This window comes from Halobellus clavatus (genome assembly GCF_900107195.1).
Taxonomy (GTDB): Archaea; Halobacteriota; Halobacteria; order Halobacteriales; family Haloferacaceae; genus Haloquadratum; species Haloquadratum clavatum.
Window position 1 is genome coordinate 620,199 of record NZ_FNPB01000001.1, and the last position, 89,085, is coordinate 709,283.

Consider the following 89,085-nt stretch of genomic DNA (forward strand, 5'->3'; position numbering starts at 1 on the left):
GTGCGCTCCGGCTCGGACTCCGAGGCGCTCGCGTCGTCCGCTTCTCGGTCCGCTCCCGTCTCGCGGCTCACGGGTGGACCCCCAGCGCGGCGACGATCTGGGCAGTCGCGATGGCGACGACGATGAACGTCACCACGCCCACCAGCGACGTTTTCGAGGCCGATCCGACGCCGCAGACGCCGTGGCCCGACGTGCAGCCTTTCCCGACCCGGGTGCCGATGCCGACCAGGATGCCGCCCAGGAACAGCCGCCAGGGCTGTACCGACGTCGTCCAGAGCGTCACCCCCGCGACCTCGTAGAGACTCCCGGTCGATCCGGGCTGATACAGCGACGTCGTGACGAGCCCCGATTGGACCGTTGCGGCGAAGGCGAACGCCCCGAGAATGATTCCGAGCGTGAACACGAGTCGCCAGTCCCGCGAGCCGACGTACTGCTGGAACCGCGACTGCTCGGAAACGTACGACAGCGTCGATTCGAGGAACGTGCTCGCGCCGGCAGGGATGCCCGTTCCGACGTAGATGACGACCGCGCCCAGGCCGACGAGGAGCCCCCCGACGGCGTAGCGGCTGATCCCGTTCGGGAACAGCTCGGCGGCGATCTGCAGCGCCACTGGATCAGCGACCATACGCCGACTCAGTCACCCGCGAGCGATTCCTGGCTCGCCGCACAGTTGTTCGGGCCCAGTTCGAGCGAGAACGCTTCGTCGTCGTCGACGGCGTGCTGTCCGAGATTCGTGGCGATGATATCCTCGTAGTTTGCCGGGCGGGGCGGCATATCGGCGAGGATCAGGTCGACGAAGTCCTCTTCGTCCATCGAGAGCGCGTCCATCCGCGTCTTCAGTTCGCCGATCGTCGCCGTGTAGGTCCCGTCCTCGGCAGCCACCGCGGCGCCGCTGAAGTGCGCGCCACCGACGAGCGTGTCGTCGGGGAGTGTCAGCACGCGCTCCTGCAGCGACTCATAGAGCATCCGTGCGGCGTCGGGGGCACCCTCGTCGCCCTCCTCGAGGTCCGGCCGGGCGACGCTCTCGATGAAGAGGCCGTCGCCGGTCGCCAGCAGACTGTCGTCGAGCAGGTACGAGGTCATCCCGGTCGTGTGCCCGGGGGTGTAGACCGTTTCGACCTCGGCGTCGCCGACGGTGAAGACGTCGCCGTCCTCGGCGTTCGTCAACTCGTCGGCGTACGTGACGCCGCGATCGACGGACGCCGCGGGGATCACGCCCTCGACGCCCTCGTCGTCGAGGTCGCGGACGCCCGAGATGTGATCCGCGTGGACGTGGGTGTCGAGCGCGTAGACGAGGTCGGCTCCGAGATCGGCCGCATCGGCGAGGTAGCGATCCGTGAAGGCGCGAAGCGGATCGACGATCGCGGCCTCGCCGTCGCTGACGAGGAGGTAGCCCAGACAGCCCGACGAGGGGCGCTGGTACTGATAGAGCGTGCCCGCGCCGTCGTAGCGGGAGACCGTCTCACGTTCGTAGATGCTCGCCCAGCCGTTCATCCCGTCCTCGAGGTGGTCGACGTCGTACCCGCGTTCGACGAGGGTCCCTGCGACGTATTCGCTGGCGCCGCCCTTGGCACACAGGACCGTGACGTGTTCGTCGGCGGGGATCGAGTCAAGGACGTCGGCGTCGATGTCCTCGTCGAGGAATTCGAAGTACGGCACGTTGATCGAGGTGACGTTCTCGCCCTCGATGTGCCACTCCTCGTAGTCGGATTGCATTCTGGTGTCGAGGATCGTGACATCCTCGCCCGAGTCGATGCGGTCTTTCAGCGCTTCCGGGGTGACGGATTCGACGTCAGCGTCCGGCGTGGGAAAGTCCTCTGCGTTCATTATCGTGCACTCTCCAGTACCGGCTATACGCACAAAAACGTTTGGATAGTAGTTCTATTTCTCTACAATACTACCGACGGGGCGATGATCGGCGCCTCCTGCAGGCACCGACATCGAGGCACAATCACGATATCTTGCTAGTTTGTTCGTGCTCACGCGACCGGCACGCGAACAGTGGAGCTTACAGTAATTCACATCTAGTACAAGAACCGATACCCTTTTCACGCCGCCGGTAATATTGTGCGTTGGATCCAATACGTAACACGGATCAGAGAAACTATGAGTGTGAATTTCGACATCGCGGAGACGCTCGACGTGAAAGGTGCCTCGTGCCCAATGCCGGTGGTCAAGACGAAGTCAGCCATCGACGAGCTCGAAGAAGACGCCGTGCTGGAAGTCCTGGCGACCGATCCCGGGAGTATGAGCGACCTCGACGGGTGGGCGTCCGGGACCGACGGCGTGGAGATGCTCGACCAAGTCGAGGGCGACGACGTGTACAAGCACTACGTGCGCAAGACGGAGTGAACGATGGAGAAGATCGGAATCATCGTCGACAGCGACAGCCCGAAGAGCCTCGCGATGGCGATGAACCTGGGGCACACGGCGCTGGCGTCGGAGATGGAGGTGCTCGTCTACTTCACGTTCGACGGGCTCACACACCTCCTGGAGGGCGAGAAGGACGTCTCGGAGATTCAGGCGCTCCTCGACGAGGGGATGCCGAATCCCTACGACCTGCTCGACGCGTTCGTCGCCGAGGGCGGCGAGGCCGTCACCACGGTCGCCTGTACGACCACGCTGGATATGCTGGCGTGGGAGCAGGATGCCATCGACGACGACGTGACGACGAAGTTCGCCGGCGCGGCGACCTTCCTCGAAGCCGTCGACGACGCCGATCAGGTGTTCAGCTTCTAATATGAGCACAGACACACCCGACGCCGACGCGGAGTCAGCACCGGAGAGCGCCGAGGAGGCCCCGTCGCGTGCGGAGTTAGCCGCGCGCGTCGAGGAACTGGAATCGCAACTCGCGGCGGTCGACACAGACGATGGGGAGAAGAAGATGTCCATCGTCGCGACGAAGGGGACGCTCGACATGGCGTATCCGCCGCTCATCCTCGCCAGCACGGCCGCTGCGTTCGGCTACGACGTGACGGTCTTCCACACGTTCTGGGGGCTCGACATCCTCCACGAGGAGCGCTCGAAGGACCTCAAGCTCAGTTCGGTCGGCAACCCCAATATGCCGGTCCCGAACGTCGTCGGCGCGCTCCCGGGGATGGACCGCGTGACGACCTCGATGATGGAGAAGCGGATCGACGACAACGACACCGCGACCATCGAGGAACTCATCGAGACCTCGCTGGATATGGGCGTCGAGTTCCAGGCGTGTCAGATGACGATCGAACTGATGGACTACGACGAGGACAACTTCTACGACGGCGTCACCACCGGCGTCGGCGCGGCGACGGCCATCCAGGATATGGCCGACGCCGACATCCAGTTGCTCGTCTGAGTGCGGCTCACGCGTCGTGCCGCGGACGCCTGCCGATTTCGGTGATCGAACCACCACCCTTCTTGTGACCGGCAACGGAGCCACGCGTATGGAATCCTGGCGTGCGCTCTTCGACCGCGCGGCCGGAGCCGACACCGACGAGGCCGCGATCAGTGCGGCGCTCCGGGCGGTGCGCGCAGACGAGGGCGGCGGGAGTCCCGCTGGCGACGACACTGGCGAGACAGACGCGTCCGAGGCTGACGTCGACGGGACCGACGCGGCGTCCGGACCGTCGGTGCCGCCGCCGGGGGAGTCCTCGCCCGCTCGCGTCGTCGCCGACGCTGACGTCCTCGCCGCGGACCTCCTCGTCGGCGGCGACGCCCGCGCGGCCCTCGACGAACTCCGGTCGCACACCTGGACGACGCTCCTCGCGAGCGATCCGCTCTTGGACGATGCCGAGGCCGTCGTCGAGACCGTCGCGGACGACCGCCTGGCGGCTGACTGGCGGGAGCGCGTCGCGGCGTGGCGCGAGCCCGTGACGCAGCCGCCGGGCGATCACCCGGCGCTCGCGAGCGCCTACCGCGGCGGCGCGATGCACCTGCTGTCGTTCGACGATGGCCTCCTCTCGGCGACGGCGGGCGCGACGCTCGGCAGTCGGCTCTCGGTGAGCGCCCGCCACCCGCAGGCCTTCGCGAGCCTCTTCGACCCCGAGAGCCTCTATCAGGCGGTCGTCGGAGGGGCGTACCCCGGTCCCGACCGCGACCCGCGTGAGTGAGTGCGGCGGCCCGGGAATGCACCGCCGGCGCACCCCCTGCGATCGAAGCGGCAGGCGACCCGTGGGATCGAAGGGCGTTTCCGCACTGCAGACCCACAGGTGGACGATGGTGGACGAGATCACGCCCGCAGAGTTGCGCGCCCAGATGACGGACGGACCCGGCGCACCGGAGACCGACCCGTCGCTCTCGGTCGTCGACATCAGGGACCCCTCCTCGTACGCCGCCGGCCACATCGAGGGCGCGGTGAACGTCCCACCGGCCCGGCTGTCGACGGACGCACTCGACGCGTCGTGGGCCGACGCCGAGGAAGTCGTCGTGTCCTGCTACATCGGCAAGAGTTCAAAACAGGTCGCCGACGCGCTCGACCGCCACCTCGACGCCGACGTCGCGAGCCTCCGCGGCGGCTTCGAGGCCTGGGACGGCCCGACCGACGACGGCCGAAGCGCGGCTGACGGGCGAGACGCGAGTGAGGGGCCCGAAGCGCCGTTTTGACTGGCGGCGGGCGCGCACCACGATGAGACGGCAGCGGCGGTTCACCCGGTCTCAGGCCTGCCAGCGGAGCCCGCAGTTCTCACACACGCGGAGGCCACCGTCTTCGGCCTGGATGTCTTCGGAGCGGCATTTCGGACACTGATTGTCGCTGTCGGTTTCGAGTGCCATATCGCACCGGAGGCAAATTGTGACTAAAAAATGTGCGGGTCGTTCTCACGAGCGGGGAGCGAGCCGAACGTCGATTGTGGTCGCCCCTGAAGCGCACGGGGTCGCTGCCGGTCGGGAAAAAAGCGAGAACGAGCGTCTCGGGTTACTTGCCGCGTCGACGGTCCGCGCCGATGCTCGGGCGGGTGTGTTCTGCGCCCTTGCCGCGGTTCTGGAGGCCGCGGTTCGATCGGCCGGCGTTCGTCAGGCCGCGGAAAGCGCGACCCTTGTGGTCGTCGCTGCAGATCCAGTTGAGATCGTCGTCGCTCTGGATCGCGGGGTGTTCGGGATCGACGAGGATCACTTCGTGCCACTTCTGGGAGCCGTCTTCGCCGACCCAGTAGGACGCGAGCGTCCGGAGGTTCGGGTACTTGCGCGCGGCGCGCTCCTCGGCGATGCGCTGGATGCTCTTGCGGCGACCGATGCGGTTGACGCCCTGCCGCTTGCTGCGGCGGCCCGCCTTGAATCGCTGCTTGCGGGCGTTGCCCTTGCGGACGGAAACGCGCGCCACGACGATGCCCTGCTTGGCTTTGTAGCCGAGTTCGCGTGCCTTGTCGAGGCGCGTCGGTCGCTCGACGCGAACGATCGCGCCCTGATCGCGCCACTCTTGCTTTCGCTGCCACTGCAGCTCGGCGAGTTTGCCGTCGCCGGGCTGCTTCCACGCGTCCTTGATGTGTGAGTAGAAGCTTCGTGCCATAGGTTCACCACGGGCGCTTGCGATTCGGGCGACGTTCGACGCCGGCCCACATGTCGTCCCGATCCCTCGGGTGCCCACTGGCGTCCCGTTCGACCAGCGAGTTAGTGTCGCTACCGCCGTGGCGCTCTTAACGACTTCGAATGCGAATCAGGACGGCTCGCTGCTGGGAGTGCGGGAACGAACGGCTTTTGATGCCGGGTGTCGGAGGCGTACGTATGGCTACGGAAACGCAGAGCGGGCTCTCGGATCACATCCGGGGTATCACAGTCACCACGCTCGCCTGTCTCGCGGGCGTCGCCGCCGCCGTGGCGTCGGGAAGCATCGTCGGGACCGATGCTGCCGCGGCGACGAGTCGGCAGACGCTGATGATCGTCGCAGGGCTCGTCGTCCTCCAGTTTCCCGTCCTGCGCGTCGTCGGGATCGACGTCTCCGACTTCGGCGCGAAAGACTACCTCTACGTGGCGTTCATGACGTTCGCGCTGTGGTTCATCACCTTCGGGATCATCCTGACGGAAGGCGTCGCCCTGTAACCGATGGCGGACGACAGCATCGCGGTCGTCGATCTCGACCGGTGTCAACCCGATCGCTGCAACTACGAGTGCGCGAACTACTGCCCGCCGAACCGCACGGGTCAAGAGTGTATCACCACTCGCGAGGAGTACTACGAATCGGACGAACCGTTCGACGGTGAGCCCGAGCAGATCCGGATCTCCGAGGAGATCTGCCTCGGCGAGAGCTGCGGGATCTGCGTCGAGAAGTGCCCCTTCGACGCGATCGAGATCATCAATCTCCCGACCGAACTCGAAGAGGAGCCGGTACACCGCTACGGCGAGAACACCTTCGCGCTCTACGGCCTCCCGGTGCCGGAGTCGGGGAAGGTCACCGGCATCCTCGGCCCGAACGGGATCGGGAAGACGACCGCCGTCCGCGCACTCGCCGGCGAGATGATCCCCAATCTGGGTGCACACGAGGCGGAACCCTCCTGGGAGGCCGCGCTCGACCGCTTCCGCGGCACCGAACTGCAGACGTACATCGAGCGCGTCCAGGCGGACGACGTCACGATCGCACGGAAGCCGCAGTACGTCGACCAGATTCCGAGTCAGTTCGACGGCACCACCATCGAGCTGCTCGAATCGACCGATGAGCGCGGCGCGCTCGACGACTACATCGACCGACTCGGTATCCGTCCGGTCGTCGATCAGCCGCTCGATACGCTCTCGGGCGGGGAACTCCAGCGGGTCGCGCTCGCGGCCACGCTCGCTCGCGACCGCGACTTCTACTTCCTCGACGAGATCTCGCCGTACCTGGATATCGGCCAGCGCGTCACCGCCGCGCGGCTGATCCGCGAACTCGCCGAGGAGGAAGACCGCGCGGTGCTGGCGGTCGAACACGACCTCGCGATCTTGGATCTCCTGGCCGACACGCTGCACGTCGCCTACGGTGAACCCGGCGCGTTCGGTGTCATCACCGACCCCAAGTCGGTCAGAAACGGCATCAACGAGTACCTCACGGGGTATCTCTCGAACGAGAATATGCGGATCCGACCGGGGGAGATCGAGTTCCACGAGCACGCGCCGCGGGAGACCTCGAAGTCGACGCCGCTGATCGAGTACCCCGACATCCGGAAGTCCTACGGGGAGGGCGAGTTCTCCTTAGAGGTCGACGCCGGAACGATCTACGAGTCAGAGGTGCTGGGCGTCGTCGGTCCCAACGGGATCGGGAAGTCGACGCTCGCGAAGCTGTTCACGGGTGCGCTCGAACCCGACGCGGGCGACCTGGACTTCCGGCTCGACATCGCGTACAAGCCGCAGTACATCGAGATCGACCAGCCGATGCGCGTCGACGCGTTCCTCTCGTCGATCACGGACGACTTCGGGACCTCCTACTGGAAGACCGAGATCGCGAATCCCCTGCAACTCGACCGGATCATGGAGCGGAACCTCAATGACCTCTCCGGCGGGGAGCGCCAGCGCGTCGCCATCGCGGCGTGTCTCTCCGAGGACGCCGACCTCTACGTGATGGACGAGCCGTCGGCGCACCTCGACGTCGAGCAGCGCGTGCAGGCGACGACGGCAATCCGTCGATATGCAGAGAACAACGACGAGACGGTGCTGGTGATCGACCACGACATCTACATGATCGACCTGCTCGCCGATCGGCTGATGGTGTTCGACGGCGAGCCCTCCGAGTTCGGTCACGCCACGAAGCCACAGGAGATGCGCGACGGAATGAACGACTTCCTCGCGGATCTGGACATCACGTTCCGTCGCGACGAGCGGACCCAGCGCCCGCGGATCAACAAACCGGGGTCACAGCTGGACCGGAAGCAGAAGAAGCAGGGCGAGTACTACTACGCGCCCTGAGCGTCGCGACGTGTCGATCCGAAACGAAAAAAGCGGCCGGCTTACGCCGCGCGGCGTTCTTTCGACTTGGGTCGAAGGTTCTTGTACCCGCACTTGCGACACTGCTCAGCGCGCTGGGGGTTGCGGGCGTTACAGCGCATACAGATCTGCTTCTCGAGCATCCGTTTGACGGCGGCCTCGTTCTTGGGCATACGCCTCGCTACCGGACGGGGCAGTATAACGCTTGCGAGACACGAGACCGCCTGCGGCGCGGCGGCGTGGTCGGTTCAGACGACGCGGATCGAAGAACGGGTCCGTCAGTCGCGGTCGGCGCGTCAGACGCCGGCCGGCTGCGCGGCCTGCTGCAGCGCGGACTCGATGTCGTCGCGTCCGGTGAAGCCGACGAAGCGGTCGACGATCTCGCCCTCGCGCTCGACGACAACGGTCGGGAGCGAGCGGACCTGATACTGGTTTGCGAGGTCCTGCTCCTCGTCGACGTCGATCTTTTCGAAGTCGACGTCGCCGTACTCCGATTCGAGCGCTTCGAGAATCGGATCCTGTTTTTTACACGGGCCGCACCAGTCGGCGTAGAAGTCGAGTACTCGGACGGTCATCGTTGCGTAGCGACGTAGCGCGGGGGGTCGCATAAGCGTTTCCACAGGCTCAAATCCGCCCGGAACCGCAGCGGACCATCGGGGGAGCCGCACCGCACGGCGCGGGCGGGAATCCGACGCGCTGTCCGATCCGAAACGTTTAGGCGGGTGAGCGGTCAGGTTGAGGTATGAGCAGCGGCCAGAACAGTGGCGGCCTGATGTCGAGTGCAGGGCTCGTCCGCTACTTCGACGCCGAGGACCGCAACGCGATCCGGATCGACCCGAAGACCGTCTTCGCCTTCGGGTTCTTCTTCGGCGTCGGGGTGCTCGTCCTGAACGCCCTCGCAATCTGAGGGACGAGCCGCGTAGCGGCGGGATCGAACGGACGCTTTTTGTCGATCCGACGCCGAGTCACGGGTATGTTACGAGCGGGTGTCGTCGCCGTTCAGGGCGACGTCTCAGAACACGCGGACGCGATCCAGCGGGCCGGCGCGGCCCACGACGAGGCGGTCGAGGTGACAGAGATCAGACAGTCGGGATCCGTCGGCGAGTGCGACGTGCTGTTGTTGCCCGGTGGCGAGTCGACGGCGATCTCGCGGCTGCTCGCACGCGAGGGGATCGACGCGGAGATCGAGGCCCACGTCGAGGCCGGTAAGCCGGTGCTCGCGACCTGTGCGGGCCTCATCGTCGCCTCGCGTGACGCGAACGACGAGCGGGTCGACACGCTCGATCTCCTGGACGTGACGGTCGACCGCAACGCGTTCGGCCGTCAGGTCGACAGCTTCGAGGCCCCGCTGGACGTGACGGGCTTCGAGGAGCCGTTCCCCGCGGTGTTCATCCGCGCGCCCGTGATCGACGAGGTCGGCGACGGCGTCGAGGTGCTCGCCGCGTGGGAGGGCCGGCCGGTGGCCGTCCGCGACGGGCCGGTCGTCGGCACCGCGTTCCACCCCGAACTGACCGCTGACAGCCGGATCCACGACCTCGCATTCTTCGAAGAGCAGGCCGTCGAGGTCTGAGGCGGTCGCGAGACCGGAGAGAGATCACGGCGACCCGCGACGGCGGCCGCTCGGTCAGTCGACGCTGACGACGACTTTGCCCTGGTGCTTTCCGGCCGCGACGTACCGGTAGGCCGCCTGTGCCTCCTCGAAGTCGAAGACGCTGTCGACGATCGGCTCTAGCTCGGTCGCCGCGATAGCGTCGGTCATCCGCTCGAACATCGCCTGACTGCCGACGCCGATGACGCCCTCGACGTCGAGCGCCTTGCCGAGGATGGGCGAGGGGTCGACCGACCCGGCCCCGCCCGCGAGCACGCCGATGAGGTGGACATGACCGCCGTGGGCCGCCGCCGATAGCGACTGTTCGAGCGTGTTCGGCCCGCCGACTTCGACGACGTGATCGACGCCGCCGAGGCGTTCCTGCACGGTCGATCCCCACTCGGGCGTCTCCTCGTAGTTGATCGTCTCGTCGGCGCCGAGCTCACGCGCCCGATCGAGTTTGTCGTCGCTCGAGGAGGTGACCACCGCAGTCGCACCGTGGATCTTCGCAAACTGGAGCGCGAACGTCGAGACGCCGCCCGTCCCAAGCGCCAGCACCGACTCGCCGGCACCGAGGTCGCCGTCCTCCGCGAGCGCGCGCCAGGCCGTCAGCCCCGCACAGGAGAGCGTCGCGCCCTGTTCGTACGAGAGGTGATCGGGGAGCGTCGTGAGGCTCTCCGCGGGGAACGTCGCGTACTCCGCCAGCGCGCCGTCGACGTTGCCGCCGGTCGAGTGCCGCACCTTCTCGGGCGTGCTCGGCCCGTCGATCCAGTTCGGGGCGAACGGGGTCGCGACGCGGTCGCCCTCGGTCACTCCGGAGACGTCGTCACCGACGGCGACGACCTCGCCCGCCCCGTCCGACAGCGGCACGACGGGGAGATCGACGCCGGGATAGACCAACTCGGAGCTCGCGATCGCGAGGTCGCGATAGTTCAGCGAACAGGCCCGGATCCGCACGCAGGCCTCGTCGGGTGCGGGGTCGGGACGGTCGCGCTCGACCTGGACGACGCCCTCGTAGTCGGGAGTTGTCTCGTGGACTTCGTAGGCTCGCATCGACCGTGGTTCGATCGCTCGACACTTTCGTGCTCGGGTCGGCCCCAGATTCACCGCTTCGACGCGATACCGGTCGATTACGCCGGATGTGGGGGACGCCACGCGCTCGCGGCGCGTCCGAGGCTTTTCAACCGAAGCCGGCCACACTCCAGTGTGAGCGCGAACGCGACCGAGGTCGAGACGCTGACGCGGCGACTCGTCTCGATCCCCAGCCACGAGGACGAATCGGCGGCGGGCGAGGCAATCGAGTCGTGGCTGCGGGAGACGACCGACGCAGCCGTGCGACGGGACGAGCACGGCAACGTCTTCGCACGGCGCGGCGAGGGGCCGACGTCGCTCGCGCTCGTCGGCCACCACGACGTGGTCGACCCCGACGAGTCACAACGTCGGACAGTGAGCGATCGGCCAACGGCTGACCGCGAGCGGGGGACCGACGGCGGCGGGGATCCGGCCACCGAGTACCGCGTCGGGAAGCGCGACGGACGGTTGTACGGGCGCGGGACCGCGGATATGAAGGGGTCGCTGGCGGCCGCGATGCTCGCCTTTCGGGACGCCGAGCCGGCCGGCGAGTTGGTGTTCGCGTCCTTCGTCGGGGAGGAACAGGGCGGCGTCGGCGCGCGGGCCGCCATCAGCGACGGCTTCGCGCCGGACTACGCGGTCGTCGGCGAGGGATCGACCAACTACGCGGGCGACGACCAGACGGACGTCGTGATCGCCCACCGCGGGCGTCGCGGCTCGACGATCGCCGCACGCGGGACGGCCGCCCACGCGAGCGAGCCCGACGCGGGCGCGAACGCGGTGTATCGGGCCTGCGATGCAGTGGACGTCGTCCGCGACCTCGACGCACCGAGTGCGACCGTGTTGGGGCAAGCGGTCGAGGGGAGCCTCGTCGTCACCGAGATCGAGGGGGGCGACGCCTGGAACGTCGTGCCCGAGTCCTGCACGGTGACGGTCGACGAACGGACCGTCCCCGGGCAGCGCGCGGCGCTGGAGCGCGTCGAGTCGATCGACGGCGTCGAGTGGCACGTCGAGCAGGACCTCCCGCCGATGGCGTGCGAGGATCCCGCCTTCGCGGAGGCGGCACTCGCCGCGGCCGACGCGGCCCAGGCGGCGACGCCCGAGCACGTCAGCAAGCCGCACGCGACCGACGCCGGGTGGCTGGCCGACGCCGGCACGACCTGCGTCGTCGTCGGGGCGTCCGAACCCGGCGAAGCGCACACGGCCGACGAGAGCGTCTCGATCGAGGTCCTCGAGCGGTGTCGCCGGTGCTATTTGACCCTCGCCGAGCGGTGGCCCGCCGAGTGAACTCGATCGGGTGCTGCTGACCGCCGGAGCCGCGCGCGGCACGACCGCCACCCGGTTCGCCGCCTCGGTCAGTGTGCCGCCGGAGGCGTCGGCTTGATACGGGCCCGCGCCCAACGATTCGGTAATGTCGACAGACGCATCCGACACGGACCGCCCCGCCGCGGCCGACGACGACGGTGAGGACGCACCCGAGGCCTACGAGTCGCTCCTCGGGGAGTATCGCCGCATCGCGAACGTCCGCAGCGCGGGCGAGATGCTCTCGTGGGACCAGCAGGTGATGATGCCCGAGGGCGGGACGCCGGCCCGCTCACAGCAGCTCTCGACGCTCTCGTCGCTGTCTCACGAGTTGCTGACCGACGACGCCGTGGGCGACGCGCTGGCCGAACTCGACGCGATCGAGTTGCCGGCCGAGCAGGCGGCCGTCGTGCGGGAGATCCAGCGGCAGTACGACCGCGCCGAGGCGGTCCCCGGGGAACTGATCGAGGAGATCTCGACGACGTCCTCGGAGGCGCTTCCGGCCTGGGAGGAGGCGAAGGCCGAAGACGACTTCGAGTCGTTCGCGCCCTACCTGCAGAAGCACGTCGACCTCAAGCGCGAGTACGCCGAGCACATCGATCCGGACCGCGACGCCTACGAGGTGCTGTTCGAGGAGTTCGAGCCGTGCCTCTCGCTCGAACGGGCGGAGCAGATCCTCGAAACGCTCAGGGAGACGCTGGTCCCGATGATCGAGGAGATTCGGAACGCCGACGCCGACCTCGCCACGGACGCGTTCACGTCGCTCGGTTCGTACCCCGCCGACGACCAGGAGGCGCTCTGTCGCGACGTCCTCTCGACGCTCGGCTACGACTGGGACCGTGGCCGCCTCGACACCTCCTCGCATCCGTTCACCGCGGGGACGACGTTCGACTCGCGCGTGACGACTCGGTTCGACGAGTCTGACCCCCTCGGGTCGCTGCTCTCGACGGTCCACGAGTTCGGGCACGCGACGTACACCGTCGGACTTCCGGACGAGCACTACGGGACGCCGCTCGGCGAAGACCGCGACCTCTCGGTCCACGAGTCCCAATCGCGGCTGTGGGAGAACCACGTCGGTCGCTCGGCGGCGTTCTGGGAGCACCTGCTGCCGACGTTCACCGACCACTTCCCCCACGCGGCGGACGTGACACCGCGGGAGGCCTACGAGGCCGCGAACCAGGTGTACGAGAACAACCTCATTCGCGTCGAGGCCGACGAGCTCACCTACCACCTCCACATCATCATCCGGTTCGAGATCGAGCGCGCACTGATCGCGGGCGAGATGGACGTCGAGGAGGTGCCCGCCGTCTGGAACGACAAGTACGAAGAGTACCTCGGCATCCGGCCGGAGACCGACGCTGAGGGCTGTCTGCAGGATATCCACTGGAGCCACGGCAACTTCGGGTACTTCCCGACGTACTCGCTCGGTTCCGCGATGGCCGCGCAACTGTACGCCGCCGCCGAGGCCGACATCGGTGCCGACGCGCTCGAAGCGGGGGTCCGAGAGGGCGACTTCGACCCGCTGCACGACTGGCTGACCGAGAACGTGCACCGACACGGCGCGCGGTACGAGACGAACGAACTCGTCGAACAGGCGACCGGGGAGTCGTTCACTGCCGACGCGTTCACCGACTACGTCACCGAGAAGTACGGGTCGCTCTACGACCTCGATTCGGTCTAACGGCCGCCTCCCAGCGGTTTTCTTCCGGTTCTCACCGAGCGAAACGCGGCAGTACAACTAAGTATTGGTAAGTCATACCATAGCGTGTATGGCCTCAGCACCGAGCTCCGACGACGCGCTGTTCGACCAGTTCCTCGACGACCGCGGACACGACGTGGAGACAGTAGACTGGGAGACATCATATAACAAGAAGCAGTGTCCGGAGTGCGGTGCACTCCACGATTCGGCGGCGACCGACTGCGGCGTCTGCGGGTGGGATCCGCGGGCGTAAGCGGCAGTCGCCCCGGCGGCGAACTGTCCTCCGTGATGATATTTTCGAAACAGGTAGTTTATCAGGCACAAGGACGTGTAACGGTCCAATGAGCAACTCTGACGCGACGGTCACCCGACTGTTCGGTGGCCCCGGGAGCGGGAAGACGACGGCGCTGCTCGATCGAGTCGACGAACTCCTCGAGCGCGATGACGTCACGATCCGCGACATTCTCGTCGTGTCGTACACACGAGCGGCCGCTGCAGAGGTTCGCGAGCGACTGGCAGAGCGCCTCGACATCTCTCCGCGGGCGCTGAAGGGGAACGTCGCGACGATGCACGCGAAGGCGTACGAACTCTTGGATCTCTCCCGTAACGACGTCGTCGGCGAGAGCGACAAGCAGGAGTTCTGCGAGGAGTACGGCATCGAGTTCGAAGACGAGTACGGCGGTGCGGGCCGGCGAACCGCCCGCTCGACGACCATCGGGAACAAGATTATCGCGACGAGCCAGTGGCTCCAGCGCACCCGCCGCGACGTGGCCGACTGGTACGACGTCCCCTTCCAGTGGAACGTCGAAGAAGTGCGCCTCCCGCCGGAGGTCGACCCCAACGCCCAGGAGGGGAACAAGTACACCCCCACGTGGCCGTCCGACGACGACCGGATCGACGTGCCCGAGGTCATCCGCGCCTGGCGGACCTACAAGGGCGAACACGGGCTCGTCGGGTTCGCGGATATGCTTGAGCGCGTCAGCCAGCGGTCGCTCGTGCCCCACGTCGACTACCTCGTCATCGACGAGTTCCAGGACATCACGACGCTGCAGTACGGCGTCTACGAGGAGTGGAAACCGCACATGGAGCGGGTGCTCATCGCCGGCGACGACGACCAGGTCGTCTACGCCTGGCAGGGAGCGGATCCGAACCTCCTGCTCGACGCCGACCGCGACGAGGACGTGGTGCTGCCGAACTCCTACCGGCTGCCCTCGCGGGTGCTGAACGTCGTCAACCAGGAGATCCGCCACCTCGACAAGCGACAGGAGAAGGACCTGCGGCCCAGAAAAGAGGGCGGCACCGTCGAAGGGATCGACTCGCCGTCGATGCTGGACCTCGCGCGGAACGTCCGCTACACCATCGAACAGGGCGAGGACGACGAGACGATTATGGTGCTGTTCCGCGCCCGCTATCAGCTCTTCCAGTTCGTCGACGAGTTCCTGCCGCTGGGGATGCCGTTCTCGGCGCTGACCGACCAGCGGATGTGGACCGATCGGCTGACGCAGTACGTCCGCGGGATCGAAGCGCTCGACAGCGAGGATCCGTTGACCGGCCTGCAGGCTCGACGGCTCGCGGATATGCTGCAGGACTCGGCGTTCGGGACGAACGACCGCGACGGGCTGTTCGACCGCATCGACGAACTGAAAGAGGCGGCCGGCGTCGACGACCTGACCGAGATGACGGTCGATCCCGACGTGATCACGGAGTTCGCGCCGTTCGCCCCCGACGTCGACTCCGCGGGCGATATGCTCCGGAAGGTCACCTCCTTCCAGCGGAACTCCGTCGAGGCGTACTTCGACGGCGAGTACCAGGGGATGGACCCTAACCGGGTCCGGATCGGCACGATTCACTCCGCGAAGGGCCGTGAGGCCGACCACGTTTTCGTGGCGACCGATCTCACCGAGAAGGTCGTCGAGCAGATGGCCGCCTCCGTCGAGGACGAGGAAGTCGACGGCGTCGAGGAGTTCACCTCCAGCACCGATCCCGTCCCGATCCTCACTGACAACGAGCGCCGGGTCTTCTACGTCGGGATGTCGCGGGCGCGAGAGCGACTCGTGCTCCTCGAGAACCTCGTCAGCGGCGCGCCGACGCTCCCCGTGAGCGTCCTCCTGCACAACGAGATCCGCGACGAGTCCGTCGAGTCCCTGCTGGACACCGCACAGGAGGGCGAGGTCCCAGCGCCCGAACCGGACGCCTGAGCGGTGCCGAGCGACCCGTCATCCGGGGGGCCGACAGCCGGAGCGGCAGCCCCTGAGCGACCTGCGGTCGACGACGCGTTTCTGTCGGCACTGCTCGATACTCCCCAGGACCACGAGGAGCGGCCGCGTGGCTTCGTCGCGGTCGGCGACGGGAGCGACGCGGATTTCAGATATCTGACGGGGATCGCGGGCGTGGACCGGCCGTCCGCGTTCGTTCGTCTCGTCAACGAGCGAGTGGTCTGTCCGCCGGTCGGAGCGGCCGACATCGCCGCCCGGCAGTTCGACGGACGGGTGGCGACTGCTCGTTCCGGGGAGCCACCGGGGCAGCGAGCCGCCGCCGTCCTCAAAGAGGCGAGCGACCGGCGGCCGGACGGGGCCGATGTCGTCCTGACGCCCGCGACGATCCCGCACGACGCCGCGCTCTATCTCGAACGCGCGGGCTACGAGTTGCGGTCGACGGCCGCCGTCAGGGAGGCGAGAGCGACCAAGACGGGCGGCGAGATCAGCGCGATCGGTGCGGTGCAGGACGCGGCGGTCGCAGCCGTCCGGCGCGGGGCGTCGGTGCTCGCGGCCGCCTCGGCGGCGGACGACGAACTCCGCTGGGAGGGCGGGGCGCTCACCGCCGAACGGCTGCGGCGTGCAGTCGACGCGGAACTCGTCCGACAGGGCGTCCAGCCCGGCGGACGCACGGTCGTCACTGCGGGACCGTCAGCACAGCCAGAGGTGCCTGGAGGCGGAAGGAGCGACGCGGACGCCGCCGTTCGGGTGGCCGAGCCGGTCCGCATCGACGTGGCTCCGCACGGGCCGCACGGCTATCACGGTGCGCTCTCGCGGACGTTCGTCGTCGACAGCGACGGCGGCTGGGAGCGCCGCGCCTACGTCGCGGTCGAGTCGGCACTCGACGCCGCGCTCGGCGAGATCGCCCCCGGCGTGACCATCAGCGAGGTGCGACGCGAAGCCGACGCCGAGGTCACCGCGTTCGGCTTCGATCCGGGCGGAGAGGGCACCGGCCCCGGAGACGCCGTTCACGGCGTGGGACTCACGCCGCGGGAACGACCGCGGTCGGGTGGCGAGACGGTCGAGCCGGGGTCGGTCGTCGCGGTCACGCCGCGCGTGTCTGACCCCGACTACGGGAGCGTCGCCCTCGGCGGACTGGTCGCCGTCAGGGAAGACGGGATCGACCGCCTGGGCGAGGCGACGTGGTCGTTCTCGCCGCGGCCGGCCGAGTGAGTCCGCGCAGCCGATCGGATCAGTACGTGCGGCTTGCGGTGTCAGTCCTCGTCGTCGTCCGGTTGTTTGACGACCGCGCCGGCGACGCGTTCCCCCACTTTCGCCGGGATGTCGCCCGGCGTGGTGAGATACTGCGGGAGCAACACCATCCCGGCAGCGATCGCCACCGCGCCCACCCCCAGAAGCGTCTCCCCGTCGAGCAACCGGGAGATCCCGAAGATTCCGACCGGCGCGGCGAAGATCAGCGTGCCCGCCAACTGGAGGGTGCCGAGGATTCCGAGTCGCATCTGGAGAAGATCGACGACCGTCGGAGAAAAGCCTCGCGGTGAGGTGTCGGTGACCGGTAAAGAAGCGTCTCGCAGTGCGGTACCGACGACAGGCGGAGCGCAGACTTAGCGGTAGAGCGGTTCCGGGGCCGGCGGCATCGACCGCTTGTGTACGCTCTCCTCGTACAGTTCGACGACGCGCTCGACCTGCGCCTCGGTGACGTCGAGTTGCCGGACGGTCGCGGCCGTCGACAGCGGGCCGTCGATGTGGAGTGCGAGCACCGCGTCGAGGGTGTCGTAATCGAGCCCCATCTCCTCCTCGTCGGTCTGGCCGCTCCACATCTCCGCGGAGGGCGTCTTCGTCACCAGTTCCTCGGGGACGCCGAGGTGGGCCGCGAGCTGGCGGACCTGCTGTTTGTAGAGGTTGCCGATGGGGTTACAGTCGACCGCCTGGTCGCCGTACTTCGTGAAGTAGCCCGTCATCGCCTCCGAGCGGTTGCCCGTGCCGAGGACGACCTTGTTCTCGTAGTTGGCGACGAAGTAGTTCAGTACCGCACGAGTGCGGACGTAGACGTTGCCCGCGGCCGTTCGATCGTCCGCGGCCTCGGGGATCGCGTCGAAGAACGACTCGGCGATGGGCTGGATCTCGACGACATCGTACTCGATGCCCAGTTCCTGAGCGACCCACTCGGCGTCGCTCATATTGTCCTCGGTGTTCACGACGCTGGGCATCACGAGGCCGTGGACGTGTTCGGCCCCGAGCGCTTCCACTGCGAGGTACGCGACGGTCGTACTGTCGATCCCGCCGGAGAGGCCGAGTACCGCACCGTCGGCACCGGCGTCGTCGACGACGCCTTCGAGAAACGCAGTGAGGTGCTCCGTGGTGGATTCGAGTTCCGCGTCCGAGAGCCGGAGGTCGAGCGGTGCGTCCTCTCGCAGAACCGCCTGATTCGTGGTCATCAGTAACGTATACCCGCTGTGGACACTAATACTCACCCGTTGCGGGACATCTGTGGACGTACGTACACTTCCGAGCGGCCGGGAGCACGCAGCCCTTGCGGAACGGCTTTTTGAATCCGGGGCGGACGCTCCCGTATGGAGATCGTCGTCTTCGGCGCGGGGAGCATCGGAAGCCTCCTCGGTGCGCTCCTCGCACGCGTCCCGGACCACGACGTGACGCTCGTCGGTCGGGGCCCCCACGTGTCCGCGATCCGTCGCCGCGGCCTCCGGGTCGAGGGGATCGAGTCGTTCACCGTCGAACCGCAGGCGACGACCGACGGGACCGACCTGGCAGCGGACCTCGTGCTGGTGACGGTGAAAGCCTACGACACCGAGGCGGCCGCACGGGAACTCCGAACGGGGGAGTTCGACGCGGTCTGTTCGCTCCAGAACGGGATGGGAAACGAGGAGACGCTCGCCGGGTATCTGGACTGTCCGGTGCTGGGCGGGACGACCAGTTACGGCGCGGTCCGGACGGATTCCGGCGAGGTCGTCTGGAACGGGGCCGGCGAGATCGCCGTCGGGCCCTGGGCGCCGCGTGGTGACGACGAGACCGCTGCGACGGTCGGCGCGGCGATGACCGCGGCCGGGTTGGAGGTCGACGTGGTGGACGGGGCCGGAATCCGCCGGCGACTCTGGGAGAAGTTGGCCGTGAACGCCGCTATCAACCCGACGACGGCGCTGGCTCGCGTGGAGAACGGCGCACTCGGGGACGAGCCTGGCACCGACCTCGTCGAACCGATCGCCCGTGAGGTCGGGGCGACGGCCCGGGCTGAGGGCGTCACGCTGAGCGATGAGGCGCTCGTTGACGCGGTCGGGGAAGTCGTCACGGCGACGGCCGAAAACGAGTCGTCGATGTACGCCGACGTGCAGGCGGCGCGGCGGACCGAGATCGACGTGATCAACGGCTACGTGGTCGAGCGCGCACGGGAGCACGGGATCGACGTCCCGACGAACCGGACGCTGTGGACGCTGCTGCGCGCCTGGGAGGCCGAGCGGGGACTGCGGGCGATCGACGCCTAACCGACCGTCGAGTCGGGGGCGAACGCAGACACAGCGCCGGAGCGTAGCCATTGAAGTCCCCGCTGAGAGATACGTCACGTATGACCACAGTCGCGAGCATACGGGAACAAGACGAGGCGATCACGGTACTCACCGCCTACGACGCCGCGACGGCCGAACTGGTGGAGGCGGCCGACATCGACGTGATCCTCGTCGGCGACAGCCTGGGGAACGCGACGCTCGGATACGACTCGACGCTCCCGGTCACGATGGACGACGTGGCCCGCGCGACCGATGCCGTGACCCGCGCGACCGACGATACGCTGGTCGTCACTGACCTGCCGTTTCTCTCCTACGGCGTCGAGACGGCACAGAGTCTCGAAAACGCCGGCCGACTGCTGAAAGAGTCGGGCGCGCAAGCGGTCAAGATCGAGTCGGGGCCGCACACCGTCGACCTGACCGAACGGCTGACGCAACTGGGGATTCCCGTGATGGCGCACCTGGGGTTGACTCCCCAGCACGTCCACGGCATCGGCGGGTACACTCGCCAAGGGACGACCGAGGAGCGGGCCGCAGAAATCATCGACCTCGCCGAGGCACACCAAGCGGCGGGTGCGTTCTCGCTCGTGCTAGAACACGTCCCGCGGGAAGTCGGCAAAGCGGTGACCGAAGCGGTCGAGATGCCCGTCATCGGGATCGGGGCCGGCCCCGATACCGACGGCCAGGTCCTCGTCATCGACGACGCGGTCGGGCTCTCGGCGTCGGTGCCGCCGTTCGCGGCGGCCTTCGGTGACGTTCGGACGGAGATGCGCGAGGCGATCGAAGCCTACCGCGACGCCGTGGTGTCGGGATCGTTCCCCGCCGAAGAACACAGCCACAGCGAGGGGCTCGATCTGTAGGGGCAGAAACCGTCCGGGCTCATCCGAGCATCAGCCGGGCGTTGTAGACAGTCGTGAACGCACCGGCGAGCGACAGGACGATCGGGGGGAGGTAGTAGAGGAAGCGGTCGGCGTCGGCCGCGCCGAGCAGCGAGATCCCGATCGCGACCCCGAACGCGAGGTACTTCAGGAGGACGAGCCCCAGGAGTCCGAGGTGGTCGATACTGAGTCGGATCAGCGCGTTCGCCTCCGAGACGGTCGGGCTGTACTCGATGAGCGCGATCGTCGTGACGACGTCGCCGACGCCGTAGGTCGCCAGCGCGAGCAGCCACAGCCTGGTGAACGTCCTGGCGTCGAACGGAGTGTCGTCGAGCGAAACGTACGTTTCGGAGAGCGCGGTGAGGCGGGGGATCATCGGTCTGATCGGCAGTTGAGCATCGTTCGAGCGTGGTTCGCGTGTGAGTCAAGCATCAACGGAAACGGCGAGGTTGACCACGGGAGTGAGTCATAGATGCCCACTGGAGGGAGCATCGAACCCCGTTCACCGGGGCTCTCCGAACCGTTCGGCAACCGACTGTGAAGACGCACGGCACGCACGATACGCAATCGTCTGCGGCACTCGTATTGGAGGTTTCGTCGTCTTACCGTCCTTCCAGGCAGGATCGGTCCACAGAATGCAAGTCGATGGTGACGACGAGGATGGAACGGACCCCTCCCCAGCGGCCGAATCGTCCGCGTCCGCCGTGGTCGAGGACGCTCGATGAGTCTTCGTCAGGGGTACCCGCCGAAGCCGTCGGAGACGACGTCTGTGCACTGACTTCCGTCATCCTTAAGTCTCGGCTGTGGCTCTGTTTCGAGTGCGAGACAGCCCCGAGCGCCGGTGGTCCAGTGGTAGGACAGTGGCTTCCCAAGCCACTAGCCCGGGTTCAATTCCCGGCCGGCGCATTGCTGTTGCGACCGAAGTGAGCAGCGAAATCGCTGCGGTGGGAATTGAATCAGGGAGCGTCGGGAGCGACGCCAGCGGCGCGACCGTGGTGCAATTCCCGGCCGGCGCACTCCCTCCGATCGGCTCCCGGCCGACGTCCCTTCGACCGCGGTGTTCGCTCGCGGGACTCCCGGCCGGCGCACGCGCTGTAGTCACACGCTGACGTACCCACGTAGAAGGTCCGTGCGATATCGGTGTCAAAGCACTCATCACAGGCAGCCGTAACGTGTGAGTATGGATCGAAGCCTCCGGCATCCGCACCCGTGGCTCATCGTCGGGTTCGGGGCGGCGCTGTTCATCACGGCGCTCGTCCACCACGGTCGGGAACTGGCGGTCGTCGGAAGCGTGAACGGCCCGCTCGCCGCAGTCGTACTCGATGGGGTTCCGGCACTCGGGCTCGCGTATCTCGGATACTGGCTCTCCGGACGCGGATTTTCCGGGCGGGACCACCGACTGATTCTCGCCTGGTGTCTCGGCGGGAGCGCCCTGTTTGTCGCGGTGATCGGGGCGACCTACCTGATCCGACTCGTCGAGGGCCGGACGCTCGCCGAACCGGTCTTCCCGCTGTTGATCGCGGCCGAAGCGGGAGCGCTGGCCGGAGCGATCGCCGGATACTACAACGTCCGAGCGCGGATGGACGCCCGTCGGGCACAGACGGTCACCGACGCGCTGTCGTTCGTCAACAGCCTCATCCGACACGACCTCCGCAACGATCTGAACGTGATCCGCGGCCACGCCGGACTGCTCGACGGCGAAAGCGGGGACGGAGACCGCCGAAGCGAGACGTCGAAAGTCATCGTCGAGAAATCCAGCGAGGCGCTCGCACGCATCGAAACCACGCGAGCGATCACGAACACGCTGATCGGCGAACCCGACCTCGAACCGGTCGAGCTGACCGCCGTGGTCAGCGAGATGGCCGCACAGGTAACGAACGCGTTCGACGTCTCGGTCGTCACCGACGTCCCGGATCGGGCGTCGGTCACGGCGAACGCCGGCCTCCGGTCGGTCGTGGACAACCTCCTCGAGAACGCCGCCGAACACAACGACGCCGACGAGCCGAAAATCGAGATCGTCGTCGAACGGCAACCGAACGACGTCGTGTTGCGGATCAGCGACAACGGCCCGGGGATCCCCGACGCACAGAAGGAGACGCTCTTCGAGCCGTCAGAGGACGGAGACGGCGGCGGTGGGCTCTCGCTCGTGCGGACGCTGATCGAAGGGTACGGTGGGGACATCCGGATCGAGGACAACGACTCCACCGGCACGACGTTCGTGGTGCGACTCCCGCGGTCGGACGCCGCCGGGAGTCAGGAGGCGTGGCAGGCAGGCGACGACGGCAGCGTGTGAGACGGACGGTGACCGCGCCGATTAGGAGCGATCCGGCGGCGTCAACTCCCGTTCGAACTCGTCGAAATCGTCGAGGTCCGCGGGGAGGTCGTACTCGATCCGGCGCTCCTCCTGACGGGTGGTGAGGCGGTCCTGGATGGGGTCGGCGACGGACTCCCAGCCGTTCTTCACGTTCAGGCTCTTCGCGGGAATACCCGCGGCGATGTGATGATCGGGGACGTCGCCCTGGACGACCGAGCGGGCACCGACGATGGCGTTCTCGCCGATCCGACACCCGGCGCGGACCATCGCGTCGTACGTGACGCGGGCGTCCTCCCCGACGATCGTGTGGTAGTTCGCGACTTCGGTCTGATCGACGACGTCGTGATCGTGACTGTAGAGGTGGACGTCGTCGGAGATCGACGCGCGGTCGCCGATCGTGAGTTTGCCCCGGTCGTCGAGGTGGACGTCGTCGTGGATCACGACGTTGTCACCGACGGAGATGTTGTGGCCGTAGGTGAACGTGATCCCCTTGAAGAACCGACAGTTGTCGCCGCAGTCCTCGAAGAGATGATTCGCGAGCATCGCCCGAAACTGGAGTGCGAACCCGACGTTGTCGGCCATCGGCGTCGCGTCGAACTGCCGCCAGAGCCACTGGAGATACTTCGATTCGGGGAATCGCTCGTCGTCTTTTTCGGCGTAGTACTCCGATTCGAGCGTCGCGTTACAGGGATCGTATCCCTGGAGTCGGACCCGCTCGGCGGGCGAGAGTTCCTCGCCGGCCTGCCAGCGCTCGTACGCCTCGCGGTCCCCGTGGAGGTCGACGAGCGTCTCGGTGACGACCCGGCAGGTGTCCTCGTCCGATGCGAGTCGGTCGTCGACTTCGTCGATGAACGCATCGACGTTCGATTGCGCCTCCGCAGGGAGGGAGACGTCGACTTTTGTCATCGACGCTGGGTTCGGACTCAGTGGGCAAATCCGTTCGGTTGTGCGGAAGAATCGACCGACCGAGCCGGAAATATGTGTGCCCCGATTACTCCCGGCCGCGCAGCACGCCGAGCAGCCGGTAGTCGTGATCGGGCGTGTAGCGGCGGAAGAGCAGGCTGTTACTCAGCACCGATACCGACGACAGCGCCATCGCGCCCGCCGCGAGAATCGGCTGGAGCAGGCCGAGCGAGGCCAGCGGAATCATCGCGGTGTTGTACCCGAGCGCCCAGAAGAGGTTCTGCTTGATCTTCGAGAGCGTCCCGGCCGAGATCCGGATGGCCTTCACCACGTCGGTCGGCTCGTCGCGCATCAGCGTCACGTCGGCGGCCTCGATCGCGACGTCGGTGCCGGAGCCGATCGCGGTCCCGACGAAGGCGGCCGCCAGCGCCGGCGCGTCGTTGACGCCGTCACCGACCATCATCGCGTTCCGGCCGCCGTCCTGGATCGACTCGACCGCGTCGGCCTTCGCCTCGGGCAGGACCTCCGCGCGGACGTTCTCGGGGTCGATCCCGAGGTCGGAAGCGACGGCACGCGCGGTCCGTTCGTTGTCGCCGGTGATCATGTGCACGTCGACGCCGCGCTCGTGGAGGGCCGCTACGGCCTCAGCCGCGCGCTCTTTGACCGTGTCGGCGTCGGCGACGACGCCTAAGAGTTCGCCCGTCGCGTCCGTCCCGGCGTCCGCATCGCCGCTCGCCGCAGGGTCCGAGAGCCGCCCGACGAGCATCGCGGTCTTCCCCTCGGATTCCAGCCGCTGCATCGCCGCTTCGGCGGGGCTCGGGTCGATCCCGGCCTCGTCGAGGAGCCGGCGGTTGCCCACCAGGACGGTCGCCTCGCCTCGTGACGCTGCTCCGTCGCCGCTGGATCGTTCCGCAGCGGCCGGTGCCGCTCCCGCCACCGTAGCGCGAACGCCCCGCCCGGGCGCGTTCTCGAAGTCCGTCGCCTCGGGGATGTCGAGACCCCGTTCCTCGGCTCCGGCCACGATCGCACGGGCCAGCGGGTGCTCGCTGTGCTGTTCGGCGGCCGCGGCGAGCCGGAGGAGTTCCGTCTCCGTGTCGTCGGGCTCCTCGTCGGCCGCGTCGGGATCGCGGAGCTGACCGCCGTCGGGGGTCGCATCGAGCGCGACCACGTCCGTCAGCGACATCTCGCCCTTGGTCAGCGTCCCCGTCTTGTCGAAGACGACGGTGTCGACGTCGCGGACGCGCTCTAAGATGTCGCCGCCCTTGAACAGGACCCCGTGCTGTGCGCCGATCGAGGTGCCGACCATCGTCGCTGCCGGCGTCGCCAGACCGAGCGCACAGGGACAGGCGATCAGGACGGCGGAAGCGAAGACGAGCACAGAGAACTCGAACGTGGAGACGGTGCCGCCGGCGACCGCCGGCCCGCCGGCCACGACGCCCCACAGCGGGAGCGCGTCGACGAAGCCCGCGAGCGCCTCGGGGAAGAGCGCCCAGACCGCGGCCCAGAAGAGCGCGTTCACGATGACTGCGGGCACGAAGTACGCCGAGATCCGGTCGGCGACGTTCTGGATCTCGGGCTGTCGCGACTGGGCCTCCTTGACCGTCTGGACGATCTGCTGGATCGCGGTGTCGGCGCCGACTTTCGTCGCCTCGACCACGAGCACGCCGTTCTGATTCACGGTCGAGCCCACGACCTCGTCGCCCGACTCCTTCGAGACGGGGACGGACTCGCCGGTCACCATCGACTCGTCGACCGCGCTCTCGCCGTCGACGACCACGCCGTCGGTCGGGATCTTCTCGCCCGGCCGGACCTTCATCCGGTCGCCGACCTCGACCGTGTCGAGGGGCACCTCGCGTTCCTCGCCGTCCGCGTCTATGAGTGTGGCCGTGTCGGCCTCCATCTCGAGCAGTGAGCGGAGCGCCTCGGAAGCCTGGCCTTTCGAGCGCGCCTCGAGGTAGTTCCCGAGCGTGATGAAGACGAGGATCAGCGCGGCCGTGTCGAAGTACAGCCCCGCGTTCGGGAGGATCCCGACGAGCGCAATCACGGAGTACGCGTACGCCGTCGTCGATCCGAGCGCGATCAACACGTCCATATTGGCCGTGCGGTTCCGGACGAGCGCCGTGTAACTGTTCTCGTAGAACTCGCGTCCGAGGACGACCTGGACGGGCGTCGCGAGCGCGAACGCGACCCAGCCGAAGGGGAGGCCAGTGCCGGGGATGGTCTCGGGGACCAGGCTGGGAGCGAAGAGGTGGATGGCGAGCAGCCCGACGAGCGGGAGCGAGAGTACGGCCCCGAACAGCGTCAGACGCTTCTGTCGGCGGATCTCGGCGTTGCGGGCCGCGTCGCGGGCGTCCGCATCGCCGTCCGCCGCCGCACCGTCGCCGCCCGCGTCGCTGGACTGGCGGACGGGCGCGTAGCCGGCCGCCTCGATGGCGTCGTAGAGGTCCTCCATCGAGATCTCACCGGGGGCGTACGTCACCTGCGCCTCGTCGGTCGCGAAGTTCACGTCGGCGCTGACGACGCCGGGCGTCGACTCCAGCGCCGTCTGGTTCGTCTGCGCGCAGTTCGCACAGGTCATATCGGTGATGCCGATCGAGACCGTCTCCGAGACCGGGTCGTACCCGGCCGCCGAGATCGCCTCGTAGACGGCCCCGAGCGACACCACCTCGGGGTCGTACGTCACCGTCGCCTCGTCGGTCGCGACGTTCACCGACGCGTCGTCGACGCCGTCGAGGTCCGTCAGCGCGCCCTGCACCGTCTGAGAGCAGTTCGCACAGGACATTCCCCTGACGTCGAGGGTGATCGTTCGGGTACTCATCTTATGTCTAGATACGGGTCCCTCTCTTACTGCGATTGCGCTTTCGAGAGTTCGGGTCAGTCCGGATCGAAACCTTCGAATCGAAAGCCGATCGCGATTTTCGTTCAGCCGTGTTCAATCCGCGCCCGCCTCGAACTGCTCGTAGCGGTCGCGGAACTGCGCCAGACACGATGGGCAACAGAAGTGGTACTGCTCGCCGTCGAACCGCTCGCTGCGGCCTTCGCTCGTGACGGTGTTGCCGCACTCCGCACACGAGAGCGCGAACTCCGCGCCGCCGACGGCGGGGCTCCACTCAACGTCGCCGACGACGGTCACCGCGTAGTCGTCGATCCGCGAGAGGTCCACCAGTCCGTCGAGTTGCTCGCGGACGGCGTCGGCGCGCAGTCGCGCGTGGAAGACGACGTCACCCTCGGCGGTGACGAAGACGTGCTCTGTCGGTTCGGCGGCGACGACGTCCTCGCGGACGGCGTCGACGGCGTCGGACGGGACGTCGAGCGTCACGAGCACGGGCACGCCCGCACGGAGTTGTGAGCGGTCGACGTCGACGGTGAAACGCCGGATGACGCCGGATTCGCGCAACCGTTCGACCCGGTCTGAGACCGCCGGCGGCGAGAGGTCGACGCGCTCTGCGATGTCGCTGAACGGGCGGCGGCCGTTTTCCACCAGGAGTTCGAGGATCTGTACGTCCGTCTCGTCGAGAGAGGCCATACCGGCCGGACGGTCCGTACTCGGAAGGAATTTTCCCATATCGCTTTCGTTTCCAAAGCGTTTCAGCGCGAGATCCTCATCTTGGAAACGAAAGTCGGCCAAAGAGAGCGGCCCGTCTATCGAAACGATGACGCAGACGATCACCGTCGAAGGAATGAGTTGCGGACACTGCGAGCAGACCGTCGAAGACGCCCTGGCGTCGGTGCCGGGCGTCGAGTCCGCGCCGGCCGATCGCGGGACCGAATCGGCGACCATCGAGGGCGGGGCCGCCCTCGAGGACCTGCTCACGGCCGTCGACGACGCGGGCTACGACGCGTCTGTGTAGCGGGACAGCGACGCCAACCGGGCTGGCGGAGCGCAGGTCACTCGTCTTCGAGGCGCTCGTACTCCTCGTCGGAGCGGTCACCGCGCGCGTACGCGTCCCGTAACTCCTGAGCCGGGTCAGTCGCGCCCGCCGCCACGCCGTCAGTGCTGAGTGCGCGATAGAGGAGGTAGCCACCCCCGACGATCACCCCGAGGACCAGGACGCGCCACAGTGCGGCGAGCAGGAGCCACCAGCCACCCGTGCCCGTCCGGCTCATCGTGCCGTCCATCATCGGGATGCTGTGCATCGGCCCCACCATCCCGCCGGTCCCGCTCGTCATCCCGCCCCAGGCCATCGTGCCGCCACCTGCACCGAGCAGGAGTGGGGCAAACAGGACCAGCGCACCGAGTGCGACGAGGCCACCGACGACCCAACGCGAGGAGTACTGTTGTTGCATCGGACTCACCACTAGAAGAAACGGGGCCCTCACTTACTTCCATTTCCACTTCGATACCGTGAGTTTCTGCGCGCCGGATCGTTTGATTCGAAAGTGCTGGGTCGCTGCGACGATTCCTCCTGAACAGGCGTCAGAAGCGGCCGCTTGCTCTCGGGGGCGAGGTCGCTCCAGGAGACCGATCCCGCCTCAGCGGTGTTTTCGGGGTCCATCGCGGGGTCACTCAGGTCGCCCCCGGTTCTCGACGCTGTCTCGACGGGATGGACAGCGCGCGCGACGAAGACCGGGGGCGACGGCTTCGAGCGGCAGTGAGACGAGCAGCGCGGCCCGAACCGGGCGGGGTTACTCGTCGTCTGCGCCGTCGAGATGCGCCTCGACCTTGTCGGCGTGTGAGTCGAGCGCGTCGGCGATCGTCCGGGCCTCCTCCGGCGAGAGCGTCACCTCGTCTGCGTGGGCGGGTATCGACTCCAGTTGGCTGTTGTCGAGTTCCAGTTGGAACTGCACGTGATCGGGGTTCTCGCGCGGCGACGTGACGTTCAGCACCGCGACGGCTTCGTCTTCGAAGTCGTGGCCGCGGGCGGCGGCGTCGACGAGATCGAGTGTCGTGTAGGCGTTGACTCTGAGCAGGCGGTTTGGCATAGTGGCGTAACGCGGTCGAGCGGCAAGTCGGTACCGCTCCGGACGTCGGGTGCGGCGGGTCGCCGAGCGAGCGCGACCGGCTCAGTCGTCAGCCGGCGTCGGCGGGCTGGCGTCCATCCCGTCGTCTTCGGCGTACGGGTACCAGGTCATCTTCGTGTTGTGCATCATCGGGTCTTCGTAGTCCGTCTCTTCGGGTTCGACGAACGCGTCGAGTTCCTCGTCGTCGTGGCGGTCGACGAACGCGCGGAAGGACTCGCCCTCGTTGCGCTCCGCGGCGAACGACTCGATCAGGTTCGCGATCGCACCCGGCACCTCGTCGACGGGGACGCGCTGGGTGACCCAGCGGGCGAACTGCGGCTCGTCGCCGAGGCCGCCTCCGAGACCGACGTCGAGGGCCTCGACCGCCTCGCCGTTCTTGCGTGTCTTCATACCGCGGAGACTCACGTCGGCGATCTGCGGCTGCGCGCACGAGGCCGTACAGCCCGAGAGGTGGATGTGGAACTCGTCGACGTCGTCGGGGAGGTCGACGTGCTGTTTCAGCCAGCGCGCGAACCGCACCTGCCGGTTCTTCGTCTCGACGATCGAGAGCGAACAGAACTCCGTGCCCGTACAGGCGATCGAGCCGCGCATAAACGGTGACGGATCCGGCGAGTAGTGTTCGAGGAGGTCCTCCGCGAGGAAGTCGTCGAGTTCCTCGTCGGGGACGTCGGTGACGATGACGTTCTGGCGCTGCGAGAGGCGGACCTCACCGGAGCCGTACTCCTCGGCGAGGTCGGCCAGTTCCAGCACGTCGTCGGCACCCATCCGTCCCACGAGGACGTTCAGCCCGACGAAGTTCGTGCCGTCCTTCTGCTTGTGGACGCCGATGAGGTCGTTTCGCTCGCCCTCGCCAGTGTTGTAGGTGTACTCCTCGCGAACGTCGCGGCCGGCGGTGCGGAGCTCGAAGTCGACGTACTCCTCCTGAAGCGTCTCGCGGACCTGTTCGGGGCCCCACTCGTCGACGAGGAACTTGATCCGGGCGTTGTAGCGGTCCTCGCGGTCACCGTTATCGCGGAAGAGCGCCGAGAGACCGCCGGCGACGTCGGAGACCTGATCCGGAGAGACCCAGACGTCGATGTCGCGGGCCAGTCGGGGCTCGTTACGCGCGAGGCCGCCGCCGACGCGGACGTTGAAGCCGACTTCGTCCTCGCCGTCGATCTCCTTGTATGCTGGCTCGAAGGCGAGGTCGTTGATGTCGCCTTGGCCGGAACCGTCGGCCGATCCCGTGACGGAGACCTTCCACTTTCGCGGGAGGTTCGAGTGGTCGTCGTTGCCCTTGAACGTCTCGTTGAGGTCGCGGATGACGGGCCAGGCGTCGATGACCTCCTGTCCGTCCTTGCCCGCGACGGGGTTCCCGACGATGTTCCGCCAGGAGTCGCCACACGCCTGCTGGGTCGAGAGCCCGTTCGCCTCCAGTTTCTCGAAGACGGCCGGGACGTCCGAGAGTTGGATCCAGTGGAGTTGGATCGACTGCCGCGTCGTAAAGTCGGCGTAGGACTCGCCGAAGATCGGGTTCGTGCCCGGCCCGCGGGCGTACTCGTCGGCGATCTCGCCGACGACGCGCAGCTGTCCGGGTTCGAGCACGCCGTTCGGCGTCCCGATCCGCATCATGAAGTAGCCTTCCTGTCCGTTCCGCTGGTGGTACAGTCCCCACCACTTGAAGCGCTCGAACCAGGCGTCCCGCTCGTCGTCGGGGATGGTCTCGAAGCCCTCCTCGGCGAAGCGGAAGAGGTGTTCGCGTATTTCGTTTCCGTAGACCTCGGATTTCCAGTTTTCGACGTCCGTTGGCATCGTTATCGTCTACAACACCCCCACCTTCAAAGAGGAACGCCTGGCGTCAACCCTTCCCGCTGCTCCCGCCTCCCGGAGATTGTTGCTCCTTCCCCGCGATCACCCTTCGGAGTGGGCGGAGAGGACGCTCTCGCGTTCCAGATCGGTGAATTCGCCGTCGACGATCCGGCCCACGGGGATCCACCCGGTCGTCGACTTCGTGCCGCAGGTGATGCACTGGCCGTAGACACGAACCTCGACGATCGGACCGTCGACACCGACCGCTTGGAAGTTCTCGACGACCAGATCAGCCAGGTCGCAGTCGCAGAATTCCGTGCTGTCAAGCCGCCAGAGTTCGCTCACGCTCACCCGCCGCGTGTCGTCGACAGAGAGCCACGCGCCGTCGTCGAGGATCCGAAGTCGAGTGGTCACATCCCCGATAGGGGCCCCACGGTCCCGTCTCTGACGGCGGTCACAAACTGCGACGCGTTCGCTGACACCGGGATCGGGGTAAATCTACCTGCAGTCAGTCGATTTTGCCTCCGAAAGCGCGTCGGAGATGCCGGAACTCCCTTCCGGTATCCGGGAGTAGTGGTTCGATTTACGCCTGAGGCGGCCCTTATGCGGGTTGACTCCGTATGGGTATTTGATGACCGACTCAGTCCCGATCGCTGACCGAACGGCGACGGCGGGGGCGCGGCAACACGCCCCGGCCGACGTCGCCCCGGAACTCTACGCGACAGCACAGACCGACGCCGATCCCGATGCAACCGACAGCGAGTCGGCCCGCGATGCGAGCAGTCGCCAATGAGCCAAAAGATGGAATTCGACGACGACGCGAGCGATAGCGACCCGAGCACCGACGCCGAGGACAGCGCCGACGAGGAGGCCGAGACGAGCCACCTCGACGACCTGGCGGACGGCGCCGGCTGCACTGAGATCTGGGAGCACCTCTCTGACGGACGCGACGAGTGACGCGGGTGCCGGTCGAGACGAGCGTTCCACCGCTCGCGCCGGATCGACCAACGAACTGACAACGCTCGCCCCGGCCACTCGACGGAGGGAGCCTTTTACTTCCGGACTCGCTACGTAGATTCGACGATGCCCGACGACGCCGACACAGACCGACGCCTGCCAGCCGATCGCGAAGAGCCGGTCGGCCGGCCGGTCGTCCGTGCCGACCCCGCCGTCACCGGTGAGCGGGCGAAAGAGGCCGTCGGGTTCGACCCTGAGGACCCCGAGAGCGTCGCCGAGGCGGCCGAGACGGTACTCGCATTCTCACAGAACACCGTCGGCGCCGCGGACAACGTCTACATGCTCCGCGGGGCCGCAGCGTGTGCCGCGCTCGTCAGGGGAGTCGGTTCCTACAAGGAGGCGGTCAAGCGCGCCGGCGGCGACGTCTCGGTGTCGTTCGTCCGGAAGTGGGCCCGCGTCCACGACCTCCCGCAAGCGATCCGCCGGCACGTCGCGCGCGGTGATATCGCGCCGACGGCTGCGAAGCACATCGCGCGCGTCTCGGGAGTCGACCGCTTCGACCTCGCGTGGGCGGTCGTCGACGCTGATCTCACCGTGCGGCAGGTGCGGCGGATCGCCAGCGAGATCGACGGCGACACCAGCGCTGCGGAGGCGCTCGCCGCCCGCGGCATCGAACTGGGACAGCTCGAACTCTCGCTCCCGATCGACGTCTACCGCGAGCTTCGACGGCGGGCCTCGATCGAGAACAGAGAGCCCGGTGAGATGGTCTCGGAGGCCCTGCGGACGTACTTCGACGAGGAATCCGTTACGCCCGAGTAGTGGGTTCGTCGACGCGGGGGAGCCGAGTCGGTCACGCCGGGTCGTCGCCGGAGTCGGCCGTCGGCAGCGAGAGAGAGACGACGCCGCCGGTAGCGGCAGCAGCGTCGTCGGCCGCGTCAACAGTGTCGCCGTCGTCACCGGCAGCAGCGTCGACGCCGCCGGGCGACTCGAAGCGGACCGAGCCGTTGGACCGCTTCGCCACGTGGTAGACGAACTGGAGCCCCAGTCCCGAGCCGTGGAACAGCGGCGTGATGTCGCCGGGACCCTGTGCCGCCCGCTGTTCCATCTCGGGGATTCCCGAGCCGGTGTCGGAGACGGTCACGACGACCCGGTCGTCCTCGCGACCGACGCGGACGGTCACGTCGACGTCGTCGCCCGCGTGGATGAAGGCGTTCTCGACGAGCTCCGCGATCGCGTCGCGGATCTCCGGGATCGCGCTGACCACGAACGGCTCCGAGCACTCGACAGCGACCTCACGGTCCGGGTACTCGGCTTCGAGATCCGCGACGACGTCTTCGACCACTGACTGCAGCGAGAGGTCCTGACACTCCGTCTCGTCCGTGAGGAGATCGACGATTCGACGCTCCTTGTCGGCGAGTTCGACGAGGTCAGCCCCGGCCGAACGGATCTGCTGTGCCGAGTGGCGCGCCTCGCCGCTGGTGCGATCTTCGAGCAGTTCGGCGTGCCCCAAGATGAGGTTCATCTTGTTGTAGAGGTTGTGTCGCAGGATGCGGTCGAGCACCCGAAGTTGGTGCTCGCGCTCGGCCCGGTCGGTGATGTCGCGACAGATGGCGACCATCCCGTCGATCTCGTCGTCCTCGTCGTAGAGCGGGTACCGCGTCGTGACGAACGATCGCTGGCCTTTCGTCGGGAACGTGGGAGTGATCTCGTAGTCGATCGACCGTTCGGATTCGAGGACCTCCCGCTTGCGGTCGTCGACCGCACGCGCGGTCGTCGGATCCATAAACGCGAACTCGTCGTCACCGATGAGGTCCGAGCGCGGGAGGCCGGCGTACTCGACGACGGCGTCGTTGACGACCTCGAAGTTCCCGTCGCAGTCCTGCAGCATAATCGGGTCCTCCAGTCGATTCGCGATCTCTCTGAATGTCTCCAGTCGCTCGCGGGTGTGGACCTGCTCGGTGATGTCGGTCTGGATGGCGACGAACCCCTCGACGGTGCCATCGTCGCCGGTGATCGGGGCGATCGTTTCGGAGGCGTGGTAGTGCTCGCCGGATTTGCGCTCGTTGAGGATCGGCTCGGACCACACCTCGCCGGAGAGAATCGTGCTCCAGAGGTCCGCGTAGTACGCCTGGTCCATCTCGCCGGATTTGAGCAGGGACGGATCCTCCCCGATCACCTCCTCGGGGGCGTACCCGGTCACGTCCTCGAACGCGGGGTTGACGTACTCGATGGTCCCCGTCCGGTCGGTGATGAAGATCGCGTGCCCGGCGGCCTCGACCGCCCGCTTGAATCGCCGGGCGGCGGCCTCGGGTCGCTTCCGATCGGTGACGTCCTGGAACGCGCCGCGGACACCGACGACCTCACCGGCGGCGACGACCGGCCGTCCTCTCGACCGGACCTGCCGCATCTCGCCGTCCGCGCGGACGAGTCGGTACGTCGAGTCGAACCGTTCGCCCTCGAGTGCGGCCTCGATGTCGGTCCGGACCGCCGCGCGATCCGCAGGGTGATAGCACTCGATCGCCTGTTCGAGCGTCGGTTCGAACGATCGGTCGATGCCGTGCAGTCGGTAGGTCTCGGCCGTCCACGTGAGCGTCTCGGTGCGGGCGTCGAACGCCCAGCCACCCACGTCGGCGAGTTCGGCAGTGGCCTCGAGCAAGTCACGACCGGCCGCGTCCCGGTCCCGGTCGCTGTCTGCGGGTGTCGCGGACAGAGACGCGTCGATGGCGTCCGCGAGGAGGCCGTGATCGTCGGTGTCGATCGATTCCGGAACGTATCGGACGGTCGCGTCGTTCGCGGCCTGGCGCGCCAGGTCGTCGGCGGGACGCTCCGGGTAGAGCACGACCGGCGTCAACCGATCGGTCGACGCGTCCTCCGTACCGCCGTCGCCTGCGGCCGAACCGACGGCGGCCTCAGTGATCGCTGATCCGCCGCACTGAGGACGGCTTCGGGAAACGACGCAGTCGGGTCGGGGACGGGAGGGCGGCGAGGAGTCGCCGGTCACGACCACGTCGATGGTCCGGGATCGATCCGCGAGCGCGTCGCGGACGGCCGACGCGAGCGCCTCGTCGCCGCGAACGAGGATCGTCTGCAGAGTCGTCGAGCCGTCGTCTCTCGGGGCGCGAGAATTCATCGCATTGGTATCACCAGTGGACGCTCCTGGATCGTTCTCACCGAACACGTTGTCTCGTGTCGTCGCCCGAAGAATGAATATGTGTTCTTCTTGTCGCCAGACCGGCACACGCGAAGAGCAAACCCTTATGAGCAGGCGGTAGTTACGCCTCGGTGAGGGCCGGTAGCTCAGTTCGGCAGAGCGTCTGGCTTTTAACCAGACGGTCGCGCGTTCAAATCGCGTCCGGCCCGTCTTCTCGCCGCGAGCACTATCGCGAGCGGCGACTATCTACCCGACGGGAGTTGAATCGGAGACTCAGAGCGACCCGTTGAGCACCTTCGCCGCGACGAGCACGGGATCCCAGACCGGGCTAAACGGTGGTGCGTAGCCGAGGTCCTGCCGTTCGAGTTCGCCGACGGTCAGTTCACCGCCGAGCGCCGTCGCGACGGTGTCGATGCGGACGGCCGCTCGGTCGGTCCCGGCGATGCTACCGCCGAGGAGTCGGCCCGTGGCGCGGTCGGCGACGAGGGTGACTGTCGTCTCGGCCGCGTCAGGGTAGTAGCCCGACCGCGACCCGGCGGTGATCGTCTCCGAGACCGGATCGAAGCCGGCCGCTCGGGCCCGGTCGTGGTCCAGAATTCCGGTCCGGCCGCACTCGAGATCGAACGCCTTGACCATCGCCGTACCGGCGACGCTGCCGACGGGCTGTGGATCCCCGGCCACCGTCGCGCCGATCGCCCGGCCGGCGCGGTTCGCCGGCAGTCCGAGGGGATCCCAGGTCGCCTCGCCCGTGACGGTGTGGGGCATCTCCGCGACGTCGCCGGCGGCGTACACGTCGTCGACCGAAGTGCGGCCGAAGGCGTCGGTGGCGATCGCCCCCGACCCGCCGCGTTCGATCGGCGTGTCCTCGATCAGTGCCACGTTCGGGCGGATGCCGATCCCGACGAGTACGGCGTCGACGTCGAGTGTCGAGCCCGAGTCACAGACAACCGTATCGACGGCTCCGGCCCCGCCACGGAGCCGGACGACCTCCTCGCCGAGGTGGGTCGTGACGCCCGCGTCGTCGAGCGCTGCGATGACCGCGTCGCCGACGGCGTCGCCGAAGCCCGGAACCGGGCGTTCGGAGCGCTGGAAGAGGTGGACGTCCACGTCCCAGGCGTCGAACGCCTCGGCCATCTCGACGCCGACGTAGCCGGCGCCGACGACTGCGACCCGCTCCGGCGGTGACATCGCGCCGTATCGCTCGACCACGTCCGCAGCGAGCGCGTCGCCGCCGCCGAGATCGGCGACAGCGAACTCCTCGGGCGGGGTGAGAAACGCCCGGATCGCCGCCGCGTGATCGAGTCCGTGAAGCGTGAACACCCGGTCGAGCGACGACCCCTCGATCGGGTCGTCGACCGCGCGGGCACCCGTGGCGATCAGGAGGTCGTTGTACGGTTGTTCAAAGGTCTCGCCGTCCGCTCGGACGGAGACCGTCTGTGAGTCGGTATCGACGCCGACGACCTCGTGGCCCCGGCGCAGGTCGATGCCGCGTTCCGCCACCGCCGCGGGTGAGAGCGAGAGCAGGTCCTCGAGGCGGTCGACTTGGCCCTTCACGAAGTAGGGCGTCCCGCAGTGTGCGTAGGAGATCCACTGGCCCTTCTCGAAGACGACGACGTCGCGGTCGGGATCGGTTCGACGGCACTTGCTCGCGGCCGAGAGGCCGGCCGCGTCACCACCGACGACGACGAACGGAGCTGACATATCGGTCCCTGCGGCGGCCTGGGGTAGATACCTTTCGCCGGACGGCATCGGTCGCGCACGGGCGCAGTCCGCCAGCAGTGCCGACCTCCCGGCGGATGATTTTAGCGGGACGCGACACGAGTGGCGGTATGGACGTCGCGGCCGTGCAACTGCCGGCGGAGAACGCCCCGAAGGAGAACCTCGATCGGGCCGTCTCGCGGATCCGAGACGCTGCCGACGCGGGGGCGGCGTTGGTCGTGTTGCCGGAACTATGGCCGGTCGGATACTTCGCGTTCGACGCTTACGGCGACGCCGCCGAACCGGTCCCGGGACCGACGACGGACCGACTGAGCGCGCTCGCCGACGACCTGTCGATCCACCTCCACGGCGGGAGCATCCTCGAACGGGACGGTGACGAACGGTACAACACGTCCCTGTTCTTCGGCCCCGACGGGGACCTGCTCGCGACCTACCGGAAGATGCACCTCTTCGGCTACGAGTCCGAGGAGGCGCGCCGGCTCACGGCCGGGACCGATCCCTGCGTCGTCGAGACTGAACTTGGGACGGTCGGGCTGACGACCTGCTACGACCTCCGCTTCCCAGCGCTCTATCGATCGCTCGTCGACGACGGCGTCGAGGTGCTGCTCGTCACGTCCGCGTGGCCGCTCGAACGGCTCGATCACTGGCACCTCTTCGCTCGGACCCGGTCGGTCGAGAACCAGTCGATCCTCGTCGCCGCGAACCTCGCTGGCTCGGTCGGCGGCGTCGACCTCGCCGGGGAGAGCGTCGTGATCGATCCCTGGGGCGTCGAGCGGGCCAACGCCGGTCGGAATCCCGGAACCGCGCGGGCGGAAGTCGATCTCGGGGAAGTGCGAGACGCGAGAGCGACGTTCCCGGTGCTCGAGGACAGACAGCTCTGAGCGAGGTGAGTCCTTATATACGAAGGCGGGGCCAGGACCGCCGTGACCTAACGCGAGTCCCGCGTCGGATCGCGGTCGTCCGGCACGTCGGCGCGGGGAAAACAGGAGTACGGGTGCCGGCTGTTCGCCCTCACTGAGCCCTGCCGACCGATCTGCAGTGGAAGTCCAGGGGGTCGATCCCCACCACGACGTCAGCGTGTTACGCCCGCACGTTCTCACCGGCCGGGTCGCCGACGACGGCCTCACCGTCGTAGACGACGTCACCACCCCGGAGCGTCAGGTCCGGGAAGACGCCGTCGTACCCCTCGAACGGCGTCCACCCGCACTTCGAGTGCAGATCGTCGCCGCGGATCTCGCGGCTGTCGTCGGGATCGACCAGCACGAGGTCGGCGTCGTAGCCTTCCCGAATCCGGCCTTTCCGCGGAAGGTCGAAGATGGAGGCGACGTTCGCAGCGGTGACGTCGCGGACGCGCTCGTAGGAGATTTCCCCCTGTTTAGCGCGCGCTAAGAGCAGCGGGAGCATCGTCTCGACGCCCGGGACGCCGCTCGGCGCGTCCCAGAGCCCAGCGTCCTTCTGCTCGCGCGTGTGGGGCGCGTGATCGGTCGCGACGATGTCGATGTCGCCCGCGACGAGCCGCTGCCACAGGTCCGAGCGGCGCTCCTCACTCCGGAGCGGGGGGTTCATCCGGCCGTACGTCCCCAGGTCGGTCGCATCCTCGCGCGAGAGAAACAGGTGGTGCGGCGTCGCCTCGCAGGTCGCACCCCCCGCGACCGCGGCGTCCACACCCTCGGGCGTGCTCGTGTGCGCGATGTGGATATCAGCCCCGGCGTCTGCGCCGACGTCGACCGCGCGCTCGACCGCCGCCGCTTCGGCCTCGGCAGCGCGGTACTGGCTCCAGACGTCGGCGTCGGCGTCGTGGCCGGTACCGCCGGCGTCACGCTCGCGGGCCGACTCGTCGAACAGCTCGGCGTCCTCGGCGTGGACAGTGACGACGACGTCGGCGTCGGCCGCGCGCTCCACCGCGTCGGCGAAGAGCGACGCGTCGATCCCCATATCGCCGGTCGAATCGGCGAGGAAGACCTCACCGAGCGCGAACAGCGGCCGGTCGAACAGCGACGCGGGATCCCAGTCGGGGGTGACGCCGCCGTTGATCCCGTAATCGACGGACGACGCGGCCGCCAGCGAGGCCTTCTCGTCGAAGGCGTCGCCGGTGACCGTCGGCGGCGTCGTGTTCGGCTGGTCGACGACGGTGGTCACGCCCCCGGCGACGGCGCTCCGCGAGCCGGTCGTCCAGGTTTCCTTCTCGTCGTGTCCGGGTTCGCGAAAGTGGACGTGCGCGTCGATCGCACCGGGTAACAGGAGCCGTTCGTCCGCGTCGATGACGCGGTCCTGCGGGTCGGTAGCGACCGATTCGGCCACGCTGGCGATCCGGCCGGAAGCGGTCCGGACGTCGCGGACCCGCCCGTCGGCGAGCCGCGCGTCGCGAAAGAGTGTCGACATACGCGGGCGTCGCCCGCGGCTGACCTAAGCCCGGCGGTTCGATGCGGCTGCCCGGGCCGACGGACCTAAGCGCCGGCCGTGCAGCGATAGCGTATGCGCGGTGAGACGGCGTGACGGCTACGGACGCGGACGGGCGAGACGCCGAGTGTCGAGTCCGGCTCCCGGCGTCGACGCTTCGTGAGTACCGGCGGTTCTCGCTGTATAACTCGCCGTATCCGGCGCACGACGCGGGCTGTGCGATCGATCTGTATCCGGCCACGAACGACGGCCGTTCGCCCGTCGCCGGCGAGGTTATCGAAACCCGCACCGTTCGCGCCCCCTCGAAGTCGTACGCGGACGACGAGGAGTATCTGATCCTGGTCGACGTCGACCTCGACGCGAGCGGCATCGACGTCGAATCGCCGGCCCAGGGCCTGGTGGCCCGGGTGCTGCACGTGCAGCCGAGCGTGGCCCCCGGCGACCGGGTCGGCGTCGGCGCCTCACTCGGGTCGATGGTCCGCTCGGGCTTCTTCGCCCCGTGGGTCGAGAATCACGTCCACGTCGGGTTCCGGCGGCCGTCGCAGCACCTCCACCGGGCCGGGGGGTCGGTACCGATCGACGTCGGAGTCGACGTCGAGCCGCTGCCGTGGGACGGCACGGGAACCGTGATCGAGGTCGGTGAGACCTACGCGCTGCTGGACGCTCCGGCACACCCCGCGTCCGGCGAGCGGTTCGCCGGCGTCGGAGCGACGACCGCTGCCGAGGGGGGGCGCGAGACGACGGCTCCGGCCGGACGGGTCGCCCTCGACGGCGGCTTCGCCCACTACGCAGCCGGAGGTGCCCTCGGCTCCGTGAGCCGCGACCTCACTGGTGAGACGGTGTCGTTTCTCGGCCACCCGGTCGGAGCCCGCACCGACCGGACGGTGGCGTGGCGTGACGTCGACGTCCTCGCGAACGGCGACCGGATCACCGGGCTCTCGTTGTTCGTCGGTATCGACCCGTCGTTCGGGGCGAAACTCGTCTGTCCCGACTGGGAGTGTTCAGTCGGCGAGCGGGTCCGAGTCACCGTCCGCGACAGCGACGACCCGATCCGTCTCGGCTGAGACTCACGTCCCGAAGCCGACGTCCTCACGTCTCGGAGGAGACATCTTCACGACTCGAAGGCGACGTCCGCCCGCGTCGTCACCTCACCGAACAGCCACTCGGCGTGATCGAGTGCGTACTCCCGATGGTCCTCCTCGATCGCGCCGATCGCGTCCTCGACGAGCACTGGACGGTAGTCTCGCAGCCCGGCACTGCCGGCGGTATGAAGCACACAGACGTTCGCGAGCGTCCCGCAGATGAGCAGATTGTCGATGCCGCGGGCGGTGAGCCAGCCGTCGAGTTCGGTCTCGTAAAACGCGTCGTAGGTGTGCTTCTCGACGACGTGGTCCGCGTCGCTGACCTCGAGTGCGTCGACGATCGCGGCGTCCCAGGAGTCTTCGAGGACGTGTTCGCCCCACTGGTCGAACTCGTCGTAGTAGTGCGCATCGTCGAACTGCTCCGGTGGGTGAACGTCGCGGGTGAAGACGATCTGTGCGCCGGCGTCGCGAGCGTCGGCGACGAGGTCGGCAACGGCGTCGATAGCCGCTTCGCTGCCGGGGGCGTAGAGGCTCCCGTCCGGATGACAGAACCCGTTCTGCATATCGACGACGACGACCGCGGTGCGTTCGGGCGCCAAGAGGGGCATACCTATTCGTCGAACGCACAGGCCAAAGTGGGTTCCGTCGAGCCGGAACCCGGGTGTTCGTCCCGGGGGCGAAAAGGTACTTCACCGCGTGGGACTTGGAATCGATAATGAACGTGAGACACGGCCTCGCTGTGTTGGCCGTCGCTGTCCTCCTCGTCCTCGCCGGGTGTAGTGCTCCGGTGCAGGACCCCGAACCCGCCGCGAGCGGCAGTGAGCGCGTCGCGTCGCCGCCGGCGAACTTCTCGGACCCCGAATCGGACGTCCTCGGCTGGGAGGATGGCTACTGGTACAACGAACCGATCTCCGTCGACCAGTCCGATGGGTTGTCCGACGAGGAGACGCGGGCGTACGTCGGACGCGCGATGGCTCGCGTCGAGGTGATCCGCAAACTCGAGTTCGAGCGCCGCGTGCCCGTTTCAGTCATCTCCCGGGAGACCTATCGGAATCGGAGTGGCGGCGGTGGTGGCACAGCCGGTGAGACCGACTACAGCCAGTGGAACGACCAGGTGTGGGAAGCGCTCTTTGTGACCGGAGAATCAGAAGACAGTAACACTGCAATCAGTACCACCCGGAGCAGCGCCGTCGCCGGGTTCTACTCGCCCACCGACGATGAGATCAAGATCATCACCGGGACGCCGGAGTCGCCGACGATCAGCAACGTCACGCTGATGCACGAACTCGTCCACGGACTCCAGGATCAGCACTACGACCTCACCGATCGACGCTACAGCACGGAGACCCAGGACGGCCAACTCGCGACCGACGGGCTGATCGAAGGGGACGCGAGCTACGTCGAACAGCAGTACATCGAGCGCTGTGGCGGCGCGTGGGAGTGCGTCGAAACGCCGGCGGCGTCCGGGGGTGGCGGTGGCGGCGGTGGCGGGGGAATGAATCTCGGCATCTTCCTGACCATCTTCCAGCCGTACTCGGACGGCCCCGTCTACGTCGACGACCTCGTCAGTTCCGAGGGATGGGGAGCCGTCGACGAGTCGTTCCAGACGCCGCCGGTCTCGTCGGAGCAGATCATCCACCGCACCGACGAGACGCCGGTCCAGATCGAGTACCGCGACCGCGCCAGAAACGGGTGGGAGACGTTCCCACAGCAGGGCGAGGACGGCTCCGACACCGTGGGCGAGGCCTCGATGTACGTGATGTTCTGGCACCAGGCGCGAGAGTCTGGCGCGGAGACGATCGATCCCCGCACGCTCAGCGACGTCGACGGCCGGTACGATACCTACAACTACGCCGCCGACCCCTCCGCGGGGTGGGGGAACGATCGGCTGTTCCCGTACCGGAACCAGACCAGCGAGGACGGGGAGTACGGGTACGTCTGGGTGACTGAATGGGACACCCGAGCCGACGCACGGGAGTTCCAGCGGGCGTATCAGGCCATCCTCGACGCCCAGAACGCCGAACAGCGCGCCGAATCGACCTACGTGATTCCGGAGGGCCAGTTCGCCGATGCGTTCCGCGTCACGCGGTCCGGCACGCGCGTGACAATCGTGAACGGGCCGAGAGTCGACGATCTGGACGACATCCGGCCGCGCTCGTCGTGAGGGGGCTTCCGACGCCGCGCTCGGTTGAAGAACGATCGCCTTCGGACGGTCCGGCTGAACGAGTGAACTTTTCAGCGCGCCCGTCGAACGGCGGGTATGGAGTTCGACATCGTCGGTCCGGAAGCGATCAGGGACGGACGGGCGACCGACGCGTACTTCGACCGGACGGAGACGACGCTCCGGCACGCCGAGCGGAACCCCCACGTAGTCGCCGAGATCACCGCTGATCAGTTTCCCGACGGGGAGTACGAACTGCTCGCGGGCGTGAAGGACGTCGCGGCGCTCTTAGAAGGCCGGAACGTCGACGTCGATGCGATCCCCTCGGGTCGCCTGTTCGACGGCGGCCCAGTGATGCGGATCGAGGGAGACTACCTGGAGTTCGCTCGTCTCGAAACGTCGATTCTGGGGTTCCTCTCGCACGCGTCCGGCGTCGCGACCACCGCGTTGGACGTCAGGCGGGCCGCGCCCGATTCGCTCGTCCTCTCGTTCGGGGCGCGACACGTCCACCCCTCGATCGCGGCGATGATCGAGCGGAGCGCGCTGATCGCCGGTCTCGACGGGTTCTCACACGTCGCCGGCGGCGAGGTGCTGGGACGGGACGCCGGCGGGACGATGCCGCACGCGCTGGTGATCTGCTTCGGCCGGGGGAAGCAGGAGGCGGCCTGGCAGGCCTTCGACGAGGCAGTCGGCGAGGACGTTCCCCGCGTCGCGCTGTGTGACACGTACTCCGACGAGACCGACGAGGCGCTCCGGGCCGCGACGGCGCTCGGTGACCGCCTCGACAGCGTGCGACTCGACACCACCGGATCCCGACGGGGCGACTTCCGTCACATCGTCAAGGAAGTGCGCTGGACGCTCGACGCACACGGTCGCGAGGACGTCGACGTCTTCGTCTCCGGCGGCCTCGGACCCGAAAACCTGCGGGCGCTTCGAGACGTGGCCGACGGGTTCGGCGTCGGCGGCTACGTCTCGAACGCCGACCCGGTGGACTTCGCGCTCGACCTCGTCGAGGTCGACGGCGAACTCGCCGCCAAGCGCGGCAAACTCACCGGCGCGAAGTCCGTCTATCGGACGCCCGACGGCGGCCACCACGTCGGACTCCGCGGCCGCGACGGTCCCGAGGGCGGAGAACCGCTCCTCGAACCGCTGCTCCGGGACGGCGAGGTCGTCGACGGGGTCGAACTCGGCATCGACGCGGCGGCCGAGCGGGCCGCTCGCGACGCGGAGCGCTGTGCGTACGGCGCGGAGTGAGACGCGGACCGGGCCGTCGGGATGGACCGACCGGCGGGGGACCTATTTTTCTCCCCCACGTAGCACGGCTATGGCGGACGCTGTCTGGGTCGTGAGACACGGCGAACGGCGCGATACGGTGGATCCCGACTGGGCCGAACACGCCGAGCGGCCGCACGATCCACCGCTGACCGAGCTGGGCCGCTGGGCGGCCTGGCGCGTCGGCCGACGCTTCGCCGAGTCGGGCCCGGCCTTCGACGCCATCTACACGTCGCCGTTCCTCCGGGCGGTCGAGACCGCCGACGAAATCTGTCGGGAGATCGGGGCCGAAGCGTGGCTCGAACCGGGACTCGGCGAGCACCGGAACGCCGAGTGGTTCGACGCGGAACCGGAGATACTGTCGAATCAGGCGTTGACTGCTCGGTTCGATCCGATACGAGACGACCACGAACCGTCCCTCCACCCGACGTTTCCGGAGACGCACGCCGAGGCGAGTGCGCGAGTCGGCGAGACCGCCACACGGATCGTCGAGGACGAGGCCGGGACGGTCCTCCTCGTCGGGCACGGGCTCACCGTCGGCGGCGTCGTGGAGGGACTCGTGGGCTCAACGGCGGGCGTAGACGCACCGCTGTGTGGGATCACGCGGATCGAGCGCGTCGCGGAGCGCACCGGCGACGGGACTGACGAATGGGAACTGGACTGCTCCGGGGACACGTCGCACCTGTAGCTCCGGTCCGGCGTCAATCGCCGCGACGCGGTCGGAGCGAGGACTGTCCGGCGTCGCTACAGTTCTTCGACGCTGCCGCCGTCAGCGCGCTCGCGGAAGACCTGGCCGTCGAACAGCGTCACGGTCGCATCGTCGTCCTGCCAGGCCAGCGGCGAGAGGCCCGCTTTGCGGCAGGCGTGGGTCAGGAACTGCTCTTCGTTCCAGCCGTTTTCGACCGGAATCGTCGGGTAAAGCCAGCCGTGGTTGCCGTCTTTGTCGATGACGACGCCGTGTGTGCCCAGTTCGACGTCGTCGAGCGGTCGGTCGGTCTCCGTGTGATCGCAGACAACGCAGACCGAGATGGTGAGATTCGAGAGTTCGGGCTGTTCGATCTCCGAGCCACAGGAGTCGCCGGAGGCCGCCTCGATGGCGGCGTCGACGATCGCGTGGCCTAGCTGGTCGCTCCCCCGATATGCACCGGCACAGCCTCTGAGGCGTCCACGGCCGCGCGTGGACCGGATCCGAACGAACGCGCCAGTGCGGGCGTAGAAGGCGTCCCGCATACTCCCCGGCTGCTCTCGTTGTCCATGAAGAACGTACGATTCGACCGATTCACGCGCGAGCTCGACCGCCCTCGCCCCGTCGTCGTAGGAGAGACGAACGGTCTGCGCCTCGGACATATATCCGAAGAAGCGCCGGGCTGACTTGAACGCTTCCCTTCTATCTTGGGGGTATACGGCCCCGAACGTCCGTTCGGGCGGGCGATTGTGAATGGATATCGAGGGTACGGAGGGAGAGCGACGGATCGAGCGCTCGGGGGCTGTCGGACGCCGGACCGACCGAACGGCTTATTTGACTCTCCCGTCTCGTCGCTAACGGCAGAGAGAGCTCGGCTCCCGTCGGTCCACACGGACCGATGAGGAAAGTCCCCCCACCGTCCGGACGGGTGACCGGGCGCAAGCCCGGAGTCGGAGACGGCTGGCGCTGGAACAGAAACGAGACCCCTCGGCCCGACCGATGAGACGCGCTCGGCGGCGCGAGCCGCCGGCGGTGCGAGCGGGGTGACCCGCACGCACGCGAACCGACCCGCGAGGGAAGGGAGTTGACCCGTCGAGGGAACCGCGGTCGCGACGCGACCGCGGAACGTGAGCGGTGGAAGCCGCGAGCGCGTGCGCGTCCCGTGATTACGACGGGCGAGCGGCAGAGCCGCACGCACGCGGGAACGGCCGAGAACGGATGGAACGGCGAATCCTCACCGGTGCAAGTCCGCGCCGCGAAGGTAGTCCGGACAGGGCGCGGGCGCTCAGCCGAATGCCGAGACGAACAGAAGGGGGCTTACTCCTCTCAGCCATCCACGCTCCGCGAGCGACGGCCGTGGCTGTGAGAACTTTCTTATCGGTCTCGTCCCTCCGGAGCGTATGGCGATGAGGACGTCGCGAACCGCCGTCGTCGGGCTGGTGCTCGTGGTCGCACTCGCCGGCTGTGTCGGGCCCGTGGGGGAACTCCCCGTCGACGGTCCATCGACGACGACCGGCGGCGACGCCACGACGGCCTCGACCGCGCCGACGACTGGCGGTGATGCCACGACGAGATCGACCCCGTCGACAGTCGGATCGAGTCCCGGAACGAGCGAGGGAACCCCGTCGCCGACGCCGACAGCCGCCCCCGACCGGGAGAACCCCTGGGGAAGCGGGCCGATCGTCGTCGCGATCCGCGACACGTCAGGGACAGCGCGGAACTGGACGCCGCTCGTCCGCGAGGCGACCGCGTACTGGGAGGCCGAGGGCGAACGCTTTGCCGGATTCCCCGTCACGTATACCGTCCGACCAGACGCCACCGACCCGGACATCGTCTTGGAGTTCGTCGACACGGTCCCCCGCTGTGAGGGCGCGGACGACGCCGCGGGCTGTGCGCCGTTGATCGAGGATCGCCGACAGATCGACCGCCCCGAGACTGTGTTCGTCCGCACCGGCTTCTCCGACAATTCGACGGCGCGCGTGGTCGAACACGAACTCGGGCACACGCTGGGTCTGACGCACGACGACGCGCCGCAGTTCGTGATGGCCAGTCGGACGGTCCTCTACACCGAGCCCCAGCCCGATGCGACCGAGCGCGCGTTCCCGTGGGACGACCCGAACTTCTCCGTCTACGTCGACGTCGCGAATGCGAGCGATCCCGACGGGGCCCGCCGGCAGGTCGAACACGCGCTTGACTACTACGGGGCGGGCGCGCCGGGGATGGCATCGAACATCACGTTCACCACGGTCGAGAGCGCTGCGGAGGCCGAGATCGTCGTCCAATCGGTCGAAACGTCACCGTGCGGGGAGGACGCGGCTTCCTGCGGCCGCACCGTCGGCCAGGATCCCGACGGCGACGGAGCGGTCGAGACGTACTCGAGGCTCCGGATCTCGCTCGTCGATCTCGATACCGACGCCGTCGCCTGGCACACCGGCTACTGGCTGGCGTACGGACTCGGTGCCGAAGACGACAGCGAGAAGCCGTCGCCGTTCCGCAACGCCTCCTACGAGGAGCGTCGCAGCGAGTGGTGGACCTGAGACGGGGCGGTGTCGGAGGGATCGTCCGGAACGGGTCCGAGATGACCCAGCACGGTCCGCCACCGGACTGCGCGGCGAGCGGACGACGGCGGCGGATTCTTTTCTCCGGGGGTTATAGACAGACGTATGACCAACAACGGCGACCGCAGGGGACCGTCCGGACTGGAGATGGCCCGTTTCGAGGCCGACGACCTGGTCGCGGCGCTGGCGGACGCGTTCGATGGGAGCGAGTCCGAGCACCGCGTCGTCGCCAGACAGGCCCGGGACCTCGCGGACGCAGGGATCGTCGAGGACGACAGGGGAGAGCCGCTCACGATCGAGGAGATCGTGCGGAACCTCGCGGACGCGCCGGAGGACTCGAGCGTCGCCGGCCGCTGGAACTGGTGGCTCGGTGCGCTCGACGCCGCCTACGGCGGATACCGGGAGTTCGAAGTCCGGGCAGTGCCGGACGAAGAGTGACCCGGAGCGGCGTCGAAGCGACGGAGCCAAACCCGCCGGTCGGATACTGACCCGCAGATGGACGTTCGCTTTCTCGGTGGGGCGCGCGAGGTGGGTCGGAGCGCGCTCCTCATCAACGACTCGCTGCTCCTCGATTTCGGGTTGCTGACCGGCAACCCCCCGCAGTTCCCGGTCGAGACCCCCGACCCCGACGCGGTCGTCGTCTCCCACGGCCATCTCGACCACGTCGGTACGGTCCCCTCGCTGCTCTCGGGAGACCGGCGGCCACCGATCCACTGGACGCCACCCACGTACGAACTCGCGCTCACGCTCGCCCGCGACACGCTGAAACTCCACGGCGGTTCGTACAACTGTCCGTTCACCGAGAACGACGTCAAGCGCGTCACCGAGGTCTCGGAGACGCACGGGTATCAGGAGCCGTTCGAGGCGGCGGGCCACGAGGTGACGTTCTCCAACGCCGGTCACATTCCCGGGAGCGCACACGTCCTCGTCGACGACGGCGATACTCGGCTGCTCTACACGGGCGATTTCCACACTGACGACCAGCGGCTCGTCTCGGGCACGACGGCCCGACCCGACGCGGACGTCGTGGTCTGTGAGAGCACGTACAGCGACGTCGAACACGAGGACCGGGACAGCGTCGAAGAGCGGTTCGTCGAGAGCGTCGAGTCGACGCTGTGGGAGGGGGGCACGGTCGTCGTGCCGGCGTTCGCGATCGGCCGCACGCAGGAGATGCTGCTCATCTGTGAAGCGTACGACATCCCCTGTTACGTCGACGGGATGGGGAAGCGGGTCACCGAGATGCTGCAGCAGTACCCCGAGTTCGTCCGGGACGCGGACGCGCTCGGCCGGGCGAAGTCTCACGCCCGGTTCGTCACCGGTCGGGACGGACAGCGCGGGCGCATCACCGACCAGACGGCCGCGATCGTCACCACCAGCGGGATGCTCTCGGGTGGCCCCGCGATGAGTTATATTCCCAAGATCCGGTCGAATCCAACGAACAAGATCACGATGACCGGCTATCAGGTGGCGGGAACGCCCGGGAGGGAACTCATCGAGTCGGGACGCGCCGAGATCGACGGGCGCGTGATGCCGGTCAGCGCGCAGGTCGAACAGTACGACTTCTCCGCCCACGCCGATCGCGAGGGGCTCTTGACGTTCCTCGACGCGTACCGGGACGTTCCGGTGCTCGTGAACCACGGCGACCGGTGTGCGGCGTTCGCGGCCGAACTCGACGCGGACGGCCGGCGCGCGTCGGCACCGGCAGTCGGCGAGACGGTTTCGCTGTGAGCGGTCGGAAAACGAGGGGTGGCCTGGCGTCCGGTTCGGACCTGGAGGTTTAGGTTAGTCGTCGTCTGCGGGCGTCGCGGTGCTCTCGCTCGGACCGAGCGGCTCCTTCGGCTTGATCGGCGATCCCTCCTCGAGACCCTGTTCGGCCAGCGCCATACTCCCCATCACCTCGATGATGAGGCGGTTCGCGAAGCCGCTGGTGATGCCGCCGTTGTAGGAGTTGGTGTCGCTGGCGTCGTAGGCGGGCGACACCTCGACGACGTCGAACCCGAAGTCGTCGGGATCGAGCGCTTTGACGACCTCGCGGACCATGTAGATCGCCTCGCGCGGCACGAGCCCGCCCGGTTCGGGTTCGCCGGTGCCCGGGGCGTACGCTGGCTCCATCACGTCGACGTCGAAGGAGACCCAGACGGCGTCGGTGCCGTCGGTCGCGCGCTCGACGGCGTCGGCGACGATGTCGTCGAGCGCCATTCCGGCGACCTCCATCGCCGTGTACCACTTCATCCCCGCCTCGCGCATCTCCTCGTAGGTATCGGGACCGGGCCAGAAGCCGCGCGGCCCGATCAGCGTGTAGTTCTCGCCGGCCATCAGGTCGTCGTCGTAGACCCGCTTGACCCACGCGCCGTGATCGTACTCGAAGCCGGTCAGGCCCTCGTCGCCCGTGTCGGCGTGGCAGTCGAAGTGGATCAGCCCGATGTCCTCGTAGCCGTTGGCCTCCGCCCAGCCCTTGATGTCGGGGTAGGAGATGGAGTGGTCGCCGCCGATGACGATGGGCGTCGCCTGTTCGGAGACCTCGTAAACGGCGTCCTCGATGTTGAGCTGACTCTGACGGGTGTCACCGGGTGAGACGGCGGCGTCGCCCGTGTCGGCGACGCTGTAGGTGTCGAAGGGATCGACGCCGGTCTCGATGTTGAAGTGCTGGTACGGCGGCGAGGGCACCGTCGAGGCCGCGCGGACCGCACGCGGGCCGTAGCGAGTGCCCGGCCGGATCGTCGTGGCCGTGTCGAGCGGCGCGCCCAGGATGCCGATGTCGACGTCCTCGTCGGCCAGCTGGTCGCGGTCGACCTGCGGGAGCTTCAGGAACGTCGGGATCCCGCTGAAGATAGGTTCGTTTGCTTCCTCGTACGCCTCGCCGTAGATGTCGCGTCCGGAGCGTTCGTCTGTCATTGTGGTGTTTCGGTCGTCGTCGGTAGATAGCCGAACGTACGTCGGCTATAATGCGGCAATTGAGTGTGTTCCGTTCACTTAGAAAAGCGTTTCTTGGAATATGTCCAAGTACCTCACACAGGCTTGTGCAGGCATATACCCTCGATGTGTCCTTTAAGACCTTATATCGAGAGTGGGCGCGGGATCTGGAGCATCGCGGCCGCGTTCGACGTGCAGAGAATGCGGCGCGAGAGCCCGCAGCACGCGGTCCGTCGGCGTCGAGGGGCGGCAGAACCCGCTGGTCGCGACGGCGACAGACGTCAGAAGTCCTTGGTCTCGACGGCGTGAGCCGACCTGAACGCGAAGTGCGTGGCGACGTCGAGGCTGTCCTCGGCGTGGCCGGCGCTGCGGCGAAGAGTCAACAGCACCCGCTGCAGCGCCAGAATCGGTTCGGGGCGGGCCGTTTCGAGGTGCTCTTGCGCCCGGTCCGCGCACGCCTCGAGTGTCGCGAGCGCCTCGCGCCCCGCTGTCGTCGCCGTTGCGGTCGGTGTCGTGACTGCGTTCCGGGTCGCAGTCGCGACGTCGTCGAGCGCGGTAGCGGCTGCAGTCAGGTGCTCCCGTGTCTCCTCGTCGAGCGCGAAGTCGTCGGTGTCGATGACGACTTCAGCCAGTTCCCGGGCGGCACCGGCCATCAGCACGACGTCCTGGGCGACCGAGCGATAGCCGATCAGCGGGAAGCCCGTCTCCAGCCCGACCGACTCGTTGAGCCGGGGGTTGCGATACGTCGTGAACACCAACCGGAGAAAGAGGTAAAACAGCTTCTCGACCTGTCGCTGTCGGTCGATCGCGCGCTCTGCGAGGTCGTCGTCCGCTTCGAGCAGACTCTCGACGGCTTCCGAGCGCATCGTCGCCTCCGTGCGCCACAGCCGGTCCATCAGCGTCGGGAGCTCGAAGTCGCCCGGATCGACCGAACAGCGGATGGCGACGGTATCGATGCCCTCCTCGACGACGCCCAGGCCCATCAGCTGTCGCTCGATCTCGGTGATCGCGTCGAACACCGCCGGTTGGATCGGACCATCGCTCTCGACTTCGATCAACTGCCGGCCGAGGACGTACTGCGCGAGGATGGCTCGCTGGACGGATTCGGAATCGAGCGAGGCGGCGTCGATCGTCGCCGTCGCCTCCGTCTCCGCCGGCGTGTCCGGAACCACGAGGAGCGAACCGCTGCTCTCGTCGCGCTGGACGACCAGTTCGTCGCCCTTCTGGAGATCCTGTTCGCGAGCCCACTCCGCCGGGAGCGTCACTGCCAGCGTCGAGGACCCCAGTTTCTGGATCTTCCGCTTCATTCGGAGATCGTCCGAACTCACGGCGACCCCCCCATCTTAGAGCCACGACGACGCCAAAACCGAGGCCGATATACACGCATTTATTTCGGATTATACTGTACGTAGTAGCGATAAATGTTCTTTGATACGTTCGAATATTTTCTGAACACCCGAAAAGAAATACGATTGTGAATATATGTTTACGGTCCTGAGCGGTCAGTCATCGGCCGACTGCGCCTGCTCTTCGATCGAGAGCGAGCGGGCGTCGTGCGTGTTCCGCGTCGCGTAGGCGACGCCGACGAAGACGACGAGGCTCACGCCCGCGGCGATGAACGTCGGGAGGCCGTCGAAGGCGGAGGTGAAGATGTCGTTGGGAATGTACAGCAGCGTGTTCTCGTACGCGTACGTCGTCGGGACGAGGACGAACAGCAGCAGACGAGTGCCCGACCCGGCGAGCATCGAGGCGAGCGCTGCGGGCGTGTTCGCCATCTCGGACCAGTAGAGCCCGAACAGCAGCGGGACGAACGCGCCGGCGAGCATAATGTCGAAGGCGAGCACTAACAGCATCCCGGTCGCCGAGACCCGAATGGCGAAGAAGATCCCCAGGAGCGTGATCGGGATGGACATCAGGCGGGTGACGGTGAGCAGTTTGTCGCTCTCCGTGCCGAAGAAGCCCTCTTCGGTCCCGCCGTCGGCCGCGACGGCCTTGTTCTGGCTCGACTTCTCGTTGACGCGGATGTCGCCGATGTTCCGGGCGATGACCGCAGAGGTGCCGAGGATGGCCCCGTCGCTCGTCGAGAACGACGCGGCGACGATCCCGGCGAGTACGAGGGCTGCCAGCCATGGCGGGACCGCGCTCTGTAGCAGCGTGTACAGCACCGCCTGGCCGCCAGAGGCGACCCCAAGCGACGTGAGGATGGGACCCGCCGACAGCGCCACCACCGAGAACGGAATGCCGATGATCAGCGTCCCGGCGGCTCCGACGAAGCACGCTTTCTGTGCGGTTTCGGGGCTATCAGCCGCGAATACCCGCTCCATAAAGTCGATGGCGACGATGTCACCCAAGCCGAGGGCGACGATCGTCGCGAGGTTGATGAACGCGCCCTGACTCGGGTCGGTCAGTTGCCCGAGGTTCGTGGGCCCCATCCCGCTGGGAATGGTGAGCCCGTACTGAGTCGTGACGAAGAGGATGAGTGCGACGGAGCCGACGAAGGCCACGAGCGCCTGCAGGACGTCGGTGTAGGCGACGGCGAACAGGCCCCCGGCGACGGTGTACGCGAGCACAAGGCCGGCGATGATGAACACGCCGAGTTGGAAGCTCGTGCCGACGAAGATCTGGAAGAGGTACCCGCCGGCGACGAGGTTCCCCGCCAGGAGGAACGCGTACGCGACCGACATAATCAGGCTGGCGACGATCTCGGCCACCCGGCCGTACTTCCGGCGGAAGAAGTCCGGCAGCGTCGTGAGGTTCATCCGGTTCATCGGTTTGGCGAAGAACAGCCCCGTGAGCGTCAGACACAGCGCCAGCCCGACCGGCAGCGCCGCCCCGGCCCAGAAGCCGGCGGCGGCGACGAGGTCGGTGTTCCCGAGTGTCGCGTTCGAGTCGAGCGACTGTGCCATCAACGTCGCGGCGGCTAACGGGAGGATGAGCCCTCGGCCGGCGACGATGTAGTTGATGCTGTCGCCTTTGACTTTCCGGGAGACGTAGAGGCCGATGGCCATCATCAGGGCGATGATCGCCGCCAGTCCGTAGACGATGACGCTCATTGCCACGCACCCCGAACGGCCCGGCTAGATTGTTTGCTTTTGTTCACCAGTTCGACCGAATTGCAATCGTATGGGCTCATACTTGCCACGACAGTTGAGGATCGTAGATAACTGAAAAGATCTTTCCTGTATTTGTATAGTTAGTGGGAGGGGGGAATTGCAGGTACGAACTATATTAATGCCATATTATGTGGTAATATATTTATTCGATATCTGCACCGTCCGTTCGGAGAATCACGTTCCCACCGCTGGCGGCGGTGAGGAGATCGAGCGGGAGACGGACGGCAATCGACGTGAGTGAGCCGTCGACCGGACGGGCACTGGGGGGAGAACGTCCCGCGAGGACCGGCTCGTCGGCCGATACCAGGGTTATGCGGAATCGTCGTCCGCGTCTTCGGTCAGTTCCTCAGTCCGCAGATCAGCGCTCGCCTCCCTGACTTCCCGCATCACACTGGAGATCCGTTCTTCGGCTTCCATCTCCTCTTCGACCGAGAGATCGACGCCCTCGACCTCTAGGAGAAACTTCGCGATCTCGGTAACCTCGTACATCATTTCGTCGAGTTCCTCGGCGGTGAAGAAGCCCGACATCGCGCCGTAGAGGAACGTCGCCCCCGACTTCCGGATCTTGTCCTCGAAGGAGGATCGGGCCTGGTTGACCGCCTGTGGCGTGTAGGTGTCGGTCATAAACGGCACCAGTTCGGGGAGGTTCTCGCCGATCTTCGTCATCTCGACGCCGGTCTCGGTCCGAAAGTCCGCACACAGACGGGCGATCGCCCACTCGCGCGCCGTGATGTACGTTCGATCGCGGAGGAAGTCGTTGACGCGGTCGTACTGCGCGCCGTCGACCTTCTTGAACCGGGCGTACTTCTGTACGTCTTCGGGCGGTGCGTCGTCGTCCGACGGGTCGGACTCGTCCGCGCGTTCCTCGACGCCGGGCGCTGTCTGGTCGTCGATGTCCGATTGGGGGTCGGTGTCCGACGGCGCAGCCGACGTGGAAGCGGCGTCGTCGGACGGTCCCCGATCGGCGGTCGGCGTCTCGGCGTCGTCGTCCATACTGCCGCGTGTCGGGCCGACCGCAAAAAGCGTTCCGTCGGCCACTGCAAGCGTCGAGCCGGAGGGCGATCCGCGTCGTGTCGGCAGTGGCTGTGAAATAATTTTCACCGTGTTCTTTTCACCGGCGAGACAGTGCATCCGGGTGCCGGGAATAGACTCGGCCAGACGTCGTCCGGCGGTTGTGCCTCTGCGCCGGACGACGGTTGCGCACTTCGACCACTCGATGTCGGGACCGGAAGACTGCCGCAGAGCGGCACCGCCGACTGACGAAACCGCTATTTTGTTTCGGAGATGAGACAGGAGCGTGAGATCACAGCCGCCCGAGCACGTCGAATTCGACGACGAGGCGTTGAAGGCTGTCGCCAACGAGACGCGGCTCAGGATCATCGCCAGCCTGGGGGAGATCGTCCAGGACGGACAGTACGGCACGCGACGGTTCTCGGATCTGATGGACGACGTCGGACTGAGCGACAGCGGACAGACGACCTACCACCTCGACAGACTCCGCGAGCAGGGGTACGTGGAGCGGCGGGAGGAGGGGTACAAACTGACGCTCCGCGGTCTGCGAATCTACCAGTTCGTCCGCTCGGGGGTGCTGAGCGAGACGCCGACGCTCGGTCCCTTCGAGATCGATGCCGAGCACGATGGGTGCGGTGAGCCGCTTTCGATCCACTACGAAGGCCAGCGGATGTACGGGCGCTGTGAGGCCTGCGATGAGATCGTCGGGGTAAACCCGATCCGACCGAGCGGCGTGGATCCGGATCGACCGGAGTCGCTCGCGGACGCGTTCCGACAGCGATTCTGGATGGACAACTTCGCGATGACGCAGGGCTTCTGTCCGTACTGCGGCGGCGGCGTGGAGTCGACGATCGACTACCGGCACGCGGAGGCGATCCCCGACGACGCCAAGGGGACGGACCCGGCGATTACGTTCACCTGCACGGTCTGTCATTGGTTCATCAACACGACGATCGATTTCCCGGGCTACTTCCACCCCGCCGTGGTGTCGTTCTGCTACGAGCGAGGCATCGACATTCGCGAGCACAGTCCGCTGGAACTCCCGCTCAGGGTGGACACGCACGAGGTCCGCTCGGAGGACCCCTGGCGCGTCGCCAACACGTACACCCACGAGGGCGATTCGATCACGCTCGTCTTCGATGAGGACCTGACTGTCCACGACGTCGAAACGCACACAGGTAGGCACGACTGATCGGCTGCGGGACCGTAGGTCCACACCCGACGATTTTTCTACTCCGCCGCCGACAACCGGCGTATGAGAATCCTCCTGGGCATCGGTAGCGCCGATGACTCCCTCCAGGCACTCGAACGGACTGCAGAGCGGGCAGCCGAGGCCGACGACGAGGTGACTGTCGCCATCATCGACGACGACGGGCCGCGGGGCGTCGGCGAGATCGAAGCCGCGGTCGACGGGACGCTCGACGGCTGGGGGATCACGGCGGAGATTCGCCACGTCGAGTCCGAGACCGATCCCGGAAGCGAACTCGTCGAGATCGCCGAGTCCGAGGGGTTCGACCGGATCGTGATCGGCGGGGGAACGACCAGTCCGATGGGGAAGATCCAACTCGGGAGCACGGCCGAGTTCGTCCTGCTGAACTCCCACGTCAGCGTAACGCTCGTCCGATGACCCGAGATCGTGGGTATCCCGAGGCGATCGCCGGACCCTTCGAGGGACCGCCGCGGACGTTCGAGGATCGAGCGGGGCGAACGATCGAAATCCGCGCACACGACGGGAGCAACGAGGAGTACGAGGCCCTGGCGTCGATGTACATCGAGTTCGACCCCGCCGACCGGGCGCAGGGGATCCCACCGAGCCAGGAGCAGCGGGTTCGCGAGTGGCTCGAAGCGATCCTCGGCGAGGACTGCCTGAACGTCATCGCGTGGGACGACGGGACGGCCGCCGGGCACGCGACCCTCGTCCCCGACGGTGACGCCTACGAACTCGCGATCTTCGTCCTGCAGGCGTACCAGGAGGCTGGGATCGGCACCAGGCTGTTGAAGACGCTGCTCGGCTACGGTGCCGAAGAGGGCGTCGAGAAGGTGTGGCTCACTGTCGAACGCTGGAACAAACCCGCGGTCGGGCTCTACAAGAAGATCGGGTTCGAGACCAGCGACGCCGAGAGTTTCGAGTTGGAGATGGGAATCCGGCTGGCCGACGCCCACGACGACGACTGACCAGGGTCGATCGCGACCGACTCAGACCGACAGGACGGGCTGGCTCGCGTACAGGAGGACGTACTCGGCGGCTTTCTCCAGCACCTCGCCGGGGTCGCCCGAGAGCGGCTCACGCGGGACGACGAGGAAGTCGGCAGACAGTTCCTCGGCGGTGTCGAGGACGACGCTCCCCGGATGTCGCAGTTTCATCTTCGTCGAGAAGCCGTAGGCGACCGACGTCGAGAGTCCGACGTCGTGGTCGGCCGCGATCGCCTCCGCGGTCTCCATAATCGCCTCGCCGTCCGCAGCGACCTCGTCGTCGTCGACGTCGCCCGCTTCGATGGCTCTGACGACGTCCTCGCCGAGGACGTGGACGACGTGGACCGTCGCATCGTACTCGGCGGCGATCGCGGCGGCGTGCGCTACCGCATCTGTCGACTCGTCGCTCGCATCCACCGGAACGAGCACGAGGTCGGCAGACAGCGGTCGGCGTTCGGTCATACACGCGTCTGCAACGCCCGGCGGCAAAAATCCTCACACTATGACCGCGGTCAGTCGAGCGGCGACGCCGATCGCCGGGGGCGCGTTCCCAGCGTCAGCTCGACCGTCTGCCGGGTCCCATCGCGGAGTACAGTCACGCTGATCGTGTCACCCGGACGAGTCCGGAGCGCCAGGTGGCTGGCCAGATCCTCGAACGACTGCAGCGGCGTCTCGTCGATCGCGGTGATGACGTCGCCGCCGACGGGGGTCTGGACCCCGTCGACGACCTCGATTGTACTCGGGGTGAGGACCCCCTGAGCCGGGCCGTCGTCGACGACCCGGACCACCAGCAGCCCGCTGGGGCGGGCCAGGTCGTTCGCCTGAGCGACACGCGGCGTCACGGTCTCCAGCGAGACGCCCATATACGCGTGCTCGTACTCGCCGTTCCGGATGAGTTCGGGGGCGACGCGACGAGTGAGCGCGGCCGAGATCCCGAAGGCGATGTCGTCGCCGCGTTTCGAGTTGACGACGCCGACGACGGAGCCGTCCAGCGCCATCAGCGGCCCGCCGCTGTTTCCGGGGTTCACCGCGGCGTCGGTCTGAATCGCGTCCGGGATCCGGTATCCGGCGGGCGAGGGAATCAGGCGATCGGTCCCGCTGACGATCCCCGAGGTGACCGTCCCGCTGAGGCCGTACGGATTGCCGATGGCGGCGACGCGCTGTCCGATCACGGGGGAGTCCGCCACGAACGAGAGCGGTCGGGCGTCGTCGGGGACCGCGTCGGATTCGACGACTGCGAGGTCGCTGTGCACGTCGGTGCCCTGGACAGTTCCGGTGCTCCACGTGCCGTCGTGGTACCTGAGTCGGACGGTCTGTGCGTCCCCGACGACGTGGGCGTTCGTGATCACGTGCGTCCGGTCGTACTGAAAGCCCGTCCCTTGGCCGCGCTCGGTCCGGACGAGGACGACCGACGGAATCGTCTCCCGGTACACGCGGGTGTACGGGCTCTGGCTCGCCGTGGCCGTCGACACGGCGTCCGAGGTCGACGTCGGTGACGACTCGGTCGACTGCGCGGCGGCGTCCGCCGACGGAGCCGAGCAACCGGCGAGCGCGGCGACGAGACCGAGGCCACCGACCCCGAGGACGTCCCTGCGGGAGAACTCCTGTCCAGACACGTCGGTCCAGTCGGCCCTGACGGATGTGTACCTTGTGGATCGGCGGGGCGAGGACCCGCTCCCGGAGGCAGACCGAAATCGGGGACCGTAGCGTGCCGATGGGGAGAGCGACGCGACAGGTCGTGCCGCCGACCGATGCCCTCTGCTTGGGATTTATCCCGACCGGCGGCGAAGCCGTGGATATGTTCGAGACCATCGTCATCGCCACCGACGGTTCCGAGAGCGTCAGGCGGGCCGTCGACGTGGCGCTGGATCTCGCCGAGCGCTTCGACGCCGAGGTACACTGCCTCTACGTCGTCGACGAGGGCGACGTCGCCTCCTCACCCGAGCGACTCCGCGGCGAGATGGCCGAGGCGCTCGCGGACCGCGGTCAGGAGGCGATCGGCGAGGTCCGTGAGTCGACCGACCGCGAGGTGATTGCGTCGGTACAGGAGGGCCACCCGCCGTCGGTGATCGACGAGTACGCCCGCGAGATCGACGCGGATATGGTCGCGATGGGGACTCGCGGCCGTCACGGCGAGAACCGCTTTCTCATCGGGTCGGTGGCCGAGCGCGTCGTCCGGACGTGTCCGGTTCCCGTCCTCACCGTCCGCCAATTGGCTGCTGGAGAGGGCGACGACGCGCTGACGGGGACGCCCGAACGCGCCGACTGAGGCCCCGCAGACAGACGGGAACGCGGCTGCCTGAGCCTCGACGGAGTCACGGTCGGCGGAACCGCGCCGGTTTTCACGCGGGCGGCCGTCGTGTCGGGTATGGAAGACGAACTCATCGACAGCGCGAGCCTTTCGCTCTCCCGGAAATCGCAGCTTCCGGGAACGGGCTTCTTCTACCCGGATTCCCTCGACGAGGACCGGGCCGAAGAGCGCGTCGCCGAGGCGGTCGACGGGGCGGAAGCCGTCGTCGTCGCCGACACCGACGCCGACGGACTGGGCTGTGTCGCGCTGCTCCGTGAGATGTACGACGCGACGATCAAGTGGGCGACCTTCGCGGAGGACGTCCAGGCACGCGTCGATCGCTGGGAGCGGGACAGTCCCGCGGACGACGAGGATCGCGACGTCGACGAAGACGAGGCGGACGCCCCGCGCTCGACGGTCGCGCTCGTCGGGGCCGGACCGTACTCCCTCGACGAGGCGCTGGAGAACGTCGCCGCGCACGCACCGGCCGGAATCGATCTCTACGTCTGCGATCTCTGCCCCGACGAATACGCCTGGATCGAGGAGGAACTCGCGGCCGTCAGCGAGGTTGCGGACTCGATCGCGTGGTACGACCACCACCAGTGGAGCGAAGCGACCGCAGCGCGAGTGCGCGAGGCGGGCGTCGACCTCGTGGTCGGCGAATCCGACGAGGAGTGCTCGACGGACGTGACGCTGCGCTCGCTCGATTACGACTTCGACGAGCGGTGGACGGAACTCGCGGCGGTCACCCGCGATCACGACCTCTGGCAGAAAGAGGACCCCCGTAGCGACGACCTCGCGGACTACGCCTACTGGACGGATCCAGAGGAGTACGTGGCCGTCGTCGGGGCCTTCGGCGTGGACCTTCCCCCGGTCGTCGAGCAGTACATCGAACTCCGGCGGGTCGAGAAATCGGAGTTGATCGAGGCCGCCGTCTCCCGAGCCGAACTGAAGCAGATCGGCCCCTGGACGGTCGGCGTGACCTACGGTCGGTGTTCACAGAACGAGGTCGCCGAGGCGCTGCGCGAGAAGGGGGCCGACGGTGCAGTCGTGGTCAAGCCGGCCGGCAGCGCCAGCATCCGCGGCTCAGAAGGGTTCGAGCGCGCCCACGAAGTCGCCGGTCGGGTCAACGGTGGCGGGCATCCGCGCGCCGCGGGATGTAAACCCGACATCTACGACGATATGCTGGATTACGCCCACCACTGGACCACCCAGGGGGCGACGGCGAAGCGCGTCATTCTTCGGGCGTTCGAGGACGTCGCGAGCGAGGTCGCAGCAGACGACGAGGCGAGCGAGACCGAAGCCGACGACGACGCGGCTGGAGACGAGTAGCGCCAGCGACGGAGGGATTGCCGGTGCGGACGGCGGCCGGACGAACCCTTATGTCGGAAGCCGGGAGCAGTCCCGCCGTGACGTGAGGAATGCCCCGCGCCGGGGCGCGGTTGTCCGGCACGCCGGCGCGGGCGCGATCGTGCCGGCTGTCAGCCCTCGCTACTCGGTCGATTCGACCGGCTCCGAGCCGCCGGGCTGGACGCCCGTGGCGGCCTCCTCGCCGACGACCCACTTGTCGGAGTAACTCACACCACAGGCGCAGTGTGCGTACGCGTGGACGACGTCGCCGCGCTCGTAGAGGCCCCCGACCTCCTCGTTCTGCGCCTCCGAGAACGCGAAGATGAACTCGACCTCGTGAGCGGCTGCGTCGTCGCCGTCGGCAGCAGGACACTCACCGCCGTCGAGGCTGCGGGAGATGTGGCCCGTCTCCTCCATCGCCCCGCGGGCGAACTCCATCGCGTCCATTCCGGTCCCCGCGGCGAAGGCCTGCCGTCCGTCGTCTCCCGGGACGACGAGCACGTAGCCGCCCTCGACGGCTTCGCCCAGTTTCGGGAGTTTCCCCTGGCTGTCGAGGTACTGGTCGGTGAGATACAGCGCAACGTCCTCGTGTCTCTCGCCCGCGAGAAACGCGTCGAGTTGGCTCATAGCGTCGCGACGGCGCGCAGCGATAAAAGCCGCGTGAAATCGTGAGCCCCATCGTGGCTCAGACCGGCGACGGCGAGCGTGAGTCAGTGTCCGGTGTCGCAGTCGGCGTTAGTGTCGCGTCGCGCGCGCTTCCCGAACGTCGGCACCGTCGCGGACCTTGTCCTCGCAGTTCGGGCAGACGCGTGGGTGTTCCATCCCGTTCGGGGCGAACACCCGGACGTACTCCGCGGTGACGAACGATCCGCAGTTCTCGCATGTCGGCATCGACGCCGAATTTGTGGTGAATCAAAATAATATTTAGGGGCGGACATATCCGCGTTACGCATCCGGAACGCGCGTTTCGCCCGCGCCGTCGGGAGCTGCGCTACTCGTCGGGGTACTTCGGCTCGCGGCGCTCGGCGCGTTCGAGCGCCCGTTCGATCACGTCGCGGACGGAGTCGTCGTCGCCGTCCGGGTCGGCGCGGTACACGTCGCCGTGACCGGCGTACAGTTCCGCGACGGTGTCGGGGAGGCGATCCAGGATCGTCTCGAGGCTCTCGATGAGTCGCTCGCGGGACTGGCCGGAGAGATCCGTCCGGCCGAAACTGCCGTCGTCGAAGGCGCCGTCGTTGTAGACGACCACGTCGCCGCTGAAGACGCGCGTCTCGCCGACGAGCGAGACGTGGTCGTCGGCGTGGCCGGGCGTGAAGACGACTTCGTAGGACTCCCCCGCGAGCGAGAGCTCTTGCCCGTCCGACAGCGCCGCGGTCCGTCGCGGGTGCTCGCCGTACGCGTAGAGGTCGGCGTCGAACCGATCGAGGACGGCGTCGAGTTCACCCACGTGATCGCGGTGCTGGTGTGTCAGATATACCGCATCGAGGTCGTCGACGTGGTCCGCGATGACGTCCTCAACGCCCGGCATCGACCCCGCATCGACCAGTGCCGGCGAGTCGCCCGCCAGCAGATACGCGTTACACGTGAACTCCGTCGCACCGTCGGTGACCGTGTGGATGTCCATACGCGTCGATTCCGCAGCGGCGACGAAAAAGCCTCGGCCGGGGGAGTCGGGCGGCGCCACGGCACCGTATGGTAATTTGTCACACGGACTGCGTGTGTTTTATACCAGTTGGGCCGTTATCATTATGTGTATGGGATTTGGGAGCTACGACGAGTCCGAGCAAGAGAATCAGGACTTTGATACCGATCTCGAGGACGACGACGGCGTCGCAACTTCCGAGGCCGACCACGGGGGAGACGTGGAATTCGAGATCGGCGCGTCGAACGACGAACTTCTGGATCGACTCAAGGACATCAAAGAGGAGTAACCACGAGCGGGCCGGCAGCGACGCACGGCCAGGGGATCTCGCGCATCGGATGCGGAGCGACTGGGAGGTGAGTTGCGGGTGAAGCCGGGGACGCGAGCACTCGGTATCGCGGAGTCGACAGACGAAGCTAGCGGACGCTGTGTCTTTTGCGGGGCAGTCGTACGAGCGGACCGGGTAGTGGACGGTATCGCTTTTGAGACCGGCACGGTCGGCGCGCTCGACGCCACCGACGCCGTCCGTTCGCTGTTCGAGACGGCACTCCGCGAGGACGTTCGGTACGTGGTACTCTCGGGTGTCGCCCCCGCCTGGTTCAACCTCCTCGACCTCGACGCGCTCGCGGCGGCGGCCGGGCGGCCGGTCATCGCGGTCTCGTATGAGTCGAGCCCCGGACTCGAGTTGGCGCTCCGCGAGCACTTCGAGGGGGACGCGCTGGCGGAGCGACTCGAGATCTACGACCGACTGCCGTCCCGGCAGCGGATCGACGTGAACGGTGAGTCGCTGTTCGTCCGCGTCGTGGACGAGGGTGAGACACCGAGCGAGGTCGAGGCGGCGCGGGTCGTTCGGGCGTACACGCCGACGGGTGGTCGTCCGGAACCGCTTCGAGTGGCTCGGCTCGCGGCCCGCGGGGCGCGGACGTGGCGGGCACGGCGTGAGGGGTGAAGACCGAATCGGACCGTCACGGGTAAGTCGCGGCCGGCCGGCTCTTCGGTATGAGCGACGACGACACAGCGGCCGCCGGCGACGGATCGGCGGCCAACCGGATGGAGGGGCCCGACGTCATCGCCTGCGAACAGTGTCCCGAACTCGTCGAGTCGCGGTCGCGGATCGTCGACGGGGTCGGCCCCGACGACGCCGACCTCCTGTTGCTCGGGGAGGCTCCCGGGGCGAACGAGGACGAGCAGGGCGAGCCGTTCGTCGGGCGCTCCGGGTCCATCCTCGACGAGGCACTGCGGGACGCGGGGCTCGCGCGGGACGACGTGCGGATCACGAACTGCGTGCGCTGCCGACCGCCGGAGAACCGCGATCCGCACACGGAGGAACTCGCGAACTGCCGCGGTCACCTCGAACGCGAACTCGCGGTCGTGGACCCCAAACTGGTCGTGACGCTCGGGAAGGTCCCCTCCGAGCACCTGCTGGATCGGTCGATCGCGGTGACGAAGGCGGCCGGCGACGTGGTCGACGTCAGGCTCGGCGGCCGGGGCTACCGCGCCGTCGTCTCCGTGCATCCGGCGGCGACGCTGTACGACGGGAGCCAGCGCGAGACGTTCTTCGAGACGATCGCGCGCGCCGCCGAGATCGCCGGCGTCGGCAGCGGAGGCGACGAGGACGGCGGGCAGTCGAGCCTCGGGCAGTTCTAGTTCCGCGGATCGCCGCGGCCGAGCCACTTGTTCGGGTTGAAGAGGTCCCGAACCGCCTCGACGACGCTCTTGCCCGAGTGCTCGCCGGGGCGCAGTCGCGCCCGGATCCGCGAGGAGATCAACTCGATGCCCAGCACGACGACGAAGACCATTATGAGCCCCGCAGCGGTCTGCTGGAACTCGAAGAGGTCCTGGCTGTTCCGGATCATCAGCCCGAGGCCGCCGGCACCGACGACACCCAGCGAGATGGCGATCCGCGTGTTGATCTCGAGGATGTACAGCGTCCACGCGATGAACGAGCGCGAGACCTGACTCAGCATCCCGAAGCTCACCGTCTGCGTACTCGAAGCGCCCGTCGAGCGGATCGCCTCGATCGGCCCCTCATCGATCTCCTCGAGGTCGTCGGTGAACAGCCGACCGAGGTTGCCGATGCTGTCGGTGCCGATCGCCAGTACCGCGGTGATCTGGCTCGGCGGGCCGATCGGGATGTAGAGGAAGATCCAGACGATGGCGGGAATGGCGCGGATCGCGCTCAGGGTCCCGCGGAAGATGAAATTGAAGGGGAACGGCGTAACCCGCTCGCTGCCCAGCACGCCCAGGATGAGCGCGAACGGGAACGCGATCACCGTGCCCATGAAGCCGAGTAACAGCGTCACCAGGCTGGCCTTCACCAGCGACAGCCGCGAGGACTGGAAGCTCTCGAAGATGGGCTGACCCCAGTTCCGGAAGCTCGCCGGGATGGCCTGGAGTCCGGTGATGTCGTTGTCCTTCGTGTAGATCGTGAAGTTCTGGAAGTCCGGCGGGAAGAAGCCCTGTGCGATGAAGTCGTACATCGCCGGGAAGCGGTTGGCGACGACGCCGGCCTGGAACCCGATGAAGCCGAGTCCCCAGTAGGTCACACCGACGACAGCCCCGAGAACCGCAGCCCACAACAGGTACTTGAGGCGACGGAGGCGATCCAGCGTGGCGAGTTTCTCCCGAACGGCGGTGTCGACCGAGTCCGAACTCATACGCTCTCACCCCCGTCGGGTGTCGCGTTCGGGTCGGGCGTCTCCGAGGGAACCGCGTCCGTCCCCGTCGGATCGGTGCTGAGCGAGTCGCCGTCGCCGCTGTGGCCGTAGTAGATCCGGTCCATCTCTTCCATCGTGAGATCGTCGGCATCGCCGTCGAAGATGACCTCGCCGTCGCGAATGCCGAGGAACCGGTCCCCGAACTCGCGGGCGATGTTCACCTGGTGAAGGCTCGTCACCGTCGTGAGATCCTTCTCGGTCGCGGCTTTCTTGAGGTACCGCATCACCTCGCGGGCGGCTTTCGGATCGAGGCTGGCGACCGGTTCGTCCGCGAGGACGATCTCCGGCTCCTGAACGAGTGCGCGAGCGATCCCGACGCGCTGTTTCTGTCCGCCGCTCATCGATTCGGCTCGCTGCCCGGCCTCGTCGAGCAGCCCGACGGTCTGTAGCGATTCGAGGGCGTTGATCTTGTCGTACTCCGAGTGGAGGCCGAGCATACTCCGGAGGAGTCCGTTGCGGGACAGCGCGCCGGTGAGCGCGTTCCCGAACGCGGTCTTGCTCTCGATGAGGTAGTGCTCTTGGAACACCATCCCGACCTCGCTCCGGTTGCCCGAGATCTCCACCCCACCGATCCGGACGGTGCCCTCTGTCGGGTCTGTCAGCCCGTTCAGGACGCGGAGCATCGTCGACTTGCCTGCGCCGGACGGCCCGAGCAGGATGACGAACTCGCCCTCGGAGATCGTGAACGACACGTCGTCCAGTGCGACCGTGTCTTCGCCGTATATTTTTGAGACGTTCTCGAATTCGATCGTTGGCATCTATTGTGGGTACGATAACTGAGATGGGGCCGCGCAAAAAGCGGCGGGGACGCTCCCAGCGGGCGGCCGGGTTGGCGGGCTATCCGAAGATGTCGGTGCCGACGCCGAGTTCGTCCGCCACGTCGATGACGGACTGGTACTCCTCCTGTCCGGCTGCGCGGACGTCGCCGAACCAGAGGTCGTCGTCGGTGCCGTCTTCGCCGTCAGCACCGTAGTAGATGCTGTCGGGACCTTCGAGGAACGCGTCCTGGACTGCGGTTTTGGCCTCGTCGCTCAGTTCCGGCGAGACGACGATCGGGGCGCGCGGCAGGCCGGTATCTTCGTGGAGCGTCGTGGCCACGCTCTGCCAGTCTTCGGGCGTCGGGCCGGTCTTGGTGTCGCGGACGAACCCGCCCATCGCGGCGGCGTCGACCTGGCCCTGTTCGAGAAGCGTGTACGACCCGACGTGGCCGCCGGCGAAGCGGGCATCGAACTCGGCCTGCGAGCCGTTCCCTTCGGGGAGTTCGCCGACGTCGAGACCGCCCTGATCGGACATACTGTACAGCGGGTACAGACACCCGCTCGTCGACAGCCGATCGGAGAAGGCGACCGTCTTGCCCGAGAGGTCCGACAGTTCGGTGATGTCGCTGTCGTTGGGCGTCGCGATGATGCTCGCGTACTCCCAGCTCCCGTAGCCGTACCGCTGGAGGATGATCTCCGCGTTGCCGGTCTTCACGCCGAGTGCGGCGGCGAACGGGCCGGTCTCGGCGACGTCCATCGTCCCCTGACCGAGCGCCTGGATCACGGCGCTGTAGTTGCTGCCGATGGTCCCCTCGACCTCGAGGTCGCTGGGGACGTCGTGGTTGTCCTGCAGGTAGCTCCCGATGTGGTCCAGCAGCGGGGAGTACTGGACATTGAGGTCTTCCTGCGGAACGGAGGGCGAGATGCCGAAGTCGACGGCCCCGTCGCCGCCGAACGTCATCTGGCTCTCGGGCGTCGGTGTCGCCGTCGCCGTCTCTGTCGCGGTCGACGTTTCAGTGTCGGTACTGCCACCGCTGTTCGTGTTACCGGTACATCCTGCGATGAGCCCGGCGACGCCGAGGGCTCCCGTGGACTTGAGGAACGCGCGTCGTTTCGTCATACGATCGTATGAAAGTACTGTATGAATCGGATAAAGATTCTGATTCACCAATATATAGCCAAACAGTGACAAATACAGCCAGCTGAACGCCCGGACGCGACGTCCGGCGTCGGAAGCAATTTCACCCATCCTCTCGAAGCGGAGGTATGAGCGCTCAGACCGCAGCGGAGGTCGTCCTCGTCGACTACGGCCTCGGCAACCTCCGTAGCGCACAGCGGGGGCTCGAACGCGCCGGTGCCGCAGTCGAAATCACCGACGACCCCGACGACTTCGCGGCGGCCGACGGGATCGTCCTCCCCGGCGTCGGCGCGTTCAGCGAGGGGATGGAGAACGCCGGCCCGTTCCGCGAACCGCTCGCCGCGGCGGCCGATCGCGGCCAGCCAGTCTTCGGGATCTGTCTCGGGATGCAGATGCTCCTCACCACGAGCGAGGAGGCCGACCACGCCGGACAGGGGCAGGTCGAGGGCCTCGACTTCATCCCCGGGACGAACGTCCGCTTCGAGCGCGATCGGAAGGTGCCACACATGGGCTGGAACGAACTCCACGTCGAGCGCGAGCACCCGATCGTCGACGGGGTTGACGGCCAGTACGCGTACTTCGTCCACTCGTATTACGCCGAACCCGACGACGGCGACGCGGTCGTCGCGACAACCGACTACGGCGTGTCGTTCCCGGCGGTAGTCGCCAACGAGGCTGGCAACGTCTTCGGCACCCAGTTCCACCCCGAGAAGTCCGGCGAAACCGGCCTGCAGATTCTCCGGAACTTCGTCGAGTACTGCGCCGAGCGGTAGTCGACCGCGGGACGCGCCGCGGGCGGCCCCGACGGGCTTTTAGCGCCCCCCGAAGTAGACGGCGCTATGCAGGTAGTCACGCTGGGGCCCGAAGGAACGTACTCCCACCGCGCCGCCCGCGCCGTCGACGAGGACGTCGCCTTCCGCGAGTCGGTGTCGGCCATCGTGGCCGCCGTCGACAACGGCGAGTTCGAGCGCGGCGTCGTGCCCATCGAGAACAGCATCGAGGGCAGCGTCACCGAAACCCTCGACGCAATCGCCGACGCCGACATCGCTGTCACAGAAGAGATCGTCACACCGATCCGCCACGCCCTCCTCGCCCAGTCGGGCAACTTCGACACCGTCGCCTCCCACTCGCAGGCGCTCGCCCAGTGTCGCTCCTATCTTGAGCGCGAGTACCCCGACGCGACCCTCGAGCCCGTCGCGAGCACCGCCAAGGGCGTCGAGTACGCTCGCGAGGATCCGACCGTCGCGGGGATCGGCCATCCCGACAACGCCGACGACGACCTCACCGTGGTCGCCGAAGACATCCAGGATCGATCGTCGAACTCCACGCGGTTCTTCGTCGTCGCGCCCGCCGCAGAGCGGGACGAGGGCGGCGGGAAGTCGACGGTCGTGGTCTATCCGAACGCGAACTACCCCGGACTCCTGCTCGAACTGCTCGAAGCGTTCGCCGAGCGCGACATCAACCTCTCGCGGATCGAGTCGCGACCGAGCGGGAACCGACTCGGAGACTACCTCTTCCACATCGACTTCGAGGCCGGCCTCTACGAGGACCGCGCCACGGAGGCGCTGGCTGACGTCGAAGCGATCGCCGCCGACGGCTGGGTGAAGCGGCTCGGCTCCTACGACCGGCGACACGTCGTCGACTGACCGCCGGGTTTCGAGCGGGAGCGGCGCGCTGGCGTGACAGCTGCGATCACGGCTCCGGCTGTATTTATCATCTCAGCGCGCCTCTGAGAGAGCGGTGAATACACGATGATGAAGCGTTCCCCCAGTTTCGACGAGTTCGCGTTCGAGGACCTCTTCGCCCGGATGTCCCGGCAGTTCGAGGAGATGAGCAGTCAGCTCGACGGCCCCCGGTCGCCCAGCCGCGAGATGGCGATCGACCTCCGCGACGAGTCGGAGTCGCTCGTCGCCGTCGTCGACCTCCCGGGCTACGCGAACGACGACATCGACGTCTCGATCGACGACCAGCTGCTGACGGTCGCGGCCGTCCGCGAGTCGGCCGAGATGGACGAGGACGACCGCTACGTCCACCGAGAACGCCGTTCGACCTCGGTCCGCCGGTCGATCCGTCTTCCGTGTGACGTCCGCGCCGACGACGCCAGCGCGGCGTACAACAACGGCGTCCTCACCGTCACGTTGCCCAAGCGCGTCGTCGACGACGATGACGCACACCGGATCGACGTCGAGTAACGTGCCGGTCAGTCCGGGGCGGGACGGCGTCTCCCCCGAGGAGTGATTTTTTCTCCCTCCGAGAGAGCCACTGAAGCGATGAGCGACTCGGGCCTGCGGCTGGTACTGAAGCGCCTCTATCAATCGCTGATGCTCTTCTCGGTGCTTTCGGGGATCACGATCGGTTGCTACGTGATATACGCGTCGCTCCTCGGTGATCCGGTGTTCGGACTCGTCGGGGATCCGAGATACGGGCTCGGCGGACTGTGGTGGGCGCTCGGCCTGCTGATGATCGTCCAGTCGGTGTGGTACCTCGGGAAGATCCCGTGAGGCTCACTCGCCCAGGCGGGCGACGTACAGCGTCTCGCCCGCCGGTAGCGACTCAGTTTCCGCCGCGACGGCCGGCGGGTCGTAGCCGAGGGTCGTGAACAGGAAGTCGGCGTCGACCGCGCGAGCGACCGCGAGCGCCGGGCGGTGGAGTTCCGGCGGGAGGTTCAATCCGTAGAGCAGGTCCGCCTCGTAGGCGTCGCCGGGATGATCGCGTCGGCCGGCGGCGACGACGTCGTCGCGGACAAATGCGACGGCGGCGGGCACCCCCAGTTCGTCCGGGTCGGCGACGTCGGTGGCGGTGACTTCGACCCCCCGCTCGGCGAGGGCGAGGGCGACCGCTGGCCGCCGGCCGATACCGATCTCCACGGCCGAGCCGTACGTGCCGAATCGGGCGACGAGGGCGTTCTCACGCGGCGAATTCACGGCGGGATATTTATCAATCCACCCTGCTTAAGCCCTGCTATGCACGTCGATATCGTGCCGATCGGGGACCTCTCAGCGCAGGTCAAGCGCGAAGCGTCGGCCGCGCTGCGAGGGGTCTACGACTGCGACGTCACAGTGCAGGAGGAACAGTCGATCCCCGACGGCGCGTTCGACCGGAGCCGGAACCAGTACCGAGCCGAGCAGTTCATCGAACTGGCGAGCAGGGCCGGATCGGGTGAGAAGAACATCGGGATCACCGCACAGGACCTCTACTACCGCCGCCGGAACTACGTGTTCGGCCTCGCGTACCTGAACGGTAACGGCTCCGTGATCTCCACACATCGCCTCCAGACCTCCTCCGACGGCGGCATCACCACCAAGCCCCAGACGGAGGTGTTCGCAGACCGGGTCCGCAAGGAGGTCGTCCACGAGATCGGCCACACGCTCGGCCTCGAACACTGCGACAACAGCAAGTGCGTGATGTCGTTCTCGCCCACCGTCCGCGAAGTCGACGTCAAAGAAGAGAACCTCTGCGGGACCTGCAGTCAGCTCCTGTACTGACGGCTCGGCGAATTCACCGGGCGCGCACACGCCGATACCCCCCGCAGCAACTACTATACGGAGTCCGGACCAACATTGAAAGGTGATGCAGTACCTCGTTGCCGTCGACGGTTCGGAACCGAGTACCGAAGCGCTCGAACACGCACTCGAGGTCGCAGCGCAGATGGACGCGTCGCTCACCGTCGGATACGCGGTCGAACCGCGCGTCCTCGTCGAAGATTCTGGCGAGGAGGCCCCGACGCACGCGCAGGTCGGGGATCGGATCTACACGGAGAACATTGAAGTCGCCGAAGAGCGCGGGCAGGACGTCCTCGACGACGCCCGCGACCGCGCGTCAGACGTCGGCATCGACATCGAGACGACGCTCCTGTACGGCGATCCCGTCGAGAGCATCGTCGAGTACGCAGAACAGTCCGAGATCGACGGCGTCATCGTCGGGCATCGGGGGCTCTCCGAGCGCGTCGAGATGGTCGGCAGCGTCGCGAAGGGGCTGGTCGAGAAAGCGACGGTTCCCGTTACGGTCGTCAAGTGAGCGACCGACGTGTCGCCATCGGTGCACTCGGTAGACGAGCAGTGAGACCGAGACGCTTCAGCATCAGTCGACTCGGAGGCCGCGTCGGAAGCCCAGGCCGACGACGAGTGCGAGAACAGCTAAGTACGCGAGGCTGAACCACAGGTTCCTCGGGACCACGCGCGCGGTCAGCGCAGCGTCGAACGCCAGTTTCATCGGGAAGTGACCGGGGAGGAACGGCGCGAGTGCGTGGGTCTCGTCAGTCAGTGGGCTCTGCGCGAGGAAGAGGTCGAAGAACGGCCCGAACAGCAGGACGTAAACTCCGGCGAGTCGGTTCAGAACGAGGCCGACGAGCGCTCCGAGGCCACCGTACAGCAGGGCGACAAGGAGGATTGCGAGCAGGTACCAGCGGAGACGTTCGACCGACATCACTGCGGACAGGACGCCGACTGAGACGACGCTCCCGACGAGCGCCGCCAGCACGAGTACTCCGCCTCGGGCGGCCACGATTTCGACTGCGTCGGCGCCGGCGATGGCGAGCCGACCGTCGACCGCGCTGGCAGACTGCATCAGGAACAACCCAGCGGCACCGCCGACGAACGCGGCGGCCATCGGCGTCGTCAGGACCGTCGCGACGGCGGTCATCTCGGCGGACATCGCGCCCTGGATCGGGATATCGACCGTCACTCGGCTCTCTGGCATCACCCAGTGGAAGACGAGGATCAGATAGACCGGGAGGAACGCCAGGAGTGAAAGCAGGATCGGCGTCCGTGCGTACTCGCGGACGCCCATCTCGAAGGTCGTCCGCAGCGTGCTCATCCCCCGCCACCTCCCGTTGCGGCCAGCGCCGTGTAAACGAGGAACGTCGCGACGAGGACGATGGCCCCGTAGGTGGCGGCTGCGAGCACGTCACTCGCGGCGGGGGCTGTCCCGTCGACCGCCGCCTGGAACACCTCGTGGGGATAGTGGAGCGGAAAGAGTTTCGTCGCCGCCGCGTCCGTCGCAATCACCCCGCTCGCGAGCGCCTCGTCCACGTCGACGACGAAGATGAGCACGAGCGATCCTTCGAGTTCCCGGGGGAGAACAGTCCCGATCAGCATCCCGATGAGTCCGTACAGTCCGCCGACGAATGCGAGCGTCAGGAACCCGAGGGCGAGCGATTCGACTTCGGTGGTCGTCGCCAGGACGCCCAGCGAGAGCGCGGCGGTGAGAAGCGTCGCGAGACAGACCGCACCGAGGCGCGAGACGAAGAGCGCCAGTTCCGGAAAGCCAGCCAGTGACAGGCGCTCGTCGGCTCGCTGGGCGCTGATGACCTGGAAGAGTCCGATCACCGCGGGGAGGAACGCGGCGACGAAGAGCGTCCCGGCGGTCGCGCCGAGGGCTCCGGGGTCAGTCGTCATATACGGGAGTCGTGGGAACGCCGACAGCATCGACTCGTAACTCGTGATGACGACCGGCGGGAGCACGACGAGCAGCGCGACGTTGATCGGCTCCCGGACGAACTCCCGGACGGCCGCATCGAGGCCGACACGCAACCGATCGCTCGACGGACGGCTCACCGTCATCGCACCCCCTCCTCGCCGGCCTGGCTCGACCCCTCGTCGGTCACGTCGGTCAGGGTGCCGTCCGCGAGTTCGAGGATCCGATCGAACCGCTCCTGTTCGTTGATCAGGTGCGAGATGATCGCCACGGCCGTGCCGCGCTCGCGAAGTGCCGCCGTGAGGTCCCAGAACGCGAGGTACGTCTCCCAGTCGAACCCCGTGTACGGTTCGTCCAGGAGCAACACGTCGGGGTCGTGCATCAGTGCGATCGAGAGGTTGATCTTCTGCCGATTGCCGCCGGAGAGCCGATCGATCCGGTAGTCGAGGAACTCCTCGAAGTCCAGCGTCTCGGCCAGGCGGTCACGGGCCGACTCGATTTCGGTGGGGTCCATCCCGTACGCCTCACCGAACAACCGGAACGTCTCCTCGACGGTCAGTCGGTCGTACAGCAGTTCGTCCTGGGGGCACCACCCGACCCGACCGTTCACGTCGACAGTGCCCTCGTCGGCGTCGAGTTCGCCCACGAGGATCTTCATCAGCGTCGACTTCCCGGATCCGTTCCCGCCCACGATGCCGACGACCTCGCCGCGCCGGATAGTGACGCTCGCGCCGGTCAGCACCTCGACGCTCCGCCCGAACGGAAGCCGGGAACTGTAGGTCTTCGCGAGGTCGGAGCCGCGGAGGACGACGTCACGGTCCCCGGCGGTCGGTTCCGACTCGGACTCCGGGCGCTCGGTGCCGACGATCCGTTCGGTCATCGTTCGTACCACCACCACGCACCGCCGAGGACCGCTAGCGCCACCACGCCGACGCCGACCGTCGACAGGAGTCGAGTCGTCCCACCGGCGGTAGTGATCGTGATCGGGACGAAGTACCTATCGGAGGTGATCCGTTCGTCGTCGGGCGTGTCGGCGGTTACTGTGAGCGGAATCGCGTCCCGCGTCGGGACGCCGTCCTCGGGCGTCGTCACCTCGAAGGTCATCGTCACGCTCTCGCCGGGCGGGAGCGACGCGACGTAACTCGTCGGGTTGTTGCTCTCGTACGGCGCGTCGACGGCCAGATGGGCGTGAACGTCGGTGAGGCGCTCGTTTCCGACGTTCCGAACGCGGACGCGGACGGCGTTCGTGCTGTCGATGCCGAGCGTGGTGTTCATCGGTTCGACGGCGAACGTCGGTTGCTCCAGTGCGGGCGTCACGCCGATCGGACCGATCCGGTCGGTGGCGTAGTCGCCGTCCGCGCCACGATAGGCCACCGAGACCGGCAGCGAGTAGTTCTGCGGCTCTGCGGCCGCTGTGGCCCGCACCTCGTACGTGACGGTTCGGCGTTCGCCGGGGGCCCAGTAGCCGACGAAGCGCGTCGCGTTCGCGCTGCCAGCGACGCGGATCGCGGAGTGCGGCGAGCGGAGGGTGACGGTCGCGTCGGCCACGGAGACAGGACCGTCGTTCCGGAGCGTCAGCGAGACGGTTCCGTTCTCGTCGACCTGGAGCGAACGGCTCACGTTCGAAACGTCGAAGGTCGTCTCCGGAAGTGCGTGGAGGGGAACCGCCAGCGAAGGTGTCGATCCGGTCGTTCCGCCGGGCTTCTCGAAGTCGATCTGCGCCGATAGCGAGTAGTTACCCGTGGCGGCGCTGTCCCGGAGCGCCGTCTCGAACTCGAAGGTGCGATTCTCGCCGCGCTCCCAGGTATCCACGAACCGGGTGCTCGAATCGCTCGATCCGAGCGAGACGCTCGGGGAGGATGCAGAGAGCGAGAGGGTCGAATCGTACGCCGCGGACGTCCCGACGTTCCGGATCGTCACTTCGAGCGTGCCGGAGCCGCCGACGGGAGCCGACGAGTCGGTGTCGACGACGTCGAACTGCGGGCCACGCTCGACGCGAACGGGCAGGGAGACCGTCGTTTTCCGTTCGACGTCGCCGCCGGCACCGTTATTATACTCGTACGAGAGTCGAAGCGGGACGCGGTAGGTGCCGCTGTCGATGTTCGAGGGAACGTCGAGTGACAGCGAGAGGCTCGCCGGAGCGCCGTCCGGGAGCGACGCCACGTACAGGTGGTTCGTATCGACCTCGATGGGCCCGACGGTGTTTGCCGGTCGGATGTGGACGTTGTACGCGTCTCTCGTCTCGTCTTCAGCACCCGTGCCGTCGTTCAGGAGTTGGAAAGAGACGTGGTTGGTTCCACCGGGCTGAATCGTCGGACTGGCGACGACCGTCTGTATCTCCGGGTTCGAGGTCAGCGCCGCAACCGGTGCCGCACTCAGGACGACCGACGCGACGAGCAGGACCACCAGGGCGACTCGCTTCATCGGGGGTCACCTCCGTCTCTCCGGAGGGCGTCGATTCGCCACGAACGGGGAATCCCCGCGGAGGTGTTATTCATCATATTCGGTGTATTCCGAATGTTCTGTACGACAGAATTTAGTATTTTCGGTAGTTACCGAATTGTATGAATCAAGACGCCGAGGACGTCGACGGAACCGACGAGGATGCGGTGCAGCAGGCCCGTGAGGAAGTCATTCAGGCGCTGGAGCGGAGTGCGGAAGTGTACGGGCTGAACCAGAGTTACGGACGATTGTACGGTATCCTCTTCTTCGAGAACGAACCGCTCTCGCTCGACGGACTGGTCGAAGAGAGCGGGTACGCCAAGTCGACTGTCAGCACTGCAATGCAGAAGATGAACCGCCTCCACCTGGTGCACCGCCGGTCGGTGCCGGGAGAGGGCAAGAAGGTGTTCTACGAGGCCGAGACCGACTTCTGGCACGTCATCCAGAAGTTCCTCCAGCACGAGGTTCGGCGCGAGATCGACGTGATGACGCGAGCGCTCGACTCGGCCGCGGAGCGTCTCGAAGACGCCGACGGCGAGCAGGCAGACGCGTATCTGGAGCGGGTCGAATCACTTCGAACGATGTACGATCGGAGCGAGCGACTGCTGGGGATCCTCACGAGCAGTTCGATCGAACGATTGACCGGACTGCTAGACAGACTGCAACGCGACTGATAACGGCCGGTCTAGCGCTGTCGCGGTGAGAGCCGATCCCTTGCACCTACTGCGGTGAGAGCGAGTGTCTTGCCGCTGCTGCGGTGAACGCGGCCGAGGACTCAAGTCGTTCGGCCGTGAGCCACCGGACGTGACACCGCAAGGCAGCGTCGCCCTGATCACGGGCGCCAGTTCAGGAATCGGTGCAGAGACAGCGCACGCGCTCGCCAGCGACGGTGCGGACGTCGCCCTCGCAGCGCGACGACGAGCGCAACTCGAAACTGTGGCCGAGGAGATCGAATCGTCGACCGACGCCGAGACGCTCGTCGTGCCGACAGACGTTCGCGAGGAGGAAGCGGTCGAGGCGATGGTCGAAACGACAGTCGATCACTTCGACCGCCTCGACGTCCTCGTGAACAACGCCGGCCTCGGCGTCGGCGGCGACGTCGAGGAACTGTCGACAGCGGACTACCGCCTGATGATGGAGACGAACGTCGACGGGTACTTCTTCGCGACCCGGGCGGCTATCCCCCATCTGCGGGAGTCCGCGGGGAACCTCGTGTTCGTCGGCAGTTTCGCCGGGCAGTACCCCCGCCCCGCGAACCCGGTGTACGCGGCCACGAAGTGGTGGGTCCGTGGATTCGCCCACAGCGTCGAGGCCCAGATCGGTTCCGACGGGGTCGGCGTCAGCGTCGTCAACCCCACCGAGGTCAGGACGGAGTTCGCCAGCGAGTCCGGGGCGTCGTTCGAGGACCGCTTCGACCCCGGTGAGGTGACTGAACCCGAAGAGATCGCGGAGGCGATCGCGTTCGCCGCCTCGCAGGAACGATCGACCGTCCACGAGATCGACCTCTACCGACGCGACAAGTTCGACGGCTGGTGAGGGCGGGGCCGCGTGTACTGAACTCCCAGCGACGCTGCACGGTCGGCTTCACTCGCGCGGCTATCGATCGGCTTCGCGGACACCGTCGGCGATGCGGCCGGCGGTGCGCGCACGAGTCCGATGCTCCCGCCGCCGCGTCGAGAAGACGTCGACGGCGCTCGCGGCGGCCTCTGGGTCGCGCTCGAAGGCGACGTCGGGGTAGGTGACGTCCGCCAGGACCAGCGGTTCGGGCGGGGCCGGCGGGACGCCGTCGGGCCCCGCGATCGAGTCCGACCCGAGGAGGTCGTCGATCCACCTGGGGTCGCGCTCGCCGGCCGCCACGCTCCGGACGACCGAGGCGACCCGGCGGACGAGTTGTCTGGGAAATCCACCGGCCGCGACCCGGAGCGTCACGAAGTCGCCCCCGCGGTCGATCCGGAGCGAGAGGTCGCGTTCGGTGCCGTCTTCGTCGGGCGTGAGGTTGTGGAAGTCGTGCGCGCCCGAGAGCGCGTTCGCGGCCGCGGCGGCCCGACTGTCGTCCAGTTCGGGGCCGTAGAGGTCGTAGACGTAGGTCCGCTCGCCGGCGTCGTGAGTCGCGTGGAAATCGGTTGACACGCCGGCGGCGGCCCACGCGCGGACGTCAGGGGGGAGTTCGCCGTTGAGCGCCCGTGGCGTGCACCACTCGGGACACGCGACGGCGACCGTCTGTGCGAGTGCAGAGACGCCGGCGTCGGTCCGGCCGGCCGCGGCGTACCCGTCCGGCCGGTGGGCCGCGTCGCGATCGAACACGCCGAGTTCGTCGAGGGCGTCGAAGATCGCGTCCTCGACGGTCGGGACCGAGGGCTGGCGCTGGAAGCCGTGGAACGGTCGACCGTCGTAGGCGATGCGGAAGGCGCGCACGGCCCCTCAGGCCACGTCGTCGTAGGTCGGCGCGTCGCGGTCGCCCGGGAACGTCTCGACGGGCACGGTGGTCTGGTCGCCGGACGCCATATCCTTCACCGTCACCTCGTCGTTCGCGAGGTCCTGTTCGCCGACGATGACGACCGTCTCGGCGTTGACGCTGTCGGCGTAGCCCATCTGCGCGCCGAAACTCCGGTCGGAGACGTCGACTTCGACGACGTTGCCGGACGCGCGGAGGTCGCGGGCGATGCGGGACGCGACCTCCCGGGTCTCGCCGACCGTGAGGACGTAGTAGTCGGTCGTGAGCGCCTCTTCGGGCCAGACGCCCGCGCGCTGACAGAGGAGCGACAGCGGCGCGAGGCCGGGGGCGACGCCGACCGCCGGGGTGGGCTGCCCGCCGAAACTCTCGATGAGGTCGTCGTAACGGCCGCCGCCGAAGACGGATCGCGAAACCTCGCCCGTCGAGTCGAAGCACTCGAACACGACACCCGTGTAGTAGTCCAGGCCGCGGGCCGTCGTCAGCGACACGTCACAGTACTCGCGCGCCCCGAAGTCCTCGGCTGCCGCGAGCACGTTCCGGAGATTTTCGACCGCGTCTGCGACGTCTGCTCCACCGAACTCGGCGATCTCGTCGAGGTCCCCGCGAGCGACGAGGTCGTCGAACTGATCGGCCTGGTCGTAAGCGAGACCGGCGTCGGAGAGCAGGCCGAGGTACTCCGTCTCTTCGACCTTCGCGCGCTTGTCGACCGCGCGGATCGCGGCGGCGGCGTCGACGTCGGCATCGAAGGCGTCGAGGAGGCCGCTGAGGATGTCGCGATGGGAGACGCGGAACTCGAAGTCGTCGCCCGTGAGCCCCAGATCGGTGAGCGCGTCGGCGGCGAACGCCAAGATCTCCGCGTCGGCCGTCGGTTCGGACGAGCCGAAGATGTCGACGTTGGTCTGGTAGAACTCCCGAAACCGGCCCTGCTGGACCTGCTCGAAGCGCCAGAACGGCCGCGTCGAGACCCACTTGATCGGCTTCGAGAGCTCCTGTTGTTTCGCGACGACCATCCGCGCGACCGTCGGCGTGAGTTCCGGCGTCAGCGACACCTCGCGGCCGCCTTTGTCCTCGAAGGCGTACAGTTCCTCGACGATCTCCTCGCCGCTCTTGTCGACGTACATCTCCGTCCGTTCGAGCGCTGGCGTGGAGATCTCCCGGAAGCCGTAGCGGGCCGCGGTCGACTCCAGCGTGTCGATGACCTCCCGGCGGGGGGCCATCTCCTCGGGGTAGAAGTCGCGAAAGCCCTTGAGTCGGTCGTACATACGCCGGAGTTCGGCGGTGTCGCGCTTGAAACTGTTGAAGGCGTGCGGCCGGTCGCTCGCGGCACCGCGGTCCAACGTGCGCTACCGAAACGAGGGCATCGGCGTCCGTCGAATCGAGGGTAGTTTTATGCTGATTCCAGCGCTGATGCGAGGTGATGGAGATCGAAGCTGCCGTTGTCAACGAGGAAGGAGGACCGTTCACGATCGAGTCCGTCGAACTGGAGGCGCCGCAGGCGAACGAGGTGTTGGTCCGCGTCGTCGGTGCCGGCGTCTGCCACACGGATATGATCGTACGAGATCAGCTGTATCCGACACCGCTGCCGGCCGTGCTGGGTCACGAGGGCTCCGGAGTCGTTGAGGCCGTCGGCGCGAACGTCACCGACGTCGAACCCGGTGACCGCGTGGTCCTGAGTTTCGATTACGACGACGACTGCCCCAGTTGCCACGCGGGCCACCCCGCCTACTGCGAGGACTTCTTCGCGCACAACTTCGGCGGGAGCCGCCCGGAAGACGGGACCTCACCGCTCTCGCGCGGTGAGGAGGAACTCAGCGGGCGGTTCTTCGGGCAGTCGTCGTTCGCCACGCACGCCATCGCGACCGAGCGCAACGTGGTCACCGTCGACGACGACGTCCCGCTCGAACTCCTGGGACCGCTCGGCTGCGGCGTCCAGACCGGAGCCGGCGCGGTGATCAACACGCTCGACCCGCAAGCGGGTTCGTCGATCGCCGTCTTCGGCGCGGGGTCGGTCGGCCTCTCCGCGGTGATGGCGGCGAACCTCAAGGGTTGTACCGACATCGTCTCGATCGACATCAAGGGCAACCGGCTCCAGAAGGCCTACGGGCTGGGCGCGACCGAGACGGTCAACCCCGAGACGGTCGACGACGTGGTCGCGGCAGTGCGGGAGGCCACTGCTGGTGGCCCGGACTACGCCGTGGAGACGACCGGCGTCGCCGACGTGGCCGAGCAGGCCGTCGACACGCTCACCCAGCGGGGAACCCTCGCCGTCGTCGGCGCGCCGGCGCTCGGCACCCGCGCGAGTTACGACGTCAACGACCTCATCCTGAACGGCCGGTCGATCACGGGCGTCGTCGAGGGCGACAGCAACCCCAAGGAGTTCATCCCGGATCTGATCGAACTGTACCGGCAGGGGAAGTTCCCCTTCGACGAACTCGTGACCTACTACGACTTCGAGGAGATCGAACAGGCCATCGAGGACTCCGAGAACGGCGACAGCATCAAGCCGATCCTCCGGATCAGCGAGCCCTGAGTCGGTCGACCGGTCGCGTCGCGACCGCGGGCCCGGCTTAGGCCGCGATCAGACCGACGCCGGCGACGGCGAGACCCGCGGCGACGAGTCGGATGCGGAACGCCTCTTCGCGGAGCAGCACCCCGCCGAGGACGACCGCGACGACCGCCTGAGTGTTGATGATCGGTGACGCGATCGACGCCGGCGCGGCCGCGAAGGCGAGTGAGGTGACGTGTTCGCCGAGCGCGACGCCGCCACCCGCCAGTGCGAACCGCGGGAGATCAGCACGGAGCGGGACCCACTCGCGGGCGGCCAGCGGGAGGACCACGAGCAACACGCCACCGAGGAGGATCGGAACCCAGAGCGTCAGCGGCACGCCGAGACCCTGCAACACGACGCGCTTGCCGACGTCGCTCACGCCGTAACACGCCGCGCTGACGAGGGCCAACTGTGCCGCCCGCGACGACGACGCCTTCCGAAGCGGGTCCAGAAGCGACCCCGCGCGGTAGTTGGCGACGTAGACCGCGAGCGTCGCGACCGCGACGCCGACGACCGCGACGGGAGCCAACCGCTGGCCGAGGAGGAGCACCTCGATCGGAAGCACGAACACCGGGATGATCTTGCTGATCGGCGCGACGTAGGAGACCTCTCCAGCACCGATCGCGCGGAGGAAGGCGAGAAACGCCGCGGCCGTCAGGAGGATGGTCGTCAGCGAGACGAAGAGGGCACTCGGGCCCTCGACGAGCGCGGTGGCCCCCGAGAGGGTGCCGAGCGACGCGCCCGAGAGGACGGCGATCGGAACGTACCACGCGATCGCTGCCGCGTTGACGCCGACGGTCAGCACCGTGCCGGGATAGTCCGCGAAGTACCGCTTCAGGACGAAGATGTACGTTCCCCAGACGAGGGCGGCCGCAATCGAGTAGGCGATGCCGGGACCGAGCGAAAGCACGAGTGAGTCTGCTCGATTCCCCGAGAAAGACGTTCCCATTCCGCTCGCGGGCGCGTCCGCTCGAAGCCCGCGAGCGCTTACTCCTGCAGGCCGCGGACGTAGGACTGCTCGTGGTCCGGGAACACCCGTTCGACGGCCGCCTGACCGTGTTCCTCGGCGAGCAGCGCCCGGAGTTCGGCCTCGTAGTCGCCTTTCGGGACCTGCGTCGAGGGGCCCGTCTCGACGTCGAGCGTCTCTGCGACGAGACGGTCGACGGCGTGGCGGCCCAGCCCGGCCAGCGGCGAGAGGTAATCGACGTCGTGGCGGTCTTCGAGGCTCTGCGCCTGCGCTCTGGAGATCGTCGGGACGCGGTCGTCGCGGCGAGTCCCGTCGGCGACGGCGTCGACGTCGAGGTCGGCGACGCGTTCGAGCGCGTGTTCGTGCACCTGCTGGATCCCGTTTCTGGGGTACCCGTCGTCGGACATCCGCGCGACAGCCTCGCTCGCGACGTCGGGGTCGAGGTCGACCGTGTCGAAGGGATAGCCCAGTCGGTCGGCGGCGGTTCGGGCGTGCTCCCAGTCGTCACTGATGCCGAAGCGGCCGGTGACGAGCGTCACGTCGTAGAAGGAATCGAGCAGCAGCGCGGCAAGTGTCGAGTCCTTCCCGCCGCTGTAGAGGAGTGCGAGGTCCACGACGCCGCTATCGCCGGCGGATGTCGAAGCTCTTCGAATCGGGCTGCAGTTCCTTGAGCAGATCGCGCATCTGCTCTTCGTCGATCCGGTCTTGGATCCGGCCGCTCTGGGCGAGCGCGAGGATCTGTTTCTTCGCGGACTCCGCGAACTCGGGCTTGGACATCTCCACCGCGTTGAGGCGTTGCCGGGCCCCGTCGGTGAGGTACTGCTTCAGCATCGCCTCCTGCTTGGCCTCAGCCTGCTCCCGAGCGGCGTCCTGAGCACCTTCGCGGCCGCCGCCCTGCTGTCCGTCGGCCTGTTCGCGGAGCTCTTGCATCTTCTGTTCGCGGAGCTCCTCCAGTCGGTCGTCGTCGGGGGTTCCACTCATCGTCAAATGATTGTTGCCGCAGCGCTAAAAACGGTTACGTCGTTCGGCCTCGGCGCGCAGTCTACGCGTACCGTTCGAGTTCCGGCCGGTCGAGGTCCTCGAGGACCTCATCAGCGGCGTTGTCGAGGAAACTCTGGCCCTCGGGAGAGATGCGACGGCCCTGCCCCTTCGCGGTCTCGACGAGACCTTCCGCTTCGAGCTGCTGGAGCGCCGTCCGGATGACGTTCTTGCTCCCGGTGGCCGAGCTGTTGCCGGCGACGCGGTATCGGTTCGAGCCGCGCTTTCGGCCGCCGTACTCGGTCGCGAGGCGGTCGACGCCGATCGGTCCTTCCTTGGCGACCTTGCGGAGCAGCGACGCCGCACGGACGTGCCAGAAGTCGTCCTGCTGGGGTGGCAGTTCGCGGGTCTGCCCCGTCTTCGCGAAGTTGATCCATTCGGGCTCCTCGATTCGGTCCGCGAGGCGGTCGGCGACGTCCTCGATGAGGGCGTCGGCCGGAACGTCGTAGACACTTACCATAGGGACCAATTCCCGACGGCGTCGTTTAAAGCCATCGTATCGGCGCTACGGGGCGTGAGACGGTCTCTCGGGGAGCGAGATCCGAGCCCGACGGGGGCGCAACGGTCACTCCGCCCCGGCCTCGATCCCGAGGCCGGTTCCGATCCACGCGACGACGATCCCGCCGAGAATGGTCGGGACCCAGTAGACCGCGCCGCGGAAGATGACGACCGCCGCGACCGCGGTCGGTTCGGTCACCTGTGACAGCGGTGCGGCCAAGAGGAGAAGCACCAGGACGGTCTCGATCCCGCCGGCTCCGCCGGGCAGCGGCGTCACGCCGGCGATCGCGGCGATGGGGACCACGACGAGCGCGATCGAGAACCGGACGTCGATGCCGATCGCGCCGAACGCGAGCCAGAGCGCGAGCATCTGACAGAGCCAGCCGGTGGCCGAGGCACCGAGCGCCAGCGCCAGCCCCCGCGGGTTGGCCGCGACCCGTTCGATCGCTCGAAAGAAGCCGTTGATCCGGCGCTCGATCCCCTCCGGAGTCGGCACCGACACGCGGGGGAGACGGTCGGCGAGCGAACGGATGAGCGGCGTGAGGCCGCTCACGACGCGGGCTTCGAGGGAGTACCGGCGCTGCCAGCCGACGTAGATCAGCGTCGGGACGAGCACCGCGAGCAGGACGACGGCCCCGACGGCGGCCAGGAGGTTCCGGTTCGTCCCGAGCGCGACCTCCGTCGCGAAGTAGCCGGCGCCGACGAGCGCGAGCGTGATCGAGGGGACGAAATTCAGCGTGTCGACGCTGGCGATCGCCGCCAGACTCCGCTCGTACTCGGCGTTCGCCACCCGGGAGATGAGGTAGGCCGTCACTGGCTCGCCACCGGCCTGCCCGAACGGCGTGATGTTGTTAGCGAACGTCGCGCCCGCGAAGACGAGAAACGAAGCGACGGGCGAGAGATCGACGCCGAGGACGCCGAGGACGGTGTTCAGCGAGAGGCTCCAGGCGGCGAGCCACGCGAGCGTGGCCAGGAGAACGAGCGCGAGGTACCGCGGGTCGGCGCTCTGCAGGGTCGCGAGGAGGTCCTCGATCCCGGCGAAATAAAACAGGAGCGCGAAGACGGCGACGGCCCCTCCGAACCCGAGAACGGTCGCCCGGAGGTTCTCGCGGACCATATCACGGTCCTCGCCCCTTCGGGCAATCAAGCCATCGAAACCAGAGACGGTGTGAGAACCGTGTGCACAGACGAGAGCCCCCGCCCCGCCCGCTGGGTCGAATATCGGGTTTTTTGCCCGCTGGTGGCTGATCACAGGTATGGACGAACGTTCGGCGCTGCGGCGACTCGCGGCTGCCCTGCCCGCCGCGGGCGACGACGCCGCCATCGTGGACGGAGTCGTGGTGACGACCGATATGCTCCACGAGACGACGGATTTTCCCGCGGGAACGACCCGGTACACCGCCGGCTGGCGAGCCATCGGGGCGTCGCTCTCGGACGTGGCCGCGATGGGTGCGGAGGCGACTGCTGCGGTCGCCGCGTACGCTGCGCCGAGCCTGGTCGAGACGGAACTCGACGACTTCCTGGCGGGAGCGAAGGCCGTCTGTACGGCCGTCGGTGCCGAATACGTCGGCGGTGACCTCGACACCGGAACGGAGTTCACAGTGGCGTCGACCGCGCTGGGCGAGACCGACGAGCCGGTCCGCCGATCGGGGGCTAAACCGGGGGACGTGGTCTGCGTAACGGGCCGTCTCGGCCGGACGGCTGCGGGGCTCCGTGCGTTCGAGGCCGGGGACGTCGAACGCGGCAACGACCTCTTTCGCTTTCCCCCGCGCGTCGCTGCCGGGCGGGCGCTCGCACCGCACGCGACGGCGATGATGGACTCCTCGGACGGGCTCGCCAGGTCGCTCCACCAGCTCGCGGCGGCGTCGGAGGTCGGCTTCGACGTCGTCTGGAGCGACGTGCCCGTCCACAGCGCCGTCGACGACTACGCGACCGACGCGACCGACCGGCGCGAGCTGGCGACGGCCGTCGGCGAGGACTTCGAACTCGTCTGTACGCTCCCTCCCGCCGCCGTCGCGGCGGCGCGCGAAGCCGTCCCGGTGTCGCTCTCGGTCGTCGGCGACGTCACTGCGAACGGGGTTCGAATGGACGGCGAACCGCTCGCCGACGAGGGCTACACCCACGAGTGAGCGTCGTCAGACGGACATCACTTCGATCGGCACGAGCAGGAAACAGAGCGCGCCGAGCGCGAACGTGAGGACGCCGACGACGATCCGCGGCGTGTCGAGCGGGGAGTCGTCGATCGGGTTCGCGGGGCCCTTGAACGCGATGAACCCGGAGAGCAGCCCCCAGAACACCCACAGACCGACGGATTCGTTCAGGCCGTAGCCGAGGACGTAGTGGAGGTAGCCCGCGATGCCGAAGAGGGCGGCGGGAACGAGTGCCGCCACGCGCTCCTGTGACTCACCGAGTATCGCCCGGAGGATGTGACCGCCGTCGAGTTGGCCGACCGGGAGGAGGTTCAAGACGGTGAAGAACATCCCTACCCACCCGCCGATGATGACCGGGTTGACCGCGACACCCGGGTCGGCGTACTCGGTCGGTTGGCCGAGGAGCGACGCGAGGAGGTTCAACAGCGGTGGATTGTTGAACACGATCACCTGTCCGGTGCCCTGCAGCGCCCACGCCGGCACCTCGATCGGCGGGAGCGAGAGCCCGATCGCCGTGACGACGATCGTCGCCGCCAATCCGGCGAGCGGCCCCGCGACGCCGATGTCGAAGAGCGTCTCGCGGTCGGGCATCTGCCCGCGCATCCGGATGATCGCACCGAGCGTCCCGAACGGGAAGATGAACGGGATAATGTACGGCAGCGAGACGTCGACGTCGTGATACCGTCCCATCACGTAGTGTCCGAACTCGTGGGTCGCGAGCACGCCGAGTATCGCAGCGGTGAACGGCCACGCGCGGAGGACTGCGAGCGGGTTCGCGAGGAGCGTCGAGAGCGGGATGTAATACCACGTCAGCGCGCCGACCAGCATCGTCGACACGATCGTGGCGAGGAACAGCCCGAGGTTCTTCCACGGGACGCCGTCGATGCCGTTCGTGACAGGGCGGGCGACGACGAGGTCCTCGCGGGTGCCCGTGCCCGCCGAGACCTGTACCTCGTAGCCGGCATCACGGAACGCCCGCCACACTTCGCGGCGGAGCATCTGTTCGGGGACGAGCGATTCGCCGTAGAAGATCACCCGGTCGCCGTCCCGTCGGGTCTCCCGGAGGTGGAACACCGATCGAAGTGTCTCGACCGGAAGTTCTGCGGTCGAGTCGGCGGAATCCATCGCCCCGTCGTAGGGCCCACAGCCCGATAAACTCCGCGACAGAGTCGTCACTGGCGGGCGTGTCGATCAAAAATTCGGAGCGGTCGGCGAGCCGTGCGGGGGCGGTGAGGGCGGACAGTCGTGTGCCGCGTAGCGGGCGTCTCCGTGGACCAATTCGAGCGTGAGCGCCTACGCCGCGTCCGCGTTCGGTTCAATCCGCCAGGTGGTCGCACTCGTGTACGACCACTTCTCGACGGTGAGCTCGGAGGCGGAGTCCTTGAGCTTCACCATCAGCGCGCCGATCTCCTTGGGCGAGAGGCCGACTTCTTCGGCGATGAACTTCGATTTGAAGTACATCTCGCCGTCCTGGGCCTTCTCGAGCAGGAACGATTTCAGGCGCTCTTCCTTGGGCAGGTCGTCGCCGGCGTCAGTGGAGGGTGTCGTGGTTGCGCTCATTGTGTGACCTCGCTCCACCCTTGGCGAGAGGGGAGTATATAAAGGCAGGAACGTTGGGGGTAATTCGGCTCTATTCACCGGTAAACGGTGTTCTAATCAATTATTTAAAAAATTCACAGAGCTATTTTCAACTTTTATCGAGCTCCCTGAATTTTTATTTCTTGTATTTTGATTCGATATTATCTTTCCGTGAAGTCGCGGCTCGTGTCGGAGATTCGGCCGTTCACGCACTTACAGCCGGGGCCGAGCAGGGCAATCGGAACCGCACGCGCGCTGAGAAGTGGCGGGAGACGACGACGTTACTGCCGGTCGTGGACCCAGAAGTCCTCTTCGACGGTCGTTTCGCGCTTGAAGATCGGGACCTCGTCCTTGAGCCGGTCGATGCCGTCCGAGACCGTCTCGAACGCCTCCTCTCGGTGACCGGCGAGGACGACGACGAAGACGATGTCTTCACCGGATTCGAGCGTGCCGGTTCGGTGGAAGAGCGCGACCTCCTGAACGCCGTCTCGTTCCATCAACTCGTCTTCGATCGTCCGCATCCGCTCGTCGGCGACCCCCTCGTACTTCTCGAAGGTCAGTTCGAGCGTCTCGGGGTCCTCTTCGCCGTCTTTCGTCCGCACGCGGCCGGTGAACGTCGCGATCGCCCCGGCGCGCTCGGCCCGTGGTGAGTGCTTCACGCGCTCGACGAGCGTCTCGAGGGTGACGTGCGGTTCGGCGTCGATCAACACGTCGATGATGGCTTCGACGTCGGCCTCGGCCGTGCTGTCGACCTGGAGTGCGACGTCCGCCGACTCCACCTCGCCGACGGCGACCGTCGGGGCGGTCACGTTCGGGAATCCCGCCAGGAGCGCGTGGTCGTACGTCGCCGCGAGGTCGTCGAGGACGTCGTCGAGTGAGCGGTCCTCTCCCGCGGCCGTCCACCCGTCGGCGCCGAGTGCGTACGCCGTGTCGACGCCGTCGGGGCGCTGGGACAGCGCCGAGTCCGGGGTTGGGAGCGAGTCTCCGGTGTCGTCGCCGCGTCCGACGACGGCGACACGGCCGTCCAGATGGGGCGCGACGCGGTCGCAGAGCGCCAGCGCGTCGTCACCCACGACTCCGAGTACCTGCATACTCCGGATTCGGGACGGCGAGCGGCTTTATTTTGTCGGCTGCGGCGGTCGGAGCGAGGGACTCCCGGGGCCGTCTCGCGTACGCGGTTGACAACCCTTAAGCCCGGTTCGCGGCAACGACGGGGCAATGAGAGTCGTCGTTTCTATCGGCGGGAGCGTTCTCGCTCCGGACCTCGACGCCCGCCGGGTCGAGGGGCACGCAGCGGTCGTCGAGCGACTCGCGGCAGCGGGCTGTGAGATCGGCGCCGTCGTCGGCGGCGGGGGAGTCGCCAGAGACTACATCGGTGCAGCGCGGGAACTGGGCGCGAACGAGGTCCAACTGGACCAGATCGGGATCGACGTCACGCGGATCAACGCCCGGTTGTTGATCGCCGCGCTGGGGCCCGAGGTGGATCCGAAAGTGGCGCACGATCACGAGGCGGCCGGCGACGCCATCCGTCGGGGGGACGTCTCGGTGATGGGCGGCGTGACGCCGGGGCAGACGACCGACGCGGTCGCTGCCGCGCTGGCGGAGTACGTCGACGCGGACCTCCTCGTCTATGCGACCAGCGTCGACGGCGTCTACAGCGCCGATCCGAGCGCCGACGACGGAGCCGAGAAGTACGAGCGGCTGTCCGGCGGTGAACTGGTCGACGTGATCGCGCCGATGAGCCGCGACGCCGGCGCCTCCGCGCCGGTCGATCTGTTGGCGGCGAAACTCATCGAACGGGCGGGAATGCGCACCATCGTCCTCGACGGCACCGAGCCCGAGCGGATCGAAGACGCCGTCCTTCGGGGCGAACACGACGGGACCGACATCGTCCCCGAGGGTGTCGGAGACGAACCGAGCTACTGGGTCGAGCAATGAGCGACGGGAGCGACGACGCCGACGGCGGAGAGTCGGACGTCGAACAGATGAGTGCCCACGAGGCCGCCGCCGTCGATGGAGCCGACGGGGCCGACGCACGGGACTTCTGGGCAGCGGCGGTTGCCGACGAGATCGAGGCCCGCAACCCGGACGAACCGATCGTCATCAAAGGCGGCGTGTCGCCGTCCGGAGTCGCCCACCTCGGGAACTTCAACGAGATTATGCGCGGGTACTTCGTCGCCGCCGTCCTCCGCGAGCGCGGGTACGAGGTCCGGCAGGTCTTCACGAGCGACGACCGCGACCCCCTCAGGAAACTCCCGCGGAAGCTCGCAGACGTCGACGGGGACATCGTCGGCCTCGGCGATGTCGACGCCGGCGCGCTGGGACGGAACCTCGGGACGCCCTACACCGACATCCCCGATCCGTTCGGCGAGTCCGAGTCGTACGCGGCCCACTTCGCGGCGCTGCTGAAGGCCGACGCCGACCGCCTCGACGTCCCGGTCGAGATGCTCTCGAACACCGAACTCTACGAAGACGGGACGTTCGAGGACGTGGTCGCTCACGTGCTCGAACACGCCGACGAGGCCCGCGAGGTCCTGTCGGCGTACCAATCGAAGGTGGACGAGGACTACGTCCCGTTCAATCCGATCTGCGGGGAGTGCGGGAAGATCACCGAAACCGTGACCGAAGTCGATCTCGACGCGCGGACCGTCGAGTACGTCTGCACCGATATGACCGTCGGCGACGAGACGATCGAGGGCTGCGGCCACGAGGGCACCGCGACGCTCCGCGAGGGCAAACTCCCGTGGCGCTTCGAGTGGCCGGCGCAGTGGCAGGTGCTCGGCGTCGACTTCGAGCCGTTCGGAAAAGACCACGCCGAGGGGTCGTGGCCGTCCGGCGAAGACATCGCCCGCAACGTCCTCGAGATCGAGCCGCCGGTGCCGATGGTCTACGAGTGGTTTACCCTCAACGGCGAGGCGCTCTCGTCCTCGCAGGGGAACATCGTCACCGTCGTAGAGATGCTCGACCTGCTGGAACCGGAGGTACTGCGGTACTTCTTCGCGCTGAACCCGCGGAAGGCCCGCGACCTCGACATCTCCCGACTGGATCAGCTGGTCGACGACTTCGATCGCTTCGAGCGGGCGTACTTCGGCGACGTCGACGACGAGTCGGTGACGGCGTTCGCCGAGCGCGCCTATCCGTTCGTCGTCGACGAGATCAGAGAGGACCGCGTCCGCCTGCCGTACACGTTCGCGGCCGTGCTCGGGATGACCGACGACCGCGACCTCCGGATCGAGATGGCCAGAAACGAGGGCTACATCGACGACGACACCCCGGAGTGGGCGATCGAAGAGGCGCTCGAACGGGTCGATCGGGCCCGCGCGTGGGCCGTCCGGGAGGACAACGCGTACAACTACCGCATCCAGGATGCCCTGCCCGAGGTCGACTTCGACGAGAACGTCGAGGCCGCGCTCGACGAACTCGCGGACTTCGTCGCGGCCGGAAACGACGGCGAGGCGATCCAGGGCGAGATGTACGAGACGGCTCGCCGGAACGACATCGAGGTCGGAGACTTCTTCGAGGCGGGCTATCTGCTGTTCTTCGACCAGCCGCAGGGGCCGCGACTCGGCGAGTTCCTCGGTGAACTCGACACGGAGTTCGTCGTGGCGCGATTGCGGCGTGACGGATAGCGCGGTATCGCTTCGTACCGTCGATTTGTTTTCACCGGCGTCTCGCCGACAGCACGGGGAGTCTACCCGTAGAACGGAACCGCGAGGAGAGCACCCGTAGAATGGCAATCAGTAATCAGTCTTCGTCAGCGACGTCCGGAGAGTTGTCCAGCGAATCTGCGTTTTCGGCGTCACTGCCGCCGTCGGTTACCTGTGCATCGGGGAGCGAAGCGCTCCCTCGATTTTGCCCCTCTTTGTCCACCGCTGCCGGCGCGGTACCGGTTTGCGACTCGTCGGGGTCGCTCCGTGCTCTCGGCTCGCTGTACTGGTAGATGGTGGTGCTGTCGATCACCCCATAGCGGGCCTGATCCCGGTCGTGGATGACGCGCTTGTCGGAGTCGATAGCGATGTCGATCAGATCGACGAACTCCTCGATGACGACCCGTTGGTAGGCGTCCGACGCGGGAATCCGTCCCCGCGATACCCACTCACTGTACCGGCGTTTGTCGTACGCTTGTTCGAGGCTCTCCCGGTCGGGGAGTCGGCCCTGGACGCGCCACACGACGAGCGCGGCAGCGAGCGCGAGGATTCCGAGTCCACTCCGGAGCGCAGTGTCGCTGTCCACCGCTGTCGGCCCACTACCGGGGAGCAACGCGGCCTGCGCTGTCGCGTTGGACAGATTGGCTGCCCCGACAGCGGCATCCTCGCCGGAGACGGTGACTGTCCGGGTGACCGGTGTCGCGTGGCTCTGTTCGTCAGATCGCGGGGCGTCGATCGTATAGGAACGATCGGTGATCTGCATCGGCATCGTGACGCCGAGCGTTCCCTGATACTTCTCTGACTATCCGTCTTTAGCTAAGAGGAGAACCACGTGACAGTGACGGCTTATCGAGGCTTCTTTTCGAGAGGAATGAGGAGGCAACCGCTGTGCACACAGAAGCCTCCTCATCGAGAATCATGCGTCGGCTTACTACACTGTTTCCTTCCGAGTTCCTCGAAGAGCACGCCGAGGAACTCGGCGTGGTCGAGCGAGAGGGCAAGCTACAGGTACCAGTCCTCGTGTGGGCGCTCGTGTTCGGCTTCGCCGCAGGCGAGAGCCGAACACTCGCTGGCTTCAGACGCAGTTACAACTCCACGGCTGATGAGACGATCTCACCGGGTGGCTTCTATCAAC

98 protein-coding genes, 2 tRNA genes, 1 other RNA gene and 1 pseudogene are annotated in these 89,085 nt (G+C 67.3%); 53 read left to right on the top strand and 49 right to left on the bottom strand.

Features of this window, described 5'->3' with window-relative positions:
* Positions 1–67: 67 nt before the first annotated feature.
* Both BLU74_RS02980 and BLU74_RS02985 read right to left on the bottom strand, forming a co-directional pair.
* On the bottom strand, positions 68–625 hold the full coding sequence (locus BLU74_RS02980) for a YeeE/YedE family protein (protein WP_089764983.1): 558 nt from the start codon (positions 623–625) through the stop codon (positions 68–70).
* An 8-nt stretch (positions 626–633) separates the two neighbouring features.
* On the bottom strand, positions 634–1,827 hold the full coding sequence (locus BLU74_RS02985) for an MBL fold metallo-hydrolase (protein ID WP_089764985.1): 1,194 nt from the start codon (positions 1,825–1,827) through the stop codon (positions 634–636).
* A gap of 279 nt (positions 1,828–2,106) precedes the next feature.
* On the opposite strand from BLU74_RS02985, the gene BLU74_RS02990 reads away from it, so the two are divergent.
* From BLU74_RS02990 to BLU74_RS03010, 5 genes are all read left to right on the top strand, one after another.
* A complete protein-coding gene (locus tag BLU74_RS02990; RefSeq protein ID WP_089764987.1) occupies positions 2,107–2,352 on the top strand; it encodes a sulfurtransferase TusA family protein in 246 nt (81 codons plus the stop codon).
* A 3-nt stretch (positions 2,353–2,355) separates the two neighbouring features.
* Positions 2,356–2,739, top strand: coding sequence for a DsrE family protein (locus tag BLU74_RS02995; protein WP_089764990.1), 384 nt, complete (start codon positions 2,356–2,358; stop codon positions 2,737–2,739).
* Position 2,740: 1 nt separating this feature from the next.
* On the top strand, positions 2,741–3,334 hold the full coding sequence (locus tag BLU74_RS03000; protein WP_089764993.1) for a DsrE/DsrF/DrsH-like family protein: 594 nt from the start codon (positions 2,741–2,743) through the stop codon (positions 3,332–3,334).
* An 88-nt stretch (positions 3,335–3,422) separates the two neighbouring features.
* Positions 3,423–4,088: a DUF7384 family protein gene (locus BLU74_RS03005; protein ID WP_245705709.1), complete on the top strand. Its 666-nt coding sequence runs from the start codon at positions 3,423–3,425 to the stop codon at positions 4,086–4,088.
* Between the two features lie 106 nt (positions 4,089–4,194).
* The gene (locus BLU74_RS03010; RefSeq protein WP_089764996.1) at positions 4,195–4,581 is read left to right on the top strand and encodes a rhodanese-like domain-containing protein; all 387 of its coding nucleotides are present in this window, start codon (positions 4,195–4,197) and stop codon (positions 4,579–4,581) included.
* A 310-nt stretch (positions 4,582–4,891) separates the two neighbouring features.
* Here the strand turns inward: BLU74_RS03010 and BLU74_RS03015 are convergent, their stop codons facing one another.
* Positions 4,892–5,482, bottom strand: a complete 591-nt coding sequence (locus tag BLU74_RS03015) for a 50S ribosomal protein L15e (protein WP_089764998.1) — start codon at positions 5,480–5,482, stop codon at positions 4,892–4,894.
* Positions 5,483–5,697: 215 nt separating this feature from the next.
* Between BLU74_RS03015 and BLU74_RS03020 the strand changes: the two genes are divergently transcribed.
* Positions 5,698–6,012, top strand: coding sequence for an EMC6-like membrane protein (locus tag BLU74_RS03020; protein ID WP_089765001.1), 315 nt, complete (start codon positions 5,698–5,700; stop codon positions 6,010–6,012).
* Between the two features lie 3 nt (positions 6,013–6,015).
* Positions 6,016–7,845: a ribosome biogenesis/translation initiation ATPase RLI gene (locus tag BLU74_RS03025; protein WP_089765003.1), complete on the top strand. Its 1,830-nt coding sequence runs from the start codon at positions 6,016–6,018 to the stop codon at positions 7,843–7,845.
* Positions 7,846–7,886: 41 nt separating this feature from the next.
* On the opposite strand, the gene BLU74_RS03030 is transcribed toward BLU74_RS03025, so the two are convergent.
* Both BLU74_RS03030 and trxA read right to left on the bottom strand, forming a co-directional pair.
* A complete protein-coding gene (locus BLU74_RS03030) occupies positions 7,887–8,036 on the bottom strand; it encodes a 50S ribosomal protein L40e (protein WP_089765006.1) in 150 nt (49 codons plus the stop codon).
* Positions 8,037–8,159: 123 nt separating this feature from the next.
* The gene (gene trxA, locus BLU74_RS03035; protein WP_089765008.1) at positions 8,160–8,438 is read right to left on the bottom strand and encodes a thioredoxin; all 279 of its coding nucleotides are present in this window, start codon (positions 8,436–8,438) and stop codon (positions 8,160–8,162) included.
* A gap of 167 nt (positions 8,439–8,605) precedes the next feature.
* Here trxA and BLU74_RS03040 point away from each other — a divergent pair, with 167 nt between their 5' ends.
* Both BLU74_RS03040 and pdxT read left to right on the top strand, forming a co-directional pair.
* Positions 8,606–8,770, top strand: coding sequence for a preprotein translocase subunit Sec61beta (locus tag BLU74_RS03040; protein ID WP_089765010.1), 165 nt, complete (start codon positions 8,606–8,608; stop codon positions 8,768–8,770).
* A 66-nt stretch (positions 8,771–8,836) separates the two neighbouring features.
* The gene (gene pdxT / locus BLU74_RS03045; RefSeq protein ID WP_089765013.1) at positions 8,837–9,433 is read left to right on the top strand and encodes a pyridoxal 5'-phosphate synthase glutaminase subunit PdxT; all 597 of its coding nucleotides are present in this window, start codon (positions 8,837–8,839) and stop codon (positions 9,431–9,433) included.
* 54 nt (positions 9,434–9,487) lie between these two features.
* Here the strand turns inward: pdxT and BLU74_RS03050 are convergent, their stop codons facing one another.
* Positions 9,488–10,504: a zinc-dependent alcohol dehydrogenase family protein gene (locus BLU74_RS03050; RefSeq protein ID WP_089765016.1), complete on the bottom strand. Its 1,017-nt coding sequence runs from the start codon at positions 10,502–10,504 to the stop codon at positions 9,488–9,490.
* A 153-nt stretch (positions 10,505–10,657) separates the two neighbouring features.
* Between BLU74_RS03050 and BLU74_RS03055 the strand changes: the two genes are divergently transcribed.
* From BLU74_RS03055 to BLU74_RS03075, 5 genes are all read left to right on the top strand, one after another.
* Entirely contained in the window at positions 10,658–11,809 is a 1,152-nt protein-coding gene (locus BLU74_RS03055; RefSeq protein ID WP_089765018.1) for a M20 family metallopeptidase, read from the top strand.
* Between the two features lie 124 nt (positions 11,810–11,933).
* Positions 11,934–13,505: a carboxypeptidase M32 gene (locus tag BLU74_RS03060; RefSeq protein ID WP_089765021.1), complete on the top strand. Its 1,572-nt coding sequence runs from the start codon at positions 11,934–11,936 to the stop codon at positions 13,503–13,505.
* Between the two features lie 88 nt (positions 13,506–13,593).
* Positions 13,594–13,776 (top strand): HVO_0416 family zinc finger protein, encoded by a 183-nt coding sequence (locus tag BLU74_RS03065; RefSeq protein ID WP_089765023.1) that lies wholly within the window; start codon positions 13,594–13,596, stop codon positions 13,774–13,776.
* Positions 13,777–13,864: 88 nt separating this feature from the next.
* Positions 13,865–15,721, top strand: a complete 1,857-nt coding sequence (locus BLU74_RS03070) for a UvrD-helicase domain-containing protein (RefSeq protein ID WP_089765026.1) — start codon at positions 13,865–13,867, stop codon at positions 15,719–15,721.
* A 3-nt stretch (positions 15,722–15,724) separates the two neighbouring features.
* On the top strand, positions 15,725–16,951 hold the full coding sequence (locus tag BLU74_RS03075) for a M24 family metallopeptidase (RefSeq protein WP_089765028.1): 1,227 nt from the start codon (positions 15,725–15,727) through the stop codon (positions 16,949–16,951).
* A gap of 41 nt (positions 16,952–16,992) precedes the next feature.
* On the opposite strand, the gene BLU74_RS03080 is transcribed toward BLU74_RS03075, so the two are convergent.
* Both BLU74_RS03080 and BLU74_RS03085 read right to left on the bottom strand, forming a co-directional pair.
* Positions 16,993–17,238: a DUF7533 family protein gene (locus BLU74_RS03080; protein ID WP_089765030.1), complete on the bottom strand. Its 246-nt coding sequence runs from the start codon at positions 17,236–17,238 to the stop codon at positions 16,993–16,995.
* Between the two features lie 105 nt (positions 17,239–17,343).
* Complete coding sequence (locus BLU74_RS03085; RefSeq protein WP_089765032.1) at positions 17,344–18,177, bottom strand: NAD+ synthase; 834 nt, start codon at positions 18,175–18,177, stop codon at positions 17,344–17,346.
* 135 nt (positions 18,178–18,312) lie between these two features.
* Here BLU74_RS03085 and BLU74_RS03090 point away from each other — a divergent pair, with 135 nt between their 5' ends.
* Both BLU74_RS03090 and panB read left to right on the top strand, forming a co-directional pair.
* On the top strand, positions 18,313–19,239 hold the full coding sequence (locus tag BLU74_RS03090; RefSeq protein ID WP_089765035.1) for a ketopantoate reductase family protein: 927 nt from the start codon (positions 18,313–18,315) through the stop codon (positions 19,237–19,239).
* Positions 19,240–19,319: 80 nt separating this feature from the next.
* Complete coding sequence (panB, locus tag BLU74_RS03095) at positions 19,320–20,117, top strand: 3-methyl-2-oxobutanoate hydroxymethyltransferase (protein WP_089765037.1); 798 nt, start codon at positions 19,320–19,322, stop codon at positions 20,115–20,117.
* Between the two features lie 19 nt (positions 20,118–20,136).
* On the opposite strand, the gene BLU74_RS03100 is transcribed toward panB, so the two are convergent.
* Positions 20,137–20,511 (bottom strand): DUF5658 family protein, encoded by a 375-nt coding sequence (locus tag BLU74_RS03100; protein WP_089765039.1) that lies wholly within the window; start codon positions 20,509–20,511, stop codon positions 20,137–20,139.
* A gap of 459 nt (positions 20,512–20,970) precedes the next feature.
* Between BLU74_RS03100 and BLU74_RS03105 the strand changes: the two genes are divergently transcribed.
* Together BLU74_RS03105 and BLU74_RS03110 are read left to right on the top strand one after the other, a co-directional pair.
* Positions 20,971–21,041: transfer RNA gene (locus BLU74_RS03105), tRNA-Gly, on the top strand.
* 274 nt (positions 21,042–21,315) lie between these two features.
* Complete coding sequence (locus BLU74_RS03110) at positions 21,316–22,428, top strand: ATP-binding protein (RefSeq protein WP_089765041.1); 1,113 nt, start codon at positions 21,316–21,318, stop codon at positions 22,426–22,428.
* Positions 22,429–22,449: 21 nt separating this feature from the next.
* Here BLU74_RS03110 and BLU74_RS03115 read toward each other — a convergent pair whose 3' ends face one another.
* The 3 genes from BLU74_RS03115 to BLU74_RS03125 form a co-directional block, all read right to left on the bottom strand.
* On the bottom strand, positions 22,450–23,355 hold the full coding sequence (locus tag BLU74_RS03115) for an acyltransferase (protein WP_089765043.1): 906 nt from the start codon (positions 23,353–23,355) through the stop codon (positions 22,450–22,452).
* A gap of 85 nt (positions 23,356–23,440) precedes the next feature.
* The gene (locus BLU74_RS03120; protein ID WP_089765045.1) at positions 23,441–26,170 is read right to left on the bottom strand and encodes a heavy metal translocating P-type ATPase; all 2,730 of its coding nucleotides are present in this window, start codon (positions 26,168–26,170) and stop codon (positions 23,441–23,443) included.
* 114 nt (positions 26,171–26,284) lie between these two features.
* Positions 26,285–26,878, bottom strand: a complete 594-nt coding sequence (locus BLU74_RS03125; protein ID WP_089765280.1) for an AsnC family transcriptional regulator — start codon at positions 26,876–26,878, stop codon at positions 26,285–26,287.
* Between the two features lie 127 nt (positions 26,879–27,005).
* Here BLU74_RS03125 and BLU74_RS03130 point away from each other — a divergent pair, with 127 nt between their 5' ends.
* On the top strand, positions 27,006–27,203 hold the full coding sequence (locus BLU74_RS03130; protein WP_089765046.1) for a heavy-metal-associated domain-containing protein: 198 nt from the start codon (positions 27,006–27,008) through the stop codon (positions 27,201–27,203).
* Positions 27,204–27,240: 37 nt separating this feature from the next.
* Here BLU74_RS03130 and BLU74_RS03135 read toward each other — a convergent pair whose 3' ends face one another.
* The 4 genes from BLU74_RS03135 to BLU74_RS03150 form a co-directional block, all read right to left on the bottom strand.
* Positions 27,241–27,639, bottom strand: coding sequence for an SHOCT domain-containing protein (locus BLU74_RS03135; RefSeq protein ID WP_245705710.1), 399 nt, complete (start codon positions 27,637–27,639; stop codon positions 27,241–27,243).
* A 339-nt stretch (positions 27,640–27,978) separates the two neighbouring features.
* Positions 27,979–28,275, bottom strand: a complete 297-nt coding sequence (locus tag BLU74_RS03140) for a DUF6360 family protein (protein WP_089765048.1) — start codon at positions 28,273–28,275, stop codon at positions 27,979–27,981.
* 81 nt (positions 28,276–28,356) lie between these two features.
* Positions 28,357–30,105 carry a nitrite/sulfite reductase gene (locus BLU74_RS03145; RefSeq protein WP_089765052.1) on the bottom strand — a complete coding sequence of 583 codons (1,749 nt, stop codon included), beginning with the start codon at positions 30,103–30,105 and terminating at the stop codon, positions 28,357–28,359.
* A 99-nt stretch (positions 30,106–30,204) separates the two neighbouring features.
* Entirely contained in the window at positions 30,205–30,516 is a 312-nt protein-coding gene (locus tag BLU74_RS03150; RefSeq protein ID WP_089765054.1) for a DUF8134 family protein, read from the bottom strand.
* Positions 30,517–30,733: 217 nt separating this feature from the next.
* Here BLU74_RS03150 and BLU74_RS18780 point away from each other — a divergent pair, with 217 nt between their 5' ends.
* The 3 genes from BLU74_RS18780 (at position 30,734) to BLU74_RS03155 (ending at position 31,878) form a co-directional block, all read left to right on the top strand.
* Entirely contained in the window at positions 30,734–30,895 is a 162-nt protein-coding gene (locus tag BLU74_RS18780) for a hypothetical protein (protein WP_175454550.1), read from the top strand.
* The gene (locus BLU74_RS18785; RefSeq protein ID WP_175454517.1) at positions 30,892–31,059 is read left to right on the top strand and encodes a hypothetical protein; all 168 of its coding nucleotides are present in this window, start codon (positions 30,892–30,894) and stop codon (positions 31,057–31,059) included. Before BLU74_RS18780 ends, BLU74_RS18785 begins: the two co-directional genes overlap by 4 nt.
* A gap of 126 nt (positions 31,060–31,185) precedes the next feature.
* Complete coding sequence (locus BLU74_RS03155; protein WP_089765056.1) at positions 31,186–31,878, top strand: DUF7119 family protein; 693 nt, start codon at positions 31,186–31,188, stop codon at positions 31,876–31,878.
* A gap of 31 nt (positions 31,879–31,909) precedes the next feature.
* On the opposite strand, the gene BLU74_RS03160 is transcribed toward BLU74_RS03155, so the two are convergent.
* A complete protein-coding gene (locus BLU74_RS03160) occupies positions 31,910–34,189 on the bottom strand; it encodes a PAS domain S-box protein (RefSeq protein WP_089765058.1) in 2,280 nt (759 codons plus the stop codon).
* A gap of 156 nt (positions 34,190–34,345) precedes the next feature.
* Here BLU74_RS03160 and BLU74_RS03165 point away from each other — a divergent pair.
* Positions 34,346–34,419 (top strand) — tRNA-Lys (locus tag BLU74_RS03165).
* 64 nt (positions 34,420–34,483) lie between these two features.
* On the opposite strand, the gene BLU74_RS03170 is transcribed toward BLU74_RS03165, so the two are convergent.
* The gene (locus tag BLU74_RS03170) at positions 34,484–35,911 is read right to left on the bottom strand and encodes an FAD-dependent oxidoreductase (RefSeq protein WP_089765060.1); all 1,428 of its coding nucleotides are present in this window, start codon (positions 35,909–35,911) and stop codon (positions 34,484–34,486) included.
* Positions 35,912–36,039: 128 nt separating this feature from the next.
* On the opposite strand from BLU74_RS03170, the gene BLU74_RS03175 reads away from it, so the two are divergent.
* Complete coding sequence (locus tag BLU74_RS03175; protein WP_089765062.1) at positions 36,040–36,810, top strand: carbon-nitrogen family hydrolase; 771 nt, start codon at positions 36,040–36,042, stop codon at positions 36,808–36,810.
* Between the two features lie 199 nt (positions 36,811–37,009).
* Here BLU74_RS03175 and BLU74_RS03180 read toward each other — a convergent pair whose 3' ends face one another.
* Positions 37,010–38,311 (bottom strand): dihydroorotase, encoded by a 1,302-nt coding sequence (locus BLU74_RS03180; protein ID WP_089765064.1) that lies wholly within the window; start codon positions 38,309–38,311, stop codon positions 37,010–37,012.
* A gap of 110 nt (positions 38,312–38,421) precedes the next feature.
* Between BLU74_RS03180 and BLU74_RS03185 the strand changes: the two genes are divergently transcribed.
* On the top strand, positions 38,422–39,393 hold the full coding sequence (locus BLU74_RS03185) for a DUF8155 domain-containing protein (protein ID WP_089765066.1): 972 nt from the start codon (positions 38,422–38,424) through the stop codon (positions 39,391–39,393).
* A gap of 47 nt (positions 39,394–39,440) precedes the next feature.
* Here the strand turns inward: BLU74_RS03185 and BLU74_RS03190 are convergent, their stop codons facing one another.
* Positions 39,441–40,019, bottom strand: a complete 579-nt coding sequence (locus tag BLU74_RS03190) for a cysteine hydrolase family protein (RefSeq protein WP_089765068.1) — start codon at positions 40,017–40,019, stop codon at positions 39,441–39,443.
* Positions 40,020–40,126: 107 nt separating this feature from the next.
* Here BLU74_RS03190 and BLU74_RS03195 point away from each other — a divergent pair, with 107 nt between their 5' ends.
* The 3 genes from BLU74_RS03195 to BLU74_RS03205 all read left to right on the top strand — a co-directional run bounded on the left by BLU74_RS03195 (position 40,127) and on the right by BLU74_RS03205 (position 43,532).
* Positions 40,127–41,575: an Hvo_1808 family surface protein gene (locus BLU74_RS03195; protein ID WP_089765070.1), complete on the top strand. Its 1,449-nt coding sequence runs from the start codon at positions 40,127–40,129 to the stop codon at positions 41,573–41,575.
* Between the two features lie 96 nt (positions 41,576–41,671).
* Complete coding sequence (locus BLU74_RS03200; RefSeq protein ID WP_089765072.1) at positions 41,672–42,826, top strand: nicotinate phosphoribosyltransferase; 1,155 nt, start codon at positions 41,672–41,674, stop codon at positions 42,824–42,826.
* Positions 42,827–42,896: 70 nt separating this feature from the next.
* Positions 42,897–43,532: a histidine phosphatase family protein gene (locus BLU74_RS03205; protein ID WP_089765074.1), complete on the top strand. Its 636-nt coding sequence runs from the start codon at positions 42,897–42,899 to the stop codon at positions 43,530–43,532.
* A gap of 56 nt (positions 43,533–43,588) precedes the next feature.
* Here BLU74_RS03205 and BLU74_RS03210 read toward each other — a convergent pair whose 3' ends face one another.
* The gene (locus BLU74_RS03210) at positions 43,589–44,191 is read right to left on the bottom strand and encodes a TIGR00296 family protein (protein ID WP_089765077.1); all 603 of its coding nucleotides are present in this window, start codon (positions 44,189–44,191) and stop codon (positions 43,589–43,591) included.
* Between the two features lie 197 nt (positions 44,192–44,388).
* Here BLU74_RS03210 and rnpB point away from each other — a divergent pair.
* The 4 genes from rnpB to BLU74_RS03230 all read left to right on the top strand — a co-directional run bounded on the left by rnpB (position 44,389) and on the right by BLU74_RS03230 (position 47,815).
* Positions 44,389–44,861: RNase P RNA component (gene rnpB, locus BLU74_RS03215), an RNA gene on the top strand.
* Positions 44,862–44,929: 68 nt separating this feature from the next.
* Positions 44,930–46,066: a zinc metalloprotease gene (locus BLU74_RS03220; protein WP_342702051.1), complete on the top strand. Its 1,137-nt coding sequence runs from the start codon at positions 44,930–44,932 to the stop codon at positions 46,064–46,066.
* A 126-nt stretch (positions 46,067–46,192) separates the two neighbouring features.
* A complete protein-coding gene (locus BLU74_RS03225) occupies positions 46,193–46,525 on the top strand; it encodes a WNWW family protein (protein ID WP_394327857.1) in 333 nt (110 codons plus the stop codon).
* A 57-nt stretch (positions 46,526–46,582) separates the two neighbouring features.
* A complete protein-coding gene (locus BLU74_RS03230; RefSeq protein WP_089765079.1) occupies positions 46,583–47,815 on the top strand; it encodes an MBL fold metallo-hydrolase in 1,233 nt (410 codons plus the stop codon).
* A gap of 54 nt (positions 47,816–47,869) precedes the next feature.
* On the opposite strand, the gene BLU74_RS03235 is transcribed toward BLU74_RS03230, so the two are convergent.
* From BLU74_RS03235 to BLU74_RS03250, 4 genes are all read right to left on the bottom strand, one after another.
* Positions 47,870–48,982, bottom strand: coding sequence for an agmatinase family protein (locus BLU74_RS03235; protein WP_089765081.1), 1,113 nt, complete (start codon positions 48,980–48,982; stop codon positions 47,870–47,872).
* A 299-nt stretch (positions 48,983–49,281) separates the two neighbouring features.
* Positions 49,282–50,307, bottom strand: a complete 1,026-nt coding sequence (locus BLU74_RS03240; protein ID WP_089765083.1) for an AbrB/MazE/SpoVT family DNA-binding domain-containing protein — start codon at positions 50,305–50,307, stop codon at positions 49,282–49,284.
* A 195-nt stretch (positions 50,308–50,502) separates the two neighbouring features.
* Complete coding sequence (locus BLU74_RS03245; RefSeq protein WP_089765085.1) at positions 50,503–52,053, bottom strand: high affinity choline transporter 1; 1,551 nt, start codon at positions 52,051–52,053, stop codon at positions 50,503–50,505.
* 369 nt (positions 52,054–52,422) lie between these two features.
* Positions 52,423–53,106 carry a DUF5806 family protein gene (locus BLU74_RS03250; RefSeq protein ID WP_089765087.1) on the bottom strand — a complete coding sequence of 228 codons (684 nt, stop codon included), beginning with the start codon at positions 53,104–53,106 and terminating at the stop codon, positions 52,423–52,425.
* Positions 53,107–53,410: 304 nt separating this feature from the next.
* On the opposite strand from BLU74_RS03250, the gene BLU74_RS03255 reads away from it, so the two are divergent.
* The 3 genes from BLU74_RS03255 (at position 53,411) to BLU74_RS03265 (ending at position 55,299) form a co-directional block, all read left to right on the top strand.
* Positions 53,411–54,316 carry a winged helix-turn-helix domain-containing protein gene (locus BLU74_RS03255; protein ID WP_089765089.1) on the top strand — a complete coding sequence of 302 codons (906 nt, stop codon included), beginning with the start codon at positions 53,411–53,413 and terminating at the stop codon, positions 54,314–54,316.
* A 63-nt stretch (positions 54,317–54,379) separates the two neighbouring features.
* On the top strand, positions 54,380–54,751 hold the full coding sequence (locus BLU74_RS03260) for a universal stress protein (protein WP_089765091.1): 372 nt from the start codon (positions 54,380–54,382) through the stop codon (positions 54,749–54,751).
* On the top strand, positions 54,748–55,299 hold the full coding sequence (locus BLU74_RS03265; RefSeq protein WP_089765093.1) for a GNAT family N-acetyltransferase: 552 nt from the start codon (positions 54,748–54,750) through the stop codon (positions 55,297–55,299). The genes BLU74_RS03260 and BLU74_RS03265 overlap by 4 nt, the downstream gene beginning before the upstream one ends.
* Before the next feature lie 21 nt (positions 55,300–55,320).
* Here BLU74_RS03265 and BLU74_RS03270 read toward each other — a convergent pair whose 3' ends face one another.
* Together BLU74_RS03270 and BLU74_RS03275 are read right to left on the bottom strand one after the other, a co-directional pair.
* A complete protein-coding gene (locus tag BLU74_RS03270) occupies positions 55,321–55,779 on the bottom strand; it encodes a universal stress protein (protein ID WP_089765095.1) in 459 nt (152 codons plus the stop codon).
* A 50-nt stretch (positions 55,780–55,829) separates the two neighbouring features.
* On the bottom strand, positions 55,830–56,933 hold the full coding sequence (locus tag BLU74_RS03275; RefSeq protein WP_089765098.1) for a S1C family serine protease: 1,104 nt from the start codon (positions 56,931–56,933) through the stop codon (positions 55,830–55,832).
* Between the two features lie 182 nt (positions 56,934–57,115).
* Between BLU74_RS03275 and BLU74_RS03280 the strand changes: the two genes are divergently transcribed.
* Both BLU74_RS03280 and BLU74_RS03285 read left to right on the top strand, forming a co-directional pair.
* Positions 57,116–57,586, top strand: a complete 471-nt coding sequence (locus BLU74_RS03280; protein ID WP_089765286.1) for a universal stress protein — start codon at positions 57,116–57,118, stop codon at positions 57,584–57,586.
* A gap of 99 nt (positions 57,587–57,685) precedes the next feature.
* The gene (locus BLU74_RS03285) at positions 57,686–58,939 is read left to right on the top strand and encodes a DHH family phosphoesterase (protein WP_089765101.1); all 1,254 of its coding nucleotides are present in this window, start codon (positions 57,686–57,688) and stop codon (positions 58,937–58,939) included.
* 159 nt (positions 58,940–59,098) lie between these two features.
* Here BLU74_RS03285 and BLU74_RS03290 read toward each other — a convergent pair whose 3' ends face one another.
* From BLU74_RS03290 to BLU74_RS03295, 3 genes are all read right to left on the bottom strand, one after another.
* A complete protein-coding gene (locus BLU74_RS03290) occupies positions 59,099–59,584 on the bottom strand; it encodes a DUF5807 family protein (RefSeq protein WP_089765104.1) in 486 nt (161 codons plus the stop codon).
* Between the two features lie 108 nt (positions 59,585–59,692).
* On the bottom strand, positions 59,693–59,848 hold the full coding sequence (locus BLU74_RS18790; RefSeq protein ID WP_175454551.1) for a DUF7563 family protein: 156 nt from the start codon (positions 59,846–59,848) through the stop codon (positions 59,693–59,695).
* A gap of 100 nt (positions 59,849–59,948) precedes the next feature.
* Positions 59,949–60,581 (bottom strand): MBL fold metallo-hydrolase, encoded by a 633-nt coding sequence (locus tag BLU74_RS03295; RefSeq protein ID WP_089765106.1) that lies wholly within the window; start codon positions 60,579–60,581, stop codon positions 59,949–59,951.
* Between the two features lie 130 nt (positions 60,582–60,711).
* Here BLU74_RS03295 and BLU74_RS03300 point away from each other — a divergent pair, with 130 nt between their 5' ends.
* The 3 genes from BLU74_RS03300 (at position 60,712) to BLU74_RS03310 (ending at position 62,246) form a co-directional block, all read left to right on the top strand.
* On the top strand, positions 60,712–60,888 hold the full coding sequence (locus BLU74_RS03300) for a DUF5786 family protein (RefSeq protein WP_089765108.1): 177 nt from the start codon (positions 60,712–60,714) through the stop codon (positions 60,886–60,888).
* A gap of 78 nt (positions 60,889–60,966) precedes the next feature.
* Complete coding sequence (locus BLU74_RS03305; protein ID WP_089765110.1) at positions 60,967–61,548, top strand: endonuclease dU; 582 nt, start codon at positions 60,967–60,969, stop codon at positions 61,546–61,548.
* Between the two features lie 101 nt (positions 61,549–61,649).
* A complete protein-coding gene (locus BLU74_RS03310; RefSeq protein WP_245705721.1) occupies positions 61,650–62,246 on the top strand; it encodes a uracil-DNA glycosylase in 597 nt (198 codons plus the stop codon).
* On the opposite strand, the gene BLU74_RS03315 is transcribed toward BLU74_RS03310, so the two are convergent.
* The 3 genes from BLU74_RS03315 to BLU74_RS03325 form a co-directional block, all read right to left on the bottom strand.
* A complete protein-coding gene (locus tag BLU74_RS03315) occupies positions 62,243–63,256 on the bottom strand; it encodes a PhnE/PtxC family ABC transporter permease (protein WP_089765116.1) in 1,014 nt (337 codons plus the stop codon). The genes BLU74_RS03310 and BLU74_RS03315 overlap by 4 nt on opposite strands.
* Positions 63,253–64,074 (bottom strand): phosphonate ABC transporter ATP-binding protein, encoded by an 822-nt coding sequence (gene phnC / locus BLU74_RS03320; protein WP_089765118.1) that lies wholly within the window; start codon positions 64,072–64,074, stop codon positions 63,253–63,255. The genes BLU74_RS03315 and phnC overlap by 4 nt, the downstream gene beginning before the upstream one ends.
* A 79-nt stretch (positions 64,075–64,153) precedes the next feature.
* A complete protein-coding gene (locus BLU74_RS03325) occupies positions 64,154–65,194 on the bottom strand; it encodes a substrate-binding domain-containing protein (RefSeq protein ID WP_089765121.1) in 1,041 nt (346 codons plus the stop codon).
* 146 nt (positions 65,195–65,340) lie between these two features.
* Between BLU74_RS03325 and hisH the strand changes: the two genes are divergently transcribed.
* From hisH to BLU74_RS03345, 4 genes are all read left to right on the top strand, one after another.
* A complete protein-coding gene (gene hisH / locus BLU74_RS03330) occupies positions 65,341–65,985 on the top strand; it encodes an imidazole glycerol phosphate synthase subunit HisH (protein WP_089765123.1) in 645 nt (214 codons plus the stop codon).
* Positions 65,986–66,051: 66 nt separating this feature from the next.
* Positions 66,052–66,858 carry a prephenate dehydratase gene (gene pheA, locus BLU74_RS03335; RefSeq protein ID WP_089765125.1) on the top strand — a complete coding sequence of 269 codons (807 nt, stop codon included), beginning with the start codon at positions 66,052–66,054 and terminating at the stop codon, positions 66,856–66,858.
* Between the two features lie 108 nt (positions 66,859–66,966).
* Entirely contained in the window at positions 66,967–67,404 is a 438-nt protein-coding gene (locus BLU74_RS03340; RefSeq protein ID WP_394327858.1) for an Hsp20/alpha crystallin family protein, read from the top strand.
* Positions 67,405–67,482: 78 nt separating this feature from the next.
* Positions 67,483–67,713, top strand: coding sequence for a hypothetical protein (locus tag BLU74_RS03345; RefSeq protein WP_089765128.1), 231 nt, complete (start codon positions 67,483–67,485; stop codon positions 67,711–67,713).
* Positions 67,714–67,716: 3 nt separating this feature from the next.
* Here BLU74_RS03345 and BLU74_RS03350 read toward each other — a convergent pair whose 3' ends face one another.
* Positions 67,717–68,136: a UPF0146 family protein gene (locus BLU74_RS03350; RefSeq protein WP_089765131.1), complete on the bottom strand. Its 420-nt coding sequence runs from the start codon at positions 68,134–68,136 to the stop codon at positions 67,717–67,719.
* A gap of 39 nt (positions 68,137–68,175) precedes the next feature.
* On the opposite strand from BLU74_RS03350, the gene BLU74_RS03355 reads away from it, so the two are divergent.
* Together BLU74_RS03355 and BLU74_RS03360 are read left to right on the top strand one after the other, a co-directional pair.
* Complete coding sequence (locus BLU74_RS03355) at positions 68,176–68,697, top strand: archaemetzincin family Zn-dependent metalloprotease (protein WP_089765134.1); 522 nt, start codon at positions 68,176–68,178, stop codon at positions 68,695–68,697.
* 85 nt (positions 68,698–68,782) lie between these two features.
* Positions 68,783–69,229, top strand: a complete 447-nt coding sequence (locus tag BLU74_RS03360) for a universal stress protein (RefSeq protein WP_089765136.1) — start codon at positions 68,783–68,785, stop codon at positions 69,227–69,229.
* 63 nt (positions 69,230–69,292) lie between these two features.
* Here BLU74_RS03360 and BLU74_RS03365 read toward each other — a convergent pair whose 3' ends face one another.
* From BLU74_RS03365 to BLU74_RS03380, 4 genes are read right to left on the bottom strand one after another with little or no spacing between them, the layout of a single operon-like run.
* Positions 69,293–70,027, bottom strand: a complete 735-nt coding sequence (locus tag BLU74_RS03365; RefSeq protein WP_089765138.1) for a hypothetical protein — start codon at positions 70,025–70,027, stop codon at positions 69,293–69,295.
* Entirely contained in the window at positions 70,024–70,773 is a 750-nt protein-coding gene (locus tag BLU74_RS03370; protein WP_089765140.1) for a hypothetical protein, read from the bottom strand. The genes BLU74_RS03365 and BLU74_RS03370 overlap by 4 nt, the downstream gene beginning before the upstream one ends.
* Positions 70,770–71,507, bottom strand: coding sequence for an ABC transporter ATP-binding protein (locus tag BLU74_RS03375; RefSeq protein ID WP_089765142.1), 738 nt, complete (start codon positions 71,505–71,507; stop codon positions 70,770–70,772). The genes BLU74_RS03370 and BLU74_RS03375 overlap by 4 nt, the downstream gene beginning before the upstream one ends.
* A complete protein-coding gene (locus BLU74_RS03380) occupies positions 71,504–73,051 on the bottom strand; it encodes a COG1361 S-layer family protein (protein ID WP_089765144.1) in 1,548 nt (515 codons plus the stop codon). Before BLU74_RS03380 ends, BLU74_RS03375 begins: the two co-directional genes overlap by 4 nt.
* Positions 73,052–73,191: 140 nt before the next feature.
* Here BLU74_RS03380 and BLU74_RS03385 point away from each other — a divergent pair, with 140 nt between their 5' ends.
* Entirely contained in the window at positions 73,192–73,743 is a 552-nt protein-coding gene (locus tag BLU74_RS03385) for a GbsR/MarR family transcriptional regulator (RefSeq protein ID WP_089765146.1), read from the top strand.
* Between the two features lie 130 nt (positions 73,744–73,873).
* A complete protein-coding gene (locus BLU74_RS03390; protein WP_089765149.1) occupies positions 73,874–74,605 on the top strand; it encodes an SDR family oxidoreductase in 732 nt (243 codons plus the stop codon).
* Between the two features lie 60 nt (positions 74,606–74,665).
* Here the strand turns inward: BLU74_RS03390 and truA are convergent, their stop codons facing one another.
* Both truA and hisS read right to left on the bottom strand, forming a co-directional pair.
* Positions 74,666–75,484, bottom strand: a complete 819-nt coding sequence (gene truA / locus BLU74_RS03395) for a tRNA pseudouridine(38-40) synthase TruA (RefSeq protein ID WP_089765151.1) — start codon at positions 75,482–75,484, stop codon at positions 74,666–74,668.
* A gap of 6 nt (positions 75,485–75,490) precedes the next feature.
* Positions 75,491–76,786, bottom strand: a complete 1,296-nt coding sequence (gene hisS / locus BLU74_RS03400) for a histidine--tRNA ligase (protein ID WP_089765288.1) — start codon at positions 76,784–76,786, stop codon at positions 75,491–75,493.
* Between the two features lie 155 nt (positions 76,787–76,941).
* Between hisS and BLU74_RS03405 the strand changes: the two genes are divergently transcribed.
* Positions 76,942–78,054, top strand: a complete 1,113-nt coding sequence (locus BLU74_RS03405) for an NAD(P)-dependent alcohol dehydrogenase (RefSeq protein ID WP_089765290.1) — start codon at positions 76,942–76,944, stop codon at positions 78,052–78,054.
* A 37-nt stretch (positions 78,055–78,091) separates the two neighbouring features.
* Here the strand turns inward: BLU74_RS03405 and BLU74_RS03410 are convergent, their stop codons facing one another.
* The 5 genes from BLU74_RS03410 to BLU74_RS03430 form a co-directional block, all read right to left on the bottom strand.
* Positions 78,092–79,021, bottom strand: a complete 930-nt coding sequence (locus BLU74_RS03410) for an EamA family transporter (RefSeq protein WP_089765154.1) — start codon at positions 79,019–79,021, stop codon at positions 78,092–78,094.
* A gap of 38 nt (positions 79,022–79,059) precedes the next feature.
* Positions 79,060–79,653, bottom strand: coding sequence for a DUF7411 family protein (locus BLU74_RS03415; RefSeq protein WP_089765156.1), 594 nt, complete (start codon positions 79,651–79,653; stop codon positions 79,060–79,062).
* A 7-nt stretch (positions 79,654–79,660) separates the two neighbouring features.
* Complete coding sequence (locus BLU74_RS03420; RefSeq protein WP_089765157.1) at positions 79,661–80,020, bottom strand: DNA-binding protein; 360 nt, start codon at positions 80,018–80,020, stop codon at positions 79,661–79,663.
* A gap of 61 nt (positions 80,021–80,081) precedes the next feature.
* Positions 80,082–80,537, bottom strand: coding sequence for a 30S ribosomal protein S19e (locus tag BLU74_RS03425; protein ID WP_089765159.1), 456 nt, complete (start codon positions 80,535–80,537; stop codon positions 80,082–80,084).
* A gap of 105 nt (positions 80,538–80,642) precedes the next feature.
* Positions 80,643–81,692, bottom strand: a complete 1,050-nt coding sequence (locus BLU74_RS03430; protein ID WP_089765161.1) for a lysylphosphatidylglycerol synthase transmembrane domain-containing protein — start codon at positions 81,690–81,692, stop codon at positions 80,643–80,645.
* A 139-nt stretch (positions 81,693–81,831) separates the two neighbouring features.
* Here BLU74_RS03430 and thiL point away from each other — a divergent pair, with 139 nt between their 5' ends.
* Positions 81,832–82,704, top strand: coding sequence for a thiamine-phosphate kinase (gene thiL, locus BLU74_RS03435; RefSeq protein ID WP_089765163.1), 873 nt, complete (start codon positions 81,832–81,834; stop codon positions 82,702–82,704).
* 6 nt (positions 82,705–82,710) lie between these two features.
* Here the strand turns inward: thiL and BLU74_RS03440 are convergent, their stop codons facing one another.
* The 3 genes from BLU74_RS03440 to BLU74_RS03450 all read right to left on the bottom strand — a co-directional run bounded on the left by BLU74_RS03440 (position 82,711) and on the right by BLU74_RS03450 (position 85,394).
* The gene (locus tag BLU74_RS03440; RefSeq protein WP_089765165.1) at positions 82,711–83,850 is read right to left on the bottom strand and encodes a site-2 protease family protein; all 1,140 of its coding nucleotides are present in this window, start codon (positions 83,848–83,850) and stop codon (positions 82,711–82,713) included.
* Positions 83,851–84,018: 168 nt separating this feature from the next.
* The gene (locus BLU74_RS03445) at positions 84,019–84,285 is read right to left on the bottom strand and encodes a DUF7123 family protein (protein ID WP_089765167.1); all 267 of its coding nucleotides are present in this window, start codon (positions 84,283–84,285) and stop codon (positions 84,019–84,021) included.
* A 299-nt stretch (positions 84,286–84,584) separates the two neighbouring features.
* Entirely contained in the window at positions 84,585–85,394 is an 810-nt protein-coding gene (locus BLU74_RS03450; protein WP_089765169.1) for a molybdopterin synthase, read from the bottom strand.
* Between the two features lie 127 nt (positions 85,395–85,521).
* Between BLU74_RS03450 and pyrH the strand changes: the two genes are divergently transcribed.
* Positions 85,522–86,241 carry a UMP kinase gene (gene pyrH / locus BLU74_RS03455; protein ID WP_089765171.1) on the top strand — a complete coding sequence of 240 codons (720 nt, stop codon included), beginning with the start codon at positions 85,522–85,524 and terminating at the stop codon, positions 86,239–86,241.
* A gap of 47 nt (positions 86,242–86,288) precedes the next feature.
* On the top strand, positions 86,289–87,932 hold the full coding sequence (lysS, locus tag BLU74_RS03460; protein WP_089765292.1) for a lysine--tRNA ligase: 1,644 nt from the start codon (positions 86,289–86,291) through the stop codon (positions 87,930–87,932).
* Positions 87,933–88,047: 115 nt separating this feature from the next.
* Here lysS and BLU74_RS03465 read toward each other — a convergent pair whose 3' ends face one another.
* Positions 88,048–88,719 (bottom strand): DUF5305 family protein, encoded by a 672-nt coding sequence (locus tag BLU74_RS03465; RefSeq protein ID WP_139175632.1) that lies wholly within the window; start codon positions 88,717–88,719, stop codon positions 88,048–88,050.
* A gap of 149 nt (positions 88,720–88,868) precedes the next feature.
* On the opposite strand from BLU74_RS03465, the pseudogene BLU74_RS03470 reads away from it, so the two are divergent.
* A pseudogene (locus BLU74_RS03470) lies at positions 88,869–89,085 on the top strand (IS4 family transposase); the annotation flags it as partial.

Excerpts from the sequence above, each read along its gene's own strand:
- BLU74_RS02980 (WP_089764983.1), bottom strand. The coding sequence starts at position 625 with ATGGTCGCTGATCCAGTGGCGCTGCAGATCGCCGCCGAGCTGTTCCCG.
- BLU74_RS02985 (WP_089764985.1), bottom strand. The coding sequence starts at position 1,827 with ATGAACGCAGAGGACTTTCCCACGCCGGACGCTGACGTCGAATCCGTC.
- BLU74_RS02990 (WP_089764987.1), top strand. The coding sequence starts at position 2,107 with ATGAGTGTGAATTTCGACATCGCGGAGACGCTCGACGTGAAAGGTGCC.
- BLU74_RS02995 (WP_089764990.1), top strand. The coding sequence starts at position 2,356 with ATGGAGAAGATCGGAATCATCGTCGACAGCGACAGCCCGAAGAGCCTC.
- BLU74_RS03000 (WP_089764993.1), top strand. The coding sequence starts at position 2,741 with ATGAGCACAGACACACCCGACGCCGACGCGGAGTCAGCACCGGAGAGC.
- BLU74_RS03005 (WP_245705709.1), top strand. The coding sequence starts at position 3,423 with ATGGAATCCTGGCGTGCGCTCTTCGACCGCGCGGCCGGAGCCGACACC.
- BLU74_RS03010 (WP_089764996.1), top strand. The coding sequence starts at position 4,195 with ATGGTGGACGAGATCACGCCCGCAGAGTTGCGCGCCCAGATGACGGAC.
- BLU74_RS03015 (WP_089764998.1), bottom strand. The coding sequence starts at position 5,482 with ATGGCACGAAGCTTCTACTCACACATCAAGGACGCGTGGAAGCAGCCC.
- BLU74_RS03020 (WP_089765001.1), top strand. The coding sequence starts at position 5,698 with ATGGCTACGGAAACGCAGAGCGGGCTCTCGGATCACATCCGGGGTATC.
- BLU74_RS03025 (WP_089765003.1), top strand. The coding sequence starts at position 6,016 with ATGGCGGACGACAGCATCGCGGTCGTCGATCTCGACCGGTGTCAACCC.
- BLU74_RS03030 (WP_089765006.1), bottom strand. The coding sequence starts at position 8,036 with ATGCCCAAGAACGAGGCCGCCGTCAAACGGATGCTCGAGAAGCAGATC.
- trxA (WP_089765008.1), bottom strand. The coding sequence starts at position 8,438 with ATGACCGTCCGAGTACTCGACTTCTACGCCGACTGGTGCGGCCCGTGT.
- BLU74_RS03040 (WP_089765010.1), top strand. The coding sequence starts at position 8,606 with ATGAGCAGCGGCCAGAACAGTGGCGGCCTGATGTCGAGTGCAGGGCTC.
- pdxT (WP_089765013.1), top strand. The coding sequence starts at position 8,837 with ATGTTACGAGCGGGTGTCGTCGCCGTTCAGGGCGACGTCTCAGAACAC.
- BLU74_RS03050 (WP_089765016.1), bottom strand. The coding sequence starts at position 10,504 with ATGCGAGCCTACGAAGTCCACGAGACAACTCCCGACTACGAGGGCGTC.
- BLU74_RS03060 (WP_089765021.1), top strand. The coding sequence starts at position 11,934 with ATGTCGACAGACGCATCCGACACGGACCGCCCCGCCGCGGCCGACGAC.
- BLU74_RS03065 (WP_089765023.1), top strand. The coding sequence starts at position 13,594 with ATGGCCTCAGCACCGAGCTCCGACGACGCGCTGTTCGACCAGTTCCTC.
- BLU74_RS03070 (WP_089765026.1), top strand. The coding sequence starts at position 13,865 with ATGAGCAACTCTGACGCGACGGTCACCCGACTGTTCGGTGGCCCCGGG.
- BLU74_RS03080 (WP_089765030.1), bottom strand. The coding sequence starts at position 17,238 with ATGCGACTCGGAATCCTCGGCACCCTCCAGTTGGCGGGCACGCTGATC.
- BLU74_RS03085 (WP_089765032.1), bottom strand. The coding sequence starts at position 18,177 with ATGACCACGAATCAGGCGGTTCTGCGAGAGGACGCACCGCTCGACCTC.
- BLU74_RS03090 (WP_089765035.1), top strand. The coding sequence starts at position 18,313 with ATGGAGATCGTCGTCTTCGGCGCGGGGAGCATCGGAAGCCTCCTCGGT.
- panB (WP_089765037.1), top strand. The coding sequence starts at position 19,320 with ATGACCACAGTCGCGAGCATACGGGAACAAGACGAGGCGATCACGGTA.
- BLU74_RS03100 (WP_089765039.1), bottom strand. The coding sequence starts at position 20,511 with ATGATCCCCCGCCTCACCGCGCTCTCCGAAACGTACGTTTCGCTCGAC.
- BLU74_RS03110 (WP_089765041.1), top strand. The coding sequence starts at position 21,316 with ATGGATCGAAGCCTCCGGCATCCGCACCCGTGGCTCATCGTCGGGTTC.
- BLU74_RS03115 (WP_089765043.1), bottom strand. The coding sequence starts at position 23,355 with ATGACAAAAGTCGACGTCTCCCTCCCTGCGGAGGCGCAATCGAACGTC.
- BLU74_RS03120 (WP_089765045.1), bottom strand. The coding sequence starts at position 26,170 with ATGAGTACCCGAACGATCACCCTCGACGTCAGGGGAATGTCCTGTGCG.
- BLU74_RS03125 (WP_089765280.1), bottom strand. The coding sequence starts at position 26,878 with ATGGCCTCTCTCGACGAGACGGACGTACAGATCCTCGAACTCCTGGTG.
- BLU74_RS03130 (WP_089765046.1), top strand. The coding sequence starts at position 27,006 with ATGACGCAGACGATCACCGTCGAAGGAATGAGTTGCGGACACTGCGAG.
- BLU74_RS03135 (WP_245705710.1), bottom strand. The coding sequence starts at position 27,639 with ATGCAACAACAGTACTCCTCGCGTTGGGTCGTCGGTGGCCTCGTCGCA.
- BLU74_RS03140 (WP_089765048.1), bottom strand. The coding sequence starts at position 28,275 with ATGCCAAACCGCCTGCTCAGAGTCAACGCCTACACGACACTCGATCTC.
- BLU74_RS03145 (WP_089765052.1), bottom strand. The coding sequence starts at position 30,105 with ATGCCAACGGACGTCGAAAACTGGAAATCCGAGGTCTACGGAAACGAA.
- BLU74_RS18780 (WP_175454550.1), top strand. The coding sequence starts at position 30,734 with ATGACCGACTCAGTCCCGATCGCTGACCGAACGGCGACGGCGGGGGCG.
- BLU74_RS18785 (WP_175454517.1), top strand. The coding sequence starts at position 30,892 with ATGAGCCAAAAGATGGAATTCGACGACGACGCGAGCGATAGCGACCCG.
- BLU74_RS03155 (WP_089765056.1), top strand. The coding sequence starts at position 31,186 with ATGCCCGACGACGCCGACACAGACCGACGCCTGCCAGCCGATCGCGAA.
- BLU74_RS03160 (WP_089765058.1), bottom strand. The coding sequence starts at position 34,189 with ATGAATTCTCGCGCCCCGAGAGACGACGGCTCGACGACTCTGCAGACG.
- BLU74_RS03170 (WP_089765060.1), bottom strand. The coding sequence starts at position 35,911 with ATGTCAGCTCCGTTCGTCGTCGTCGGTGGTGACGCGGCCGGCCTCTCG.
- BLU74_RS03175 (WP_089765062.1), top strand. The coding sequence starts at position 36,040 with ATGGACGTCGCGGCCGTGCAACTGCCGGCGGAGAACGCCCCGAAGGAG.
- BLU74_RS03180 (WP_089765064.1), bottom strand. The coding sequence starts at position 38,311 with ATGTCGACACTCTTTCGCGACGCGCGGCTCGCCGACGGGCGGGTCCGC.
- BLU74_RS03190 (WP_089765068.1), bottom strand. The coding sequence starts at position 40,019 with ATGCCCCTCTTGGCGCCCGAACGCACCGCGGTCGTCGTCGTCGATATG.
- BLU74_RS03195 (WP_089765070.1), top strand. The coding sequence starts at position 40,127 with ATGAACGTGAGACACGGCCTCGCTGTGTTGGCCGTCGCTGTCCTCCTC.
- BLU74_RS03200 (WP_089765072.1), top strand. The coding sequence starts at position 41,672 with ATGGAGTTCGACATCGTCGGTCCGGAAGCGATCAGGGACGGACGGGCG.
- BLU74_RS03205 (WP_089765074.1), top strand. The coding sequence starts at position 42,897 with ATGGCGGACGCTGTCTGGGTCGTGAGACACGGCGAACGGCGCGATACG.
- BLU74_RS03210 (WP_089765077.1), bottom strand. The coding sequence starts at position 44,191 with ATGTCCGAGGCGCAGACCGTTCGTCTCTCCTACGACGACGGGGCGAGG.
- BLU74_RS03220 (WP_342702051.1), top strand. The coding sequence starts at position 44,930 with ATGGCGATGAGGACGTCGCGAACCGCCGTCGTCGGGCTGGTGCTCGTG.
- BLU74_RS03225 (WP_394327857.1), top strand. The coding sequence starts at position 46,193 with ATGACCAACAACGGCGACCGCAGGGGACCGTCCGGACTGGAGATGGCC.
- BLU74_RS03230 (WP_089765079.1), top strand. The coding sequence starts at position 46,583 with ATGGACGTTCGCTTTCTCGGTGGGGCGCGCGAGGTGGGTCGGAGCGCG.
- BLU74_RS03235 (WP_089765081.1), bottom strand. The coding sequence starts at position 48,982 with ATGACAGACGAACGCTCCGGACGCGACATCTACGGCGAGGCGTACGAG.
- BLU74_RS03240 (WP_089765083.1), bottom strand. The coding sequence starts at position 50,307 with ATGAAGCGGAAGATCCAGAAACTGGGGTCCTCGACGCTGGCAGTGACG.
- BLU74_RS03245 (WP_089765085.1), bottom strand. The coding sequence starts at position 52,053 with ATGAGCGTCATCGTCTACGGACTGGCGGCGATCATCGCCCTGATGATG.
- BLU74_RS03250 (WP_089765087.1), bottom strand. The coding sequence starts at position 53,106 with ATGGACGACGACGCCGAGACGCCGACCGCCGATCGGGGACCGTCCGAC.
- BLU74_RS03260 (WP_089765091.1), top strand. The coding sequence starts at position 54,380 with ATGAGAATCCTCCTGGGCATCGGTAGCGCCGATGACTCCCTCCAGGCA.
- BLU74_RS03265 (WP_089765093.1), top strand. The coding sequence starts at position 54,748 with ATGACCCGAGATCGTGGGTATCCCGAGGCGATCGCCGGACCCTTCGAG.
- BLU74_RS03270 (WP_089765095.1), bottom strand. The coding sequence starts at position 55,779 with ATGACCGAACGCCGACCGCTGTCTGCCGACCTCGTGCTCGTTCCGGTG.
- BLU74_RS03280 (WP_089765286.1), top strand. The coding sequence starts at position 57,116 with ATGTTCGAGACCATCGTCATCGCCACCGACGGTTCCGAGAGCGTCAGG.
- BLU74_RS03285 (WP_089765101.1), top strand. The coding sequence starts at position 57,686 with ATGGAAGACGAACTCATCGACAGCGCGAGCCTTTCGCTCTCCCGGAAA.
- BLU74_RS03290 (WP_089765104.1), bottom strand. The coding sequence starts at position 59,584 with ATGAGCCAACTCGACGCGTTTCTCGCGGGCGAGAGACACGAGGACGTT.
- BLU74_RS18790 (WP_175454551.1), bottom strand. The coding sequence starts at position 59,848 with ATGCCGACATGCGAGAACTGCGGATCGTTCGTCACCGCGGAGTACGTC.
- BLU74_RS03295 (WP_089765106.1), bottom strand. The coding sequence starts at position 60,581 with ATGGACATCCACACGGTCACCGACGGTGCGACGGAGTTCACGTGTAAC.
- BLU74_RS03300 (WP_089765108.1), top strand. The coding sequence starts at position 60,712 with ATGGGATTTGGGAGCTACGACGAGTCCGAGCAAGAGAATCAGGACTTT.
- BLU74_RS03310 (WP_245705721.1), top strand. The coding sequence starts at position 61,650 with ATGGAGGGGCCCGACGTCATCGCCTGCGAACAGTGTCCCGAACTCGTC.
- BLU74_RS03315 (WP_089765116.1), bottom strand. The coding sequence starts at position 63,256 with ATGAGTTCGGACTCGGTCGACACCGCCGTTCGGGAGAAACTCGCCACG.
- phnC (WP_089765118.1), bottom strand. The coding sequence starts at position 64,074 with ATGCCAACGATCGAATTCGAGAACGTCTCAAAAATATACGGCGAAGAC.
- BLU74_RS03325 (WP_089765121.1), bottom strand. The coding sequence starts at position 65,194 with ATGACGAAACGACGCGCGTTCCTCAAGTCCACGGGAGCCCTCGGCGTC.
- hisH (WP_089765123.1), top strand. The coding sequence starts at position 65,341 with ATGAGCGCTCAGACCGCAGCGGAGGTCGTCCTCGTCGACTACGGCCTC.
- pheA (WP_089765125.1), top strand. The coding sequence starts at position 66,052 with ATGCAGGTAGTCACGCTGGGGCCCGAAGGAACGTACTCCCACCGCGCC.
- BLU74_RS03340 (WP_394327858.1), top strand. The coding sequence starts at position 66,967 with ATGAAGCGTTCCCCCAGTTTCGACGAGTTCGCGTTCGAGGACCTCTTC.
- BLU74_RS03345 (WP_089765128.1), top strand. The coding sequence starts at position 67,483 with ATGAGCGACTCGGGCCTGCGGCTGGTACTGAAGCGCCTCTATCAATCG.
- BLU74_RS03355 (WP_089765134.1), top strand. The coding sequence starts at position 68,176 with ATGCACGTCGATATCGTGCCGATCGGGGACCTCTCAGCGCAGGTCAAG.
- BLU74_RS03360 (WP_089765136.1), top strand. The coding sequence starts at position 68,783 with ATGCAGTACCTCGTTGCCGTCGACGGTTCGGAACCGAGTACCGAAGCG.
- BLU74_RS03365 (WP_089765138.1), bottom strand. The coding sequence starts at position 70,027 with ATGAGCACGCTGCGGACGACCTTCGAGATGGGCGTCCGCGAGTACGCA.
- BLU74_RS03370 (WP_089765140.1), bottom strand. The coding sequence starts at position 70,773 with ATGACGGTGAGCCGTCCGTCGAGCGATCGGTTGCGTGTCGGCCTCGAT.
- BLU74_RS03375 (WP_089765142.1), bottom strand. The coding sequence starts at position 71,507 with ATGACCGAACGGATCGTCGGCACCGAGCGCCCGGAGTCCGAGTCGGAA.
- BLU74_RS03380 (WP_089765144.1), bottom strand. The coding sequence starts at position 73,051 with ATGAAGCGAGTCGCCCTGGTGGTCCTGCTCGTCGCGTCGGTCGTCCTG.
- BLU74_RS03385 (WP_089765146.1), top strand. The coding sequence starts at position 73,192 with ATGAATCAAGACGCCGAGGACGTCGACGGAACCGACGAGGATGCGGTG.
- hisS (WP_089765288.1), bottom strand. The coding sequence starts at position 76,786 with ATGTACGACCGACTCAAGGGCTTTCGCGACTTCTACCCCGAGGAGATG.
- BLU74_RS03405 (WP_089765290.1), top strand. The coding sequence starts at position 76,942 with ATGGAGATCGAAGCTGCCGTTGTCAACGAGGAAGGAGGACCGTTCACG.
- BLU74_RS03410 (WP_089765154.1), bottom strand. The coding sequence starts at position 79,021 with ATGGGAACGTCTTTCTCGGGGAATCGAGCAGACTCACTCGTGCTTTCG.
- BLU74_RS03420 (WP_089765157.1), bottom strand. The coding sequence starts at position 80,020 with ATGAGTGGAACCCCCGACGACGACCGACTGGAGGAGCTCCGCGAACAG.
- BLU74_RS03425 (WP_089765159.1), bottom strand. The coding sequence starts at position 80,537 with ATGGTAAGTGTCTACGACGTTCCGGCCGACGCCCTCATCGAGGACGTC.
- BLU74_RS03430 (WP_089765161.1), bottom strand. The coding sequence starts at position 81,692 with ATGGTCCGCGAGAACCTCCGGGCGACCGTTCTCGGGTTCGGAGGGGCC.
- thiL (WP_089765163.1), top strand. The coding sequence starts at position 81,832 with ATGGACGAACGTTCGGCGCTGCGGCGACTCGCGGCTGCCCTGCCCGCC.
- BLU74_RS03440 (WP_089765165.1), bottom strand. The coding sequence starts at position 83,850 with ATGGATTCCGCCGACTCGACCGCAGAACTTCCGGTCGAGACACTTCGA.
- BLU74_RS03445 (WP_089765167.1), bottom strand. The coding sequence starts at position 84,285 with ATGAGCGCAACCACGACACCCTCCACTGACGCCGGCGACGACCTGCCC.
- BLU74_RS03450 (WP_089765169.1), bottom strand. The coding sequence starts at position 85,394 with ATGCAGGTACTCGGAGTCGTGGGTGACGACGCGCTGGCGCTCTGCGAC.
- pyrH (WP_089765171.1), top strand. The coding sequence starts at position 85,522 with ATGAGAGTCGTCGTTTCTATCGGCGGGAGCGTTCTCGCTCCGGACCTC.
- lysS (WP_089765292.1), top strand. The coding sequence starts at position 86,289 with ATGAGTGCCCACGAGGCCGCCGCCGTCGATGGAGCCGACGGGGCCGAC.
- BLU74_RS03465 (WP_139175632.1), bottom strand. The coding sequence starts at position 88,719 with ATGCCGATGCAGATCACCGATCGTTCCTATACGATCGACGCCCCGCGA.